The following is a 115,343-nucleotide window of genomic DNA, read 5'->3' on the forward strand; positions in this document are numbered from 1 at the left end:
CTCGGCTATCCATCGGGTGCCATCGGTACACCGCAGAGCCGACACACAACTTGGCTCGGCCATGTCCCACCCGATCGATCCCGCCGAACGCCAACGGGCCATGGCAGAGCCGACACGCGAATCAGGTGGTGGTCAGTTGGTGAACCAGCGTTCGAGGATGGTGGCGACGCCGTCGTCCGTGACGGTGCTGGTTACCTCGTCGGCCAAATCTTGGACGGCGGTGGGGGCGTTCGCCATGGCGACGGAATGTGCTGCCCAGCTGAGCATTTCGCGGTCGTTGTAGCCGTCACCGATGGCCAGCGTCGCGGCATGCGGGATGTCGAGGGCGAGGCGAAGGCGTTCCAGGGCCCAACCTTTCGACACACCCTGGCGGGAAACGGTCAGCCAAGGGCCGAATTCGCCATGCACCCAACTGGCGCCGGGCACGTGCAGCTTGCCGAGCAGGCCGAGCATTTCGTCGAGCGAACCCTGTGGCCACCAACCGTTGAGCCGCGGGGTCGGCTCGCTGCTCAGCGCACCATCGTCGACGAGCAGGTATTCGCCGATCGAGTACTCCCCCGGACTGACGCCAGTCGCCCAGTACCCGACGCCGACCTTCTCCACCGCGAAAATCATCTCGGGGATCAGGGCACGCAATGCGGCGACCGCGGGCGCCGGATCGAAGTCCTGCACGGTAATCGGCACCCCCTTGGCCACATCGACGTGCACCGCACCGTTCGAGCACAGCGCGTGCCCTTCGATCAGACCGAGCTCGGTAAGCACCGGCCGAGTCGTCAGCACCGTCCGCCCCGTCGTGATCACCACATGCGCACCCGCCGCAACGGCCGCACGCACAGCATTGGCCACGCGCTCACTAACCGGACTACCGGTGTCGAGCAGCGTTCCGTCCACATCCAGCGCGATGAGCTGGGGTCCCCCGCTTGCCACCAGCCCATTGTGCCTTCGATACGCACCACCCGTCATCCGAGAATCCACACCGAGACCTGCACGCACACCACCGATTAGGCCCCACCATCCACCAACCGCATCGGAATCATTTGTGCGGCACGTCGGCACCTACCCGAAGCGCACCGATTCGGCGAATGTGCGCCGCCGTCCAGTCCAGCAAGCCTGCTCACCCACCAGACGATCACGACACCTCCTCGCCAGCACCGCCGAGAATGGTTTGGCCGTCCCACTCCACCAGCCCTACCGAAAACGCCGCATGGCCGACCGTGCAGGCTCAGGGGTCCATGATCGAAGCCTCGAATCCGCACTCGTTCTGTGGATCCGCACTGGTTCTGGACGTCCAGTAGACGTGCGGATTCCCAGTAAGGGTGCGGATTTCGGCGTCGGGCCGCGCTGGCCGCGTTCACCGACCGCAGAGGCACCAGCGATCCCGGCATGCGGGGATCAAAGGGGATGGTTTCACGTCGAGGGGGCACTGGTGGCGGGGGCTACTCGGGCGATGCCGCCACCAGTGCCTCGTGATCAATCGACCAACTCCAGAATGGGTGCGGATACGCGGGAGGCGGGGCTAGTTCGCGATACACCACCACCAGAGGACTCACCACCGGAGGAGTTGCCGCCCGAGGAGGCACCGCTAGAACCCGACGCCTCCACGCCGAGTTGCCAACGGAGGCAGTCGAACTGCCGCTGACGGGCGGCGCAAGGGGCTTGGCTCGAACTAGTTTCGGGATGTGCTGCCGCCGGAGGAGGTGCCGCCGGAGGAGGTGCCGCCGGAGGATTCGCTGCTCGAGGAGGCGCCGCTGGAGGCTGAGGTGCCGCTGGATGTCGAGCCGCCGGTGGAGGCCGAGGAGGTGCTGTCGCTGGAGGTGCTGCCGCTGGAGGAGGTGCCGCCGGACGTGCTGGCGCCCGATGACGAGGTGCCGCCGGACGTGCTTCCGCCAGAAGAGGTTCCGCCGGAGGTACTGCCGCCGGAGGAGGTGCCGCCGCTCGACGAATGGTCACCGGACGAGGTGCCACCGGAAGTGCTTCCACTGGAAGTGCTTCCACCGGAGGAGGTTTCGCCGGTCGACGTGTTGCCGGTCGACGTGTTGCCGGAGGACGTGCCCGTCGACGTCTCGCCCGATGAGGTGCCACCCGAAGTAGTACCACCCGAGGTGGTGCCGCCGGATGTCGTGTTCCCCGAAGTGCTCGTGGTGTCGGCAGGCGTAGTGCCGGTGCCGGTTGTTGTTCCCGAGGTCGGGGTGGTGCCGGTGCCGGTCGCCGGAGTGGCCGGTTGAGCGGGGGGCGCGGCTACCGGGTCTGGTACCACTGCGGGCGGGTTGACTTGGGGTACACCAGGAATCGTGCCGGGGAGGCTGACCGTCGGCACGCCGGGGACACCGGCGATCGGGGTGCCGACCGGGGGCAGATGGACGGGTGGGATGGCGGGGAGCTGGCCGGGAATCGGGGTCGGCTGGAAGGGCAGCGGGTTGATGAAGTAGGCCGGGTCGGCGTAGGTCCGTCCGTCGTGCGGGTTGATGTCCCTGGGGTCGACGCGGCTGCCGCTACGAGACTCCGCCACGCTGGGGCCGAGCGTGCTGCTGTGCGCCGCAGGCGTGATGAACAGCCCGTATGCGGACGGACGCGGGGCAATGGCGCCTGATGCCAGCGAACGCGACATCCATCCTGCGGGTGTCGCCACCCACGCATCGTGGCCGTCGGCCGGGCGGTCCAGGCTGGTGTCGTACAACAGCGTGTCGGTCGAGGAATCCGTGCCGGGGAAGTGATCGAACATCGGCGCCGCCGCCTCGGGTTCGGTCGGGCTGCCGAAGACCGTCACCGCGGACATGGCGACCGCGGAAACCACGGCGGCGCTGGAGAATACGGCGACCCGCGGCGCATGCGACCGCCCGCCCGCCGCGGCGAGCGCCATGCTGCGGGCGGCCATGAGCGCGGCGCCCGCGACGACGGTGTGACCGGGGTCGGCCGAAACCACCAGGGGGCGGCCGAGTTCCGCGAGGGTGCGGGCGACCTCGGCGGGCCGTGAGGCGCCGCCGATCACCAGAATGCGGCTGATATCGGACAGGGTGAGGTCGGCCGAGCGCACCACCGAACGCACCACATCGAGCGTGTCGTGCACATGCGCGGTGCGCAGCCCGTCGATGTCGATCATCGACAGCATCGTCAGCGGCACCGACGCCTCCGGCCCGCTGTCGTGGGCGTAGCGCGCGATCATCGCGCCGAGCGGCCTGCCGCCGAAGTCGTAGGAGCGCACCGGCTTTCCGACCATCGGGTGGTCGACCCAGTCCGGGCCGACGCGCACGATGGTGACATCGAGGCTGGTTCCGCCGAGGTCGTAGACCAGCACGAAGCCGGGTTCCAGCGGGCCGTGCTCGTATTCGAGCCATTCGGCGGCGGCGACGGGTTCGGGCACCAGCTCGACCTCGCGCGCACCGGACAGGTCGAGCGCCTGCCGCAGCAAGGCCACTTCTCTGTCGGAATATGTTGCGGGATAGGTGGCTACGGCGCCCGACTCGGCGGCGGCCGGCTCAGCGTCGCGCAGGCCGTTCACGACGGCGGCGACCAGGTTCGCGGCCGACCAGATGCGCCCGCCGACGATCAGCGGCTCGGGGTCGAGGCTCAGGTCGGCGAAATCCGTGACCGCCATGCTGAATTGGGGAATCCCACCGATCCGCAGCCCACCCGCGCTGTCGAACGTCACCGCGGTGCGCCTGCTGCGCACGACGGGCCTGGTTCGCACTCCGGCCGCCGAAGCCGTCATGGAGTTCACTGCGCCGATGCTGAAACCCAGACCTGTGGTCATTTGCTATCCCGTCAACGTACCGAGACCACGTCCATCACACAGAGAACCATGTGGCCGCGGTCGTCTTCCAAACAGCGAGCACAGATTAGCTGTTCGACTCGCTGGAAGGATGTGGAATTGATATGAACGGGAGAAGTCTGGCGTAAAACGTTTAGCTCCCGATTGCAATGATCTATGTCACCTGCGTAGATACCTTTCGGGCGAAGTGTTCAGCCCTCTCGACACGGGTCGATGCAAAGGCGCGCAACGTGATCCCGTTACCCCACAGCGATCCGGACAATTGCCCAAAAGTCGACCGTCGACCGGACTCACCCACAGAACCATAAATCACATTTAAACACTGACTGGTCGGTAACCAAACCATTGCCGACGCTATTAATTCGGCTTTAGCGCTCCTTAAAGACTTTCGACTTCCGCGCACAAGATCAGCCTCGCCGGGCACACCAGAGCGCGTGGAGATCCTGGACGAAGAGAGTGCCGACACCGTCCCCCGGCTCATACATGACGCATCAACTCCATGTCGTATTCCCGCCAGCACAACCCACTCGTTCCGCGTTGACTCAACGTATGCGATCACCACCACCGAGGTGAGATCGCAAGAACGAGAAGGGAAATCGACAACATGTCGACACGTTTCGCAACAAAGGTCGTACTGATCACGGGTGCAAGCTCAGGCGTCGGCAAGGCGGTCGCATTGCGCGTGGCAAACGAAGGCGCCGCCGTGGTGCTCGGTTCCCGAGGCAAGGACGCGGGCGAGCACGTGGCGGCCGAGATCCGCGCAGCAGGCGGACGGGCACTGTTCGTGCCGACCGACGTCACCGTCGAGGCGGATGTGGCGCGACTCACCCAGGCGGCGCTCACCGAATACGGCCGACTCGACGCCGCCTTCAACAACGCGGGTGCCATCAACGCCTTCGGGCCGATCGCCGAGATCGATGAGGCAGGCTGGCGTGCCGACCTGGAACTCAACCTGACCAGCGTGTTCTACGGTCTGCGCCACCAGGTGCCCGCGCTGGCCGCCTCCGGGGGCGGCGCAATCCTGAACAACGCGTCCAATCTCGGCGTGGTCGGAATGGGCTCGGTCGCACCGTATGTGGCGGCCAAGCACGGCGTCGTCGGCTTGACCAGAGCGGTCGCGCTGGAATCAGCGGCGCAAGGCATCCGTGTGAACGCGCTGATCGCCGGTGCGATCGACACCCCCGCCTTCCGCAATTCGATGGGTGCGACACCCGAGGGTGAGGCGGCCATCGCCGCGCTGCACCCGCTCGGCCGCATCAGCAGGCCTGAGGAGATCGCGTCGTTCTGCGCGTACCTGCTCAGCGACGAAGCCAGCTTCGTCACCGGCGCCGCACTAGCCATCGACGGCGGCTTCACCGCGCAGTAGACGCTACAAAAAAGCTCGGACGGATCGCGGTGTGCGATCCGTCCGAGTACGTGGGGGCCGACCCGACACCGGTCCCCACGATCGCTCCCGCCTGGAACGGTGTCCAGCGGAGGAATCGGCAACCACCGCAACGGAAATCGGGGCAGTGGCGTGTTTGGACCGTCGAACCCGGCCCTAGATCACCGCGCAGGAGCTGCCCAGATTGATCCCTGGGCGAACGTCCAAGGTGACGGTGGCGGACTCACTGCCATTGGTGGTCAAAATGGTGTGCTGTCCAGGCGTTGCCGGGATCCAGGTGGCCGAGAACGACTTGTCCGGGACCCTGTTCGCCCCGGCGAACCAGACCCCGTTGTCGTAGAAGGCCACGTGATCGCCGTTGTTGGTGTTGGCAATGGCCAGGTAGTTACAGCCGGTCCCGATCCCGTTGGAGATCCCGCCGCCTGCATAAACCACGCTGGCTGAGATCCCAGTCGCCGCCACTGATTGTGGCGCGTTCATGACCAGACCGGCGGCGGCGAGCACCAGCGCGACCGGGACAGTTTTCCGCAGATTTCCCATCAACTACCGACTCTCGAATAGGTTGGGCCGAGTGGAGCTCCTGGCATGCGCCCGGCGACAACTCCCGGCGCCCGAGTGTGCAACCTGCTCATCGTCGTGGGTTGCCCGCAGCCCGACAAGGCCCCGAAACTCGGGGCCCCGCACCGAATCCCGCCCCGCGCACAAAAACACCCCGGTACGGCACACGTCTTCGTCACGTGACCGATCACCGGGGTTGTCCACCATCGACGGCGACGCTGGCGTCGATGGTGACGAAACCTCGCGGAACCGTGTGGTTCCGCGAGGGGCCTGTCAGGAGCGGGCTAGGAGCTTGCGCACCCGGCCGGGACGCTTGGCGGCGCCGGTAGCGCGGACGGCCGGCTGCCGCTGCCGGATCATGCGATCGAATTCCGTTGCGGTGCCGCTGGGTTCAGCCAGGCGACCGGCATTGAAATCGTCGGCCAACTGCTGCACGGTCTCCTGCGCGCAGGACTTGTTGGTGCCGATGAAGCCGGTGGGGCCGCGCTTGATCCAGCCGGTGACGTAGGTGCCTGGCAGCACGGCGCCTTCGACGCGTTCCAGCACACGCCCGTTCAGGTTTGGGATCACGCTGGCTTGCTCGTCGAACGGCAGGCCGGGCAGCGCGACGCCGCGGTAACCCACCGAGGTGAGCACCAGGCCAGTGTCGAGACGTTCGGTCGCACCGGTCGCGACGGCGCGGGTGCGGCCGTCGGCATCGGTGACGAGCTCGTTGCGGCTGACCTCGATGCCGGTGACCCGGTCGCTGCCGACGATCTCGGTGGGAGAAGTCAAGTAGCGGAACACGATTCGCTTGCGCTCACCGAACGGCCGACTACCGACACTGTGCAGCAACCGCAGCTTCTGCTCGACCTGGTACGGCAGACCCTCGGTCACCTCGGGCAGTTCACCCTCGATCGCGATGTCCACATCCGCGCCGAGCAGGCCGACGAATTCCGGGACGGTGAAGGCGGATTCGAGCGGACCGCGGCGGCCGAGAATGACCACTTCCTCGATCTTGCTCTCCCGCAACGCCCGCAGCGCGTAGGGCGCGATATCGGTGTGCGCCAACGATTCCGGATCACTGGTCAGGATGCGCGCGACGTCGAGCGCGACATTGCCGTTGCCGACGATCACCACCCGCTGCTGCGAGAGATCGAAGACATGATCGGCGTGATCGGGATGCCCGTTGTACCAGGCGACGAAGTCGGTGGCAGAGATCGTGCCCGGCAACCCTTCACCGGGGATGTCGAGCTTGCGGTCCGAGGACGCGCCGACGGCATAGATCACCGCGTGGAAATGGTCGAGCAGCTCCGCATGCGAAACATGCCCGCCCACTTCGACATTCAGGTAGGAACCGAAACCGGGCTGCGCCGAGATGAGGTCGAACAGCTCGCTCACCTTGCGGGTCTTGCCGTGATCCGGCGCGACGCCGTGCCTGGCCAGCCCGTAGGGCACCGGCAACCGATCGAACACGGTCACCGATACGTCGGGCTGGGTCAGCAGCTCGTCGGCCGCATACATCGCCGAAGGACCGGACCCGACGATCGCCACCCGCAGGGGGTGGCGCTCGGTGCGAATCTCGGCCGCGGGCACCGGCTTTGCCAGCAGCGGCCGCGGCCTGACCTGCCGGTAGAAGTCGGCATTGATCTCGATGAACGGTTGCTGCTCGTCGGTCAGCTTCTTCGACGACACGATCGCGTCCACCGGGCACGCGGTGGCGCACGCGCCGCAATCGACACACGCCTTCGGGTCCACGTACAGCATGTCCGCGGTCAGGAAGTCGGGCTCGTCCGGCGTCGGATGGATGCAGTTCACCGGGCAGGCATACACACACGACGCATCGCTGCAGCAGGACTGCGTGACGATGTAGGGCACGTCAGCCGGCCTTCGCCGCGCGCATCGGCTCCGAGCGGTAGCGCGTGGTGTGGCCGTCGATCTTGAGCAGCTTCCAGACGGCCTTGGCGACCGGGTTCATCAGGCCGATGTCGTTGGCCAGTGTGCGCACGTCACCGAAGAAGTCGCTGAACCCCTGCTTGGCTTCCTTCGTCCCGTAGAACAGCTCCTTGCGCACGTAGTCCGGGATGTCGAACTCGCGCCAGAAGGACCGGGGCGGGGTGAAGATCGAGCGGCCGAGGATGAACATGACGATCGGCATTGCGATCGACAGCACGAACTTGTTGGCCGGATTCTGCTGGGGCACATGGTTCTTCAAGAACTCATGAGCGAACGAGATGTGGCGCGCCTCCTCGGCGACGTGAATCGCCATGACGCCGCGCATGATCGGGTGCACTTCTTCGCCCGAGCGCAGGATCGCCTTCTGGATGTGGTCGATCGGCTCCTCGCCGGCCAGCACCGCCATAAAGAACAGGTTCGGGAACAACCCGGCGACCGGGGCGGCCAGGTACTTGAACTGACGCACCAGCGGGCCCATGCCGGGCACGTCCTCGCCGATCCGGTTGACCATCTCCTGGAACATCAGGGTGTGGTTGTGCTCCTCGATCATCTCGTGGGAGCAGTAGCGGAATTCGGGCGAGCCGTTGGGCAGGCCGAAGTTGTGCGTGGCCATGCCGCTGATCAGGATGGATTCGAACTGCAGACCGACCTTGGCGACGTTGGCTTGGCGGTACTTGCCGATGTGAATCTTGCGCTCGTCCGACTGCGCCAGGTACCAGGGGTGGCGGCCGAGCGGATCGGCCGAGACCGGGAGGATCCACCGCTGCTCCCCTGCATCCACGGCGAAGTCGGGGTTGTCCCAGTCGATGTCCTCGTACGGGTCGAAGTGCTTGTTGACCGAGCCTTCGGAGAGCAGCAGCAGGGTTGCGGCGTACTCCTGCGCCTTCTCCAGATCGGGGTCGACCGGGGGCTGCACGGCTGTAGACATCGTCGTCCCTGCCTCTCTCGTAGGACGTTTACCTGTACCCAATAGTTACAGGTACAGACTGTCGCGTCAACTGAGACTCACGGTACGCCGAGCAGATTCTGCACAACACCCCAGGCCAAGGCCATGATCACGATTGAGCGCCCGATCAAAGAGAAGTTCGGCGGCGACCGCCCTCGTCGCAGTCGCCGCCGAAACACCCCGCCGACTTCCGCTCAGTAGAACTTGAAGGCCGCCAACTGAGCGAGGCCGACGATGACGCCGTCCGCGGGCAACGCGAGCGCGAGACCAACGCCCGCGACCGACAGTCCCGCCGCCAACGCCACCCTGGTCAACCTGCGCTTGGTCCGCCGTGACAGCACCAACGCCCTGGTTGCCGCCCGCCGATGCGCCCCGGTCCTGCGCCGCTTGCCGTGCTGCTTACCCGCCGATGCCTCGGCGGCCACGGCGGCCCTGCGGCCGATGATCGCCGCGCCGTCCGCAATGGTTCGTTCGGGATCGGGCGCGGTGATCACCGGCCGGGCCAGCTCGCCCGCCAGCACCTGGGCCACCTCCACCGGTCGCGCCGCGCCGCCGACCACGAGCACACAGTCGACATCGGCCATGGTGACGTCCGCGATCCGCAGGCATTTGTAGACCAGCTCCAAGGAGGCGCGCACATGCCTGGTGCGCAGTTCGTCGGCGGTCGTGCCGATGACCGTGCCGGAGATGGAGGCCGCGGGCAGTCCGTGCCCGGCCCGCGAAGCGACCAGCGCACCGAAGGCCCGCCCGCCGAATTCGGCGGAGCGCAGCGGCTCGCCGACGATCGGGTTGTTCGGACACCCCGCGCCGACCCGGACCAGGGTGATGTCGAGACTGGCACCGCCTAGGTCATAAACGAGTGCGAGTCCCGGCATGAGTGGACCGCGGTCGGATTCGAGCCAGGTCGCCGCGGCAACCGGCTCGGCGACCAACGCGACGTGCGCCAGTCCGATGGCGTCCAGTGCTGCGCGCAGGTCGCCGATGTGCGACTCGGTATAGCGCGCCGGGTAAGTCAGCGCGATGCCGACGCCTGCGTCGTGGTTGGGGTGATCGAACAGCGCCTCGGTGATCAGGCTCTCCGCGACCACCGCAACCAGGTCCGCGGGCGACAGCGCGCGGTGGCCGACCCTGGCCGACATGATGGAACGTTGCGTGAGATCAGCGAATTCGGTGATCGCGCGCCCGTGCCGCGGGATCATGCCGACGCGCGCCAAGCCGGTGCTGTCGAAGGTGAGGGTGGTGCGGCGGGTGATGGATCGGGACCGCTGGGCCCATCGGCGCCCCGGCGGAGCCTTCGCTGAACCTTCCTCCGCCAGAGCGGAAACCGTGTTCACCGTGCCGATGCTCAAACCGAGACCAACCGCCATCGCAATCCACCTGATCGCCGAGCCGATTTGCTTCGAACTCTGTTCACGCAACCACTCCGCGACCCGCCTGCCAACCACCGGACACCCTATTGTCCGCTGCCCGCCTGTCTTGTAACAGGTTGCATAGCGCAAGCATCCATCCTGGTCACCTGCCCTGGACTGCGGCGCAGGCGACAGCGCCCGGATCTTCTTGCGACACGCCGACATTCAAGGGTGCTCCTGCCCCATTAACCGAACCGGTCGCACTGGGGGAACCTGACACGAATACACGTTCCAACATGCAGTGATAGCCCCTAACAATCCCCAATCGCCGGACACGCGACCCCCGAAGAGCGGATACTGTGCCCACCGATTCACCGACACGACGCTCCCCCGCGCCGGCGATCCCGTATGCCCCACCGGAACGCGCACCGCCGCAACGACACACCCGATTCCGGGTCGGCGTCATCCGCCGCAGACCCGCCGATCCCGTTGCGCCAGCACAAGATCAGCAATGCCTCAGCACACTCTGTGCCGCCGGGCTGGCACATCGCGACACCACTTCGTCGTATCTAGACCCGAAGTCCGGCATCGAGACCAACCTCTGGTGCGCGAACGAACCATGAGGCCCACCATGATCAAGGCTCGGCCCGACGTCAGCACGAGCCTGCCGCGCACGCCCGAACCTCTGGTGCGCGAACGAACCATGCGGCCCACCACGATCGAGGCTCGGCCCGACGTCAGCACGACCCTGCCGCGCACGCTCCAACCTCTGGTGCGCGAACGAATCACGCAGCCCACCACGATCGAGGCTCAGCACGAGCCGACCGCGCAACCCGCTCCAACCATCGGTGCAAAAACCATGCGGCTCACTACGATCGAGGATCAGTACGGCGTCAGCACGAGCCGGCCGCGTAACCCGCCCTTTTCGAGTCGGCGATGCGCTTCGACGGCTCGCTCGAGCGGCAGGGTCTCCGCAACCCGCAACGTCAGGTTGGCAGTGGCGAGTTCGGCCAAGGCCGCTCCGTCGGAGCTGATCCATTCCTGATGGATTCTGATGCCACGCAACGGCGTCAGCAGCGGTCCGCCCATCACGGAGGCGAAGGCACCGCGGTTGCGCACCGCGGCCAGTGCGCGTATCCCCAGCCCGGCAGTGTCCAGTGCGGCATCGACACCGCCCGGAACCAGCCGGCGCAGGTGTGTTGCCAGGTCGTCGGTGTCGCGGTCGACGATCCATTCGGCGCCGAGCCCGCGGAGGAATGACTCATCGGCGGAACCGGCGAGCGCGACGACGCGCAGGCCGCGACGCACTGCCAGTTCGACGGCGAATCCTCCGACAGCGCCAGCAGCGCCGGTCACCAGCACCGTGCTGCCCGCGCTCAGACCGAGCAGATCGAGGGCTTGCCCAGCGGTCAGCGCGTTCAACGGCAGCGTCGCCGCGTCAGTCGACGGCACTTCGGCAGGCGTCGGAGCCACCGCGGCCGCGTCGAGCACGATGTAGTCGGCGTATGCGCCGAGCGAGGAGTCGAGCAGGTCCCGCAGTCCGATCACACGCTGCCCCACCGCGAAAGCGGCAACCGCAGGCCCGACTTTGTCGACGACACCGGCGACGTCCCAACCGATGCCGGTAATCGGACGGGCAGCCATCAGCCCCGCGTCGACCAGCGCGCCCGACCGGGTGGCGACATCGACAGGATTCACCGTTGCCGCTTCGACACGGACCAGCACCTGCCCCGGGCCGGGTTCGGGTGTCGGCACCTCGATGACCTCGAGCACGTCGGGTCCGCCATATCCGCGGGCGATCACCGCCCGCATCGTCTTTCGTATCGTCATGTACACAAATTATGGAGTGTTACTCTCCAATGGGAAGTACGCACCTTGGAGTGCCTAAGGAACCTGAAGGAGTGCCCGGTGTCGACACGCACCGTCGCGCAACGCCGGACCGAGGCGAGCGCCACCTACGACGCCTACCTCGCCGAATGCCCCGCCCGGCAGCTGCTGGACCGAATCACCGACAAGTGGGTGAGCCTGGCCATCAACGCGCTCGCCGCAGGCCCGCAGCGCTACAGCGACCTGGGTCGCCGCCTGACCAGCGTCAGCCAGAAGATGCTCACCCAAACGCTGCGCAATCTCGAGCGTGACGGATTGGTGGCACGCACGGTCACCGTGTCGGTGCCGGTACGCGTCGACTACGAGCTGACCGAACTCGGATACTCGCTGCTCCCGGTGATGCAGACCATCAAGGGCTGGGCCGAAACGCACATCGACGAAGTGCACGCAGCCCGCGACTCCTACGACGCCGCCAACGACCAGAGGTGACAGTCCACCACGAACGCACCAGTCCCATGGCCCCACTAGCCCCGCCCCGCCATGCAGTAACCCCTGCCGTGTCCCGTTGGGCGAGAAGCGCTCTCACGAGTGGTACATGGTGGAGGCGACACGCCGTAAACGCCTCCACCATGTACCACTCGTCAGCCTCAGCGCGCGCGAACGGGACATGGCTGCAACAACTCTCGCGCCGGACCTCCTTTGAAGTAGCACGCCTCGCATTGGCGTGAGAGAAATGGTTGCGGCGCGTCGCGACACGCACCATTTCTCTCACGCCAACATTTCAAGATCACCGTTCGCGGATTCGAGTGGTTGCCGCCTGCGTTGACGGGAGTGAAATGGTTGTTGACCCGTTGACGGGAGTGAAATGGTTGCTGATCGTCGTTGGCGGGAGTCATATGGTTGCCGTGCGCCTGAAAACGGCCACCATAGGACTCCCGTCAACTTCCCAAGATCACTTCTGAAAGATCTTTGGACCGGACCACAGCCAAGCAACCCGCCCTGGGACGAGAGAACCCGTGACCAACTGCGGAGGTCAGCCGGGTACGGCACACGACGCAACCACGCTATCCAGTGCAAACCCCGAGACGGCCGCACTCGCCAGGAGACCGTCAAACCCGCGGAGCAAAGTACACCTCCCCGAGATCCCTAAACCTGAAGTCTCCCAACGCAACCCACCACCAAAACCGCACTTACCGCCACAACGGGAAATCAGTGCGCAGGAAGTTCCGGAATCCTGGTAGCACGGGCATAGACGGTTTCACCATCGGTGAGACGAAGAGCCTCCGCATCACCACGAGTCACCTGCGCAGCGAACAAATCACCGGTAGCCGCATTGCGCAACTCAACGCGCACCTCAAACCCCAAGTGCACCACCCGCTCAACGGTCGCCCTGGTAACACCCGCCGATTCCGCAGTGCCCTCATCCGCAGCCAACGCCATCGCAGGCTCCCTACCGACGCGAATGTCATGCGGCCGCACCAAATGTCCGTTGAGCCGCGCCACCGCACCGAGGAACGACATGACGAATTCGTTTGCAGGCCGGTCGTATACGTCCTCAGGCGTACCGAACTGCTCGATCCGGCCCTTGTTCATCACCGCGATCTTGTCGGCCACGTCCAGCGCTTCCTCCTGGTCGTGCGTGACCAGCACGGTCGTCACATGGACCTCCTCGTGCAACCTGCGCAACCAGGTTCGCAGATCAGCACGGACTTTGGCATCCAGCGCACCGAACGGCTCGTCGAGCAGCAGCACCTGCGGATCAACCGCGAGCGCACGGGCCAGGGCCATCCGCTGACGCTGACCGCCGGACAGCTGCGCCGGATACCGATGCTGGAAGCCATCGAGCCCAACGATGCCCAGCAATTCGTCGACACGCTTGGCGATTTCGGCCTTGGGGCGCTTGCGGATCTTCAGTCCGAAAGCCACGTTGTCACGCACCGTCATGTGCTTGAACGCGGCGTAATGCTGGAAGACGAAACCGATGTCGCGCTTCTGCGGCGCCACCCTGGTGACGTCGTTGCCCGCGATCACCACGATGCCGGAGTCGAGCGACTCCAGCCCCGCGATGGAACGCAGCAACGTCGACTTGCCGGATCCCGAGGGCCCGAGCAGGGCGGTCAGCTCGCCGGAGGGGATGTCGATGGTGACATCGTCGAGCGCGGCGAACGAACCGTAGTTCTTCTTCGCATTGGTCACGGTGATCATTTAGTGCCCCGCTTGCGTTCGAGGAGGGTCATCAACAGAAGGGTCACGAGCGCGATACCCATCAGCAGGGTCGCCGCCGCGTAGGCGCCGAAGGTGTTGTGGTCGTTGATGTATCGGCCGTGCACCAGCAGTGTCAGGGTCTGCGACTTACCGGGAAGCGCCGACGACACCATGATCACCGCGCCGAACTCGCCGAGTGAGCGTGCCACCGTGAGCACTACACCGTAGGTGAGGCCCCAGCGGATGGCGGGCAACGTGATTCGCCAGAACGTCTGCCAGCGAGTGGCGCCGAGGGTCGCCGCGGCTTGTTCCTGATCGTCGCCGATCTCGTGCAGCACCGGCTCGACCTCACGCACCACGAACGGCAGCGTGACGAAGATGGTGGCGATCACCATGCCGGGAAGATTGAAGATGACCTTGAAGCCGAGGTCTTCCAGTCCGCCGAACCAGCCGCCCGCGCCCCACAGCAGGATCAGCGCGACACCGACGACCACCGGCGACACCGCGAACGGCAGATCGACGATCCCTTGAACCAGGGTGCGGCCGGGGAACTTTCCGCGCACCAGCGCGATCGCGGTGACGATCCCGAAGACCACGTTCACCGGAACCACGATCGCCACGATGATCAACGACAGCTGGAAGGCCGAGATGGCGGCGGGCGTGGTGATCGAGTCGATGAACGCGCCGGCCCCCTTCTCGAAGGTCCGCCACAGAATGATCACCAGCGGCAGCACCAACAACACGAACAGATACCCGAGTGCCACCACCCGCAGCGAAATACGCGTAGGCCAAGAAAGATTCACCGGGCCTCCTGCTCCTTACGCACGCTTCGCTCGGCAAGCAGGCGAAGCACCAGCAGGGTCGCGAACGAGATGGCCAGCAGCGCAACGGAAACCGCTGCTGCGTTGATCGGCCGGTCGATCTCGATCTGCTTCTGGATGTACTGCGAGGCCATTTCGGTCTCGCGCGGAATGGCGCCACCGATGAGCACCACCGACCCGTACTCGCCGATGGCGCGGGCGAAAGCCAGTCCGCCACCGGAGATGATCGCCGGGCCCAGGGTCGGTAACACGATGCGGCGGAACGTGGTCCAGTTGTTCGCGCCGAGTGAGAGCGCGGCCTGCTCGACCTCGCGGTCCACCTCGATGAGCACCGGCTGCACCGAGCGGACCACGAACGGCAGCGTGACGAACGCCAACGCCACCACCAGACCGGGCTGAGTGGCATTGAGGTGGATGTCGATCGGGCTCTGCGGCCCGTACAGCGACAGCAGCACGATGCTCGCCACGATCGTCGGCAGCGCGAACGGCAGGTCGATCAGCGCGTTGACAATGCCCTTCCCCGGGAACTCGTCGCGGACGAGCACCCAGGCGATGAGCGTGCCCATCACCACGTTGATCAGCGCGACCACCACCGAGACGAACACGGTGATCCGCAGCGAGTCCAGCGCCGCGGGCGCGGTGACCGCATCCACGAACCCGGACCAGCCTTCGTCGAAGGAGGTCACGGTGAGCGCGGCCAGCGGAAGCAGCACGATGATGCTGAGCCACAGCACCGCGGTGGCGATGCCGAGCGGACCCACCGAGCCGGTCACCCGCAGCCACGACCAATTCCAGCGCGGGGTCGCAGGCGCTTTTTCCGGGCCGCCGGGAGCGGGCGCTGACCCGATCCCGGCGGTGCTGCTGTCAGTCACAGTCGTCCAGTATTCCGTGCGCCGAAGCGGCTACTTGGTCGCTTTGTCGTAGATCACCGCGACGGAGCCGGTGTTCGGGGTGAACAGCTCCTTGTCGACGGTCTTCCAGCCACCGAGTTCGGTGATGGTCCACGTCTTCTGCGGCGTCGGGAAGTCCTTGGCGAAGTCGGCGGCGACCTTCGGGTCGACCGGGCGGAAACCGGCTGTCGCCCAAGCCTTCTGGCCGGCCGGGGTGTAGAGGAAGTCGCGGAAGGCGACGGCCTTCTCCTGGTTCTTGCTCGACTTCAGCACCGCGACCGGATTCTCGATCTTGAAGGTGACCGGCGGCACGAAGTGCTCGATAGGATCGCCGTTGCGCTCGGAGAACAGGGCCTCGTTCTCGTAGCTGAGCAGCACGTCGCCGGTGCCCTGCAGGAACGTCTCGGTGGCTTCCCGGCCGGACTTCGGCTGCACCTTCACGTGGTCCTTGGACACCAGCTGGCTCAGGTAGTCCAGGCCTGCCTGCGGGTTCTTGCCGCCCTCGGACTTGGCCGCGTACGGCGCGAGCAGGTTCCACTTGGCCGAGCCGGAGCTGAACGGGTTCGGGGTGACCACCTCGACGCCGGGCTTCAGCAGGTCGTCCCAGTCCTTGATGCCCTTCGGGTTGCCCTTGCGGACCACGATCGCGACGACCGAGCCGAACGGAATTCCCTTGGTGGCGTCGGCATTCCAGCTCGCGTCGACCAATCCCGCGTCGACGAGGCGGGTGATGTCCGGCTCGACCGAGAAGTTGACGATATCGGCCTCGGCGCCGTCCTTGACCTTGCGGGACTGGTCGCCCGAGGCACCGTAGGAGCCGTTGACGACGACGTTCTTGCCCTTCTCCGTCTTGTTGAACTCCGGAACGACCTTGTCGAAACCGGGCTTCGGCACGGCGTACGCGTAGAGGTTCAGCGTGCCGCCGCTACCGTCGGCGCCACCGCCCCCGGCCGTATCACTGGCTCCGCCACCGCATGCGGTAAGGACGACCGCCGCGACCGAGGTCATGGCGGCGATGATGAAACGCTTACGCGGGGAAAGCCAAGATTTGCTAGACATTTCGGGGTGGACCTTTCCTACGGACCGCCGACTCTCGGCATCGAGCGGCAGGGAAAACTACTGTTGGATCGGTAGACCTGTCACCGCATCAATGCGGCAATGGCGCGCCTATCGGCCGGATCGACCGTCGGGGTTCCAGGACGTCTGCGAAAAGGTTGCACGCCAGTCTACGAGGTGAGGTAGGGACGCGCAGACGTACCGGTTGGCCGATCAGCGACAGAGAATGTCTGCGACTGCGAGATTGCCGACAGCGATCAACGCCAATTCATGGCGGACCAGCGGGACGGCACTCGAAGACACGGGCAGACTGTAGCAGAGCACATTGTCCGGATTCGAATTACCAAGAGTTACAGAGCTCCAGGAAGAGGGGGGTTTCATCCCATGACTACCAGCCCAGATCGTGTCCGCGCCCGATTCCCCGGCATCAGCACGCGCGCGTGGGAGCATCCCGCCGACCGCACCGCACTCGTCGCGCTGCGCACGCTGTCCGGATTCGACGTCCTGCTGCGCACGTTGTCTGGTTTGCTGCAAGAACGCCAGCACCGCCTGCTCTACCTGGCGACGGCCGTGCGCGTCGACGAACGGCAGTTCCGTTCGCTGCATCAACTGCGCGAGGACTGCGTCAACACGCTCGACGCGCGTACCACGCCGGAGATCTACGTGCTGCAGACCCCGCACGTCAACGCCCTCACCATCGGCATGGACACACCGTTCATCGTGCTGACCACCGGCCTGATCGACCTGATGGACACCGAGGAGCTGCGTTTCGTCATCGGCCACGAACTCGGGCACGCGCTGTCCGGGCACGCGGTGTACCGGACGATGCTCATGCATTTGCTGCGGCTCACCTCGAGCATCGGCTGGATGCCGGTGGGCGGCTGGGCATTACGCGCCATTGTCGCCGCGCTGATGGAATGGAGCCGCAAGTCCGAGCTGTCCGGCGACCGGGCCGGGCTGCTGTGCGGGCAGGACGTCGACGCTTCGGTGCGGGTGCACATGAAGACGGCGGGCGGCACCTGGATCAAGGAGATGAACCACGGCGCCTTCCTCGAACAGGCCGACGATTACGAACGCTCCGGCGACCTGCGCGACGGCGTGCTCAAGCTGCTCAATCTGGAGCTGCAGAGCCATCCGTTCTCGGTGCTGCGCGCCGCAGAGATGCGCCGCTGGATCCAGAGCGGGGAATACGACCGGATCCTCGCAGGCGACTACCCGCGTCGCGAGCAGGACAGGAACACCAGTCTCGGCGAGGAGATCAAGCAGGCCGCCCGCAGCTACCGGGAGAACTTCGACCAGTCCGAGGATCCGCTGATCAAGACCGTGCGCAACCTCGGCCGCGACGTCGGCGCCGCGGTGAACACGGTCGGCCAGGAAGTCACCGACACCGTGTCCAAGATCGGCAAGCGGTTCGACGACTGGCGCAAGGGCGAGCGGGAGAACTGATCCTCGGCAGCGATCGCCCGCTGAGCACTCAGCGGGCGATCAGCCAGGCGACGACGACGAGGACGAGCAGCGCGATGAGCGCGAGTTGAACGCGCGAACGAGGCATCAGCGGGCACCGCTCTGCACGGTCGGCCTGGTCTCGGCCGGTGTCAGCACCGGCTCCGCGACCTCGGGCAACACGGGCAGGTAGCGGGCGGGCTCGATGTCGTGCCTGCGGTCGAGCACCCGCAGCACGGCGCGCAGTGCGCGGTCGAGCAGGTAGGCGATGAGGAAGCTGACCGGGACCATGCCCACGAGCACAACGAGGAACTGCGGGATGAACGGGAGTCCCGCGACCCACAGCTCGAAGCTGTCCCACCAACCTGCGATCCGATGCACGAGCCCAGCCTAGTAGGTCCACCTGAGAGCTCTGCAAGCCAAAATTCCGCCCGGCACCCACCCAGCCCGCCGGACGCCGCACAGCAACGTGCGTCGGCGCGGCCGAGATCCACAGACCTTCCGTACGGTTCACAGAGGCTGTGGGCCCTGTGAACCGTACGGAACGTCTGTGGGATTGGTACGGCCCTGAGTCCGGCCTAGCCACCTGTGGGAGGGCTGGGTTTGGCTGCCGCGGGCGGGTGCATGGATACAGTGAGGTATGGCGTCTTCCGATGACTTCGCCGGCGATCCACCGGAGGCTCTTGCCGTGCCAGACCGGTCGGTCGAGGCGCGGCGGCACAGTGTGTACCCGCCGATCGACGACTACGCGTTCCTGTCCGATTGCGAGACCAGTTGCCTGGTCGCGAACAACGGCGCCGTCGAATGGATGTGCGTGCCCAGGCCCGATTCGCCGAGCATCTTCGGCGCCGTGCTCGACCGCAGTGCCGGGCACTTCCGGATCGGACCGTACGGCGTCAATGTGCCCGCCGCACGCCGCTACCTGCCCGGCGGGATGATTCTGGAAACCACCTGGCAGACGCAGACCGGGTGGCTCATCGTCCGCGACGCGCTCGTGCTCGGGCCGTGGCACAACAACGACCAGCGCTCCAAGACGCACCGCCGCACACCGATGGACTGGGACGCCGAACATATGCTGCTGCGCACGGTGAAGTGCGTGAACGGCACGGTCGAGCTGGAGATGAGCTGCGAACCCGCCTTCGACTACCACCGCGCGCCTGCCCGCTGGGAGTACACCGGCAAGGTCTACGAGGAGGCGACCGCGGTACGGTCCGACGACCCGAGCGCCGGACCGACCCTGGTGCTGACCACCGACCTGCGGCTCGGCATCGAGGGCAGGGAGGCCCGCGCCAACACCAGGCTGCGCGAGGGTGACGAGGTGTACGTCGCGCTGACGTGGTCGGAGTTGCCCGCGCCCAAGACCTACCAGGACGCGGCACAGAAGATGTGGCAGACCTCCGAGTGCTGGCGGCAGTGGATCACCCTCGGAAATTTCCCGGATCACCCGTGGCGCAGCTACTTACAGCGCAGCGCGCTCACCCTCAAGGGCCTCACCTATGCGCCGACCGGCGCGCTGCTCGCCGCCGCAACCACGTCGCTGCCGGAAACACCTGGTGGCGAACGCAATTGGGACTACCGCTACACCTGGGTCCGCGATTCCAGCTTCGCGCTCTGGGGCCTCTACACGCTCGGCCTCGATCGCGAGGCCGACGACTTCTTCGCGTTCCTGCGGGACGCCACCACCTGTGAGAACGGGGATTCCGTTCCGCTGCAGGTGCTTTACGGCATCGGCGGCGAGCGCGAGATCACCGAGGCAACCCTGGATCATCTGAGCGGCTACGACGGCGCCCAGCCTGTGCGGATCGGCAACGCCGCCTACAACCAGGACCAGCACGACATCTGGGGCACCATGCTCGACGCGGTCTACCTCCATGTGAAGTCACGCAGGCAGGTGCCGGAGTCGTTGTGGCCGTTGCTGGAACGCGAGGTGCGGGCGGCCATCGCGCACTGGCGCGAACCCGACCGCGGCATCTGGGAAGTACGCGGCGAGCCACAGCATTTCACCTCCTCGAAGGTGATGTGCTGGGTGGCGCTCGACCGCGGCGCGCAACTGGCCGAGCTGCACGGTCAGACCAAGCATGCCAGCGAGTGGTACGCCATCGCCGACGAGATCAAGGACGACATCCTCGCCAACGGCGTGAACGCCGACGGCGTCCTCACCCAGATCTACGGCGGCGACACCCTCGACGCCTCCCTGCTGCTCGCGGTGCTGACTCGCTTCCTGCCGCCGGACGATCACCGGATCCGTGCCACCGTGCTGGCCATCGCCGACGAGCTCACCGAGAACGGCCTGGTGCTGCGCTACCGCACCGAGACCACCGACGACGGATTGTCCGGCGACGAGGGCTCTTTCACCATCTGCTCGTTCTGGCTGGTGTCCGCGCTGGTGGAGATCGGTGAGGTGCAGCGGGCGAAGCAGCTGTGCGAACGCCTGCTCAGCTTCGCCAGCCCGCTGCGGCTCTATGCCGAGGAAATCGATCCGCGCAGCGGCAGGCACCTCGGCAACTTCCCGCAGGCGTTCACCCACTTGGCCCTGATCAACGCCGTCACCCATGTGATCCGCGCCGAGGACTACCGGAACTCGGGCGGCTTCCAGCCCGCCCACAGCCCGGCGAATCATCCTGCCTGACAGAGTTATTCGCTACACCGACGAATCCGCCTAGCAGCGACGGGCTTTCCGGCCCGTCGCTGCGGTGGGTCAAGCGGCGGCTGCCGCCAGACCGTCGGCCTGCGCACGCAGGCCGCGTAGTCTGCCCATCTGCTCGTTCAGGGCCGCGATCCGCTCGCCGCTGTTGTCGCCGTACTTCGCGTGCGCGGCTTCGGCCAATCGCAGCGCGTCATCGGCCTGCTTGGACACATCGGCGGCGATATCGGTGAAGTGGTCGCGCAGCACTCGCTGCATGGCGCGCAAGCGATTTCGCGATTCCTTGCTCACCTGGAAGATCACGTCGTCCATTAATCGGGCGACCGCCACCTTGGCTTCGGCGCGACGACGGGTCTTGCGATTCTGCCGGTCGTCCCACAGCGCGTTGGCACCGAGCAGCAGACCCGCGCCTGCGGAGTACCAGTTCACCAGCCCCATGCCGAGCAGGCTGGTGGCCAGACCCACCATCAGGATGCCGCCGTAGGAGCCACGCAGGCCGGACAGCAACTGCTGCACCACACCGGCTTTCGCACTTTCGAGCGGTTCCAGCGGCTGCACCGGCTCGAGCACCTCACCGGGCTTGTCCAGTCGCATGTCGGGCAACGGCGCAGTGCGGTTGTCCGCCAAGAACTTCGAGGCCACCTGCTCGGACAGCTCGACGGAGCGGTAGTGCGCCATCACGAAGTTCTCCTCGACCGCCTCACAGATGCGCGCATCGAGATCGGTGGCGAACTCCTTCCACCGGCGGGCCGGATCGGTCCGTGCGATCTCGGCCTCGGCGTCGCGCACCAGGCTGCGCAGCCGGTGCCGCAGGTCATGTTCGATATCGGCCATCAGCTCTGCGCTGCCGTCGAGCAGGGTGACCTGCCAGTTCGCCGTGCGCTGCCGCAGCTGGTCGGCATTGTCGCGCGCGCGGACGAGCTTGTCGGTCATCTCGGCCCTGCGCCGCGGATCACGCAGTGCCTCGGTCTCATTGCGCAGCGACAACGCGAGGTGGTCGCTGACCAACCGGATGTCCTGGATCGCGGCCTCCATGGCGACGCCGTCGGCGCGGCCGACCACATAGTCGCGCAGGTGGTCGATCAGTTGCGGCACACCGGATTCGATGTCGCGCTGATAGTTGCCGGACAGGCCCGCCTGCCGATGCAGTTCGGCGGAGACCGGCGCCACCGCGAAGCCGAGTCCCGCGGCGTCGAGCAGCTCGCGGTTGCGCTGCTGAGTGTGCGACCAGTGCGGGTACTGGTCGATCTTGTTCAGCACGCAGATCACGGTCGGGCAGATGTGCTGGATGCGCTGCAGGTAGGCGATCTGCTCGACGGTCAGCTCCGCGGCCGCGTCGCCGACGTAGAGCACGGCATCGGCGGCGGCGACCATCGACCAGGCGGTGTTGTCGTTGGGATGTGCGCCAGGCGCATCCATCACGACGACCCCGTCGGCCAGCAGCTGACTCGGCTGGGTGAACTCGGCCCTGATCACCCCGAAACCGGAGATGGCAGGGCCGGGATCGAGCGGATCCACCGACTGGCGTTCGATCCGGCCGTCGAGCGAACGCACCAGTGTCGCAGTGGGTTCCGGACCGTACTCGACGATGACAGGCACGCTCAGGTCGGTGTCGGTCGCGCTGACCGACGCACCGACCAAACTATTGACCAGCGTGCTCATCCCGTTCTTGGGCTCGCCGACGACGACGAGCCGAACCCGGGGATCGCTCACCCTGGCTCGCACCATGCCAAGACGGCTGCCGAGATCGTCCCGGCCTGCGAATCGGGTCATCTCCCGCAGTTCGTCGAGGATCCGGATGAGCGGCGCCATCGCGTCCGGGTGTTTCACCGTCGCGGCCTTCAGCCGGGCTGCGGCAGACAAGCCTCCTCCTTCATTGTCCAAATTTCACTCGATACGGTCGCCCCTCCGCGCACCGTCCTGGCTACGACGCTATGTCCATGTCCCCGACAGGAAGTCGTGGTGGGTGTCCGGCAGCGTCGGGTCCGGCAGCGCGGAATCCGGCAGCAACCCGCCGGACAAACCGCTGCTCGTGGCAGCAAGCGTTACGTGATCGACGAACGCGGCGTGGTCGGCCAGCGGCAGCAGGGTCGCTGCGTGCGGATCGCTGATCGGCTGCGCAATCCCGCCGGGCTTCGGGTCGAAGACCGGCGGCTTGTATGAGGGCACCGGGACCTGCGTCGGAGCAGGGTGGTGGTTGTTCGGCAGTTCGGCGGTCGGCATGGTCCCGCCGTGCGGCGGCAGCGTCGGCACCGCCACCGTCGGTATCGACACGGTCGGGTCGGTGTGCGGCACAGTCGGAATGGTGGCCCCGCCCTGGTTACCCCCTGGCAAGGTGCCGGTGGGGACCGTGGCGGTCGGGTTCGAGTCCGATGGCACCGTCGGGACGGTCGGCACCGTCGGCGGGTTGGTGACGGTGGGGATGGTGACACCACCCGGGTCGGTCGGCTTGTCCGTCGGCTTCGGGACCGTCGGGAGCGGAACCTTGCTGGTCGGTAGGTCCGGCAGGGTGATGCCACCGCCGGTGTGCGGCGTGGTCGGGGCGGTCCCGCTGGGGAAACCGGGGATGCTCGGCACGGTGATGTCGCCGGGCACGATCGGGTTCGGCACCGTCTTGATGACGGTGGTCGGCGCGGTCGGCACCGTCGGCGTTGTCGCATCGATGGGCCGCGAGTCCGGCACCACAATCGGCTTCACCGGCGTCGGCCGTGCGTGCTCGAACAGCGCGGGCGTCTCGGCCGCGGGCACCGTCAGCAGCGACGGACCTGCTGGGGGCGCAAACACATTCGCGATCGGCGTGGTTGCGGCGTCCGGCTGGATCGTGGTCTGCAACGGGGTGGCGACCACCGGCTGCGCGGCGGCCGCCGCCGGGGCAGCCACGGCAGGCGCGGCCACCGCAGGCACTACCACGACGGGTGCGATCGGCGCTGGGGCAGCGAACGGCTGGGCAAGGGGCTGCGCCGCGGCGCTCGGTGCGGCCGCGGGCGCCTGATTGGTCTGATGCGAGTGGCTCGTGGACGTCCCTGACGTCGTCAGGCCACTGGCCACTCCCGGGGTGCCGTGGCCCGGCATCGCCGCATCGCTCGCTGCCTGCGGGCCGTCGGACACGTCCAGGCTTCTGCGGAAGAAGTCGGTGAACTGGTCGAGCTGGTCGCCGACCCGGTCGGAGTCGAACTCTCCGAAGGTGATGCCGATGAAGTCGTCACTGACCGGGTCCGAGGTGACGCCGAAGAAGAAGCCGTCGCCGATCGGCTTGTTCGTGATGCCGATGAACGGGCCGTCACCGTCGAACAAGCCGTCCTCGCCGAACGGACCATGACCGTCGAACGGGCCGTCACCGCCCAGCGGGCCACCGCCGTCGAACAGGCCGTCACCACCGAAGGGGCCGTCACCACCGAACGGACCACCGCCACCGAACAGGCCGTCACCGCCGAACAGACCATCGCCAGCTGCCCGGGTGGAGTCCGTGCCGAGCAGGTCGAACGCGCCGGAATCCGGTCCGGTGAAGCCGTCGGTGTCCGGCTGGCCGAAGCCGTGCCCGGCCCGGCCGAGCCCGTGACCGGGCAGCCCGAAGCCCTGACCGCCGGGCTCGTCGAGGGCATAGGTGGACGGGTGACCGGCACCAGGCTGATCGTCCGCTTCGAGGCTGTTGGTCGAGCTCGACAGCCGTATCCCGCCATCCGCGTCCGTGCCGGACAGTCCGAGCAGACCCGCGTCGGTGCCGTGGTACTCACCCTCGAGGATGGGCAGCTGCACCGGCCCCGAGGTGGCGGGGAGGGTGAAGCCGGGACCGTTGTGGGCGACAGGCAGGTTCGACGCGTGCGGCTGGTTCAGCGGTGTGGGTTCCACCACGAGTTCCGGGAAGGTGATGACCGGGGACGGCGCGTCCGGCTCCGGGTCGCTGTTGTGCGCCCAGCCCGCGTTCCAGCTGTCCAGCCGGGAACCGGGTGCGGCCGGAACGCCGCCGCTGTTCGCGGCGATCAGCGCACCGCCGGTGACGTAGGCGCCTGCGCGTGCGACCCGCGCGACGCCGGTGGCGACCCGGTAGGCGGTGTCGCCCGCGTGCTCGGCTGCCTCGGTGTTGTCATCGAAGGGCAGGTCACGCGTCATGAAAACTCCACTCTCGGGTACCAACAGCCCATCTTCACCATTCCCCACCCCGCGTGAAGATCACCTAACAATATTTCGGGAAAACCCGACTGTCACATTCTCCAGGAGACTAGAGACTCCGTCGGCAGCGAGCAACACAACCTTGCCATCCGGAAAATCAGAACGGAAGCCCTATTTCTAGGGCCCAACCGAACCGGTCGCAGCCACTGATCCGCGCGTGACCAGGTTCAACATCACCACCCTCGCACGACTGGCACCACCACCCATCACATCGACGTCAGCAATACCTCACAGATCTCTAACGAACGCTCAAGGAGCGGTGAAGATCGGCTCCCTACCGTCGATTTCGTCGGACCAACCCGGTCGGCCTCATCGATCTGAAGGAGACACCCCTCATGACCGCACTCATCGGACGCCACAGCGCTCGCATCGCGGCGGTGCTCAGCGGGACCGCCCTCACTGCCGCCGTGGTCGCAGGCTTGGCGGGTGCCGCATCGGCGCAGCCGCTGCCTGCTGCGCCCGATCACGGTCCGAGCGTCCAGGTCGCCCCTGCCGTGCCCGCCCAGCCTGCCCGTCCCGCTCAGCCTGCCGTTCCCGGACAGCCTGCCCTCCCCCTCCCGACTGTTCCCGGCCAACCGGTCATCTGCGCGCAAGCAGACGGGGACGGCACCGTGGTGATCACGACTCCCGAAGGCGACGGCCCGTGGGTGACGATCGAGCGTGAACTGCCTGCCGACGCCGTGCCCGCGACGCCGCTCGACGACTCGTGCGTCGTCGCCAGCGTCCGCTGACCGGCCGGGACTAGTGTTGATCCATGACCGGACACCGGATCTTGGTCGTGGACGACGAGGTTCGCGTGCTCGCGTCGTTGCGACGCGGGCTGGAGCTCTCCGATTTCGAGGTGGTCACCGCGGGCGACGGCGCCGAAGCGCTGGCCATGGTCCGTGCCACGACACCCGACGCGATGGTGTTGGACGTGAACATGCCGAACCTCGACGGTGAGGGCGTGGTCACCGCGCTGCGGGCGATGGGCAACGACATTCCGATCTGTGTGCTCAGTGCGCGCAGCGCGGTGACCGACCGCATCGCCTGCCTCGAACGCGGCGCCGACGACTACCTCACCAAGCCTTTCGATCTCGGCGAACTGGTTGCCCGGCTGCGCGCGCTGTTGCGCCGCCGGGTGACCACCCCCGAGCCAGCGAGCGCGTCCGTGCGGGTCGGCCAGGTACAGATCGATCTGGCCGGGCACCGGGTGCTGGCCGCGGGCCTGCCGGTCGAGCTGACCAAACGCGAATTCGAACTGCTCGCCATGCTCGCCGAACATCCGGGGATCGTGCTCGGCCGCGAGCAGATCCTTTCCGCGGTATGGGGTTACGACTTCGCCACCGACACCAATGTGGTCGATGTCTTCGTCTCCTACCTGCGCCGCAAGATGGAGGCGACCGGTGCGCCGCGGGTGGTGCACACCGTGCGCGGCGTCGGATTCGTCCTGCGGGAGCAGCCGTGAAACGTTCACCGTCCCTACGTACCCGGGTGGCGCTGGTCTCCGGCGTGATCGCCGCGCTGGTCGCGCTCACCCTCACCATCACCTTCGCCGCGTTGCTGAACGCGAGCGGCGAGCGACAGCTGGACGAGACCGTCTCCTCGATGGCGGTGCGGGTCGCGCCCGGGCTGAAAGATGTTCCGGGAGTGCCTGCGCCTGCCGCGCCGCCCGCACCGCCGAACGTGGCAGGCGTGCCCGCGGACCAAATGCCGGTGCCCGAGAGTCAGGGATCGTCAGGCCTGACACCCCCGCAACCTCCCACGGTCCAAAGTGCTCCAGACCTGACATCCCCGCAACCCCCTGCGGCCCAAGGCGTTCCAGAGCCGATGCCGACGCAAACACCTGCGGTCCAACGGACACCCTCGCAAGTGCCTGCGTACCGTCTGCCGACCCAGGGGCCCGCGGTCGAGTTGCCCGGATCCCCCACGGAGACAATCCGTTTACCCAACGACACCGCGCTTGCCCGGGTCGACGGCCTGCCCGGGGTGCTGGTGACGCTCGACCCCAACCGCGACGCGGTCGCCTCCGCTATCCACCGCAGCCAGCTGGTCGGCCTCGGCATCGGTGTGGCGGGCGCGCTGGTCGCGGCGCTGCTCGGCTGGTTCTTGGCGGGCTACGCCGCGCGGCCACTGCGCAAGCTGGCCACCGCGACCCACAGCATCGACACTCTGGAAGAGCTGCCGCCGCTGTCCGGCCGCGGCGCGAGGGAGGCCGAAGAGCTCTCCGACGCCATCACCCGCATGCTCGCCAGGTTGGAGGCCGCCCATCACGCCACCAACCGGGCGCTGACCAGTGCCCGCGACTTCGCCGCCGTCTGCGCCCACGAGCTGCGCACACCACTCACCGCGCTGCGCACCGACCTGCAAGTGTTGGCCACCAAGGAGATTCCCGCCGACCAGCGCGGCGCCATCCTCAACGAGGTGCTCTTCGCCGAACGGCAGATCGAGAACACCCTCACCGATCTGGAGCGGCTCGCCGTCGGCGAACTCACCGAGCCCGACGTCTTCGAACCCTTTGACCTGTGCGAAACCCTCGACCGCGCAGTACAAGACGCGCAACGCCGCCATCCCGCCGTGCAGATCGAGCTCACCGCCTGCGAACCCGTCACCGTGACCGGCATCCCCGGCGGCCTCATGCTGATCGTCACCAATGCGGTCGCCAACGCCGTCCAGCACGGCAACGCCGACACCGTCCACGTCGCCGTTGCCCCGGCACCGGACGACACGGTCGAGATCCTCATCGACGACGATGGCAAGGGCATCCCGGACACCATGCGTCCCAAGGCTTTCGACCGCTTCGTCAAGGGCCCGGGCTCGCCAGGCTCCGGCCTCGGCCTTGCGCTGGTTCGCCAACAGGCCGAACTGCACTCCGGCACAGCCGAACTGGGCCACAGCCCGCTGGGCGGTGTGCGCCTGCGGGTTCGAATATCCGCGCGAACGTCCTGATTCGTCAGTCGGTCAGCGCTACTTGCCCTTCGGCTTGTCCGAGGCGGCATCCGAGGACAAGGCGGCAACGAAGGCTTCCTGCGGGACCTCGACGCGGCCGATGGTCTTCATCCGCTTCTTGCCTTCCTTCTGCTTCTCCAGCAGCTTGCGCTTGCGGCTGATGTCGCCGCCATAGCACTTGGCGAGCACGTCCTTGCGAATAGCGCGGATGTTTTCGCGGGCAATGATTTTCGAGCCGATGGCAGCCTGGATCGGCACCTCGAACTGCTGGCGCGGGATGAGCTCGCGCAGCTTGGTGGTCATCTTGTGGCCGTACGCCTGGGCGGCGTCCTTGTGCACGATGGCGGAGAACGCGTCGACCGCCTCACCCTGCAACAGGATGTCCACCTTGACCAGCTGCGCGGCCTGCTCGCCCGCCTCTTCGTAATCGAGGCTGGCGTAGCCGCGGGTGCGTGACTTCAACGAGTCGAAGAAGTCGAAGATGATCTCGGCCATCGGCATGGTGTAGCGCAGCTCGACCCTGGTCTCCGACAGGTAGTCCATACCGCCGAGTTCGCCGCGGCGCTGCTGGCACAGCTCCATGATCGAACCGATGAACTCGCTCGGCGAGATCACCGTGCACTTCACCACCGGCTCGAAGACGTTGCGCACCTTGCCTTCCGGCCAGTACGACGGGTTGGTGACGACATGCTCGGTGCCGTCCTCCATCTCCACCCGGTACACCACGTTCGGCGCGGTGGAGATCAGGTCGAGGTCGAACTCGCGCTGCAGGCGCTCCCTGGTGATCTCCATGTGCAGCAGGCCGAGGAAGCCACAGCGGAAGCCGAAGCCCAGTGCCACCGAGGTTTCCGGCTCGTAGGTCAGCGCGGCATCGTTGAGCTGCAGCTTGTCCAGGGCGTCGCGCAGGTCCGGGTAGTCCGAGCCGTCCACCGGGTAGAGGCCGGAGTACACCATCGGGCGCGGTTCGCGGTAGCCGGTGAGCGGCTCGGTGGCGCCGTTGCGGGCGGCCGTCACCGTGTCACCGACCTTCGACTGGCGCACGTCCTTCACGCCGGTGATCAGGTAGCCGACCTCGCCGACGCCGAGACCCTGGGTCGGTTTGGGCTCCGGGGAGACGATGCCGACCTCGAGCAGCTCGTGGGTCGCGCCGGTGGACATCATCTTGATCTTCTCCCGCGGCACGATCTTGCCGTCCACCACGCGGACGTAGGTGACCACACCGCGGTAGGTGTCGTAGACCGAGTCGAAGATCATCGCGCGGGCCGGCGCGTCGGAATCGCCGACCGGCGCGGGGACCTTCTTGATGACCTCGTTGAGCAGTTCCGGGACGCCGACGCCGGTCTTGCCGGACACGCGCAGCACTTCGTCGGGCTCGCAGCCGATGATGTGCGCGATCTCGCCCGCATAGCGGTCCGGATCGGCGGCGGGCAGGTCGATCTTGTTGAGCACCGGGATGATCGTCAGATCCTTGTCCAGCGCCAGATACAGGTTGGCCAGCGTCTGCGCCTCGATGCCCTGCGCCGCGTCGACCAGCAGCACCGCGCCCTCACAGGCCTCGAGCGCACGTGACACCTCGTAGGTGAAGTCGACGTGGCCCGGGGTGTCGATCAGGTGCAGCACGTAATCGGTGCCGTCGGCCTGCCACGGCAGCCGCACGTTCTGCGCCTTGATGGTGATACCGCGCTCGCGCTCGATATCCATTCGGTCCAGGTACTGGGCGCGCATCTGCCGTTCTTCGACCACACCGGTCAGCTGCAACATGCGATCGGCCAGCGTCGACTTGCCGTGATCGATGTGCGCGATGATGCAGAAGTTCCGGATCCGCGACGGATCGGTGAACGTCGTGTCGGCGAAGCTGGCGGGCACTCCACTCCTCATGGGTATCGGTAAGCTGCGGTCTATCGTCCCATGAGCTCTGCGAAGCTTCTGCCACTGGTGTGGCCAAGCGCCCCGTCGGCCGGTCAGCGCGGATGAGAAGACGGGCGTACGCCGTTATATTGCGATGATGGCCCGCAGTTGGAACTCTCTCGGCAAGCAGCTCGGACTTATCGCGAAGGAGCAGGGTCCCAAGATCGTCAGGCAGCAGGGACCGAAGTTGGTGGAGCGCCTGGTCGGTTCGCTCGCACAGCGCCGCACCCACCAGGTCAAGGTCCGGCCCACCGCGTCGACGCCGGTGCCGACGGCCGAACGCGCTCGGCAGGTCGTGTACTCACCGCACCTGGACGGGCGCGCCGATCCGGGTGAAATCGTCTGGACCTGGGTGCCTTACGAGGAAGATCCGAGCAACGGCAAGGATCGGCCGGTGCTGGTGGTCGGGCGCGACCGCAGGACACTGCTCGGGTTGATGTTGTCGTCGAAGACGGACCGGGCGCACGACCCGAACTGGGTCGGAATCGGCAGCGGCAGTTGGGATGCCGAGGGCAGGCCGAGCTGGGTGCGCTTGGACCGCGTCTTGGATGTGCCGGAGGACGGCATCCGGCGCGAGGGAGCGATCTTGCCGCGCAAGACTTTCGACCTGGTCGCGCACCGCTTGTGCGCCGAATACGCTTGGCACTGAACCGAAACGAAACGCCGGGCCGCGATGTGCCCGCGACCCGGCGTTGTCGATGGGTCAGGAGATCATGTTGCGGGAGCGGCCGAACAGCGTGCCGTAGAGCAGTGCGCCGAGCGCGCCGCCGATCAGCGGGAACAGGATGAAGGCCCAGACCTGGGACATCGCACCGTCTTGATACGGGGCAACGGCGAGGCTGCGGGCCGGGTTGACCGAGGTGTTGTCCACCGGGATCGAGATCAGGTGGATGACCGCGAGGGTCACGCCGATCGACAGGCCCGCCAGCGGCACATCCGAGAGCTGATCGGTCGAGGCAAGCACCACGAACACCAGCAGCGCGGTGAGCATCACCTCGACGATGACCATCGCGGCGATCCCGTACCCGTTCTCCACGACCGCCGGACTGAGCGCGCCGATGGTGGCCGACGGACTGTGCTTACCCCATCCGTTCGCGCCGAGCCCGTTGACCGCTCGGTCGTAGGACGGCAGGTTCTTCGCCAGCGCGAACAACACAAGCCCACCGACGAATCCGCCGATCAGCTGCGCGATCACGTATCCGGCCGCGGTGACCGTCCCGATCCGGCCGAGCAGCAGATGCCCCACCGTCACTGCCGGATTGACATGGCAGCCGGAGATCGGGCCGATCGCGTATACGAGGAACAACAGTGTGAGGCCGAAGGCGAGGGCAACGCCGAGCGCGCCGACCCGATCCCCCGCCAGCACCGCCGTCCCGACGCCGCCGATCACCAGGATGAAGGTGCCGAGCGCCTCGGCACCCCACTTCTTGCTGTCGGGAATCAGCCGGAGTTCGGCCACCTCTTCGACTAGTTCTTGAGCCGTTGGAGCCATCTGTCCACCTTCCGCGTTCCAGGGAGTTGCCAGCCGTGGTACCTGCGAAAAAAGTGCCGTTCAAGATCAACGGAGTTGCTCAGGACGCTACGCCAGACGGGTGATCTCTACAACGACATCGAGGTCCGTCGAGCCACCTCCGGAAAAGATGCCCTTCAACGGCGGCACATCCGCGTAATCGCGGCCCACACCGACCGACACGTGTTGCTCGTTGATGGCGATGTTGTTGGTCGGGTCGTAGCCCCACCACATCCCGGTCCACGCCTCCACCCAGGCGTGCGATTGTCCGGCCACCGTCACGCCGATCTCGGCGTCCGGATTCGGGTGCAGATAACCCGAGACGTAGCGGCTGGGAATTCCCATGCTGCGCAACAACACCAGGGTCAGGTGCGCGTAATCCTGGCAGACGCCTTGGCGATCGGCGAATGCCTGCACCGCCGAGGTGTGCACCGAGGTGGTGCCGCCGACATAGTCCATTTCCCGGTGCACCCATTCGGCGGCGCGGACAACGGCTTTCCCCGGCGGCAGACCTTTGGCCAGTTGCTTGGCGATGGTGCCCAGTTTGCGATCGGACGGCACATAGGCGGTCGGCGCGAGCATTTCGTCGAAGCGATCGGCAATCTGCCCGGTGCGCAACCGATCCCAGTCCCATTCCTCGGCGGGCGCGGTGAACGGCTCGGTTTCCACCACCGAGGAGCCGGTGACCTCCAATTCGGTATGCGGAGCGTGCAAGTCGAATGCGGTGACCGCGGTGCCCCAGTAGTCGGTGTACCGATAGGACCGGGTGGACGGCGCGGTCTCGACCCGGTTGAGGATCACGTTCTGCCTGCTGTCGGCGCGCGGCGTCAGCCTCGCCTCGTTGAAGGACCGGGTGACCGGTGCGTCGTACACATAGCCGGTGGTGTGCACCACCCGGATTCGCCAGCTCATGTTCGCACCTCGGCCGTGTTCATGGTTCGCTCGCTGCGTGCCCTCATAGCTCCCCCTCCACCTGCACCTGGCCGTCGCGGCTGCTGTGCAGATCGGTCCAGGCCACCCACGGCGCGGCGTGGAAGTACTGCAACGCGATGGCCTCGCTGACCTCACGGCAGGTCTTCTGCAGCGAGAGCAGCCGATTCTGCAGGTCCTCCAACAGCACACCGGGCGGCAGGAATTCGAGCTCGCTGCGGGCGCGACCGAGCAGGCGCTGCGCCTCGTGCCGTGCCCCGACCCGACTGCTCGGGCGCTGATCCAGTTCGGTGAGGCAGTTCTCCGCCACCCGCACCGAATGGAACACCGAACGCGGGAAAAGCCGGTCCAGCAGGATGAATTCGGCGACCAGGTTGGCGTCCAGTGCGCCGCGGTGGGTGCGCAGGTAGGTGTCGTGCGCGCCCGCCGAGCGGAGCACGGTCACCCATGCCGGCGAAGACGTCCGGTCACCCGCACGGGAAAGCAGAAGGCGCACAGTCATATCGACGCGTTCGATGGAGCGGCCGAGGAGCAGGAAGCGGTAGCCGTCGTCGCGGCTCAGGGTGGAGTCGGAGAGTCCAGCGAACATGGCGGCACGGTCCTGGACGTAGTGGAAGAACTCGTGCGGGCCGAGGCTGCGGGCCGCCTTTTCCGCGACGGCGAGGCCGATGTAGGTGGCGTTCAGGCACTCCCACATTTCGCTGGAGGTGACTTCCCGTGCACCCCTGGCATTTTCGCGCGCGTTGGCGATCGAGTCGGTAATCGAGCCGCCGTCGTGGGAGAACGCGACCAGGTCGGTGACCGACCAGACATCGAGGATGCCGTCGGGTGGCTCGATGCCGAGCACCCGCAACAGGACTCGGGAGGTGCGATCCGGATCGACGGTCGCGTCCTCGAGCAGCTGGTGCACCGCGACGTCGAGGATGCGCGCGGTGTCGTCGGCGCGTTCGACGTAGCGGCCGATCCAGTACAGGGATTCCGCGTTGCGGGCCAGCATCAGCGCATCACCTGCTCTTGCGATCGGCCGCCCGACTGACGCTGGGTCCGACCGCCCATCGACTGGCGCTGCTCCTGTTGTTGTTGCTGCTGTTGCTGATTCGCCTGCGAGGCCGTCAGATCACGACCCACCTCGCGCGAATCCGATTGCGGCGGATCGCTGACCAGCTCGGCACCGGCCAGTTCCCGATCGGCCAGCGAATCACGCCCCGACAGCACCCAGGTGTCCTTGCTGCCGCCGCCCTGGCTGGAATTGACCACCAGCGACCCCTCGGGCAGCGCGACCCTGGTGAGCCCGCCGGGCAGCACCCAGACCTCCTCGCCGTCGTTGACCGCGAACGGCCGCAGATCGACATGGCGCGGCACCAGCTCGTTGCCGATCTTCGTCGGCACGGTCGACAACTGCACCACCGGCTGCGCGACCCACCCACGCGGGTCCGCCTTGATCCGGCGCCGTGCCGCCTCCAGCTCGCGCGGCGTCGCGTCGGGTCCGATGACGATGCCGTAGCCGCCGGAACCCTCGACCGGCTTGATCACCAGTTCGGCGATCCGGTCGAGCACCTCGTCGCGCTCGTCGTCGAGCCAGCACCGGTAGGTGTCGACGTTCGGCAGCACCGGCTTCTCGTTGAGGTAGTACTCGATGATCGTCGGCACGTAGGCGTAGATCAGCTTGTCGTCGCCGACACCGTTGCCGACCGCGCTGGAGATGACCACGTTGCCCGCCCGCGCCGCGTTCAGCAGGCCTGCGACGCCGAGCACCGAATCGGGCCGGAAGTGCATCGGATCGAGGAAGGTGTCGTCGATTCTGCGGTAGATCACGTCGACTTGACGCTCGCCGGCCGTGGTTCGCATGTACACGACGTTGTCGCGGCAGAACAGGTCGCGCCCCTCGACCAGTTCCACACCCATCTGCCTGGCCAGCAGCGAATGCTCGAAGTACGCCGAGTTGTACACACCGGGGGTGAGCACAACCACCGTCGGGTCGGCCTCGTTCGGCGCGGCGGAGGCGCGCAGCGCGGCGAGCAGGTGGCCGGGGTAGTCGCCGACCGCGCGCACCCGGTGCGAGGAGAACAGGTCGGGGAAGACCCGCGCCATCGTGCGCCGGTTCTCCATGACGTAGGACACCCCGGACGGGGAACGCAGATTGTCTTCCAGCACGCGGAAGTCGCCGCGCTCGTCGCGGATCAGGTCGATGCCTGCCACGTGGATGCGCACGCCGTTGGGCGGCACCAGGCCCGCGGCCTCGCGATGGAAGTGTTTGCACGAGGTGACCAGGCGTTTCGGGATCACCTCGTCCCGCAGGATGTTCTGCTCGCCGTAGACATCGGCGAGGAACAGCTCCAGCGCGATCACCCGCTGCTTGATGCCGCGCTCCAATTTGGCCCACTCGGCGGCCGCGATCACCCGCGGCACCAGATCGAGCGGGAACGGCCGTTCCTGGCCGGAGAGGGAGAACGTGATGCCCTGGTCGATGAAGGCGCGGTCCAGCGCGGCCGAGCGCGCCGCCAGGTCCGCGACGTCGATCGGCGCGAGTGCGGCGAACAATCCTTTGTAGGGCTGCCGCACCCGGCCGGTGCCGTCGAACATCTCGTCGAAGGCGTCGGCGTAGCGGCCGGGTCGATAACCTTCGAATAGCCCGGAATGGGCGATTTTGCCGTTTCCGGCCGCCCGCCCGTTAGTACCAACCAGTCCGTTTTCGACCGATCGCGCCATGCGTGGCAGAGAGGCGGGAGTCATGCAAAAATCGTGCTACATGCAGCGGCAATGCAGCGTGTGACACAGGTAAATTTCTTGCATCACTCGGCCAGAAACCTGCGGCGATCCGGTCTTTACACCGACCGGTCGGTGTCCTCCGCCCCGTCGGCCGGGCGTCGATTTCGTGCGCCGACCGGCGGCTGGTACCCTCGACTTTCGGCGTTGCGTGACCCGTTCACCCAGGGTGCGACGCACGCGTAGAACTTTCCAGACAAACCACTCAGCGACAGGAACACGAGGAAACAGGCGTGGCCAACATCAAGTCCCAGTTGAAGCGGATCCGTACCAACGAGGAAGCGCGCAAGCGTAACCAGTCGGTCAAGTCCGCGCTGCGCACCGCGATCCGCAGCTTCCGGGAAGCCGCTGCGGCAGGCGACAAGGAAAAGGCCGCCGCGCAGCTCCAGTTCGCGAGCCGCAAGCTCGACAAGGCCGCCTCGAAGGGCGTCATCCACGCCAACCAGGCCGCCAACAAGAAGTCGGCCCTCGCGCTGGCTCTGAACAAGCTCTGATTTTTTCGGTACCGACTTTCCGGTACCGCAGGCACTGACGCAGCCGCCGTGGCCTCGACGACCACGGCGGCTTTTGTCGTGCCCATGCCAGGCCACGCCGCCCCCGACTATTCATCTCCGGGGATTCGGGATCGGCCCACAGGCTGTCGGTGGTTCCAGCTACCATTCGGCGCATGGTTACCGTGTACGCCAATCAGACCGTGGTCCGCGGCGAGGATCTGCCGGATGTCATCCGCGCAGCCGAGGTGCTGGGGATCGGAGTGAAGATCGAGAACGTGATGGTTCCCATCGACGATGAGGGCAACTACTCGCTGGAGTGGGTCGTCACGCGGGACGACGAAGTCCCCGTCTACGACGACTGGGACGGCAAGTACGACGAGGCAGACGAGGAAGACGAGCTAGTGCTCAGCTCGGTGGAATGAGCTCCACCGAGGGCGCTGGATCGGCCGCTAGCCGGTCCAGCGCCGCCTGGGAATCCCGATCTGCGGCGCGATAGATGATGATGCGCTGATCGGGATCCTGGACCGGCATCAACGCCTCGTAATTGACAACCAACCGACCGACGACCGGGTGCCGCAGCGGTTTGGCGCCGCGGCCCTGGACCTTGACGTCGTGTCTGGCCCACGCTTGTGCGAACTCGGTGCTGTGCGCACTGAACTCCGCGATCAGGTCGGCGAGCGCCTGATCATCGGGATGCGCCGCCCACGCGGCACGCAGATCGGCGATGCCCTCGCTGATGGTGCGCTCCCGCTCCACATAGAAATCCCGCAGGCTCGGCTCCATCAGGCAGATCCACATGGAGTTGCGCTGCCGCGGCGGCAGCGACTCGAAGTCGATGACCAGCCGCGCCATCTCCCGATTCCAGGCCAGGACGTCGTAGCGGTGGTTGATCACCATCGCCGGTAGTGGCGAAAGATCGTCCATCAGCATGGTCAGCGCGGGCGCAGGCTCCGTGCTCGGCTTTCCCGCGTGCGGCTGCCGTTGCCTGGCCAGATCGAACAGGTAGGCGCGCTCGTCGGTGTTCAACCGCAGCGCCCGCGACAAGGCCTCCAGCACGTCCACCGAGGGGCGCAGGCCACGCCCTTGCTCCAACCGGACGATGTAGTCGGTGCTGACCCCCGCCAACTCGGCGACCTCCTCGCGCCGCAAGCCCGGCGTGCGCCGCGCCTGCCTGCGCTCCGGCAGCCCGAGATCACCGGGCGACAGCCGTTCGCGCCGCGCGCGCAGGAAGGCAGCCAGCTCGTGGGTCGCATCCACTGTTCCAGTCATCGTCTTCGATATTACGGCTGCGTAGGACTGCCTTTCCCAGGAAGAAGCTTCCCTTACCCCGCCCCTTTCGCCGTTCCAGACTTGCGTGCATCACACAGAACACCGACGACAGGAGCTGGACATGTCCGGAGCTCGCACCCTCGATACCTACCGGCTGCTCGGCCGTTCGGGACTTCGGGTGTCTCCGCTGGCGCTGGGGGCGATGACCTTCGGTCTCGACTTGGGTTGGGGCGCAGACAAAGACGAGTCGCGCAAGGTCTTCGATACCTACGTCGAGCGCGGCGGGAACTTCATCGACACCGCAAGCCAATACACCAACGGCACCTCCGAGCAAATGCTCGGCGAATTCACCGCGGACAACCGCGAATCCCTGGTGCTGGCAACGAAATACACCATGCTGCGTAGGCCGAACGACCCCAATTCCGGTGGGAACCAACGCAAAAGCATGATGGCCTCGGTCGAGGCGAGCCTGCGCAAGCTGAACACCGACTACATCGACCTGCTCTACTTGCACGTCTGGGATGCCACCACCCCGGTCGACGAAATCCTGCGTGGCATGGACGATCTCGTGCGTGCGGGCAAGGTGCTCTACGTCGGCATCTCCGATGCACCGGCCTGGCAGGTTTCGCGCATGCAGACCATCGCCGACCTGCGCGGGTGGTCACCGCTGATCGCGTTGCAAGTCGAATACAGCCTGATCGAGCGGACCGTCGAGCGCGACCTCGTTCCGATGGCGCGGGAGCTCGGGCTCGGGGTGATCCCGTGGTCGCCGCTGGGCGGTGGAGTGCTCACCGGCAAGTACAGCCGTGCCGACCTGAATCACCCGGCACAGGCGTCGGTGACGGGCACGCGGAAGGACGTGGTCGTCGCCGCGGGATCCCTCACCGAACGCGCGCTGGACATCGCCGATGTGGTCAAGGAGGTTGCCGCCGAGCTCGGGGTGACGCCTGCACAGGTCGCGCTGGCGTGGACGTTGCGCAATCCTGGTGTGACCGCGCCGATCATCGGCGCACGCACCGCCGCGCAGTTGGAGGACAATCTCGGGGCGCTCGACGTGGAGTTCGAAGCGGCACAGGTGGATCGGCTGGAGCAGGCGAGTGCGATCGAGCTCGGGTTCCCGCATGAGATGTTGGCGAGGGCGATGACACGCAGTGTCGTCCAGGGTGATTTGAAGGTTGAAAAGCGCGTCTGATCGACGTGTGCGCACGGCGGTGCCGGCCTGGCCGGCACGGCGTGCCGCGCATGCACCGAATCTCGCGTCCGCAGAGCGAAGTCGGCGACGGTCCGATGAGTTTCGACGACGACCACCGTCGATATGGGTGACAGCACAAGCCGATGCGGAGGACACCGTGGACCGTGATCAGATCCTGGCGTGGGTGCGAGCCGAACGGCTCACCCTCGCCGACTTCCTCGACGACCTCGATGAGCACGAGTGGCAGGTGGATTCGCTGTGCGACGGGTGGACTGTGCACCAGGTGCTCGGGCACATCACCTCGCAGGACACCGTGCGGAGCACGGTGATCGGGCTGATCCGGGCCAAGGGCAACTGGGATCGAATGAACGCGCAAGCGGCCCGTGATCACGCCGCACGGTTCGCTCCCGCCGAGCTGATCGCACAACTGCGGGCAGCCGCGGGATCCACCCACCTTGCTCCGCTCTCCAGTCCACTGGATCCCTTGGTGGACATCATGATTCACGGCCAAGACATCGCCCGCCCGCTCGGCCGCACCAGGCCGATGCCTACCGAGCAAGCGATCGCAGCCCTCGAGCATTTGATCCGCAGCCCGTTCTACGGTGCGCGTAAACGATTGAAAGGTCTCCGACTGACCGCCACCGATGCCGCATGGATGCACGGCGACGGACCCGACGAGATCCGCGGACCGCTCAGCGAACTGTTCCTGGTCGCAACCGGTCGCTCAGTAGGTCTCGCCGGACTGACCGGACCGGGCGTAGCCCGAGTCGCCGCCGCCATGTGAGCTGTGCGGCGGCCGCGTTCCGTTGCGGGCCGAATCACCCACCGACAGAGGAAATCCCGCACGGCTCGAAGCTTGTCATGCGCGGCCAGTATGGTCGGGGCATGTCGTCTACGCCGGACTCCTTCCCCCGCCGGAGCGCTCGCACCCAGCGATTTACGCTGGGTGCGCCACGCGCATTCACCGTGGCGCCCGACGGCGCGCACGTCGTGTTCCTCCGCTCCGCCTCCGGTACGGATACGGCGAGCTCACTGTGGGTCCTGGATGCCGCGCTCGGCGAAGAGCGGGTAGCGGTCGACCCTCGCGTCTTGCTTGGCGGCGCGACCGAGGACCTGCCGCCAGAAGAGCGCGCACGTCGCGAACGCAGCCGCGAGGGCGGTGCGGGCATCGTCGGCTACGCCACCGACGATGCCGTGGAGTTGGCGTCCTTCGCTTTGTCGGGCCGGTTGTTCGTCGCCGAATTGAGGAAGGGCACGACACGTGAGCTTCCCGCCGCCGGACCGGCGATCGACCCGCGCCCCTCCCCCGACGGCAGGCACGTCGCCTATGTGGCGCACGGGGCGATGCGGGTCGTCGATGTCGAAGGCAAGGACGAGCGGGTGCTCGCCGAGCCGGAGTCGGCCACCATCACCTACGGATTGGCCGAGTTCATCGCGGCCGAGGAAATGAGCCGCTTCCGGGGCTTCTGGTGGTCGCCGGACTCACAACGGCTGCTGGTCGCGCGCGTGGACGATACGCCGATACGGCGCTGGTGGATCTCCGACCCGGCGCAGCCGGCAAGCGCACCACGGGAGGTCGCTTATCCAGCGGCAGGCACCGACAACGCGGACGTGCGACTGTTCGTGCTCGGCCTGGACGGAGTGCGCACAGAGGTCGTCTGGGATCGGACGCGCTATCCGTACCTCGCGCGGGTGCACTGGTCGCAAGCGGGTGACCCGCTGCTGCTCGTGCAGGCGCGCGATCAGCGCAGTCAGCTGTTGTTGGCGGTGTCTCCGGACACCGGTGCGACCAGGACCGTGCATGCCGACGAGGATCCGGTGTGGCTTGATCTGTTCCCCGGCACGCCCTGTTGGAATCCGTCGGGAGATCTCGTACGAATCGCCGACGAAGACGGCGCACGGGTCCTCATGGTCGGTGAACGCCCACTGACCGACGCGCGGCTGCACGTGCGCGCGGTACTCGACGCCGGGCAGGACGACGTGTTGCTCACCGCCTCGGCCGGCGCCGAGGCCGACGCGCCCGAGACCGGCGAGATACACGTCTATCGCGTCAATGAGCAAGGTCTGCAACGGGTTTCGCACGAGCCCGGCGTGCACTCGGCGGTGCGCGCCGGGGACATCACCGTGTTGGTGTCCGCCACGCTCGCGCGGCCGGGTGCCGACGTACAGGTGCTCCGGGGTGAGACGCGGGTGGCGACGATCGCCTCGCATGCGGAAGATCCCGGCCTTACCCCTCGCGTCACGCTCACCGAGGCGGGCGCACGGCGCATTCCGTGTGCTGTGCTGCTTCCTCGTGATCACGACGGTGTGACCCCGCTGCCTGTCCTCATGGATCCCTACGGCGGCCCGCACGGCCAGCGGGTGTTCGCCGCGCACAATCCGCATCTCACCTCGCAGTGGTTCGCTGACCAGGGTTACGCGGTCGTGGTCGCCGACGGCCGCGGCACGCCCGGTCGTTCCCCGGCCTGGGAGAAAGCGATTCGAGACGATCTCGCGGCGGTCGTCCTCGCCGACCAGGTGGACGCGTTGCAGGCGCTGGCCGACGACTTCCCCCTCGATCTGGATCGAGTCGCCATCCGCGGCTGGTCCTTCGGCGGGTATCTGGCGGCGCTCGCGGCGCTGCGCCGCCCGGATGTCTTCCACGCGGCCGTCGTTGGTGCGCCGGTCACCGATCTGCGTCTGTACGACACCCACTATCAGGAGCGCTACCTCGGCCACCCGGACGAGCAGCCGGAGATCTACCGGCGCAACTCGCTGATCGACGACGCGGGCTTGGTGGACGCTGTCGAACCACACCGCCCGATGATGATCATCCACGGTTTCGCGGACGACAACGTGGTTGTCGCGCACTCCCTTCGACTGTCCTCGGCGCTGCTGGCCGCAGGTCGGGCACACGAGGTGCTCCCGCTGTCCGGCGTCACGCACATGACCCCGCAGGAGTCCGTCGCCGAAAACCTGCTGCTCCTTCAGCTCGACTTCCTTCGGCGGTCGCTCCCGTGACCGCCCCACTCGAAATGTGGCTCGGCGCAACCCATTAGGGCAGTCCGCGCAGGTGCGTCAGTTCACGCAGGGGACGGTGTTGCCGGCGATGATCGTGTCGACCGGCTTGCCGACATCCGGTGCGGGGCCGGCTGATTCAGCGTTGGGGTGGGCAAGGGTGATGACGGGAGCCGGGTGGTTGAGGAGGGCAACGGTGGGGTCGGCGTCGCTGAACGCGGCGCGGACCTCGCGGCGGATGGCGACCGGGTCGACGATGTTGACGTCTTGGCCGTTGATGGTGTCGTAGCGGAGCACCGGGAGGGTGCGGAACTCGACGGACGGACTGTCGGCTGTGCCGAGGGTGCGGAGGAAGTCGGTGATGTTCCAGCCGTCGGACAGGACGATGTTGCGGTGGGCGACATCCATCAGCGCGGTCAGCTTGCCGACGTCGGTGAACGTGCCCGCATTGCGGAGGTCGAGCGCCACCGACGTCAGGAAGGCCTGCTGGCGGTGGGTCCGATCCAGGTCACCGTTCTCCAGGCCGTGGCGTTGCCGCACGAAGGCGAGCGACTGAGCCGGGTCCAGGCGTTGCCTGCCCGCCGGGAACACCGCACCGGAGTAGTAGCTGTCGTCGACCGGCTTGTTGAGGCAGACCTCGACGCCGCCGAGCGCCTTGGACAGGTCGTAGAACCCGGCGAGGGTGACTTCGGCGAACCTATCGATCGGCACGCCGGTGAGGTCGCGCACCGCCTGCACGATCGACGCTCGCCCCGCCTCGCGGCCCGCGCGTTCCAGCGCCTTGCGATCGGTCATGCCTTGGCTGATCAGCTGGTCCTGCACGGCGGCCTTCTTCAGGCCGTACGCTTCCTTGATCTTCATGCTCGAGTAGCCGGGGATGCCGGACACCTTGACGTAGTCGTCGCGTGGAATCGATACCGCGACAATGTTTTTCATGTCAGCTGGGATGTGCACCAGGATCAGCGTGTTGGCGTTGTACCCGCCGACGTCGCCGTCGCCTGCGTGGAGTTGATCGACGATCTCCTGCGGCAGGTCGTCGCCGTCCTGGTCCTTGCGGGTGTCCAGGCCGATCAACAGGATGTTCATGTCACCGGCGAGTGAGCGCGGCGCATTCACGCCGAGCGCCGCCGACCTCACGAATCCTTTGTCGAACCGCCCGGCCGTTGCCCAACCGACCGCGGTTGCGCCGAGCACCACTGCCGACAAACCGCAGGCGATTACTTTTGCCGCGGCGCGGCCGATGCGACGCTGCGCACGCGCGCGATTCTTCGGCCGTCGAACGTGCCACGCACGGGTCCGCCGGAGATCGTCAACCGGGGAGACCGGTGCAGAGTGCTCGTCCATTACCAAATCCAGTTTGACATGAATTCAGTAACTGGCAATTTGCGAGATTCTTGGAGTGCATGTCGATCAAGGTGTCGCGAGTGGTCTTCGAATCCGTCGTGATGCCGTCGGGAAATCAGTGAATCGGTGGAAGAAATGGTGTTTGACGGCGCGATTTCGCTTCATTTCGGTTGACTGTTGGATTCGTTCGACCAGCTCGTCGACACATCATTCGCCTAGCCGAATGCGCACCGATGTGTGTTTCAGCACACATTCAGCGTCACAACAAAAGCGGTGCCCAGATCCGCGCTTCACGGCCTGGCTCGCCTTCACACGCTCGCTCGTGTCCCTGAACACCAGGGAGGAAATCTTCGCCGTCGGCAGAACCGTGCGGCTTGAATTCACCCCGCCGAGTGGAGGTCGAGGATTTGAGCGAGCGCATGCTCCAAGGCGTAGTTGGCGTCCGCCGCGCCACCTTTGACATCGGCGTTGAGCGCGGCAACAACTTGCAGCGCCGAACCAATCGTGGCGGGCGTCCAGTTGCGGGCTTGCGCCTGAGCCTTTTTCACCTTCCACGGCGGCATACCCAGTTGCTGAGCCAATTTGAACGGATCCCCACGACCCGCGGAACCCACCCTGGCAATGGTGTGCACGGAATCGGCGAGCGCATCGGCGAGCAGAACATGCGGCACGCCACGATCATTCGCCCACCGCAACGCTTCCATCGCGCCGGAACGGTCACCCGCAACGGCCAGTTCGGCGACATCGAAACCGGACACCTCCGCCTTGCCGGAGTAGTAGCGCCGAACAGCCGCGACATCGATCTTCCCGCCGGTGTCGGAGACCAGCTGCGAGCAGGCCGCGGCAAGCTCACGCAGATCGGACCCGACAGACTCCAGCATCGCCTGCACCACATCGCCGGCGACCCGCACCCCGGCAGCGCGGAACTCGTTGCGCACGAACTCCACTCGCTCGGCGGCCTTCGTCAGCTTGGCGCAGTCATGCCCCACCGCACCGACCTTCTGCAACGCGGGCACCAGCGCCTTCGCGCGCCCACCACCCGAATGCAGCACCACGAGCACGACACCCTCCGGCGGATCGCTCGCCGCGTCGGTGATCACCGCGACCGCGTCCTTACCCGCCTCGGCCGCCGACTCCAGAATGATCACCCGGTCCTCGGCGAACAGCGAAGGGCTCAACATCTCGGCCAGCTCAGCCGTGCTCGCGTCCCCCGCGCGCATCCGATCGACCGGCACCGCATCGGCGTCCGGCGCCAACGCCCGCACCTGCGCGGTGATCTCCCCCACCGCCCGCTCGACCAACAACTCTTCGTCACCGAGCACCAAATGCACCGGTGCAGGCCGCTCACTCATCCCCGCACCTCACAGACGCTCGACTCGACCAGCAACGCAATACCCATCTCATGCCCACCCCTCGCCGACTCCCCGCTCGGGTAGGACCGAGAACTCGACTGTGCGCGCCTCGCCCTCGCCACACTCCATCGAACGCGAAGGTGGTGTGTCCATGGTTCGCTCGCTGCGGTCGGTCACGGCAGAGATCCTACGTTCCCCCTCCGACAGACCCCCGGCACCGGTCGCGCGTGTCCACCGGGGCGGGCGGGAGCGCGCTTCCGACCACCCGCCGGACCCAGACCCTGCCGACGCCACTCGAGAGCCGCAGGTCGTGCACCTCGAGCCATTGATGATCTGATGACGCGGCTGAGAGGATGTTCGAGTTCCGTTCTGATAGGCATCGAGGATGAGCTCGAGAGCGACCGCCGCCGTAGCCGTTTCGGCGATGATCCTCGTGGCGGGTTGCGGAGCAGACGACGGTCACTCGGCCAATAGCCCCACACTGGGCACAGGTTCCGCGCCAACCGCATCCGACGTGATGCTGAATGTGCAGAACGGCGGCGGCCGCCTCGGCGTGGCCTCTTGCATCGCAAAGGTCTTGTCCGCACAGGGATTCGCTATCAGCGAGGTCTTGAACGCGCCAGGTGGTGAACGCGCAGGAAGTTCGATCACCTACGGTTCCGGCGCGGAAACCGTAGCCAACGCCTTGGCGAGCAAACTCGGTATGACTGCCACGAAAGCCATTGGTGTCAAAACAGGAATCATAGAGTTGATCGCCGGAAACGATGCCGCCACAATCGGACCCATCGCGGCCTGTGTCAAATGAGTATGTCCGTTCAGTCGGTGGGGGTGAGCACCACGACCGGGATTTGTCGGCCGTGGTCGGCCTCGAAATCCGCTAAGAACGGGGTGGCCGCCAGCTGCCGTTCCCACAGCCGCTGCCGTTCGGCGCCTTCGACGACGGTCGCGGTCACCCGCACGATGTCCGAGCCGACCTCGACCGTCGCATGCGGGTGCGCACGCAAGTTGTAATACCAGCCGGGGCGTTTCGGCCGTCCGCTGTTGGCAGCGAAAACGACCAACCGATCCCCGTCTCCCAGATAGGTCAGCGGCCAGGTCCGCGACTGGCTACTACGAGCACCAATCGTGGTCAGCAGCAATAGATTCCGGCCTTCCCATGGTCCGCTGACCTGCCCGCCGTTATCCCTGAACTCAGCGATCACCGCCCGAAGCAGCTGTCGCCGTTGCTCATCCGACATGCAATCTCCCACCCTCCGAGGACACCGTCTCCTTCGACAAGCACCCCCTGAAGGATAAGCAACATTCAGCGTGGAACGCGCCAACCCAGCTCGTGCAACTACTGCGCATTTGCCCAGCTTGGGTCAGCCCGGAATATGGCTGCAACGCAATCGAGCGAACACACTTCGGCAGTTCCCGACGTGCTACCGACACCAGCGGCTCGAGATGATCTCTGCCCGTCGCTCTTCCGCACACCAGCGCTGGCCGCTTCGGTCCGCGCATATCGCGGCTATGAGCGGACATCCTCGTTCGGACCGATGATTTCCGGCCGCGGCGGTCGTCCGAACCGTCATGCAACGAAGGGTGGCTGGGATGGACACCGCATCCCGGAACTCCCGTCCCCAGTAACCCCCAAGCAACGGCGACAGGGGTGGGGCGGCGATCGATCTCACCTTCGACGCCGGTTCCGCGAGCTGTCCGGCGAGTGCACCACAGCATGCGTTGAGTCTGCACGGCTAGACGGTATGCAGAGGCCACACGACCGGAACGGGAGATCTGCGGGGTCGCATTGAGCATTGCGGACCTGGTCACGATCCGCATCGGCGGAATCGCGCACTCGGGTGGCAGGTCCGGCTGAGATACCGCGACGTAGATGTTCGGCGCGGACGCCAACGGCCCGAGATAGCCTCGGGCCGTTGATCTTCGGGTACGCACTACTTGACCGAGTTGGCCAACCGGTCGGCATAGGGGGCAGTGAATCTTCCGACGATGGGAAGCTCTGCGCGGACGCCGCCGGTGCTGTTCGCCCGGACCATGGCCATGATCCAGATTACGACCGCGAAGACCCCGAGTGCGAGTCCAGCGAGGCTGAAGATGATACCCAGCGCTCCGAGGAGCGAGCCGAGGATGCTCAGCACAACATTGACGACCGCGACCGCCCCGAAGAAGACGATCGACTGCGAGGCATGGAATTTCACGTCCGGATCGTTCTTTCCCACAAAGAGGAAGATGATTCCGGTGAGCCATCCCAGCGCGTACGCCAGGATCGCACTGGTCTTTTTGTCCAACCCGGTGGACTGCGGCTGGTTCATGGGAGATTGAGAAGATGTCATGCGGTAAGTAGACACCGCGCGCCCCACCTACCGATCCCAGGTTTCCGCACAAACCGCACAAGCCGCGAGGCAGTTCCGAAGCCGCTACGCGACCTGCGCGGACGCAGCGGAACCCTGTTCATCAGCGCGCTGATCGTCCTATGCCGCGCCGAGCACCGCCAGCGCAGCACCGACCGCAGCCGTCCGTAGTTGCGCGGGCGGTGCGTCGGGCAGTTGCAGGCAGCAGTCCTGAATTCCGCCGAATGCCATGATCGCCCGCGCGGCCTGATCAAGGGTTGGCTCGGCTCCGAACACGAGTTTGACCAATCGTCGACGCCAGTCCAGCACCGCGTCAACGGATTCGACTTCTCCTAGCATCCTCAGCTCCGCGAGAACGAGCATCAGCTTTTCGCGATGGCGATAGTGGAAGTCGAAGTAGTCCGCCAGTAGCTCGGACACCACAACGGTGTTTGGCCGCTCGTGCCTCACCACGAGTTCCTCCCCCTCCTGAATCAGAGGTTGCACGATGCTGCGAATCAGCTCCTCCCGCGAGGAGAAGTGGTAGTAGAGCGCAGGTTTCGTGATGCCGAGACGAGTCGCGATGTCCTGCAGACTGGTGCGCTGGACCCCCTGCCGGGCGAACATCTCGAGCGCGACTTCTTGGATGCGCTCTCTGGTACTAGGGGCGGAACGGGCCACTCGACAACTCTAGCTGACTTACCGGAAGGTAAATGCTACGCTTACCTTCCGGTAAGTCAGTTCGCGGCGCACGCACAATCAGCGAGCGAACCGAGCAACCATAGGGGGGCCTGTGGACTCACATTCGTTGGCAATTTTCTGGGGCCTGGTCACCGTGGGCACCTACCTACCAGCCCTCGCCAACCAGCGGTTCTACGACGCGCTGTTACGCGCCAAAGAGAATGCCGAGTTCGTGATCCTGTCCGGGCTGATCAGCCTCGTCACGGGCGCGGCATCGCTTGCGGTGGAACACCGTTGGGAATGGGGGCTGGTCGGCGTGCTGACCACGATGGGATGGGTCAACACGCTCAAGGGCATCGTGCGGTTCTTCGAACTCGACTTCGCGCGCAACGCGGTCCGCAAGACGAATGACCATCCCTTGCTCGTCTACGTCTACATGTCGCTGGCGTCAGCGTTCGGCTGTTACCTGCTGTACCGAGGTTTCTGGACGTGAGAGCAGGCCTCGGTGCCGCGCCCGAATCACGAGATCAACAAAGGCGCGGCATCGAATGAGAGGATCGGCATGACACTTCCCCCAGGCCAGCGCGCCGTCGACGGATTTCCACGCTTCGGCACGCATCTCCATCGCCCACCTCCGCCTGTCCCTGCCGACCCGGTCATTGCGATCGAAGGAGCCCTGACCGAGACCTTCGCCCTGTCCATGACCGACCTCGCAAAGCCGCCGCGGCGCGAACTAGGAGCCGACTTCCATTGTGTCGCCGGATGGTCGGCAACTGGACTGCGGTGGGAGGGAACCGGGTTCGAGTACCTGTACCGCACGCGGGTCGAACCGCTGATCGAGCCGGGCGCCTCGATCAGCCACGTCGTGTTCGAAGGTCTCGACGGCTTCCGGTCGATCGTCTTGCTCGAGGACGCTTTGGCCGACGACGTGCTCATCGCCGACCGCCTCGACGGACGGCCACTCAACGGCGACCACGGTGCCCCGGTGCGGCTGGTCAGTCCGAGCCAGTACGGCTTTGTCAACATCAAGCACCTCTGCCGCATCGAATTCCGCACCTCCGAACCGCCTGTCCTCGACAGATTTTCGCCCCTCGCAGCACACCGCCGAGCACGGGTCTGGCACGAAGAACGGCACCGCTTCCTTCCCGGCCGGGTAGTGCGACCCCTCTTCCGAATGCTGATCGGCCCGATCCGCAGGCTCAGCGCCAGAGGCAGTCGCCAATCGCCGCTGTGATCCGAACACCGCCCGATGAGATCGAGCAAGACTGCATGCCCGGCATGCCCCGGACACCTCATCGTGCTGACACCAGCTCGAGCGATTGCTCGCTGCCGAGCACGAGGATGTCGCCGTGTTCATCTGTTCGGACCACGGTGGTGCCCAGTTCCGACAGTTGTGCGAGGACCGTGGCGTTCGGGTGGCCGAAGGTGTTGTCGGCGCCGACGCTGATCACGGTTAGGCGCGGTTGCACGGCGGCGAGGAATTCTTTTGTGGTGGTTCGTGATCCGTGATGTGGGAGTTTGAGGACATCGGCTCGGAGCGAGATGCCTGTGTGCATCAGAGCGTTCTGTGCGGATTCTTCGATGTCGCCGGTGAGCAGGATGCGTCCGGCAATCGTGGTGGCGGCGAGGACGATCGAGCGATCGTTGGCTTCGTCGGCCTCGGCACCCGGAGTGGGTCGTGGAGCATCCGGCCCGGGCGCGAGCACTTGTACCTCGACTGAGCCGAATCGGAACGCCTGCCCAGCCGACAGCTCCACAATCGGAACCGCTGCACGCTCTGCGCTTTTCACCACTTGTGCCAGGCCTTCCACGCGCCCTCGCTGGCCGGTATGCCCGTCACCCGTCGCTCGGCGATCATCCCCCACTGCACACCGCTCGCTCGCAGTGCTGCTATCGCCCGCCGAGGCGCGCTCTGCACGCGAAACTCCGGGCTCGTTGCTCCCCAGAAAGCCTTCAGCCGCTGGCGATTCGCATTTCTCAGTCGCGGTGCGGGATTGATGGTCGCCGACCATCGCGCCCGGGCCAGGCTGAAGGTTTCGAGGCTTCTCCGACTCCGCGGTGACGCCTGGGGCCAAACCGTCGAGCTCGTGCAGGCCGACGGCGATGGCGGCAACCTCTCTGCCGTCGAGCGCACCGGTCAGGCCATCGATGTGGTCGGCGTGCGGGTGCGTCAGTACCAGCAGCGCGATACGCGAAATGTGGAGGCGGTCAAGGCAGGTTCGGATTCGGCGCGGGTCTGGGCCGACATCGATGACTACCGCGGTGTTACTGCCGACCGACAGGGCAAGGCCGTCGCCCTGGCCCACGTCGCAGGCCGCCAGCACCCACCCGTGGGGAGGCCAGCCTGGGTGCCAGATGCGGACCGGGATCAGTACCGCTGCGATCGCGAACGCCGCGATCAGGGTTATTCGGCGAACCGTCGCCACGCGCAACGCCAGGATTCCGACAGCGGCGATCGTGCAGGCGATCGCTCCGCCGAACAATCCACCGGGTACCGCGATCGACGCACCGGGCACGCCCGCCGCATGATCGGCGACGGACAGCAACCACCACAATGGTGGAGCGGCGCAACGGATTATGAGCTCGGCCAAGGGTGACCACAGACAGGCAAGAGCGGCGCCGGTCGCACCTATCACGGTGATCGGGGCGATCACGGGTGCCACCAACACATTCGCCAGAATGGCGACCAGGCTGAGCTGGCCCGTCAGTGCGACCATGAGCGGTGTGGTGACGACGAACGCACCCGCTGACACCGCGACGATCTCGGCAGGAACGCGCCACCACCCGCGGGCCCGAAGCCAATCAGCCCAGCTCGGCGCCAGCAGGATCAGCCCCGCGGTGGCGAGCACCGACAGGGCGAAGCCTGCGGACACCGCGAGCGCGGGCCACACGGCGAGCAAGCCGATGACCGCGGCACACAGTGCGGGAAGTGCCTGCTTCTTGCGCCCGGTTACCAAGGCCAGCAACGTGATTGCGCCCATCGCACCGGCCCGCAGGACGCTCGGATCAGGCCGCGCAACCACCACGAACATCACCAGTGCCAACGCCGCAACCGCTGCCCCTGTCCGCGGGCCGAGGGTAAGCACTCGCACCACGAAGAGCACCACCGCGAGCACGATCGTGAAATTGGCCCCGCTGACGACACAAAGATGGGACAGTCCAGCGATTTCGAACTCCGCGCGGAGCTCTTCGGGCAGCCCGGAGGTGTCCCCGACGACTAGAGCGGGTAGGAGTCCAGCCGGCTCCTCGGATAGCGCCTCGGAGGTCGCGGTCGCGAAATCGGTTCGTATCGAACGGGCCGCGCCTTGCCACCACGGCAATGCACCGACCGCCTTCGGCGCACCCTGCGCCCGCAACGTGACCACCGTCAGATCACGCTGCCTCGGCAGATCCGCTTTCGCCTGAAACTCCACCGCCTGCCCGGGAGACACCGTCGCCCACCCGTCACCGGACGCCAGAATCACCACGGCCCCACCGGTCCGCACTGTCGTCCCGCCGTGCCGATACTCGCGCAGGCTCCCCCGCACCACCCACCGACTCCCGCCGAACGAGTTGCCGCGCACCGCCTTCGGATCCCCGGTCGGCGTCACCACCACCCGCAACGACAACCCCACCGCCGTCCGCAGCGGATGCGTCGCCACGCGATGCTCCCGCCACGCCCCCGCCATCGCGAATCCGGCCGCCAACACCACCGCCGCCGTCACCACGAGCACAACAACCCGCCCGGACTCACGCCGATGCGCCATCCCCCACAACAACAGCACCCAAAGCCCAATCGCCACCCCCACCAACACCGCACCGAGCACAACCCCGGCCACCCACCCACCGGTCAACGCCACAATCGTTGCCCCCCAACACCCCAACGCCGCAGGCAACAACCGCCCATCCAGGATCTGCGCCTCCTCCACCCCCTCCTCTCGGTGCACGCCCTCCCCGTCGTGTCGACCAGCGACGCAAACACTTTCGCAGTCACTACCGGCACAGCAGTCATCACCGGTCGTCCGCCCGCCGCCGCTCCAACGACCACCTGCATCGCAGTCGACACTCACACCGTCGCGATCCACCACCTCACCACCACGCCAAGCGAAACCACCGTCGCCTTGCTCGTCTATGACACACGCACTTTCGCTATCACTATCGAGACGACAGTCATCATCAACGTGCCGCCCGCCGCCGCTCCCACGCCCACCCGCGCTGCGGTCGGCACCTGCGTTGCGGTCGAGACTCGCACCATCGTCATCTACTGCCGCACTGCGACGGTCTTGCGTGCGGTCGGCACACGCTGCTTGGTCGAGTTCGGTACCTACAGCGCACGGTGGTTCAGCGGCAACGGGTTTCGGACCTTGGCTCGGTTGGCTGGTGGCGGCCCTGGTTTGGTTCCCCCGGTTCACTGCGACGTCGTTTCCGCACTGTTCGCGGGCGGGCCAACTCCCGTGGCAGGGGGTTGTTCGGGGAGGGATATGCGTGGGATTGGTTGGGTGGTGGCTTCGTGTCGGTTGGGCGTGCTCATATCTGGACCAGGTCGCGGAGGCGGGCGAGGCGGGCTGGGCCGATGCCGTCTACCTGGCCGAGTTGGGTGATGTCGGTGAAGCGGCCGTGGGATGTGCGCCAGGTGATGATGGCTTTGGCGGTGATCGGGCCTACGCCGGGGAGCGCGTCGAGTTCGGATTCGGTGGCGGCGTTGAGGTTTACGCGACCGGGTGGGGTGGCGGGGCCGGATGGGTGCGTGGTTGGCCGACCGGTTGCGTTGATGGTGGTGCTGCCGAGGCGGGGCGGGCCTGGGGTTTGTCCGGGCGGGCCGACCAGGACTTGGTCGCCGTCGATCAGTGGTTGAGCCATGTTGAGGCCGGTGAGATCGGCGCCGGGTTGTGGGCCGCCTGCCGCGGTGAGGGCGTCGGCGACACGGGATCCGGCGGGCAGGCGCACCAAGCCGGTATGTTGCACCAATCCGACCACGCTGATGACCAATTCGGTGGCGGGTGGGGCTGCGGCATGCGGCTGCGGTGTGGCGCCGGGTGCCGCGGCCGCCGAAGGGAGGGCGCTCGACAGCTTCGCGGCGGCGGGGGTCGTGGTCGTCGGCACCGCGGCCAGCGGCGGTACCGGCAGGGCGACGGGCCGCTCACGGAATACGACGACGCCCGCGACTACCGTCGCCACCACCCCGACCACCAGCAGAGTGCGCACACCACGGCGTCCTGGATCGAATCTGATGCCCCGAAACCGCTCCGGCACAAGACGATCCCGCCAGCCGGAAACGGCGGGCTCGTCCAGCCACTCCGGAGAAGAGACCGGACCGACCTCGTCGTCGATGTCCAGCTCGGGCAGCTCCGCCAGATCCCAGCTCCCGGACTGGACTGAACCGACTCGATGCTGCGGCGCGTCGACCGCATCCGAATGCTGGTCGGTGCCACCCCCATCGGACGTTCGAACCTCCTCCGACGGACCCGCCACCGACGTCGGCCGCTTGCCCGCTCGCCAGGGCGCGTCGGGCACCGCTGCCTTCCACCGCGCAGTACCGAGTCGCCGGGGGCCGTTCTGCCATTGCGCGGGGGCTGATCTCACGAACCCAGGTGAACGTCGATGCGCGACGGTCCGCGCGCCCGAGAGCGGGCGATCGGCGTTGGGTTGCGACGCTGTCATGCTGGCGCCGACTCGGTTGGTCAGTGCGCCAATTCGCCGCTGGATTCGGTCGCGCTCGTCCTGTCGTGACATGGGGGCGACGGTAGTGCCGGGTTGCGGTGAAACAGCGTGGCCGAGCAGGGAATTCGCTTGGGGTGTGGATAACGCGGAGGTGTGCACAACTCGCCGACGACACGCCAAGAGAACCGGACACAGCCGCCGATTGGCGGCTGCTCATCCTACGAATTTCGCGCATAGGTGCAAAACTTGCCTCGTGATCCGATTCCATTTCGGCTTGGCACCGATCGGCCGAGTTGAGCCGTGGGGAGATCAGTACCGAACTCTGCACTGGTTCACGTTGACCGAGGGTTGGTACTGCATCGACCTCGGCGACCATGAACTGCTGCGGTACTCCGACCGCACGACCGAACTGCTGCGCGCCCAGGCGGGCCGGCAGGCGACGCCGCAGCACCCGTATGTCGACTACTACGTGGCTCGGCTGTGGGAGGACATGCTCGCGCTGCTGCCGACGGCGCTCGAACCGGTCCCCGCCGACCTCGTCGACTTCATCGACAGTGCCTCGGCGGACTGGTCGTTGCCGGAGACGCCGGAAGCCGAGGCCGCGTCGATTTGGTACGGCGACCACACCTTGGACACCGGATACCTGTGGTTCGGCCCGCACCTGCGGTGGTGGCGCACGGTCGACGAAACCTCGGACATCCTCACCGTCGCATGGCATCACCCGACCGATCCGGAGAGCGAGATCGAGTTCGCCGGTCCGTCGTCCGGCCGATTCAGCCTGCCGACGGACGACTTCCGCAGTGCTGTCGTCGAATTCGACCGGAACCTGATGTCGGCCGTCGCGCGACGCGTGCGCAAGTTCCGCACACTCGGCCCACCGACGGGTATCGAGATAGATCTCGACCTGCTGGTGCACGAACAGCGGACCAGGACGCAATGGCTGCCTGAAGCGATGCGGCGCCGCCCCGAAACGGACTGGGACGCAGTCCGAGCCGGCGCCCGAACCCTGCGTCAGTCCACCTCCGCCGCTCACTGATCCGAAGTCCGCCAGATCGGCGGGTCCGGCTACGGCGACGGAAGGACGAGGACTCCCACGGCCCCTGGGCCGAGGTGCACCCCAAGAGCCGGGCCGAATTCGGCGATGATCAGTTCACGGATACCAGGAACGAGGTCACGCAGCTGGGCGGCAACGGTATTCGCGGCCTCTTCGGCACCGAGGTGCTGGACGGCGATGGTCGCACCGTCGTCGCCCGCCGCATCGACCGCCGCCGCAACAAGTTTCGCGAACGCCTTGGAACGGGTACGCACCTTTTCCCGGAGTTCGAGGCGACCCTCGACGATCTGCAACAGCGGCTTGGTGACCAGGTCGCTGCCGAAAAAGGCTGCGGCGGAACTGAGCCGACCACCACGACGCAGCTGTTCGGTCCGGTTCACCAGGATGAAGGTGCGGGCGCGGGCCGCCGCGGCGACCGCGGTGTCGTAGACGACGTCGAGCGCCGCACCGTCGCGGGCCCGGCGTGCTGCCGTCAGCACCGGCAATCCGGTGGCCAGTCCCGCGCCGAGCGAATCGACCAAGCGCACCTTGTCGGCAGCGTCCATATCGCGGACAGCTTGCCGACCCGCCTCCCATGTCCCGGACAATTGCCGCGAAATATGCACCGCGACAACACCATCGCCGTCACTGCGAGCCAACGCCGCCTCGTAGACGGCCCGTAGCTCGCCCGGCGATGCCGCCGAGGTGGTCACCGTGTCCGAGGAGTAGTCGATGTCGACGGGGTCGACACCTTCACGGATGGTCCGGTCGCCGATCAGCACGTGGATGGGGACAATGGCGATGTCCAGCTCGTCGACGAGTTCGGCAGGGAGGTTGGCGGACGAATCCGTCACGACCACTACGGCCACGGACTACCGAACCTCCTGCAAGGCCTTCACCATCGCATTGGCCACCGCCGTGTGCCCGGCCCAACCCCAGTGAATGCCGTCCGGGTTGGCCTCGCCGGAGAAGATGTTGTCGCGCACCGCTTCACCGAGGTCGACCAGCGGCACCGAGGTGCGTGCCGACCACGCTTGCATGGCCCGCACCGCGCGCGGACGCCCGGAGTGCACTCGGCCGTAGGCATCGCAGTTGTGCACGGACGGCAGCACCGCGACGACCGGCAGGCCCGGCCGCAAGTGCGCCAACGCTTCCCGCGACTGCTCCAGGTAGTCGACGCTCACCTTCGGCGGAAGGGCAACGGGGCGGCCGAGTTTCGACAGCTTGGGCTGCAACCAGTTGTAGGCGGCACGAACACCGCGCCGCAGCACAGGCGGACGCACGTATCGGATCAACTCACGCAACGCGGTCGGCAGCGGCGACGGCAACGAATCCATGCCGCCGACGGCGAACACCACGGCGCCCGCCCGCGGCACCGCCGCCCACACTCGGGGATCGCCGATCAACGCCCAGTAGGCATCCCGGCAGGTCCAGCCGATCCGTCCGACCAGCTCGACATCCCAATCCAGCTCGGCCCCAACAAGGTTCGGCCAGATCCGGGGATGATCCGCAGGCAACCCGCCTTTGGGCCCGAAGTACGACAACGAGTCCGCGATCACCAGCAGCACGGGCCGCCCGGTCGCCGAGGCACTCGAAGCACCTACCGCAGTAGCGAACTCGGCTTCCGACGAGGTCTCGACGCCGACAGGTACACCCGACGTCACGTCACCATCGGCGACCGCAGATTCCGACGAGATGCCATCGGCGACAGCGGATTCCGATGAGACACCAACACCGACAGCAGATTCGGTCACCGCCCCCGCGGCGACAGCGCCCGCGACCTCGCTCGAGGCACCCGATACACCGGAATCACCCGCCGCGACTACCGATTCGAGGGGTGGGTCAACAGAACTAGCGGGTACCGCAGAGTCCGCATCATCGGCCCCCGCCTCGCCCTCATCGGCACCCGGCTCGGCACTCGCCGACTCCGCACCCGCCGGCTCGGCCGGCGCAGGCACCGGAGGCGGACCGAACAATGCATCCGGGATAGAACGTTCCGGTTTCGCCGAGGCCTTCCGGAACAACTCATCCGGGACCTGCCGAATCGGATCTTCAGAGGACATCCGGGGCCACCTTCGCAGCTGCGTTCCACACATCGAGGCGCCATCCTGGCTGATCGATGCTTGGACCGTGGCTGCTGAGCTGCACCCAGCTGGTATTGGCCAGTCCGCCGAGGGCGGGCCAGTTGGCTGGCGGCAAGTCGAGCAGCGCGGCCGTGAGCGCGGAGATCAGCCCGCCGTGCGCCACCAGGATGATAGTCCGGCCCGGCCAGTCCTGCCGCTCGAGAAATAATTCCCGGACTACGGGCAGCGACCGCGCGCCGACCTCGAGTTTGGTCTCCCCGTTGGGCGGCCGAAAGGTAGCGTCGAGCCGCCAGGCCACCCGCGCTCCGGGGTAGTCGGCGTCGACCTCGAGGTGGGTCAACCCTTCCCAGTCACCGAGATCGGTTTCGCGCAGCCGAGGATCGGGCACCACTTCGAGCGCGGTGTGATCGGCGAGCGCGGTGGCGGTTTCGAAGGCGCGCCGCAGATCCGAGGCGATGATCGCGATGGCCTTACGTGAAACCAGTTCGCGCGCGGCCTCTTTCGCCTGACGGCGACCGAGTTCGGTGAGATCGGTGTCGATCTGCCCCTGCATCCGGTCGGCGGCGTTCCATTCGGTCTGCCCGTGGCGTAACAGAATCAGAGTGCGCACGTGGGCGTATTTACTCACGACTGCGCCTCGCTGACGCTCGGCTCCGTCGCGCGCAATGGCACGCTGTGTCCTCGGTTCACTCGCTGACGCTCGTTCACTCGGCGTCGCCCTGCGCCTCGCCGTTCACCGCCGCCTGCGCGCCCGGTGCACCGAGGCCATCCACCGGGACAACCGGGCAGTCCTTCCACAACCGTTCCAGCGCGTAGAAGTGGCGCTCGTCGTTGTGCTGGATGTGCACCACGACGTCGACGTAGTCGAGCAGCGCCCAGCGCCCTTCCCTGGTGCCTTCGCGGCGCACCGGCTTGTGCCCGGCCTCGCGGAGCTTCTCTTCGACGTTGTCGACGATGGCGTTCACCTGACGCTCGTTCGGCGCGGAGGCGATCACGAAGCAGTCGGTGATCACCAGCTGCTCGGACACGTCCAGCACCACCACGTCGGAGGCCAGCTTCTCGTCTGCCGCCCGCGCGGCGACCTGCGCGATCTCGACCGACTCGACCGACGCAGTCATGCTTGCCCCCCGCTACACTTCCGCTCGCTCACTTGCTACCTTCCGCTCCTGCGGTCACATACAGGTTCCGCTTCGATATGTACTGCACCACGCCATCGGGGACGAGGTACCACACCGGCCGATTCTCGGCGGCGCGGCGACGGCATTCGCTCGACGAAATGGCCAGCGCCGGGATTTCGACCATGGTCACCGCATCGGCCGGAAGATCACGCAAGTGTTCCTCGAGATGATCGGTATTCAGCTCGTACCCCGGACGGCTCACCCCGACAAACCTCGCCAGTTCGAACAGTTCCGCCCAATCCTGCCATGTCAGGATGTTGGCCAGCGCATCCGCTCCGGTGATGAAGTACAGCTCGGCGTCGGGATGCTTGCTGCGCATCTCCCGCAGCGTGTCGACGGTGTAGGTGACCTTTTCCCGGTCGATGTCGGCGCGGCTGACCGAAAAGCTGGGGTTGGAGGCGGTCGCGATCACGGTCATCAGGTAGCGATCCTCGGCCGGACTGACCTGTTTATCCGCCTTCTGCCAGGGCTGACCGGTGGGGACGAAGATCACTTCGTCGAGGTCGAACCGATTGGCGACCTCGCTGGCGGCGACCAGGTGGCCGTGGTGGATGGGGTCGAAGGTACCGCCCATCACGCCCAGTTTGCGGCCGCGCGGACCTGTCTCGTGCATGAGTGCCGAGCTTAACGGGTGCGTTCCCGAGGACCGGGGTCGGCAAGCCGCGGGGCGGTCATCCGACCGCCCCGCGCGTTCCACCCGTACCCGGCTACTGATCCGCCGACCAGTCCTCGTCGTCGGCGTCGAGCATTTCGTCGAGGTGCCGACGGGTCTCCGCGAGTTCGTCGGTGAGCTCCGCGCTCGGCGCCTGGCGCACGGCTTGCTCCAGCTCGTCGATCAACCCGTGCATCGCGCTGAGCCATGGCTTGCCGTCGACCGCCTCGTTCGTCCACATCTGCAGCCAGGATGCGGCGCGCACACAGTGCGCCCGCCACGCAAGCCGCCCGAGCTCGCCGCACAGTTGCGCGGCCCGCAAATAAGCGGCCATCGCCGCCTCGTCCTGATCACAACGATCCAGCGCCTTAGCGGCCGACATGGCGAGCTCGGCCCGCAGTTCGAGCCGATCGGGCTCCTGCTCGATGAGCTGTGCGCCCGCCGCGAATTGCCGTGCGGCGTCCTCGTAGCGGCGCAGCGCATTCAACGATTCACCGAATTGACCGAGCACCACCGCCAATTCGGCGGCCGGATAGGGAACACTGTTGCTCGCCAACGCCTCTTCGAAAAGCGCGACCGCCTCGCCGTGCCGTTCGGCGCGGCGGAAGGCGCGTGCCGCGATCACGGTGTGGTGCAACAGGTCTGGTTCAGACAGACCTTCCCATCGGGCAGCGGCGCGCACCGCGGCGTCGGCCACGTCGATGTCGCGGTCCGGCTGTCCGGCGATCGCGGTGACCAGCTGTGAGCTGAGCCGCGCCAGTTCTTCGGCGGGCACGATGCCGACGCCGATCGACAACGCTTCGCGCAGCCGCGCTTCGGCTTCCGCGGGCGCGCCTGCCAGGCACGCCGTGCCGAGTTCGGACAACCGGCGCACCTCGGCGATCCGGTCGTCCGCGGCGACGGTGCGCGGTCTGCCACCGACGACTCGGATGGGGCCGGACGCCGTGAGCTCGTCCGGGGCGACCGCGTGACCGGCCGAGGTCGCCATCGTGACGCCGCGGCCGGAGACTATCGGCTGCCGTAGCCGGCTGCGCACACCGAGCGGTAGTCGTTCGAGCAGCGGCTGCGCGGCAAGTCGCGCGGCGATCCTGGTGCTCACCGAGGTGTTTCCGTTGCGCAGGTCATATCGCGTGCAGAGGCCGGCGATCTCCGTATCCAGTTCCGCCAGTAACGAATCCACGGTACTCGACGCGACAGGCAGATGCCCGAGCCCGAGCGTCGCCAGCCTGCGCAGCAGCACGCACACCCCGGTGAGGAACGACAGTCGCGCGCCTGCGTCCGCGCCGGGATCGGCGAGCCACCGCGCATGCTCGGCGAGAATCTCGAGCCCGCGGCCTTCGTTGCCGGTCAGCGCGCAGAACTCGATGTGCAACGCGACCGAAGGACGCAGGCTGTCGCTGTGGCGAGCCAGCGGATAGCCCGCCAGATGGGCACCGCGCGCCTCCGCGACCCGGCCCGTGCGCACCAACGGCAGCAAAGCCTCCGCCAGCACCCGATGCGGTTCCTCGTTGCAGGTCAGCTCGCCGTCGATGACCGGCTGCCAGTGCGCGAGCGCGGCCGCGTCGTCGGCAAGCGCCGCGCTGCCGACGCCCCACGCGTGCCGCTCGCACGCATCGCAGTCGGACATGCTGTCCCGCGGCGCCGCCATGGCCGCCTCGTGCAGCCGTGCGCCTTCGGCCGGGTCGCCGAGCTTGCACGCCAGCTCGGCGCGCAGTGCGAGCACCGGACGCAGGCTGTAACCGCGTTGGCGGTAGCGACTTTCGAGCTCGTCGAACCACCGATGGACAGTGGCGAGCGGTATCGCCGGGTTGTCGATCAGCCCCCAGGTCATCCACTTCAGGTACCAGTGCACCGAATACGTCAGCGGGCCGAGTTCGGCCGGGTACTCGTCATAGATCTGCAGCAGCCTGCCGTAGGCGACCGGTGCCAGATCGCGCTCGCTCGCATAGGCGTACGACTCGGCGAGCTCCAGCAGCACCCGCCCCTCCAGCTGCCGATCCGAACCCGATTTCGCCGCCGCCGCAAGGGTTTCCAGCCGCTCCACCCGGATTCGGCCTTGCGGCAGACGGGAAATCTGCCCCAGTGCCTGGTTGATCTCGGTGGCATCCACCGTCCTACTCCGTCTCTTCCCCGGCGCCCGCGGCGCGTTGTGTTGCCCAACTGAGGAATTCACCGAAGGCGCGGTTGAGCAATGCGGTGTCGGCCGCCCGCAGCGGGCGGTGGGTCAGCAAAAGGGCCTGCCCGTACAGCGATTCCACCGCGGTCTTGAGGAAGTCGGGGTCGCTGATGCGCGTCAGCCTGCGCACCACCGGACTGTTGTAGTTGAGCACCAGCTGGGCACGGGGCGCGGCGGCGTCGAGCGCGTCCAGGATCTCGGTCCACAGCGCATTCGCGCCGATCGCCGTCTCCGCCCTGGTGCGTTCGTTGCGTGCGGCCCGGCCGTCCAGGTAGAGCGCAGGCACCGAAACCGGGTGGAAGGCACGCAGAATCACGTCACACGAGAGCGGATCCATGGTGGCACGTGCGAGTGCGAGGATCGGCGTCAGCGCCAGCTCCTCCTCCGGGTCGACCGGGTCGAGCGCGGCGGTGATGGTGGCCGCGTCGAGGTCGATGACCTCGACGCCGGGCAGCAGCTGCGGCAGCAACGCGACCAGCTCGCGGTCGTAGGCGTAGCCACCGTTGACGACGCCGATCCCCTGCGCCGCGGCGGTCGAGGACACCTGGCGGAACTCCTCCACCGTGGTCGTCACCCGGATGACGGGGTGGTTGCGGGCGAACTCGGTCAGTGGTACTCGACCGTCCGTGGTCTCGAAGGTCAAGTGCGGCATCATGATCTGGAACAGCTCGGGCGAATGCGTTGCCATCGCCTTGACGCCGAGCGCGTGCACCGCCAGGAAGGCGGCCAACCGCTGCGGCTGCTCGGCCGCGATCTCGGTGAGCCAGTCGCGGACCCGATCACCGAGCACCTCCCGGATGATGGACAGCCGCTCGTCCTCGTAGAGACCCTCGCGGGAGGCGGTCGGGCGCAGCGAATCGGTGTCGATCACGCAGCGCACGAAGAACGCCCAGTCCGGCAGCAGCCCGCGCACCGCGTCGCCGAGCAACATGCCCTTGAGGTAGACCCGGTGTGCGCTGCTCTCGGCCGGATTGCCCGGCTGCGCAAGCACATACGCGACGCCGCTCACCCCGGCCAGATCCGTGTCGAGTTCGATCAGGTCCAGCGGGGTGAATCCCAGTGTGCGCTCGCCGAAGTCGAGCAGCGCGGCCCTGCGCTCGACCTGGGACGGATAGTCGCGCCGCCACACCGGCGGTCCGTCGGTGATCGGCACGACGACCCCACCGGATTCGACGGTGACCGCGTACGGCAACAGCGAACCGAACTCGCGGGCCAGCTCGATCACTCGCCGCGGCGCAAACCACGACTCGGCACCGGTGCGCGGCGTCAGCTGCACCGTGGTGCCCGGCTCGGGGAAATCCTTGGGCGCCAGCGCCCGCACCGAGTAGGTGCCGTCCGCGGCGGCCACCCATTCGACCGGCGCGGCCGACGGATCGCTGGCCGACCGAGTGACCACCCGGATCGTCTCGGCCACCGTGAAGCACGCCAGCAGCCCGATGCCGAACTGTCCGAGGAACTCGCGCCGCGCGCCTTCCAGGTCGTCGCGCTTGGACGACCGGCCGATCGTCGCGAGGAACCGATGGACGTCGGCCTCGGTCAGCCCGACGCCCGGATCGGCGATCCGCAACCCGGTCTCGTCGATGGTGATCCGAATCGCGGTGGGCGCCAGCCGGTCTCGCTGGGCACGCGCGGTGACAGCATCCACTGCGTTCTGCAACAGCTCACGCAGGTACACCCGAGGACTCGAGTACAGGTGGTGAGAGAGTAAGTCGACGATCCCCCGCAGATCCACCTGGAACGAATAACTGTCCGCCACCGCCGCCACACTGTTCGGCGTTCTCTCCACCATGGTGGGCAATCCTGCTGCGTGCGCCCAATGGTTCCCTTAACGAACGCTGATGATGCAGGTCAGGCGGTCGGCCGCCGCGATTTCGGCAACTTGCTGACGATCGCGTCGTAGGAAATGTCGATCAGCTCGCGCAGCTCGTCGGCCGGTATCGCGCCGTCGATGGCTACCGTGTTCCAGCCATATCGGCCGATATAGGCCGAGGCCGCCACGGCGTTCGGATACACCCGGACGAGCTCGTCGGCTTCTTCCCTGGTGCGACCGCATTTGAGTCCCACCGAGGTCGCCCCGAGGAACGCGAAGATCTTGTCGCCCACCTTGGCGACCACATCGCCCTCCCACGGTTCGTCCTGCCAGGCACCGGGTTTCGTCAGGCAATACTTCAGCAGTTCCGCCTCGTCCATCGCTGTCCCTCCTCACACCGGCAGCAGCCGCGACACCACCGCGGTCAGCTGGCTGGCCGAGCGGCATTCGTGCATCTCGATCACCTGCCGGTACTTGTCGGCGGCGGAATCGCCCGAACCCCAGTTCGTTTCCATTTCCGGGTTGAGCCAGTGTGCGTGCTTCGCCGTCTGCACCAGCGCGCGCAACGTCTCCAGTTCGGGGTCACGGTAGTTGGTGCGCGCGTCGCCGAGGATCAGCAGCGAACTGCGGCTGGTGACGGCGTCCGGGTAGTTCCTGGCGAACCCGGCCAACGCGTTGCCGTAGTCGGAATGCCCGTCCATGCCGACGACACCCGCTTCGGTGAAGATCCTGGCCATCGCCTTGTCCAGCTGCGTGCGCGGATCGAAGAACCGGGTCACCTCGTCGGTCTGGTCAACAAACGCGAAAATCCTTACCCGCGAGAACTGTTCACGCAACGCGCTCACCAATAGCAGGGTGAAGTTACTGAACCCGGCAACGGAGCCGGACACGTCACACAGCAGCACCAGCTCCGGTCGCCCGGGCCGCGGCTTGCGGTTCACCAGGTCGATGGGCACACCACCGGTCGACATCGATTTACGCAGTGTCTTGCGCAGATCGATCTCGCCGCGTCGGGAACGCCTGCGCCGCACCGCAAGTCGCGAGGCGAGGATGCGGGCCAGCCGCTGGGTGCTGCGCCGCATCTCGATCAGTTCCGATTCCGAGGCACGCAGGAAGTCGACGTCCTCGGACTGGCGCGACACCGCATAGCTCGCCACGCGTTCGCGGCCGATCCGCTCGGCGACCCGCCGCCGGGTCTCCGCCTCGACCGACGCGCGGAACCCGTCGATGCGTTGCCGCGCAGACCTTCTGGCGATCTCGGTGTCGAATGCGCTGGCGTCCGGTCCGGCCACCAGCGCGGCCAGGATCTTGGCGAGCAACGTCTGCGGCTGCACATCTTTGAGTGCCTGATACGCCGAGAACGACGACCGGCTCGCGGACTGATATTGGCCGAGCTCTTCGACGATCTGGGCCGCCAACGCGTCCAGCTGCCCCTCGGTCCCGTCCTGGGCCATCAGCTCCGCGAGCAGTTCCCGCAGTGCCGCGATGTCGACCTCACCTGACGGTGTCCGCGGAATCTCCGCCTCGTCGATGGCGGCGCTGCGCTGCCCGATCGCGCTCGGAAACCACAGATCGAACAGCCCGTCGAAGGTCGCCCGATGCGTGGTGCGGCGCAGCAACGCGCAGGCCAGGCCCTCGCGAAACACCTCGCGGTCCAGCAGGTCGAGCACCGTGACCACCCGGCCCGCGTCCACCGTCTCCGAGGGACCCACCGGAATGCCCCGCTCGCGCAGCGCTTCGACGAAGCCGACGAGGTGTCCCGGCAGCCCGTGCGGCGCGCTCAGCTCCGGAACATCCGCGGGCATCGATCGCGCGGACATCGGTTCAGGCCAGCTTCAGCTCGGCCAGCGCACGCTGGTGGTCGCTCTGATGCTTGAGCACGACGCCGAGCGTGGCCCGCACGGTGGTGTCGTCCAGATCGTGCATGCCGAGCGCGAGCAGCGTGCGACCCCAGTCGATCGATTCGGCCACCGACGGCAGCTTCTTCAGCTGCATGCCGCGCAGCACGTGCACGATCCGCACCAGCTGGGCGGCGACCGCGGCGGACAGCTCGGGCACCCGGCTGGCCAGGATGCGGCGCTCCAGGTCCTCGTCCGGGAAGTCCAGGTGCAGGTACAGGCAGCGACGCTTCAGCGCCTCGGACAGTTCCCTGGTGGCGTTGGAGGTCAGCACCACGAACGGCTTGCGGGTGGCGGTGATGGTGCCCAACTCGGGGACGGTCACCGCGAAATCACTCAGCACCTCGAGCAGCAGACCCTCGATCTCGACGTCGGCCTTGTCGGTCTCGTCGATCAGCAGCACCGTCGGGTCGCTGCGCCGGATGGCGGTGAGCAGCGGCCGCGAGAGCAGGAACTCCTCGGTGAAAACGTCGGCTTTCGTTTCCTCCCAGTCGTTTTCGCTCGACGCCTGGATCCGCAGGATCTGCTTGGCGTGGTTCCACTCGTAGAGCGCGCGCGCCTCGTCGACGCCTTCGTAGCACTGCAGGCGCACCAGTTCGGCGCCGGAGGTCTGGGCGACCGCCCGCGCCAGCTCGGTCTTGCCGACGCCGGCCGGGCCCTCGATGAGCAGCGGCTTGCCGAGCCGGTCGGCGAGGAACACCGAGGTGGCGGTGGCCTTGTCGGCGAGATAGCCCGTGCTCGCGAGCTTATCGATCACATCATCGACCGAGGTGAAGATCGGCTCTTGGGGCGTCTCGGGAATGGGGGCCACGTGCAGTCCTTCCTTCGGAGACGAGCGGCGCAGGCCGCTCGCTCCTTTACTTATACGGGCCGAATCTGGCCGTCGCCCCACACGATCCACTTGGTGGAGGTCAGTTCCGGTAGTGCCATGGGGCCGCGGGCATGCAGCTTCTGGGTGGAGATGCCGATCTCGGCGCCGAAGCCGAACTGCTCGCCGTCGGTGAACGCGGTCGAGGCGTTGACCATGACGGCGGCGGCATCGACCCGGCTGGTGAAGGCGCGGGCCGCGGCCAGCTCACCGGTGACGATGGCCTCGGTGTGCCCGGTGCCCCAGGTGTTGATGTGGTCGATGGCCGCATCCAGGCCGTCGACCACCTTGAGCGCGATATCGAGGGTGAGGTACTCCTCGCCCCAGTCCTTGTCGTTCGCGGGCACCAGGCCCGGCAGGTCGCCGTGCACGGTGACGCCGTGCCGTTCCAGCGCCTCGATCAGCTTCGGCACGGCGATGGTTGCGATCGCATCGTCGATGAGCACCGTCTCTGCGGCGTTGCACACGCTGGGGCGGCGGGTCTTGGCGTTCAGCAGGATCTGTTCGGCCATGTCCAGGTCGGCCGCGGCGTGCACGTAGACGTGGCAGTTGCCGGTGCCGGTCTCGATGGTCGGCACCGTCGCGTCGCGGACGACAGCGCTGATCAAGCCGGCCCCGCCGCGCGGGATCACCACGTCGACCAGGCCGCGGGCCTGGATCAGGTGCGTGACGCTGGACCGGTCGTCGCTCGGCAGCAGCTGCACGGCGTCGGCCGGGATGTCCTGTGCCGCAAGCGCTTCCCGCAACACCGTGACGAGCGCGGCATTCGAGTGCGCCGCGGAGGACGACCCGCGCAGCAGCGCGGCGTTGCCGGACTTGAGGGTGAGCCCGAAGGCGTCGACGGTGACGTTCGGCCTGGCCTCGTACACCATGCCGACCACGCCGAGCGGCACCCGGACCTGACGCGTTTCCAGCCCGTTCGGCAGCACCGAGCCGCGCACCACAGTCCCGATCGGATCGGGCAGCGCGGCCACCTGACGCAGGCCGGAGGCGATGCCGTCGATGCGGGATTTGGTGAGCCGCAGCCGGTCGATCAGCGAGTCCCCGACGTTGGCCGACTTGGCCGCCAAGGTGTCCTCGGCGTTGGCCTCGAGCACGGTGTCCGCAGCGGCGAGCAGCGCGTCGGCGGCCGCGTGCAGTGCCTCGTTCTTCTGCGCGGTCGTCAGCTGCGCGAGCGTCCGAGACGCGACGCGAGCCTTGCGTGCGGCATCGTGCACCACCTCGCGGACATCGGGCCCGGTCGTCGTTCCTACCGTCATGGGTACAGCCTACTGACCCGGGCATGGACCGAATCCACCGCTGCGCACCGTCCAGAGTCGTGATCCCATTCGGAAGTGATTTCAGTTGCCCATCTGGTCGTCGCGGTCGTCGTCCTCCTATCACTACTATCGCCCTTCATCGCCGTCGGAATCTCCCGTGTCGTCGGCGTGGCTCTGCGGTCCGATCGCCGAACTGCCGTACCGCAGCCCGCGGCGCCAGGGTGGTACCCGGATCCGGCGAACCCGGCCATCGTCCGATGGTTCGACGGGCGGCAGTGGACGCACCAGACCCAGCCGCCGCTCAACTAGCGTGTGACGGCATGGCCGAAAAGTCGGACGTTCCCGCGATCGCAGTGCTCGGCAGCATCAACATGGATCTGGTGACCACCACCGAGCGGCGGCCGGAACCGGGTGAGACCTTGCTCGGCACCGGATTCGCGATGGTGCCTGGCGGGAAGGGCTCGAACCAGGCGATCGCCGCACAGCGCGCCGGGGGCGCGGTGCAGTTTCTCGGCGCGGTCGGTGACGATGTCTTCGCGGGTGAACTGCGGCGCGTGCTGACCGATTCCGGGGTGGGTGTGCGGCGGCTGCGGATCGTGGACGGACCTAGCGGGATCGCCTCGATCGTGGTGGACGGCGGCGGCGAGAACACCATCATCGTGGTCGGTGGCGCGAACGCGCGGCTGACCGAGCTCACCGATGACGACCTCGATATCATCGCGGCTGCCGATATTCTGTTGTGCCAGTTGGAGATTCCGCTCGACACCGTGTCGTCGGCAGCGCGGCATGCCAGGGCGAACGGCACGACGGTGTTGCTCAATCCGTCGCCGGTGCAGCGGCTCCCCGCCGAGCTGTTGGCGAATGTCGATGTGGCGGTGGTGAATTCAGGCGAGGCCGCGGAGTTGGGCGCGGATCTGGCTACGATCGCCCATGTCGTGGTGACGCGCGGCGGGGACGGCGTGACCTACCGCGGACCCGGCGGCACGCAGCTGTCGCAGCCGAGCCTGCGCGTCGAGGTGGTGGACACCACCGGTGCGGGTGACGCGTTCACGGGCGCGTTGGCCGCCGCCTGGCATCGCGGACCTGAATGGGCGTTGACCTGGGCGGCCGCCGCCGGAGCACTGGCGACGACGAAGCTCGGGGCGAGCAGCTCGATACCGACGAGCGCGGAGATCACCGCCGCACTCGCCGCGAACTGAAACACCGCTCCCCCGAACGACTCGGCCGACTATCGTTGATGCTCATGCCAACCATGCCGGAGCGCATACCGTCCGACGACGACAACGCAGCATTGATCGGCAGGCTAGACGCCGACATCGTCGCGCTGACCTTCGTCGACAACGCCGGGATCACCCGGGTGAAATCGGTGCCGATGCGCCGGATCGCGCAGGCGGCGCAGTCCGGCATCGGGGTGTCGCCCTGCTTCGAGACCTTCTCCTTCGACGATCTGATGGCGACCGGCAAGTACCTCGGCGGACCCGACGGCGATCTGCGGCTGGTGCCGGATCTCTCGATGCTGACCGAGCTTGCCTGCCAACCCGGTTGGGCCTGGGCGCCCGCCGACAAGTACACCCAGGACGGCACCCCCTTCGTCGCCTGCCAGCGGCGCTTCGCGGCCAGGCAGGCCGAGGCGGCACGACAGGCGGGCCTTCGGCTGTCGATGGCCTTCGAGACCGAATGGGCTGTCGGACAAGACGGTACGACCGATTTTGTGCCCGCCGTGCACGGCCCCGCCTACAGCATGGTTCGCCTCGGACAGGTCGCCGACTACGCACGTGAGCTGGTCGCGGTGCTGGATCGGCAAGGCATCCTGGTCGATCAATTCCATCCGGAGTACTCCGCCGGCCAACTCGAGCTGTCGGTGCAGCCGTCCGATCCGGTCGGCGCCGCGGACGACGCGGTGCTGGTGCGGCACACCATCCGGCAGGTCAGCCTGCAGTACGGGTGGCGCGCGCTGCTCGCGCCGTGCCTCGAACCAGGCGGCACCGGATCCGGTGCGCACCTGCACTTTTCGGTGCACGACGACGACGGACCGCTGCTCGCCGCAGGCGATGGGCCGTACGGCATGCGCCCGGCGGGCGAGGCATTCCTGGCAGGCGTACTACGGGAACTGCCCGCGTTGGTCGCGGTGGGTGCGGGCAATCCGGCGAGCTTCCTGCGGCTGGTGCCGTCCCGCTGGGCAGGCGTCTGGCAATGCTGGGGCCGGGAAACCCGTGAGGCGGCACTGCGTTTCGTCACCGGGGTGCGCGGCACCGAGGAGTCGGCGGCCAACGCCGAGGTCAAATGCTTCGACGCGACCGGGAATCCGTATCTGATCGTGGGTTCGGTCATCGCCGCCGGCCTCGCCGGGGTCGCAGAGGGTCTGCGGCTGCCCGCCGAAATCACCGGCGACCCAGTCGCTTTCGACGCCGAACAGTTGATGATCTCCGGGGTGCGCAGGCTGCCGACCAAGCCTGCCGAGGCGGCCGACCGGCTGGCCGACTCCGCGGTCCTGGTCGAGGCGATGGGCCCCGAACTGCACGACTCGCTGCTCACCGTGCGCAAGGCCGAAGCCGAACGCTACCGGGACACCAGCCCGGAAGAACTTGCCGCACTGACGCGGTGGCGGTTCTGACGTGCTGACCGATGGTCTGACGCTCACCGACCACCACTGCCACGGGATCCTGACGCGCGATCTGGACCGCGCCGGTTTCGAGCAGCTGCTCAGCGAAGGCGCCACCGGTAGTTTCGATTCCGCGCTCGGGCTCGCGGTGCGCCGGTGGTGCGCACCCGCCCTCGACCTGCCGCCGCACGTGGGCGCGGACGCCTATCTGGCCCACCGCGCCGAACTCGGCTGGCGCGAGGTCGCGGTGCGTCTGCTCCGCGCCACCGGCACCACCAGCTGGTTCCTCGATACCGGATTCGGCGGCCCGGTCTCGGATTTCAGCCCGCTCACCGACGGTGAGGTGCGCGAGATCGTGCGCCTCGAACATGTCGCCGAGCAGGTCATCGCCGAGGTGGGCGCGGGCCGAACGGTTTTCGACGAGATCGAGTCCAGGTTGCGCGAGCGGGCAAGCACCGCCGTCGGACTCAAGACGATCGTCGCCTACCGGCACGGACTGTACTTCCCGCTGCGCACGCAGCCGCCGCGGTCGGTGATCCCCGAACGCCGCCTTACCGACCCGGATTTCCTCGGCTGGCTGGTCGGACTCGGCGCCCGCGTCGGCGCCGAACTCGGGCTGCCGCTGCAATTCCACACCGGATTCGGCGACACCGACCTGCGGTTGCAGCGCGCGGATCCGTTGCTGCTCACCGACTTTCTGCGCAAGACCGCAGGCACCGGGCTCACCGTGATGCTGCTGCACTGCTGGCCGTTTCATCGCAACGCCGCCTACCTGGCGCACGCCTTCGACCATGTCCGCATGGACGTCGGGCTCACCATTCCCCATGTGGGACACCGTGGTCAGGCCGTGCTCGCCGAAACGTTGGAACTCGCGCCGTTCCGTTCGGTGTGTTACTCGTCGGACGGCTACGGCCTGCCGGAACTGCACTTTCTCGGCGCGATGTGGTGGCGGCGCGGCCTCGGCAGACTGCTCGACGAATGGCTCGCCGAGGACCTGATCACCGTCGCCGACGCCGAACGGCTGGCCACGGGAATCGCCCACATCAACGCCGCGGACGCATACCCGATCGCCGTCGCGCACTGAACCGCGCCCTGGGCGGCGAACGTTTAATCGAGTGCACTACGCGCCCTCGGTCCCTACCGTTGACAAGGAATTACATCCCCAACGAGAGGACCGACACCATGTTTCCCGTCGAGCTGCGCGGCACCAAGGCGCAGACGCTGATGTGGGCCGAGGAGCACGCGATCGAGCAGGCCGCGCTGCAACAGCTGCGGAACATCGCCGCGCTGCGCTGGGTCCACGGCGTCCGCGTGATGCCGGACGTGCACCTCGGCAAGGGGGCAACGGTCGGCTCGGTGATCGCGATGCGGGACGCGGTGTCGCCCGCCGCGGTCGGAGTGGACATCGGCTGCGGGATGGAGAGCGTCAAGACCGATCTCACCGCCGCCGACCTGCCGGACAACCTACGGTCGCTGCGGTCGAGGATCGAGGCCGCCGTGCCGGTCGGCTTCCAGGCGCACGACGACGCGGTCAACGTCACCAAGCTCGGCGCGGAGGTTTCCGCGCTCGGCGCGGGTGGCTCGACGCTGCGCGCGGGCTGGGACACCTTCTGGGGTTTGTTCGCCTCGCTCGACGACGGCGTGCGGAACCGAGAGGCGAAGGCGCACAAGCAGATGGGCACGCTCGGTGGCGGCAACCACTTCATCGAGATCTGCCTCGACCAGGACGACGCGGTGTGGATCCTGCTGCACTCGGGGAGCCGCAACATCGGCAAGGAACTCGCCGAGCGGCACATGGCCGTGGCGAAGGCACTGCCGCACAACGTCGATCTGCCCGACCGCGACCTGGCGGTATTCCTTTCCGGGACACCGGAGATGGCGGCTTACCGGCGCGATCTGACCTGGGCGCAGGAGTACGCCGCGCGTAACCGTGCGGTGATGCTCGCCCTGGTGTGCCGGGCGGTGCGTGATGAATTCGCCGAGCGCGCAGTGCGTTTCGAGCGTCCGATCTCCTGTCACCACAACTATGTGGCCGAGGAGCTCATCGACGGCATCCCGATGCTGGTGACCCGCAAGGGCGCGGTTCGTGCAGGCGATGGCGATCTCGCGCTGATCCCGGGTTCGATGGGTACTCGCTCATATGTGGTGCGCGGCAAGGGAAATCCGGCCTCGTTCCAGTCGGCGTCGCATGGCGCGGGACGGCGGATGAGCCGCAATGCGGCCAAGAAGCAGTTCACCGTCGCCGATCTCGTCGCACAGACCGAGGGCGTCGAGTCCCGCAAGGACGCAGGCGTGGTCGACGAGATCCCGGCCGCCTACAAGGACATCGACGAGGTGATCGCCGCGCAGCGCGATCTGGTCGATGTGGTCGCGACGCTGCGGCAGGTGCTCTGCGTCAAGGGCTGAGCGGCGGGGCCGCGCGCACTGAAGTGCGCGCGGCCTTTCTCATTTGCGGCGCAGGGTGGCGGCGATGGCGGCGCCGAGCAGGAAAACGCCGGTGAGGAGCGCGAAGCCGTTCAGCACCCAATTGTGTAGTGCGAGATGGAAATCGTCGGACAGCTCGGGGATGTTCTCGATCTGCCGGTAGGTGTCCTCCGGGAAGAGGATGTGCAGAATCCCGGGAATCAACCCCCACACCAGTCCCGCGATCGCGGTGCCGAACGGGGAGAACGCGGCTAATGCGGCGACCAGGAACAGCAGCAGCGCGCCGCCGATGATCTGAAAGTTCGAGCCCCACCGATCGGCCGAGGTGCCGAGAATGACCCACTGCCGAGTGTCCAGCGCACCGTGCGCGGCCAGCCCGACACCTATCGGCGTGATCACCACCGCGATCACCGTCCCGACCAGCGTGCGCCCGACACCGCTTCGGCTCTGGAATTGGGCGCCCGGCGGCGACCAGCCAGCGGGTGGCTGATAGTTGCTCGACATGGTTGGCCTCCTGCGGTTCCCGGTACCGGGAATCTTGTCAGCCCTATTGTCCGTCGTCCATGGTCATTTCGCGGCGAATGCCGCGCCGAGTGGGCAGACCGTGACGTACTGAAAAGCGGACCCACGCGCTGGTCATGGCTGGTTACTATCGGGTATGCAGCAACAGGATTCCGGCGCGAACACCGCGCACGTGCCGTCCGATCCGCCGGAGATTCCTGGCGTACGTCGATCTTTCGTCACGGCCCGCGGAGTCCGCTTCCATGTGACCGAGGCGGGTCCGGCGGACGGCAGGCCGGTGCTCGCGCTGCACGGATGGCCACAGCATCACTACGCCTATCGGCATCTGCTCGCCGATCCGCCGGACGGTTTGCGGATCATCGCGCCGGATCTGCCCGGCTACGGCTGGTCGGGGCCCGCGCCGCATCGGTGGGCGAAAGAGGATGTCGCCTCAGATGTTTTCGCGTTGCTCGACGAGCTCGGACTGGATCGGGTGCTGCTGGTCGGCCACGACTGGGGCGGGTACATCGGCCATCTCATGGTGTTGCGCGCGCCGGAACGGTTCGACGGTTTCCTGGTGCTGAACATCGCGCACCCGTGGCAGTCGCCGCGCACCTTCCTGCCCCACCTGTGGCGGTTCATGGTGTACCAACCGCCCGTCGCCGCCTTCGGAACCTACCTGCATCAGCACACCCGGTTCCTCGAGTTGATCTTCGACAAGGGCGTGGCGGACAACGCGGAGTTCGGTCCAGAAGTGGTGCGCGCGTACGCCGATCGGTTCCGCGATCCGGTCTGTGCGCGGGCAGCGACCGACACTTACCGGACCTTCCTGTTACGCGAACTGCCGCGCGGGAGCAGACACGGCGAGACCCGCCGCGCCACTGTCCCGATCCGGGCGCTGTTCGGTGTGGACGACGGCGCCGTGCACTATTCGCTGGCCGCCGCCGAAACAGCGAATGCCGATGACTACAAGTTGGAGCGGGTGCCGAACTGTGGTCACTTCATCACCGAGGAGCGGCCGCTGCTGATTCGCGCCAGGCTCCTCGCGCTCGCCGCCGACACCGCCGGATAGCCGCGGCTGGTTCGGTCAAGCAGAGGGCTGGGCGGTCGACGCCGCGGTTGGCTCGATGCCTTGCAGCACAGCGATGTTCTCCACAACCACCGTGTCGCCGCCGCGCTGTTTGGCCTGGTACATCGCGCTGTCCGCGCAGCGGATCAGGTCCCACACCAACTGCCTGCTCTGGCGGTAGCCGGTGACGCCCGCTTCGGCGACGGCGATGCCGATGCTCGCGGTCACCGAGATCGATCCCGTCGGTTCGGCGACCGCGCGGCGTAGTCGTTCGGCGACATCGGCCGCGGTCGTCACCGGCATGCGCGCGACGATCGCGAACTCCTCGCCGCCGACACGGGACACGACGCAATTGTCAGGCGCGGTGCGCTGCAGCCGCTGGGCCGTCCGCACCAGCACCTCGTCGCCGGCGTGATGCCCATAGGTGTCGTTGACGGCTTTGAAGCGATCCAGGTCGACCAGCATGCAGCAGACCGGACCCCCGTCGGGGCAGCCGACCACCATGGTGGAGTGGTACTCGAAGCCGCGCCTGCTCAACAGCGTCGTCAACGGATCGGCCAGCATGTCGTCGCGCAGCACCCAGTAGCAGAACTGCAGGCCGGGCGGCACCACCGTGGCCGCGATCATGCCGAGAATCATGATCGTCGCCGACACCGAGTCGCCGACACCGAACAGCGGCACCGCCAACGTCACCGCCGAGGCCAACGACCACGCCGTGTGCACCGCCAAGATCCGGGGTGTGTGGAAGGCGCTGACATAGACGCCGACGATCAGCAACAGCATCATCCCGACCGACCGCACGGCATACCCGGGGCTCAGGGCGCAGACCGCCGTGATGCACACGTCGCCGATCGCGATCAACGTCAACGATTCCCGGACGCTCGGCCACGGCAGCAGCCACCAGCGCGCCACCCACACCACCGCGAGCACGACGACACACCACAGCATCGTTCGCGTGAAGACGTTCAATTCGTCTGCCGCCGAGGTAACTATCAGGATGCTGATGAACGGGGTCGCCAAACCGCACACGCCGATAGCAAACTTGATCACACCGAGCGCCGACCGGGAGTCGAGCGCGTTCACCACCCAGCGATAGTCGACGCTCTCGCTCCACCAACCCCGAATCAAACGCAAATAATCGTTCATTCGACTAGTCCTCGGCGTCGACGGTTGTCCCGTGTCCCAAACCCGTCGCCGGAGGGCGGAGTCCGTCTCGGCGACGACGCAGCAATCCACGCAGTGTAAGGCACATCGCCGTGCTGACGGACCCCCAATATCAACGATCTTTAGCGCGTTTCACCACGATCTTTCCGGTGCGACATGCGCGGTCGGGGCGGGCGGGCGCGACGAGCGCGGTTCGTGTCGGTACCGTCGGGCACGATGGAGCGCATGACCACGGCGACCGATGTCCCGGCGATCGACCTCACCGCACCCGATCTTCGCGAGCGTGCGGAACACCTGCTTCGCGAGCTGGCCGGACCCGAGGCACGGTTACGCGAAGATCAGTGGACGGCGATCGAAGCGCTGGTGGTGCAGCGACGCAGGGCGCTGGTGGTGCAGCGAACCGGTTGGGGCAAATCGGCGGTGTACTTCATCGCGGCGAAGTTGCTGCGCGGTGCCGGACGCGGGCCGACGGTCATCGTGTCGCCGCTGCTCGCGCTCATGCGCAACCAGGTCGCGGCCGCACAGCGCGCGGGAGTCGTTGCCGCGACCATCAATTCGGGCAATGTCACCGAATGGGACGAGATACACACTCAGGTCGCGGCGGGCGAGGTCGACGTGCTGCTGGTCAGCCCGGAGCGACTGAACAACCCGGACTTCCGCGACCAGGTGCTGCCGAAGCTCGCCGCCGACGCCGGTCTCGTGGTGATCGACGAAGCGCACTGCGTGTCCGACTGGGGTCACGACTTCCGGCCCGACTATCGGCGCATCCGCACGCTCATCGCCGATCTCGGCTCGGACGTGCCAGTGCTCGCCACCACCGCGACCGCGAACGACCGGGTGGTCACCGACGTCGCCACCCAGATCGGCACCGACACCCTCGTGCTGCGCGGCACCCTGGATCGCGAGTCGCTGCATCTGTCGGTGGTGCGATTCGACGACGCAGTAGAGCGGACCGCCTGGCTCAGCGGGCACCTGCACCAAATGCCCGGCTCGGGAATCGTCTACACGCTCACCGTCGCCGCCGCGCACGACCTCGCCGACGTGTTGAACTCGCACGGGCACACCGTCGCCGCCTACACCGGCCAGACCGACCCGGCCGAACGCGAAGTGCTCGAACAGGCGCTGCTGAACAACGAGGTGAAGGCGCTCATCGCCACCTCCGCGCTCGGCATGGGCTTCGACAAGCCGGACCTCGGCTTCGTCGTGCACGTCGGCGCGCCGTCCTCCCCCATCGCCTACTACCAGCAGGTCGGTCGTGCGGGCCGTGGCACCGAACGCGCCGAGGTGGTGTTGCTGCCCGGCCCCGAGGACGCGCGGATCTGGAGTTACTTTGCCTCCGTTGCGTTTCCGCGCGAACACATCGTGCGCGCGGTGCTCGACGCGCTCGACACCGACCGGCCGCTGTCCACCATCGCGTTGGAACCGCTCGTCGAGCTGAACCGGTCGCGCCTGGAGATGGTGCTCAAGGTGCTCGACGTGGACGGTGCGGTGCGCCGGGTGCGTGGCGGTTGGCTCGCCACCGGCCAGCCGTGGACCTACGACACCGAACGCTACGAGAAGCTGTCCGCCGCACGGGAAGTCGAACAGCAAGCGATGGTCGACTACCAGTCGACCGGCGGCTGCCGGATGGAATTCCTGCGCCGCCAACTCGACGATCCCGGATTGTCCGCGGGACAACTGGACGCACCAGGCTGCGGGCGCTGCGACAACTGCACCGGCACCCGACCCGACGTCACCGTGGACGCCGCAGCCGTAGCCGCGACCCGCGCTCGGCTCGACCGCCCCGGCCTCGACTTGAGCCCGCGCAAGCAGTGGCCGACCGGCATGGCGAAGCTCGGAGTTCCGTTGTCCGGCAAGATCAGCGATGGCGCCGACACCGGTCGCGTGCTCGGCAGGCTCACCGACCTCGGCTGGGGCCAACGCCTGCGTGCCCTCCTCGACGCCCCCGACGACCCGATCCCCGATTCGGTCTTCGACGCCTGCATCGCGGTGCTGCGCGACTGGAACTGGAGCACCCGCCCCACCTCGGTCATGGCGTTGGAATCCGCACGCTACCCGGTGCTCACCGCCACCCTCGCGGCTCGTCTCGCCGAGGTCGGCAGGCTCCAAGACCTCGGCACCATGCCGATTCGCGTGGACCGAGCACCGGTGTCCGCCGCCAATTCCGCGCACCGTGTCGCGGGGCTGTTCGACTCGTGGGAGGTTCCTGATCTCACGCATGTCGATGGACCAATTCTGTTGGTGGACACAGTCTCCGATACCGGGTGGACGCTGACCGTCGCGGCTCATGCGCTGCGCGCGGCTGGGGCTGATGCTGTACTGCCTTTTGCCCTCGCTTCGGTGACCTAGCGGGCGGTTGCTCTTCGCCTGAGGAAAGCACCCGAACTTGCCAGCGTGCGAGGGGATTGTCAGGCCTGAGAGGTAGGGGCGGGTTGTGAGCGGGCGCGAGGTGGAATGGTCGCTGAACCCGTTGGCGTTAGAAGGCTGGTTGTCGACCTCCGTGCCGAGAGACCGTTGCTGCCCCGTTGACGGCCGAGGATTGGGCTGCTGGCTCGCATCGGCGTGAGAGATGTGGTTGCTGGGCCCGTCGGCGTGAGAGAAGGGGGTGCGACGCGTGTCGGCGACATGCACCTTTTCTCTCACGTCAACACTTCAAGATCGCTGTGAAGCTTGCTGAGCCGGACCACCGGCCGATGACCGGGACGGTTGCCGCCCGTGTTGACGGGAGTGAAATGGTTGTTGACCCGTTGACGGGAGTGAAATGGTTGCTGACCGTCGTTGGCGGGAGTCCTATGGTTGCCGTGCGCCTGAAAACGGCCACCATATGACTCCCGTCAACCTCCCTCGAGATCACTTCCCCGAAAAGATCTTTGGACCGGACCACAGCCAAGCAACCCGCCCTGGGACGAGCGAACGCGTGAGCGACTGCGGAGGTCAGCCGGGTACGGCACACGACGCCACCACGCTATCCAGTGCAAACCCCGAAACTGTCCCGCTCGCCAGGAAACCGTCGAACCAGCGGATAAACCACCACCCCAAACGCAACCCGCCCTACGAAAGCTGCACTGGCCCAAAGCCGCGTCCGTCCGGGCTGGGTTGGTCTGACACCGTGCCGCTTTGGGCTCGGCGAAGGCAAAGATTTCCCCGACTCCACGGTCTCCTGTGAGTACGGCATCTCGGTGTGTGCACCGGATTAGCGTGGTCGCTTCGCCTGCCGTACCCGGCTGACCTCCGCAGTCGATCACCCGTCGTCTTGTCCCAGCCGGGTCACTTGGCTGTGCTCCCGTCTCGAGAACTTTCAAGATCAAAGACAGAGATTCAAGATCAAAGACTCTCATCCGCACACTTTCTGTCTTTCCGCACACGATTTTGCTAGCCAGATCGTGTGCGGGAAGACAGGAGGTGTGCGGCTGCTGGGGTTTCAAGATCGAAGACTCGAATTCGCACTCGTTCTGTGGATTCGCACTGGTTCTGGGCTGCTAGAAGGTGTGCCGATGGACAGTACGAGTGCGCATTTCGGCGTTGACGTGACACCGGCTGCGGAGGCCGGTGTTGGGGGAGGCCAGCAATCTCGGTATCTGGGATTGGGTGGGGTGTTTTGTGCCGAGGGGGTACTGGTGCAGGTGGCAGCTCGGGCGATGCCTACACCAGTACACCGTGATCAGACGACCAACTCCATACCCCGTGCGCACGCACAGAAGGAGTGCGGATTTCGGTGTTGAGGCACGCCTAGCCACTAGTGCCGGCCTCGGGGAGACCCGCGATCCCGGCATGTGGGAGCACAGGTGGTGGTTTCTGATCGAGAGGGCACTGGTGGCGGGGGCTACTCGGGCGATGCCGCCACCAGTGCCTCGTGATCAGACGACCAACTCCAGAACGGCGCGTGGAGGCATGCGGCATTGAGTGGGCGCAGCGCATTGGGCGGCTTGATATCTCGCTCAGCGGGAGGATGAGCGGCAAGAGGTCGTGCGGTGGATCGATTGTGGGGCTTGACATTTGGGCTGGGTTGGCTATGCGCGGTGGTCGCCAGTCAGCCAGTCAGCCAGTCAGCCAGTCAGCCAGTCAGCCAGTCAGCCAGTCAGCCAGCGAGGGTTTGGGTTTGGGCGGGAGGCTGGTTATTGGCGGGGGTCGGGGAGGTTGACGGATTGGGGGTCTGGGTCGGGGTGGCGGGTGGCACCCAGGTGGGTGTCGGGAGGTAGGGGGCGGCGGGGTTCGCGGACGCCTGCGCTGCCGCCGCCTTCGGAGTCGGGGCGGCCACCGCCGCCGGTTACCTTGCCGCCCACGAGTCTTCGCAGCGCTCGGAGAAGTTTTCGCATCATGCGGTCCAGTGTGAGCGCCCGGTGGGTGGGTGTCGTCGGTGTTCGCGGCTGGCGAAGAAGGAGTTGCAAGCGACCTCCTCGATGGAACTCGCCGGATGTCAAGTCCGACGGGATCCGCGACCCATCTTTGTCCGACCGAAACGTGACCCGCAGGCGCCCGAACGCACCCTCGTGGCGATATACGTGTCAGCCAGCGGAGGTTTCGAGGGCCGATCACGCAGGTTTGGTGCCAGGATGCGACGGATCTTTCTGCTGGCGGACTTGACAGCGATCTAGATCGACAGGACAGAGTCGTGGAGGGTTCTCGATGAGGTCATGCGTGGTCCGGAGGGTTTGCGGCGGCGTCGATCTCGGCCATGTGTTCCTCCGCCCACGCCCGCAGAGCGGCCAGCGGGGTTTCCAGGGAGAGTCCGAGATCGGTGAGGCGATAGTGAACGCGCGGGGGGACGGTGGGTTCGACGCGGCGGGCGACCAGCCCGTCGCGGGACAGGCTTTGCAGGGTCACCGACAGCATCTTCTGTGATACGCCGGGCATCCGACGCTGCAGTTCGGCGAAGCGCACCTCGTCGGGCGCGGCCTCGGCGAGCAGTTTCACCACCATGGACACCCATTTGGTGCCGAGCCGATCCAGTAGCTGGCGGGTCGGGCAGCCCGGAGCGAACAGATCCCCGCGCTGGCCTGTGCTGGGTCGGGTAGTCACCTGGGGCTCACCACCTGTCTCGAAAGTGCCTTCTTGGCAGGTTACCTGAGGTTACCTACGGTCAGCTAGTAACTATTGGTAACCAGCCAGCGGAGGATCGAATGTCTCACGAACTGCCAGATCTCACCGTACGGATGGTGGCAACCAACGGGATCGAAGCGAATGTAGCGATCGCAGGAATCGGACCGGCAGTCCTACTGCTGCACGGCTTTCCACACACCTGGCAGCTGTGGCGCGAGGTGATGGGCCCACTCGCGCAACGCCATCGGGTGATCGCGCCGGACCTGCGCGGCCTCGGCGCCAGCACACGAGCACGGGACGGCTACGACGCGGGCGCCCTTGCCGCCGACGCCGAGGGGCTGCTCGACGCCTTGGGTGAAACCAGCGCCTCCGTCGTCGCGATCGATGCCGGTGCTCCCCCGGCATTCCTCCTGGCGATGCGGCGGCCCGAGCGAGTCAACCGTCTGGTGCTCATGGAATCGCTGCTGGGCACGCTGCCCGGTGCCGAAACCTTTCTGGCCGGTGGGCCGCCCTGGTGGTTCGGGTTTCACGCAGTGCCGGGTCTTGCCGAAAAAGTCGTTGCCGGAAACGAATCCGAGTACCTCGACTGGTTTCTGGCGACTGGCACCCAGGGTCGCGGCATACCCGCGCAAACCCGCGATGCCTTCGTCGCCGCCTACACCGGCACCGATTCCTTGCGGTGCGCCTTCTCCTACTACCGGTCGATGCCCACCAGTGCTGAGCAGATCCGGCAGGCTGCCGACACCGCCCGGCTCACCGTGCCGACCATGGCCATCGGATCCCACCCGGTCGGAACCGCACTCGAAAACCAGCTCCATCCCATCGCCGACACCCTGACCGGGCACTTGATCGAGGACTGCGGCCACATCATCCCTCTCGACCGCCCAGCGACGCTGGTGCCGTTGCTCGTCGAGTTTCTCGATTCCTGAATGGGGCTGTGGCTACCAAGCGGAAGGTGGGTGCCGTGCGGTAGTTGGCGCGGCACGCAACGGACGGGACAGCATCGCCCGTCAGGTGCGGGCGGCTTGGGTGGCGGTTGGCCATGCGAGGTCGTCGACGGTCAGGAAGGGTTCGGCGGCGATGGCGGCGGGGGTTATGCCGGTGAACGCCAGGACATCTCGGTGCAGGTGTGATTGGTCGGTGTAGCCGGCGTCGGCCGCGACGCTGGCCGCGTTGTGGCCGGCGACCAGGCGGTGGGCGGCGCGATCGAAGCGGACCAATCTGGCGGCGGGCTTAGGTGGTTGGCCGATCTGTGCGTGGAATCGGGACCACAGGCGTTTGCGGCTCCAGCCGAGTTCGGTGGCCAGTTGGTCGATGCGGATCAGGCCGCGGCTGGCGACAATACGATGCCAGGCCCAGGCCACCGGCGCGTCGATCGATGATCCCGCAGCGTATCGACGGGCAAGCAACGTGTCCGCCAGCTCGAAACGGTCCGCCCACGAGGTAGCGTCACTCAGCCGCTCGCGGATTCGTGCCGCCTCGCGGCCCCACAGGTCGTCGAGCGCTACGACGGCTCCGTCCAGATCCGCCGGGCCGACACCCAGAACCGCTTGTGCGACAACAGGTGACAGACGAATCTGCACGCACTGGATGTTCTCGCCGTGCCCTCGGACCGCGCCGCCGAGTCCGAGCCCAGCGACCATACTTCCTCGATACTGTTGCCCCGCCGCGTCATCCACGATGGGCTGGCCCGCACCGAAATCGAGCACCAACGTCAAGGCAGGATGCGGGACCAGCAGCTGGTCGATCGGCGCCACACCCCGATCACGGAACCCGGCCATCGTGACCCCAGGCACACGGCTCGGCCGCGCCGGGGAAGCGATGTCCCACATCGCCATAGCAGCACGGTCATCCACAAACGGCCGCATACATCCATGCTAGGGCCTGTATCGAAGACCCAGCCGGATGCATCCGGGCCAAATCGTCGCCTTGCACGGCGGAGGAGCCGACGCCTGGGTTATCTCCGCGACGACGAAGCCGTCCGGCGATCCAGCACTTGGCGGCGCCAGCTGGGTTTCGACGCCGACCTGCTCGGCACCTGCGGACTATGGACAGTCAGGCCGCTGAGACCCGGCGCGGCCTCGACACGGTCGGCGCCGACATCCGACCAGGCGGCCCACCAAGGGAACATTTGTACAAGCCACGAGGTGCGCTGTCGGCGACAGTGGATCAATGACTATTCAGGACGCGGAGTTGGGCGTGAAAGACACTGGGAATACCGAGGATTCGATGCTGCCCTTGGACGGCGGCGATATCCATGTAAGCCAGGACGGGCCCCGGACCGCTCCGGCGCTGGCGCTCATCCATGGGTTCGCTACGTCGACCCACTCGTGGGATCCGTTGGTCCCGTTGCTGACCGAGAAATATCGCGTCATCCGGATCGATCTCCTCGGACATGGTCGGTCGGCGAAGCCTGCGGGCGGCGGGTACGAGCTTCCGAGGCAGGCGAGCCGAGTCGGTGCGGCGTTGGATCAGCTCGGTGTCGAGCGCGCCCTCATTGTCGGCCACTCCACCGGAGGCTCGGTTGCCACGGCTGTCGCGGAGCAACGGCCCGACCTGGTGTGCGCGCTGGTGCTCATCAATACCGGCCCTCGCTTGGATGCGTTCATCGCACCGCAGTTGGCTATCGATCCCGCGCAGTGGCCGAACCTGACCGACGATCAGCTCCGTGCGGCAATGGATTCCGCGTTCAGCCGCGCGGGTTACCAGATTCCCCAGCAGCTCATCGATGACGTGCGCGGCATGCCGTTCCACGCATTCGCCGCTGCGATGCAGGCGTCCACCGCGTATCTCGAACAGCGGCCGCTCCCTGAGCGACTCGCGGTTCTCGGCACACCACTGCTGGTGTTGTTCGGCGCGGACGATCGGCGCTGGCGCCCCTCGTCGGCCGCCGAGTACCTTGCCGTGCCCGGCGCGAAGGTCGAGATGCTGTCCGGCGTCGGACATTCGCCGATGCTCGAGGATCCGCCGCAGACCGCTGTACCCCTACTGGCCTTCACCGCGATGCACACCGCCACATGACAACTGGCGACCTCGTCATCGCGCGAGCGAGGGGTCTTGCGCGATGACGAGCCCGCCTGAATCGCATCGGCAGTCTATTGCGTTGTGGCCCAATTAGTCTCGTAAGGTCGAGCATCGGAACGGCCCGGTCGAGCCATGCTCGGACCGCCGTGTGTGGACCTCGGCCCCACTCACAGACTCAATGTCGCACGCAGGCGGGCATCCAGCGACTCGCCTTCCGTCGCGGTCAGCTCGCCGAGCTGCTCGGTGAGCCAGGGCCGGTAGGCGCGGTGGAGTTCGAGGGTGTCGGCCCAGCCGTGTTCGGTGTACGTCGCCAGCACATGCCCGGGGTCCGCGTCGCGGAGCGGGACGACGTGCAGCCAACGGTAGGGCGAGGTGATCACCGCCGAGTCGGAGACCAGCACGACCGAGATGCGTCTCGGCAGGGGTGTTCCGTCGCTCAGGGTGGGGGAATAACGCCAGATCTGACCGCGTCTCATGCCGCGCCGCGGTTGCGGCGGGCGTGGGTTTCGGCCGCCTCGTTGAGACTCACGTCGACATAGGCGGCGGCGCGTTCGGCCTCGTCGTCGACCGGCAGTTTGGCGAGGCTGTCGTGCACGAGCGCGGTGCGCAGCGAGGCGTTGATGACCGAGGACAGGCTGCGGTTCTGCCGGTCAGCCGCCTGTTTCGCCCATTCGGCTACCTGCGGATCCAGCGTCACGGTCACGCGCGTCGCCTTGCTCATACTCATATGCATACCAGAACGCCGCACATTCCGAAGCTTGTTCACCCGACGTGCACTAGGGTCGGACGAGTGGCCAGCAAGTCTGCGGCGTCGGCCATCGAATTGGATGTCGGCGACCGCACAGTCCGGATCTCCAACCCGGACCGGGTGTACTTCCCGGAGACCGGCGCGACCAAGCTCGACCTGGTGCAGTACTACCTCAGCGTTGGCGACGGCATCGTGCGGGCGCTGCAGGACCGGCCGTGCATGCTGCACCGCTTCCCGAAGGGGCTGGCCGGGGACAAGGTGCACCAGAAGCGCCTGCCCGCGGGCGCGCCCGAGTGGATTCCGACGGTGCGCGTCTTCTTTCCGCGCTACGGCAGGCATGCCGACGAGCTCTGCGTGCACGAGCTGGCCGACGTGATCTGGGCGGTGCAGATGTCGACGGTCGAGTTCCACCCGTGGAATTCGCGCGCCGCCGACACCGAGAGCCCCGACGAGTGGCGCATCGACCTGGATCCGATGCCGGATTGCCCGTGGTCGCGGGTGCAGCGGGTCGCGGGTGTGGTCCATGAGGTGCTGGATGATCTGGGCGCGGTCGGTTGGCCGAAAACGTCCGGCGGCAAGGGTTTACACGTTTACGTCCGGATCGCGCCGCAGTGGGGTTTCAAGGAGGTGCGGCGCGCGGCGCTCGCCTTTGCCCGCGAGGTCGAACGCCGCGTCCCCGACGACGTGACCACCACCTGGTGGCGTAAGGACCGCGACCCGGCGATGCTGTTCGTCGACTACAACCAGAACGCCCGCGACCACACCATCGCGGCCGCCTACTCGGTCCGCGGCGTCCCGAGCGCCACCGTCTCCACGCCGATCCGCTGGGACGAGGTCCCCGATGTCGACCCTCGCGATTTCACCATCAAAACCGTCCCCGCCCGCTTCGCCGAACTGGGCGACCTGCACGCAGGTATCGATGACGCGGTCTTCCACATCGACCAGCTGCTGGAGTGGGCCGACCGCGACAAGGTCGACGCCGAACTGGACGAGCAAACCGACCTCGACGAGGACTGACTCACGCGCTTGGATCCAGTGGTGCTGAGCGCTGCCTGAAGCGAAGCCGAGCGCGACGCGCGAGGACGAGGCCGAACCGCGCGGAGCTGGTGGCCGATTTGCCGCGTTCCCGTCGCCCTCGCGGCATGCATACCAGCCGGTCAGATCACCTGCCCGGGGTCGAAAAGTCGAGCGTGCGGGCGGTGCTAACGTCGCTTCGGCGCTGCAGTCGGCGCCTTGTGACAGTTCTGGAGGAGGCCGTGATGGATCGACCGCTGGTACCGATCGCGATTGGTCCGGCCGACCCGCCTCCGACGTTGATCGAGAAGGCCGTCGTCGACAATGGCGGCGTGGTGGCCGAGCTGACCGAGGCGAGCGGGCTGATCTGGGTGGGCACTCCTGGCCAGTTCCCCGATGAGCTGCCCGCCGGGATCGAATGGGTGCAATTGCCCGCGGCTGGTGTCGAGGAATGGTTCGCCTCGGGTGTTATCGCCAAGCATCCCAAGGTGCTGTTCACTTCTGCCGCAGGCGCTTTCGCCGCCAGCGTCGCTGAGCACGCGCTGATGCTGCTGTTGGCGGGAGTGCGGTATCTGCCCGAGCATCTGCGGGCGGGACGCTGGCGGCAGCAGGATTTCATCCCGCATATCGGCTCGCTGCGCGGCAAGACCGTGACCATCGTCGGCGCGGGCGGCATCGGCCGGGCGCTGATCCCCATGCTGACCCCGCTCGGGGCGCACGTGATCGCCGTCAATCGCTCCGGACGTGCGGTGACCGGCCCCGGCATCCCGGACACGATCGAGACGATCGCCACCGAAAACCTGGCCCGGGTCTGGCCGCGCACCGATCACGTCGTGATCGCGGCGCCCGCCACCGCAGCCACCCGACATCTCATCGACGCGGACGTGCTCGCCAGGCTGAAGCCGTCCTCATGGGTGATCAACATTGCCCGCGGCAGTCTCATCGACACCGATGCCTTGGTGACGGCGCTCGCCTCGGGCACCATCGCGGGCGCGGGCCTCGACGTCACCGATCCGGAGCCGCTCCCCGACGGTCATCCCCTCTGGGTGCTGCCGAATGCCATTGTCACGCCGCATGATTCGAATCCACCGCAGCTGCGTCTTGCCGCGTTCGCCGACCACGTCGGCGCCAACGTGCGACTGTTCGCCGACGGCAAAGATCTGATCGCCCCCATCGACCCGAATCTCGGTTACTGACGCCCGGCCCCTGACGCTCGACCATCCCCTGAAGCTCGAGCATCCCTGACGTCCGACCCATCTCCTGACGCTCGAGCGTCCCCAACACCCGACCATCTCCTGACGCCCGACATTCCCCCGACGCCCGCGACACCCTCCGGTGCCGCGGGCGTTGTCGCAGGTCAACCCGGATCGCAATCAGCCTGCAATAAATGTGCCATTGACAACTGGCACATTCATCGATGATTCTGAGCGCATGACAAGGTCAACGAGGACCTCGGTCCCCGGCGTTCCCACCAGCCCCTCGGCGCGCGCCACCCTGGCCGCGGCCACCACCCGGCTCAGCTTGCGCCCGCTGAACAACGCGGTGCCGATGAACGCTCCGGGGGTGTGGTTCGCCCGCAAGCTCGTCGCCACCTTCATGGCTATCGGTGGTCCCGTCCCGCCCGGCACCATCGTCAACCCGGTCCGTTCGGGACAGGTGCGCGGCGAATGGGTCCGCGCGGCAGGCGTCTCCTTCGGCACCCGCGCGATCTACTACCTCCACGGCAGCGCCTACGTCATCTGCTCGGCGCGCACGCACCGCGGGCTGGCCGCGCAGCTGTCCCGCAAGACCGGACTCCCGGTCTTCGTCGTCGACTACCGGCTGGCCCCCGAGCATCGCTTCCCGGCCGCGGCCGACGATATCGAGGCCGGATACCGGTGGTTGCTCGACCAGGGCTACCCCGGGCACAACGTGGTCATCGCAGGCGACTCGGCGGGCGGACATCTGGCACTCGACCTGCTCGTCGAGAACGCCGCCCGCAAGCTGCCGCAGCCCGCAGCGGTGACGCTGTTCTCTCCACTGCTCGACCTGACTCTCGGCCTCGCCGCCGAACAGGAACGGCGCCAACGTGATCCGCTCATCTCCGCGAAAGCGGCGAGCCGAATGCCGTTGGAATACACCAGGGGACTGCCCGCCGACGCGCCGCGGTTGCGGCTGACCGTGCCCGCAGGCATCGACCTGCCGCCGATGTTGGTGCAAGTCGGCGGCACCGAGATGCTGCGCGCTGACGCACGCGCGCTGTGCGATCTGGTGCGCGCCGCGGGCGGCAGCTGCGAACTGGAGGTGTGGCCCGGCCAGATGCACGTCTTCCAGGCGCTGCCGATGCTGGTGCCCGAAGCCGACCATGCCCTGCGTCGCGCCGCCGACTTCCTGTGCGACGCACTGGATTACCGCCCGGCCTCGGAGAAGGTGAGCTGACAATGTTCGGACTGGAAAACGTACTGCCCTTCGGCAACCGCGTACGGCGCACACACGGCGCCCGTGCGGTGGTCACCGGCGCGGGCAGCGGCATCGGCCGCGCCTTCGCGCTGGAGATCGCGAACCGTGGCGGGCAGGTGATCTGCGCCGACATCAACGAGGCGCGGGCCGACCAGACCGTCGCCATGATCGAACGCAAGCATCCCGGCGTCGCACACGCCTTCCGCTGCGATGTCGCCCACCGCGAAGACGTGGAAAACCTTGCGCGCTTTGCGGAATCGCTGTTCGAACGCCCGGTGACCCTGGTGGTCAACAACGCCGGTGTCGGCATCGGTGGAAAGCACGTCGGCGAGGTCGGATTCGACGACTGGGAGTGGGCGCTCGGCATCAATCTGTGGGGTGTGGTGCACGGCTGTGAGGTCTTCACTCCGCAGCTGCGCGCCGCCCGCCGCGGCGGCATCATCAATGTCGCCTCCGCCGCCGGGTTCGCCGCCGCACCCTCGATGGCCGTCTACAACGTGTCCAAGGCGGGCGTCATGTCGCTGTCGGAAACGATGGCGGCCGAGCTCAGCGGCACCGGCGTCGCGGTCACCGTGCTGTGCCCGACCTTCGTGAAAACCAATGTGGCCAAGGACGGCCGGATCACCACGGAGTCGGCGCGACTTGCCGACACCCTGATGCGCTGGACCGGCTTCTCCCCCGATCATGTCGCGCGCACCACGCTCGACGCGCACGACCGCGGCCAGCTGTATGTGCTGCCGCAGCTGGACGCCCACATCGTCTGGCGGCTCAAGCGGTACTTCCCCGCGCAATACACCTATGCCCTCGGACTCTTGGATCGGCTACTGCCCCAGGACAACTCGACCGCCAATGACCGCACGTCGGTCACCGACAAGACAGGAGTCTGACATGGCCATCGCGATGGACTTCGACGACATGCTCGCCAAGATCAAGGACCGCCAGTGGGCCTTGGCCGATATCGACTGGGACGCACCGGGCGCCGAGACGATCTCGCCCGAACTGCACGCCAAGCTCAAGCCGTTCATGGCCGATCTGATGTGGATCGAGAACGTCGGCGCGCGCGGGTTCGCCGCCATGGCGAAGAAGGCGCCCACCGAAACGCTGCGCGAGATCTACCGCTACTTCCACGCCGAGGAGCAGCGGCACGCCAACGCCGAACTGGCGCTGATGCGGCGCTGGGGCATGCTCGACGGCGACGAGATCCCGCAGCCGAACGTGAACGTCAAGCTGGTGATCGACTTCCTGGACAAGTACGCCGACGGCATGTCGCTGTCGTTCCTCGGCACCGTGATCCCGATGCTCGAGGTGGCGCTGGACGGTGCGCTGATCAAGTTCATCATGGACGAGATCGAGGACCCGATCTGCCAGGAAGCGTTCAAGAAGATCAACAACGACGAATCCCGGCATCTGGCCGTCGATTTCGCGGTGATGGATCTGCTCGGGCACTCGGAGACGCGCAAGCTCGCCATCGATCTCGTCGGCGGCTGGCTGAAGCCGTCGCTGATCATCGGCGTGCTGAGCTATGTGCCGCTGCTGAACAAGATGCGCGACAACATCGTCGAGATGGGTGTCGACGAGGAGAAGCTGTACGCCGCGCTCAAGCGCTACGCCAATGTGGGTGAGCGCAGCGAGTTCGCGCGCAGGCTGCCGATGTATCAGCTGGTGAAGATGCACGGCGGGTGGGTGATCGACCGCGGCCACCCCTACCACCTGGTGGCCGACGCGCTGGTGAAGATCACCGGCCGGGTGCCGAAGGCGCTGCTGCGCAGGGACCCGACCTGGGTCAAAGAAGTGACCTACGAGCCGGCGGCGTGACACGGATGACCAAGACCGACACGACACTCGACGTCGCCGTCATCGGCGGCGGGTTCGCGGGCATCGGCACCGCGATCCGCCTGCGCCAACAGGGCATCGACGATTTCGCCATCTTCGAACGCGGCGACGCGATCGGCGGCACCTGGCGCGACAACACCTATCCCGGTGCGGCGTGCGACATTCCGTCGCGGCTCTACTCCTACAGTTTCGCCCCGAACCCGGGCTGGTCGCACACCTACTCCGGTAGCGACGAAATCCTCGGCTATATCGAGACGATGGCGGCGGAGTTCGGCCTCGGACCGCATTTCCGGTTCGGCCACAATGTCACCGGAATCGTCTTCGACGAGCCGACCGGGCGCTGGGCGATCTCGATCGAGGGCCGTGCCGACACGGTGCATGCGCGCACGGTGGTGCTGGCCTCCGGACCCCTTGCCAATGCCAGCTTTCCGAACATTCGCGGGATCGAGGAGTACACCGGGCACAAGATCCACAGTGCCCGTTGGGATCACGATTACGACTTCACCGGCAAGAAGGTCGCGGTCGTCGGCACCGGCGCCAGCGCGGTGCAGATCATCCCCGAGCTGGTCGATAAGGCAGCCTCGGTCAAGGTCTTCCAGCGCACGCCGGGTTGGGTACTGCCCAGGGTGAACCGGCGCACCAACTCGGTGACCAAGGAGATCTACCGCCGGGTGCCCGCCGCCGAACAGCTGGCCCGGCAAGCCTGGTTCTACGGGCACGAGTCAGTTGCCCTCGGCGTCGTGTGGAACACGCCGCTGACCAGAGTGGTCGAGCTGGTCGGGCGCGCCCAATTGCGCAGGCAGGTCAAGGATCCCTGGCTGCGGCGGCAGCTGACGCCCGACTTCCGGGCAGGCTGCAAGCGACTGCTGATGACCGACGACTACTACCCTGCGCTGCAGCGGGACAACTGCAAGTTGATCACCTGGCCCATCGCCAAGCTTTCCGAGCACGGCATCCGCACCTCGGAAGGCGTTGAGCACCAAGCCGATTGCATCGTCTTCGCCACCGGCTTCGACGTGTCCAAGACGGGCACCCCGATTCCGGTCGTCGGCAGGGACGGGCGGGTGCTCGCCGAAGAGTGGTCGCGCGGCGCGTACGCGTTCAAAAGCATTGCGGTGTCGGGCTACCCGAACATGTTCCTCACGTTCGGGCCGAACTCGGGGCCGGGCCACAACTCGGCGCTGGTGTACATGGAAGCGCAGATCGACTACCTGGTCAGCGCGATCGGCACCATCCTGAAGCAGGACCTGCGGATGCTCGACGTGCGCCAGGATCGGCAGGATCGCTACAACGCGGGCATGCAGCGCAGGCTCACCAGCACCACCTGGAATTCGGGCTGCCGCAGTTGGTACCTCACCGAGGACGGGTTCAACGCGACGATGTATCCGGGATTCGCGACGCAGTACGTGAACCAGTTGCGGACCGTCGACCTGGCCGACTACACGGTCGTGGCGTCGGGACCGAGCGTGCGGAGGCGCCGGATCGCGGCGGTTTCCTAGATGACGGGTGCCGACGGTCATGGTTATAGAATCGGTCGTTCACACGACCGTGCTGTTCGGCCGTCGGCAACCCGGCGCCGCGGTGAGCGAGGAGGCGGAATCGATGGAATACCGGATCGATGACCTCGCGCGCGCGGCGGGCACCACCACCCGCAATGTGCGGGCGTACCAGGAACGTGGACTGCTGCCCCCGCCGGTCGGCAAGGACGGCCGGGCTAGCATCTACGACAATTCCCACCTCGAGCGGCTGCGGCTGATCGACGCGCTGCTGCAGCGCGGGTTCACCACCGCACACATCGGCGACTTCATCACCAGCTGGGAAACCGGCAAGGACCTCACCGAGGTGCTCGGCCTCCAGCATGCGGTGACGGCGTCGTGGGCCAAGGACGAAACCTTCGAGGTGCCGCGCGAGCTGATCGGGACCATCCTCGGCGCCGAGGCCGACGAGCTGGTCGATCGGCTGCGCGAGATGAAACTGGTCCGGCTGGAGGGTGACACGGTGGTGTTCACCGACACCCAGCTGCTCACCTCGTTCGCCGAGCTGCACGAGTACGGCATCGAGCTGCGCATGCTCATCGAGATATATGCCAAGGTGGCCGACCGGATCGATGACATCGCCCACATCATGATCACCGCCGCCAAGCAGCACATCATCGACGAGCACGGCGCAGGCTGGCTGCCCGACACCAGCAGCGAAATCGCGGAAACCACAACGATGTTGAGCAAGATGCGCGAGCTCGCCGTCGCCTCGGTGCACTCCACGCTCGCGCGCTCCCTCGACGTCACGCTGCGCCGCGAACTCGGCGACTACCTCGCCACCGCCGCAGAGCGCGAACGGGCACGACCGGACCCATCCGCCTAGCCCCGGGTTTCGGGAGTTCAAGATCACGGACCGGATTCGCACCCTTTCCGTTGATCCGCACTGGTTCCGGGCGGCTGGAACGGGTGCGGATCCGCAGAAGGGGTGCGAATCCTGGCGACGTCAGGTCTTGGCGCGCTGCGCGAAAAGAGCGGTGGCACAGAGGTATCCGAGGACCGCGAGGCCTATGGACCAGAACACCGCCGACGCTGTGCTGCTTGCTGACCCTGCGGTGGTGAGCAGGGCACGGATCGTGTCGATCACCGGGGTGGCCGGCTGGTGTTCGGCGAAGCCGCGTAGCCAGGAGGGCATCGTTGCGGTGGGCACGAAGGCGCTGCTGATGTAGGGAATGAACATGATCGCGTAGGTGAATCCACCTGCCGCCTCCGGGTTTTGGGCGAGCAGGCCGAGTGCCACCGCGATCCAGGTGATCGCGGTGACGAAGAGCACGATCACCAACAGCGCCAGCAGCCAGGCGGAAAGACCCGCACCAGAACGAAATCCGAGAATCACGCCGACCGCGAAAACAAGAGCGACGGCGACCATGTTGCGCAGCATCCCCTCCCCCGCGTGCCCGGCCAGCAGCGCCTGGCGGAACATCGGCAGGGTGCGGAATCGATCCACCGCCCCGGTGCGCAGATCGGTTGCCACCGCGGTCGCGGTGATCGATGCGCCGAAGCCGGTGCACAGCAGGATGATTCCGGGAATGACGTAGTCGAGGTATGGCCCGTCCACCTGGATCGCGCCGCCGAACACGTAGACGAACAGCAGCATGATCAACACCGGAAGCAGCATCGAGATCAGCAGCGTGTCCTTGCTGCGCATCGTGTGCCGCAGCGCACGGCGGAACATCACCGACGAGTCAGCAAGCGCCACGGCCAGCCGGTTCATGCCTTGGTGTTCGCGGCGTCTTCGATGATGTCGGCGGTGCGCGAGGTCGCGTTGGCGTTCGATTGCAGCTCTGCGGCAAGGGCTTTCACGCGTTGTGCGGTGCCTTCCGTGAGCAGCGTGCCGATACCGGCGGCCAGCTTGTCGCGGTCGAGTTTCTGGAAGCTGACGTGCGAACCGACGCCGAGGCGCTCGACCTGGCCGCCCCACATCGGCTGGTCGAACGACACCGAACAGACCATGGTCGGTAAGCCTGCCCGCAGACTTTCGAAGGTGGTGCCGACACCGCCGTGGTGCACGGCGGCGGCGCACACCGGGAAGACGATGTCGTGCGCGAGCGGGCCGACCACCTTCACCCGCGCACCGGTCTGCGCGTCGGCGGCAGCCAGGTCGCTCCAGCCCGCGCTGACCAGCCCGCGGATGCCGAGCTGGTCGCACACCTGCTCGACCATGGTCAGCACGCTGCGGGTGTCCCGGATGGGCATGCTGCCGAAGCCGAAATACACCGGCGGCGCGCCCTCGGAGATCCACGCGATCACCTCGCCGTGGTCGGCGGCCAGCTCGCCGAGTGCTTCGCGGGCCGTGCGCTCCAAGGGCAAGAACCCGACGATCGGCCTGCGCTCGCCCCACTCCTCGGCCAGCCCCGGCACCAGCGCGCGGTCGTAGATCTGCACCTCGGGCACGCCTTTGCGGTCGAGCACGGCGGCGGGACTTGCGGCCGAGCGCGGCAGGCCGAGTTCGGCGCGGAGCTGGTTCAGGTACCGCATGAAGACCACGCGGCGCAGGTTCTCGGCGAGCAACCAGGTGGCCTTGTTCACCGCGCCCGGCGGCTGCCAGTGCGAGGGCAGCGCGCCGGGAAACGGGTAGACGGAGTTCTGCCGACACGGAAAGCCGTGCAGCGTCACCATCGGAACCCGCATCGCCTCGGCCACCGAGGCGGCCCTGTCCTCGGTGAGCATGGTCGACACGATCACGTCCGCGCCCTCGCAGACGCCGATGACCTCGCGGTTCATCTGCTCGGCATAGTCGGCCATCTGCTTGCCGACCAGCTGCATCAGCCGGAAGCTGCTGCCCGCCGCCAACGCACGTTGGCCCGCGTCGGAGGAATAGAGCTGCTGAACGTCCGGCCCGCAACGCACCGCGGCCAACCCGGTGCGGGTCGCGAAGTCGACCAGGTTCGGCGGCGCGCCGACGAACACGTCATGGCCGCGCCTGCGCAGCTCCAGCCCGAGCGCCACCGCGGGCTGCACGTCACCGCGGGTGCCGGTCAGCGGAATCGCCACTTTCATGCCTGCTCCTGTACTCGTCGGGCAACCCGACGAGCGCCACACGATTGGCGCTCATGAGATGTCCCATGTCCGTACCGTGGTCCCATGCACGTCGCGCTGTTCACCGACTTCCATCCCGCCACCCTCGGCGGGATCCAGACCTCGGTACATGCCCAGCGTCGCGGGCTGGAGCGGCTCGGCCATCGCGTTACCGTATTCACCGCGCCCACGCCGGAATCTACCGAACCGGACGAAGACCTGGTGGTTCTTTCCGCACTCGCGGGTCTCGCGGTGAACGGATTCGCCATGGTGTTGCCGACCCCGGCGAACGCACGGCTGATCGATGCGGTCTTCGCCGAACGCGGGCCGATCGATGTCGTGCACACCCAAACCACGTACGGGGTTGCCATCGCAGGCCTGCGCGCGGCCCGCCGCCACGGCATCCCGGTGGTGCACACCGTGCACAGCCGCGACGACGTCTTCATCGCGCACACCTCCCCCGCGCCCTATGTTTCGGCGCTCAGCATGCGCGCGCTGCACGGCCGCTTCGTTTCCCATCGCGGACGGATGCCGCGCACCGACGAATCCAGGGCGGCCAGGCACGCGTGGCGCACCATGGTGGCCCAGGCACAGGCGGCCGATCACGTCATCGTGCCGACCGAGCATTTCGCCGAACGGATCATCGCGCACGGACTCACCCGCCCGATTCGGGTGATCTCCAACGGAATTGACGACGGGTTGCTCGACGGTGCCCGGCTCGCCGTGAACGGCGCCACCGCGCCGGTCGGTATGACGCCGTCGCACTCCGCAGCGACGCCACTTCGGGTGCTCTGGTGCGCCAGGCTTTCCGGCGAGAAACGACTGTTGGAGGCCATCGCGGCGGTGCGGCTCGTCGAGAACTGCACGTTCGACATCTACGGCACCGGCGACCTGTGGGATCAGGCGCATGCGGCGATCGACAGCGACTGTCTCGGCGACCGAGTCCGACTACATGGAGCGGTCGGACAGGCGGAATGCCTGGCCGAGATGGCGAGGCACGACGTATTGCTCTTTCCCTCTTCAGGTTTCGATACGCAGGGCATGGCGCTGCTGGAGGCGGCGGCGATGCGACTGCCTGTCGTCTACTGCGATCCGGATCTGGCCGAGACGGTCCCCGACGGGGGCGGTGTCTGCACTCGCAACCCCTCGATCGCGGCGATCACCGAGGCGCTGCGCGAACTCGCCGAGGACCGCGCGCAGTTGCTGCCGATGCGTAAGGCGCTCAGCGACCGCGACGATTCCGCGCGGCAGTCACACCTCACCGAAGTCATCCTCTCGATCTACACCGATCTCACAAGAAGCACGAAACACGCTATGGCGCAGTCTGTCCCCAATGTTCCCACCGCCCCTCGGCGGCTTCCCCTGCTCGGGCACAGCATCACCGCGCTACGCGACGGGCTGACCTTCGTGACGTCGCTGGCCGAGGTCGGCCCGATCGTCCGGATCTACCTCGGCCCGCGACCGGCCTACGTCTTGACCACCCCCGACCTCGTCCGCGAGCTGAGCTTCGGCGAGGCAGGCGAATTCCATCGTGAGGAGCTCCGCGACGCGATCAAGGACGTCATCCGCGGCGCGTCCAACGTGCTCAGCGGCACACCGCACGAGCTGCGCCGCCGGATGATCGCGCCCGCGTTGCGGCAACGCCGATTGAACGAATACGCCGTGGTCGCCGCAGATCTCGCGAACAGCTGGTCGAGTGGGCTACGGCAGGGCGACCGACTGAACCTGGTCGACGAAGCGCATCGGCTTGTTCTCGACACGATCTCCTCGACCCTGTTCACCGCCGAATTCGGCGCGGATGCGAAACGAGAAGTGCAGCAAACCATTCCATGGTTGCTCGGCCAGGTCATCCAGCGGGCCGCGCTGCCGCCGCCGGTCCGGCGTTTGCGGGTCGTCGCCAACCGCCGCTTCACCAGCAAGGCCCGCAAGCTGCGCGCGGAAATCGGCACCGTGGTTGCCGAATACCGCCGTGCCGACCGTGATTTCCACGACGTGCTCTCGGCGCTGGTGCGCCACAGCGACCCGGAGACCGGCACCAAGCTCTCGGACGAAGAGATCATCGACGAGCTCCTGCTGATGCTCGCGGCCGGTGTCGGCTCCACCGCGTCGATCCTCGGCTGGGTGTGGCACGAGATCATGCGGAATCCGGAGATCGCCGCCGAATTGCACCGCGAGCTGGCCGATTTCGTCGGCGACGGCGCGGTAACCCCCGATCATGTCGCGGCACTGCCCTATCTGCGGCTGGTGGTGCTGGAAACGCTGCGGTTCTGGGGACCGTGGGTCAGCACGCACACCGCCGACGGCCCCGTCACCCTCGGCGGCACCACCCTGCCCGACGGCGCCATGGTGGTGTACAGCCCGTACATGATTCACCACAACCCGCGCTACTACCCGGATCCGGAGACCTTCGACCCCGACCGCTGGTTCCCCGGCCGGGTCGAGGAAATCGACAAGAAGGCGATCCTGCCGTTCGGCGTCGGCACTCGGCACTGCCCAGGCAACAACTTCGCGCTGCTGACCATCACCCTCGCCACGGCCGCCCTGTTCGCCCGCTGGCAGCCGGTTGCCGACCCGAATTACCGGGTGCGGCCGTCGAACCGCGATTTCGTCGCCGCGCCGTCGCGGCTGCCGGTGGTGCTGCAGGCGCGCGGGCGTCGATGAATTCGCCGCCACCGGGCCGTCAGCACAGGTATGGACACTACGAATCTCGCTGATCTCTATTCGCTGCCTGAGATGGAGTGGTCGGCCATCAGGACCCGGCTCGATCAGAACATCGACCAGGCACCCGGCTCCGGCGGCCTCGATCGGCACACCTGCTGGCTCACCACCATCAATGCCGACGGCAGCCCACATCCGACCGCGGTCGGCGCGTTGTGGTTCGACGACGCCTTCTGGTTCGTCACCGGGGCGCGTTCGCGCAAGGGCCGCAACCTCGCCCGCGATCCGCGCTGCACGATGAGCATTTCGACCCACGAGTTCGACCTGGTCGTCGCGGGCGAGGCCGTGCAGATCACCGACTCGGCGATCGTGGCCGACCTCGCCGCGCGCTGGGCGGCGAGCGGCTGGCCCGCGCGTGTCGACGAGACCGGTCAAGCGATCACCGCGGAGTACAGCGCCCCCTCCGCAGGCCCGCCGCCGTGGCACACCTACCGGCTCACCCCGCGCTCTGCGCAGGCCGTTTCGGCGGTGCTGCCAGGTGGCGCCACCCGCTGGCGGTTCTGACGGGCCCGCTCCCCGATCCGTTCGGCGCGAGATCGGCACCCGCCACGTACGCTGCTTGGTGCATCAACGACTGAGGGAGTCGCGCATGGCGTCCGACCGATCAAGCATGCCGCCGCAAGCGCTGATTCGGGCCGTTGAGCTGGCGCGCAACGGCTTGGCCTACGCCTACCGCAAGCTGGTGCCCGGCCGCATCGCGCTGATGGAGCTCATGGCCGCCGGTTGGTTGACGCAGGCCATCCATGCCGCCGCCGAACTGGGCATCGCCGATGCGCTGGCCGACGGCCCGCGCAGCGGAGCCGACCTCGCACGGACGCTCGGCGCCGACGAGGACGCCCTGCATCGGCTGCTGCGGCTGCTGATCGCGCATGGCATCTTCACCAGGAGGCGGGACGGGAGGTACGCGCTCACCTCGATGGCCGAGGCGCTGGTGCGCGACAGCGATGTCTCGCTGCGCGACGCCGCCCTGTTCTTCGGTTCCCCGACGCACCGAGCGCATTGGTCGCAGCTCGTCGACGCGGTGCGCACCGGCAAGCCGGTGGGCGTTGTGTTGCACGGGATGTCGTTCTTCGAGCAGATGCAGTCTGACCGCGAGCTCGCCATGCTGTTCGACAACGCGATGACCAGCATCGGCACCCTCTCGCTTGCGCCGCTGGTCGCAACCTACGACTTCGGGCGCTTCGACACCGTCGTCGATGTCGGGGCGGGCGAGGGCACAGTGCTCATCGAAATCCTGCGTCGCGCACCGCAATCCAGCGGCATTCTGTTCGACTTACCGGAGGTGGCGGATGCGGCGGCGAACAAGGTGGCCGACGCAGGGCTGGCCGAACGTTGCGCGATCGAGCGCGGTTCCTTCTTCGACAGCGTGCCGCCGGGCGGCGATGCCTACATCCTCAAGCACATCCTGCACGACTGGCCGGAGCAGGACGCGGGCCGCATCCTGGCGAACGTCCGCGCGGCCATGAAACCCGATGCCCGTTTGCTGATCATCGAGCTGGTGCTGCCGGAGCACCACCGGCCGCATCCGGGCAAGCTCATCGATCTGGAGATGCTGGTCAACACAGGCGGGCGCGAGCGGACCGCCGCCGAATACCGAACCTTCCTGGCGCGCTTCGGTTTCACGCTCAAACGGGTGATCCCGACCGCGTCTCCGGACAACATTCTCGAAGTCGAAGTGTCGTAAGGCGTTCATGATCAGGAGGACGGGCGTCGAACGCTGCTCGTGAATGCCAGCCCTCCTGATCATGACGCGAATACCCGCGTCCGCGGCTCGGAAACACCTACCTCGGCAGGACCGCGGCGACGACCGTGGCAACGACTTTGCTGACCGCATCGTCTTCTGGCGGTAGGCCTTTCCGATCGGCGAACAGCATATGCCCGGCGCCGATCAATGTCGGCGCGAGCGTGGCGACGTCGGCGTCCGCGGTGATGCGGCCCAATTCGCGCTCGGCCGAGAGATATTCGGCGATCATTGCGGCGACCTCGGTGAGCAGCGGAACTCCGGTCGGCCTCGACTGACGCAACCTGGCGCGCAGTTCGTCGCGGAAGGTGACGAGGCTGACGATCGAGACGGCGACCGTCCCGAACACGGATATCAGTGTGCCGGTGAGGTTGTCGATCACCGTGCCGGTACCCGCCGACGCGCGTAGGTCGGCGGACTGGTGTTCGATCCGCGCGATGCGATCGAGCACGAGTTCGGCCAGGAAGTCGTCGAAGTCGGCGAAGTGCTTGTGCAGCACACCTTTGGCACAGCCCGCCTCGACGGTGACCGCGCGACTGGTCAGCGCGCTCGGCCCGTCCTGCAGCAGGACGCGTTCGGCGGCGTCGAACAGCTGCGAACGAACGTCGCGCATGGCCACTCCTGTTGGCACTGAGTCCCTCTCCTAGTTGCCGATTCGCCCGAAACGATTGACGAGTGGGCATGTGCCCATTCATAGTGGGCAAATGCCCACTGTACCGTCGGAGCAACCCATCCACTCCCACCAGTACCGAAAAATGGCCGAGTCGTTCGGGTCGGACCCCGCACGCTACGACCGGACCCGACCGCACTACCCGCCTGCCATGGTGGAGCGGATCCTCGCCGTCTGCCCTGGACCCCGTGTCCTCGACGTCGGCATCGGCACCGGCATCGCCGCAGGACCGTTTCACGCAGCGGGCTGCCGCATACTCGGCGTCGAGGTCGACGCCCGGATGGCCGAGTTCGCGCGACAGCGCGGGCACGAGGTCGAGGTGGCGAAGTTCGAAGCATGGGATCCCGCAGGGCGCACCTTCGACGCGGTCATCGCCGGACAGACCTGGCACTGGGTCGACCCGGTCGCCGGCGCGGCCAAGGCGGCCGACGTGCTGCACCCCGGCGGCGTACTTGCCGTGTTCTGGAATGTCGGGGAGCCACCTGCAGAACTGCGGGCTGCGTCCGCCGAGATCTATCGCAAGGTGCTGCCCGACTCGCTGGTAGCTCGCTGGGTGGCGACCAAGCCGGACGCGAACGCCTATACGTCCATGTGCGACAAGGCAATCGAGGGGATACAGGCCACAGGCCGGTTCGCGGCGCCACAACAGTGGCAAGTCGATTGGGAACAGCCCTATACGCGCGACGAGTGGCTGGACCAGATGCCGACCCAAGGCGGCCACGTCGAATTCTCGCCTGCCGCGCTGGCCGAGGTGCTCGCGGGCACCGCCGCCGCCATCGATGCGATGGGCGGCAGCTTCACGATGCGCTACACCACGGTGCTCGTCACCGCGACTACCTCACAAAAGCGCGCGTCGTGATGCCGAGCATGCCGTCGGCGACACAGGACGCGCGCATCGGCTGGCCCACCGCGGACGGAGCCGAATCGGTGCCAGAGTAGGGGCCGAATACCGGGGAGCCCGGCCCGGCCGGCGTGCTGATGCCGAGGCATTCCACCTCGAGGCTTGCGGTGCCGTCGCCCTCGTGACAAAGCGCAACGGCATCGGTCACGCCTCTGTCGATGAAGCATCCGCCAGGGTCGGCGACGGCGGGAGCGGCGGTAACGAGGCAGCAGCCGAATACGACCAGGCAGCCACCTCCGACGATGCGCCGCAGCGTGGAACTCACATGAACCCCTTCCTCAGCGAATGTGTCCGGCATCGGCCCGGACCGCCGTGTCAGCATGCAGACCACATCGTCTTCGCGTATTCCACCAGACTCGGAGCGTGCCGAGGTGGAACACGACGGTGGTTTCCTCGGACGTTTCCCGTGCGCTCGGTTACGGCAAGGCCAGGGCTTGGCCGATCAACGCGAGGTAGAGGGCGAGGATGAAGACGACCGCGGGCAGCACGGGGTACTCCACGCGATCGCTCGAGCGGAATTTCAGCGCGCCGAACGCCGGGACCAACAGCAGCGGCACCGGCAGCCAGGCAATGATCGACGCGGGCGCGGCATAGTCCCACGGTCGCACGAGGACGAGATCGCACAGCACCGCGGCGACCGCGCACAGCAGCGACGCCGCCGTACTTCCCTTGGCGCCGAGGGCATTCGAGTACAGCAGCTCGTCAGGTCGGCGCACCCGCGAGGTCTTTCTGGCGAACTCGAACTGCAGGAACGCGCCCGCGAAGATCACCGCGGTCGCCGCGGCCTGCCACTGCGCACGCACCTCACCGGTGTCGATCGCCGAGACCACGACATAGCCCGTCACGAGCAACTGCACCGGATAGGTGACAACAAGGTTCACCAGGATGTGCGTGCGCACGGTGTCGGACAACCGCTCCAAACCCCACAGCGCCAGCCCGTAAGCCATTGCGACAGTGATCATTACGGCCGAACCAACGGACAACGCGAGGCTGGCCGCGATGGCGCCGACTGCGATGAGGCCCATCGCGACCCGCAGGTCGACCGCAGTCACCGCTCCAGTCACCAGCGGACGGTCCGGGTTGTGCACGCGGTCGTACTCGAGATCCTTCTGCTCGTCGACTATGCGCAAGTACAGCAGGACGAACGCGACCACCACGATCCGGAGCACGGTCGCGCCCGTCGGCCGCCACGCCGAATCCGGCTGTGCCGCCAGCGCAGCCGTGCCTTCGAGCGCGAGGACCCACAGCACGCCGTAGAGCAGGTAGTGCGGCTTGTACATCACGGCGGTGAACCGGGCGATCCGGGCGGCGGATGCCAGCGGACCGGTCACGCCCACCGATCCCACCTGGTCACCTCGGCGACAGGTGCACGTCGCCCAGGTCGATCGGCGCCGGGCAGGAGGTGCGCGACCGGAACCATCGCCACCTGTGTCACCTCGTCGAAGGGAATGCCGAGCAGCTCGGCGACTTCCCGCTCGTAGGCAAGGTGGGCGGTGGTCAGGCAGGAGCCGAGCCCACGGTCGCGCAGCGCGAGCATGAAGTTCCACACCGCAGGGAAGATCGACCCGTAGAAGCTAGCCAGCCGCAGCGCCGACACCGGCTCCGGCAGGCGGCCGAGCGAACAGACGAGCACCAGCGCGGGCACCTCGGCCAGGTGCTCCGCAAGGTACTGGCCGGAGTCGAGGTCACGAAGCTGATCGGGGCGTGGCGTACGACCGGACAGGTTGGCGGCGAACCCTTTTCGGTAGTACTCCGCGATCTGCTGCTTGGTCGCGCCGTCCTGGACGATCACGAAGCGCCACGGCTGCCGGTTGCTGCCGCTCGGCGCCTGGATCGCGATATCAAGGCACTCCAGCAGATCTTGCCGCTCGACCGGACGGGAGAGGTCGAGGCGGCGGCGGATAGCCCGGGTCGTGCTGAGCAACTCGATGCTCATCAACAGCCGCCTTCCGGCTGCTCGATGCCTGCCAGCGGGCCTGCGGTGTCGAAACCCAGTTCGTCGTCGGCGAATTCGAGATCGATGCGAGCCGCGACCGTGTCGCACTGCCGGATCTCACAGTGGATCACGGTGCGGTCGGCCTGCTGTCCGGTGATCTCGGCGACGCATTCGGCGGGGCGATCCAACTCCACGAACCGCTCGAAAGCGCTTCCGACGCACTCCAATCGCGGCGCCCGGTGCAACACCATGGCCAGCGCGGTCTGCCTGCACGCCTCGATCAGCAGGCTGCCAGGCACATGGTCGAGTTGGTGATCGAACAGGAACGGGTGCCCGAGATCAGGGACCAGCGCCGAGCGGGCGGTCGCCCCGGTCACCTGCGGCGGACTGATGACGACATTGCGCCAATTCTCCCGCCCGACCTCGGCCGCGGGCGCGCGATCGACGAGCGCGGAGGCGCCGCGATACGGCCCGAGGTCGAGGCTCTTGCGGAAGTTGGCGCGCAGTCCCGACCACTGTCGCTGCGTCACCCAGGAGAACGAGCCGTCGACCGTCATCATCGACTCTGCGCCACAGTCGATTTCGAGCACCATGTCCAGGCCGTGCAGTGTGTCGCCGTGTCCGTGCCGCCGCGGCACCCGCGCCCGCATCACCAGGTCGGCGGGCGCGGTGCCGATTTCCCACGCGCGCGTGTCCGCGCCGGTGCCGTTGAAACTGCGCACGATGAACGCCATATCACCTGGCACGCCGTAGAACTCGTGGGTCAGCGCGATCGCCGCCTGCCTGGCCGCCTCCATCACCAGCAGCGGGTCGTGGCGCAGGCCGAGCGAGCCGAGGTGGTCGCCGTAGTACGCGTGCATCCTCGGCAGCTGGGCACCAACGACGAACTCGTGCTCGGCCACGGTGTCCAGCGAGGTGACGAACACCTCCGACACCGCGCAGCGATGCGCCAACCGGCGCGAGATCGTGTGCAGATGGGTCGCGGTCTTCACTGCTTCCACGGCTGTCCCTCCAACCAATCTTTCGCGGTAATCGGGCGCAGCGTTTGCGGCTGCGTGCCGACCCGCATCGGGAGTACATAGGACCCGAGCACGATGACCGACCACGGATCGAGTTCCCTGCCGTCGGCCCATGCGGCGGCCAGCAGCCGTGCACAGTCCACGTCGGCCTGTGGGTCGAACCCGGAAGGGGCGGGCGCACCGGCCCGTTCGAGGTCGAGCACGATCCGTTCGACCGCATCCGCGCGGTCGAAACTGCGCGCAGGAGCCTGCGCGTAGAGGTCGTTCGCGAGCGCGCCTGCCTCGGCCGAGCGGTCGATGCCCGCCCCTGCCTGCGCGATCACCGTCGCCCTTCGCTGCTCGTCCAGGTAGATGGCGAGCTCCCGCAGCACGTCGGCGGGATCGTCGGGCGAATGCACCAGATTCAGCAGATAGTTGTGCCGACCGAGCAGGTAGCGCAGCTCGCCCGGTGCGCGCTTGCGCGGGTCGGTCGGCCCCTTCGCCTCGGTAAGGCGCACCGGGACAGGCAGTTCCGCGTCCGCACCGTGCACGACGAGGACAAGCACGTCCGAGATGCCGACGAGCAGGTCGGCCAGGCGCCTGCGCTCAGCGGAGGCGATATTCCAGGCGAAGTACCACAGCGCCCTGGCGATATGCCGGTCCACCGCGACACGGAAGGCCGCGACGACTCGGAAGTCGTTGTCCGCCAGCCACTTCAGGGTCGGGTCGACAGACCTCGCGACGATGGCGTCCGGCTTGAGCAGCAGCAGCGAATGCTCGCGAGCGAACTTCGCCGCGTCGATGCCGAGCCGGTCGAGCTGATCGACCGTCTCCTGCAGGTAGGTGTCCCCGGCATAGGCGGCCACCTTCTCCGGCTGCGGGGTCAGGGTGGCGAGTAGCTCGCCGAGCGACACACTCATCGATCCACTCCCCCGAGATCGATGCCTGCGAGCACCTCGTCGATCGACGGCAGCGGCACGCCGAGGTAGCCGGATTCCAGGCAGTAGTCCAGCAGCAGGCGCAGATACTCCTTGCCGGTCGAGGGCGCCGATTGTCCGAGCAGCACTTCGGTATTCGTGGTCTCGAAGGTCACGCGGCGATGGAAGTAGCTGGTGTAGAGCGAGCCGATGCGCCGGTAGTACTCGCGCTCGATGCTGCCGAGATCGTCTTCGTGGAAGGTCGCCTCCGGCACGAAGGTCGCGACCTCGAACGAGGGGTATTCGGCGAGCACGTCGGAGACCTCGCGCAAGGACAGGGTGTCGCGGCCGACCGCGTGGAAGGTGCGCTGGTGCGCCGAGTCGAAGTCCAGCACGGCCGCGGCGATCACGTCGGCCACGTGATCGACCGGCGCCAGCGACAATGTCGCGTCGTAGCGGCCCGGCAGCGACCGCAGCTTGCCCTCGACCATGAGTTTGACGACGGTGTAGAGGTTCTTGTACTCGCGGATCACGCCGGTGCCGGTCGCGCCGGTGACGATGCCGGGGCGCACGATCGACCACCGCAGGCCGAGCTCGCCCGCCGTGCGCACCAAGTGCTCGGCGTGAAACTTGCTTTCCTCGTACTGGTTTCCGAAGGTCTGGCCCGCGTCGAGCTCGCCCTCGGTGATCGTGCCGCCGCGATTGCCGCAGACGTAGGCCGTGCTCACGTAGACGAGCGGAACGTCCCAGGCCTTGGCCAGCGCGACCGCGTTGGCGGTGCCGCGCACATTCAGTTCGTGGTAGTCGGCGGGCGAGGCGTCGAACGCGGTGGTCGCCGCGCAGTGCACGATGGTGCCGACCCGCTCGGACAGGTCCGTCGAATCACGCTCGGCCAAGCCGAATCCCGGCATCCGGATATCGCCCGCCACCGGGCTGCCCGCGCCGAGTGCGGTGCCGTCGTTGCGGACGATACGCGCGTTGCTGTGCAGCACGGCCGCAACGGGGCGGGTGGCCGCGGCCAGGCGCGCCACCACCTCGGCGCCGACCAGGCCGGTCGCCCCGGTGACCAGAACCGTGTCGCGCCCGCCCATTCCGTCGTCGTGCAGCCGTTCGGTGCCGACGTGTCCGAGCAGTCGGCTGTGCGCATTGTTGGCGTACCGCGCACCGTCGTCGCTGGTCGCCGCGGCGAGCAGTCCCGCGGTGACCAGCGCGATGACGTCGCCGACCCGGCGCACCCCGATCAATCGTTCCGGCTTGTGGCGCGGCAGGCCGAAGGCCCGCTCCAGCACGACGGTCAGCTCCGTCAATCGCAGCGACTCGAAACCCAGGTCCTCGACCAGTCTTTGGTCGTTCCCGGCCTCGGCCAGCCGGTCGGGGGCCATGGCGTGCACCAGGCTCCGCACCCGCTCGGCCACCGCGGCGTCAGCGACGGCGGTCATAGCTCTCCTCCTTCGCGTAGGTGCGGTTGCTGCCCGCCGGAAGCCAGCAGGTCGCGGGCCTCGTCGAGGGGCAGGTCGGTGTCGAGATAGCCCGCGATGCGCAGCCAGTCGTAGCCGATCGCCAAGGTGCGCCGCCACTGCTCTCGCGAGTCGAAGGAGGCGGGGAAACCGGTGTCGGCCGAATCGGCGGCCACCGAGCGCACGATCGTAACGAGTTTGTCGAGAACGGCGAGCCCGGTGAACACGTCACCGCCCTTGATGAGCTCCGAGAAGCGCACCCGCCCCGCCGATTCCAGCTGCGCGAGCGCATCGGGGCCAGGTGCGCCTACGGGCAGCAGGCGACGGACAGTCGCCAACGGTGCGACGTCGGCGGGCAACGGATGAACGCCATAGGCGGACAACAGCACTCGCACGGCCATGGCGATCATTCGGTGCGCGGCGATGTCGGCGACGGCACCCTGGCCGTTCTTCAGCGCACCCGCCAGATCCTCACGGGCGTTCTCCAGCACGATGTTCGACCACACCAACGCCAACGCGCATTCGGTGAAGCGGCGCGCGGGCAGCGGGGACAGGGTGGCGGTACCGTCGTCGCGGACTGCCCCGTGCACGCCGAGGGCGGGCACGCGGGCGGACGGGACCGGGGTGTACGGCTTCGTCGTTTTACACATGGCGAGCGCGGGTGTGAGGACTTCGCCACGGCGCCATTGCAATCCGACGAAGCCGAGCCGGATGAACTCGGCAAGCTCTGCAGTGCGGTCTTCCGGTGCGCGGGCGAGTACGGCAGCGAGCGAGTGGCGGAACACCACAGAGCGCCAAGCGGCGGCGGCACGGTCCGAGAGCGCGAAAACGTCGCTGTCGCCACGGATGACGTGTAGTCGTTCACCGATCATCCATGTGGTCACACCCGGCACCCTGGCGAACAGGATCTGATCGGGATCGTCGACGACGTCCGTGACACCGAGTGCGGCTGCGAGGTCGAGCAGCTCGGCCCAGCCTGCGTCCTGCGCTGCCGGGTCGGCGAGATCGCGATAGCGGTCGACCAGATCGTCCTTGCCGATCCGATCCAGCTGCTGCGGCAGCCATTTCGTCTCGACGTAGCTCTCGCCGCGGCGCGCGGCCCAGCCCTTCATGGCTTGGAGCAAGCCGTCGCGCGCCCAGTCGATCGCCTCGTCGTGAACTTTCAAGGCGCGCAAGGCGATGGCGTAGCGCAGGGCATGCCGCGCGCGGGCCGACCACCAGTCGGCGATCAGTGCGGTGAACACCGAATACGGCAGCAACGCACGCAGCTCGTCGCAGTCGACGGCACCGGGCCGCACGACCGTCGCGCGCAGGAAGCGCTGACAGCGGTTGAGCAGATCCTCGTCGAGGCTCGTCGGTGTCGCGGCCTGCCCGACTTGTTCCAGCTGTCTGCGCAGCTGGGCCGCGGAGCGGGTGCGCACCTCCACGCGACGGCCGTCGATGAACAGCACGGTCGGCAAAGTGGGCAGGTTGTCGTCGCCGGGCGCGAGCACCAGGAAGTCCACGTCGGACCCCTCGTTCCCGAAGCCCTCGGCCAGCGAGCCCTCGAACAGCACGGTCGAATCCGGGGACACCGCAACCCTGTCCAACGCGCGGTCCAACAGCTGGCGCACCCGTTCGGCGGCCAGCGATGGCTCGGGCAGTTCGGCGTCGCTGGTCTCCTGGCGCGGGGTGTCTGCGACCTCGTGCACGACCGCGTCGACGAGGGCGCCGGCGCGGAACTGCTCCCACATGTGCCGCCTGCGCGGCTTGCCGCTGGAGGTGCGCCGGATGACACCGCGCGGTCCGGTGACGATGGTGACCGTCTGCGCGGGGCCGAGCTCACTGCGAATGATCTTGCGGGCCTCCACGATCCACTCCCCCGGTGCGGATTCGGCGAACAACGCGATGCCCTGCGCGCCGGGCTCGGTGATCGCGACCGCGGCGAGCTTGCCTTTGGTGAGCCCGGCTTCCTGGGCCACCCGCGATTCGATGTCCTCCATGAATACCGAGCGACCGCGCACCTTCAGGCTCGACCCCATCCGGCCGAGTACGAAAACTTCACCGCGATAACGGAATCCGGCGTCGCCGGAGTACAGCGCGCCGTCGATGATCCTGGTGGACGCCGTCTCGGAGACGTCGGAGTAGCCCAGTGCGACCGAGTCGCCGACCACCACCATCTCCCCGAGCGTGCCGTCGGCAAGTTCGCGGCCTTCCTCGTCGACGACGATGACGGTCGAGACAGGCAGGGAGTAACCGAGTCCGGTGATCCAGCCCGCGCCGTCGACCCGATGGGTGTCGTCGAGCAGTTGCTCGTCGAGGATGGTGACGGGTTCGCCGAATCGCAGCGTCGGGTTGTCGATGCGCAGGGCGGTGATCGGGCGATGCCGCGCCGAGGAGGTCACCATCAACGTCGCCTCGGCCAGCCCGTAGGCCAGAGTATAGGCGTTCATCGAAAAGCCCTGTGGTCCCGTAAGATTCGCGAACGATTGGAGGTCGGCGACCTCGACCGGCTCGGAGCCGACGGCCAGGGTGCGCCACCCGGATAGGTCGAGGTCGGCGATCTCGGCGGGCGAAACACGATGCGCCACATAACCGAGCGCGAACGAGGGGGACGGCGAATGTTGCGCGTGCGCCATCGCGCGCAGCCAGCGCACGGGGTCGCGGACGAACTGGTCAGGGCGCATCAGGTAAAGATCGCCCTGGTTGGTGACGGTGGTGAGGAACGCGCCGACCAGGCCCATGTCGTGATAGAGCGGCAGCCAGGACACCATCGAGTCGCCGGGCCGCCATTCGACCAGCTCCGAGATCATCGCGACGTTGTTCGCCAGGTTGTGCCAGCTGACCCGCACACCACGCGGAGCACCGGAGGAACCAGAGGTGAACTGCAGCAGGGCGCATTCGTCGGGCTTGCCGAATTCCCGCTCGGCGGGCGCGGCGCCCAAGGTCGACGCGTCGATCACCAGCGGCTCGTCGGTGCGCCCGGCCGCCGTCGCCGCTTGGCGCACGAGCTGCTCGAATTCCGTTGAGGTGACCACCAATCGGGGCGCGGCGGCGGTCAGGATCGCGGCGATGTGGGCGATGATCTGCTCGAGGTCGCCGAACATGGGCGGCGCGACCGGGGTGAACACCCCGCCGCACGCCCACACCGCGTAGAACGCGGCGACACACGGGAACCCGGTCGGCATGATGACACAGGCGCCGTCACCGCTGTCCATGCCGTGCTGCCGCATCAGCGCGGCGATCGACCAGGTGAGGTCGGCCAGTTCGAGGTAACTGCGGAATTCCCAGCCGTCGGCCTCGTCGGCCAGGTGAATGCCCGCATGACCAGCCGGGCTGATCAACCAATCACGTACGGCGGCAACATCTTTGTCATTGCCCATCGCGGACTTCTCCTTCGGCCAGAACGGTAACGGTTCCGTGCGTGCCATCGACCCGAATGCGCATACTGGTCCGTATCATTTTGGTGACATCCTTGACCTGGACCACCGTCGGCACCCCCAGCTCCCTTGCCACGATCGCGACATGGGTCAGCGGGCTACCACGCTCGATCACCAGCGCCGATGCCGAGGGCAGCGCGGCCACCCACCCGGGATCGGTCCGATATGCCACCAGGATGCCACCCGCGACGTCGCGTGGCTCGTCCACGACGATCGCGGTGCCCTCGACGACCCCGGCGGCCGACGGCGTGCCCGCAAACACGGTGCCTGCCTCGGCCGCAGGTGTGTCGGTGATCGGCACCCAACCCTGGCTCGCCAGCTCGGCCCGGCCGAACGCCGAACCCGTTGTGACGAACCTGGCGGGCGCCACCAGCCCGGCGTCCTTGACCCGCTGCGCCTTTCGCGCGGCGACCAGGTCCCGGAATCCGGCAGTATCGGCGCTCTCGTAGCAGCCGCGCAGCTCGTGCACGGTCAGGAAGAACACGTCGGCGAACTCGTCGATGACGCCGCGGGCGGCCAGGTCACGGCCCATCACCCTGATCATCCGCTTCACCATGCCGAAGGCCCTGGTGCGGCAGAACCGCAACCGCTCGCGGTGCGCAGCACAGCGAGATACTTTGCCGCGCAGACGTTCATAGACACGACGCCGCACACCGTGCAGGTGGCTGTCGAGGTAATCCTCGGCCTCGTCGCGGTGGCCGAGCGGCGCGTCCGGCAGCGCACTGCGCAGCATGACGAACAGGCTCGACGGATCTTCGCGCAGATCCGGTGTCTCCAGTTTGAGCTCGTCCAGGCTGCGGTAGCCGTAGCGGTCGAGGTAGGCGTCCACCTGTTCGCGGAAGTCCGGCCGACCCGCGAGCGCGGGGTAGATCTGTTCCGGCGCGGTCGAATTCACCAGGGCGGTCAGCTCGGGGTCGGCGCGGGCCACCTCGGCGAGTGCCTTCATTGCGCGGGCAGGTTCGGCGGATTCGACATCAGCGCCGGGGCCGACTACCGCGTACAGGAACCACTCCGGCGCCTTCGGCAGCAGCACCTTGGTGAGTAAGAACATCGCACCGGTGCAGGACAACAGGATCGCGTCGAGAACCATCAGCGGGCCCCAGCGCTCGACGAGGTCGCGATCCACCGTTCGGTATGCGGCATAGGCTTCGGCGCCGGACATCGCGGTGTAGTCGAGGGTGTCGTATTCGTCGTAGACGCGGTAGAAGTCGGTCATGAACTGTTCGACCATGGCGTCGATGCCGAACAGCCTGCGCAGGTAGGTCACCGTGGTGCGCGCCCGTGACCGCATCCGACGCAGCGGGTTGCGGAAGGTGAAGGGGCGCAGCGTCTTCGCGATATCGTTCGGCAGCGGTTCGGCGACCCCGAGTGCCGCCTCCAGCACCTTACGGTTCAGCGGATAGCCCGGTGCGACGCCGACCATGCGATACCAGTGCAGCAGGTTGTAGTAGACGCGCCCGTGAAAGTAGCCGAGCAACACCGGTGTCCACTGTTCGGTCTGGCGCACCTGCTCGTCGGGCACCCCCAGGGATTTCACGTAACCGTGGTAGACGCGACCGTAGATGTCGGCGGCCGTCGTGTAGGTCAGCGGGGAGGTGAGGCCGTTGAAACTCTCGATGATGTTGGAGTTGTCCCAGATTCGCTGTGCATCGTCGGGCACGACCTCGCCCGCACCGCGGATGAGCGCGTTCGGACCCGCTCCCAACGCCGTGGTGATCGGCCTGGCTTGCAGAAACCACAGCCCCTCGCCGTCGAGTGCCCACTCCACATCCTGCGGTGTGCCGAACTCGGCCTGTACCTTTCGACCCAGCTCGGTGATCTCGGCAATCTCGGCGGCGGTCAGCACCGGCAACTCGCGGTGCGCCGCGTCGACGTCGCTGATCGCACACCCCTGCTCACCCACCGCCGAATACAACCGGTCCTTGTCTCCCACTACGGTTTCCAACACCGCACCGGAGGACTTGTCGACAACAACCGAGTCGGCGTCCACCGCACCGGACACCAGCCCCTCGCCGAGCCCGTACACCGCGCTGATCATCAGCTCGTCCCGCGCGCCGCTGATCGGATTCGCGGTGAACAAGACGCCGCTGGCGCGCGCCGCGATCAAGCGTTGCAACACAACGGCGACCGCGCCCGCAGGCGGCTGCTTGTTGGCGAACGCATACCGCAGCGACCGCTCGGAGAACGCGGACACCCAGCAGTCCCGCACCCGGTCCAGCACCGCATCGATGCCGTTGACATTCAGGAAGGAATCGAACTGACCCGCATACGAGTGATCCGGCCCGTCCTCGGCGACCACCGACGAGCGCACCGCGATCGATCCGTCGCCGAGCCGGGTATAGGCGTCGGTGACCAGCACGCGGATCTCCGACGGCACCGGCGTCGCGGCGATCCAACCGCGCAGCGTGGCACCGGCCGCGAGTGCCGCATCGAGATCATCGAGGGCCACGAGCTCGGTCACGGCGTCGGTGAGCCCGCCGCGCGTCGTGAACTCGGCGAAGACCTCGGTGCCGAGCACGGTCCAGTCCGGGACCCGGAACCCGCTCGATCCGAGTTTGTGCAGGCCACGCGCTTTACCCCCGCCGCGGGCAGCGATCGACGCGGGATCGGTCCACGGTCCAAGAACCTGCACGGCATGCTCCCATCACCCCTGATCATCGTGCCGCAACGGAGCTGCGGTACGGGCGGGCCGAGCAACAAACGGGGTTGTCTGGATATATCCCAGAATTCACCCCAGTGTTAGCCCACAATGCGGAAGGCCCGGTACGCGTGGGTGCACCCGGCCCGGTGTGCTGCGGGTATTTCAGTGCTGCCGTTAAGCTACGAGATGTTTCGGTGGGTTCGGTGAGGATGTGATTCAGCGGTGAGTTGGACCTTCACGCCGGACGAGTTCGCCCACATCTGGCGCGAAACCGACCTCGACCGGCACCCGTATCCGCTGCGGATCCTGGAAACGCCGCGCACGGAGGACGAGGCCGAGCGGCTGCGCGCAACCATGGACGCGCGGCTGCCGTTGCGCGCCGATCCCGACCTGAGCGCCTGCCTGCACATCTTGGCCGCGCCACACACCAGGATCGTGGCGATCGGCGGCGCGCACCGGCCGGGCAGTGAGATCCGGCTGCTGGGTGGGGCGATCTACGACCGGGCCGTGCTCGTGGTGCAGGAAGCGGGCGCGACCCCGGATTTCGGCGGCCGCGTTCGGCTCTCGATCGGACACAGCGGCAAGCTCGGCGCGCGGATCGCCGCGCTGCTACCGCACACGCCACCAGGCAGGGAACCCGCCCGCTCAGCGCCGACCGCCGCGGTCCGCGACGAAGAAACAGTGGTCGCCGAACGGCCGGTGGCGCCGCGGATCCGCAAGCTGCTCCTGAAACCGCACAGCGCGGAAGGTCATATCCGGATAGAACCCCGGCTGGACGGCGATACCCCCGCACCGCCGATCCACTACACCTGGTTCGACGTCCAAGGCGATGGGCGCTACCTCATCAGGGCCGGTGCGGAAGTCCACATCACCCCGGCCTCGGCCGAACAGATCGCCGCACAATTGCAGAAGCGGATCCACGCGTGAAACCGGTTCCAGGGACGCCGACCGGTAACCACTGCTGACCGGATGCTCGGCTTCGGGATAGTCTGAGTCCGACCGACCATCTCAGGGGTGTGCGATGACGATCGAGACCAGCCGAGCCGATATCGTCCGGTTCAAGCAAGCGGCCCAGGCAGGCACCATCCAATTCGATCCGGCCGCGGCGCGGCGTTGCGCCGACCAGTACGACAAACAAGCAGAACGGCTGGTCTACTTACAGCAGCGGCTCGAATCAGCCGCAGAACTCGGCGGATTCGGCGGATTCGTCTCCGCTCAGCAGTTACAGGCCGGGTTCAACCACAAGGCGCGGGATGCCGCGGCGTTGCTCGATCACTACATCGAGGCCGCCTACCGGATGAAAGAGGCCTTCCTGATCAGCGGCGGACTGCTCGACGAAGCCGACGCCGCCAACGCCGCCGCCCTGCGCGCGCTGGGATCGAGGACCACACGATGACCGGTGTCGACCCTGACTACATCAGCTCGATGGAGCATTTCGAGTCGATGAAGCACGAAGAGATCTACGCCAAAACCCAGCAGATCGACGCCGCCGAAATCCTGCGCGCCTCCGTCGCCTGGCTGGAAGTGGCAGGCACGCTCAGCACCTCGTTCCCACTCACCCGCGGCAGCGTGGACCGAGTGATGAACTCGATGGAATGGAAGGGCGCCACCGCCGACGCCGCGTTCGCCAGCGCCCGCAGCTTCGCGGCCTCGGTGGACGAGCTCTCCGCCGTCATGAGTCAGGTCGGCGCCCGGCTCGGCGGGGTGGCCGCCGCGGCCGAAGCGGTCAAGATCGCGGTCGCGCCGCCGGGCGGCTCGGGACCGATCGGGGCCGTCGCCCGACTACTCGAGGCCGCACACGTCATCGACGCGCAGATGGCCGAAGAGGCGCTGCGCCAAGAGGCGGTGCTGGCGATGAACATGGTCTACAAGCCGGCATATGGCATGGCGGGCAAGGCTGTTCCCGCGCTACCGCCGCCGCCGGAGCTGCCCAAAGAGGTCAAGCCGGTGCCCTCCGCGCCGCAGCAGGAGTGGACGTCACCGCCCGCTCAGCCGGAATACGCTCCGCCCCAACAGAATCAGCCGAGCTATCCGCCGGCCCAGCCGGACGGCCGCGGCCCGGACGGGACGACTCCGTCGCCCGCCCCCGCCCCATCGAGGCCGGAATCGCAAGCGCCGCCGAGCACTTCGACGCCGCAGCCCGATCCGCAGCCGACCCCTGCCCCGTCAACACAGCAGGCGCCACCGACCACGCAGGCCCCGCCGCCGACCACACAGGCTCCGCCGCCACCAACGACGCAGGCCCCGACTCCGCCGACCGAGCAGGCGCCACCACCTCCGCCGACCACACAAGCCCCGCCACCACCAACAACCGAGGCACCACCGCCGCCACCGCCGTCGACCCAGCAGGCGCCGCCTCCTCCGCCGCCTCCCCAGCAGGCGCCGCCTCCTCCGCCGCCAGCGGGACCGACTGTGCCCCTTCCGGATCCAGGCGGCCAGCCAGGTGTCACCGGCCCGATCCCCCAGGAAAGCAACCAGCAACAACCTCAGTCGACCACCAACCAACCAGGCGTCGTCCCCTCACAAAAGTGACGGGCTCACCGAGCCTGAAACCCGACCTGAGAGAAGGCCACCCCTCGAACAGGCCATCACCGAGCCGACCGCCACAATCCGCTCAGCCATGTCCCGTACGACGAGCCACCAACTCCCGAACGGGACCCCATCGAGCCGACCCGCCACAATCCGCTCAGCCATGTCCCGTACGACGAGCCACCAACTCCCGAACGGGACGTCACCGAGCCGACCCGCCACAATCCGCTCAGCCATGTCCCGTACGGCGAACCACCAACTCCCGAACGGACGCCATCGAGCCGACCCGCCACAATCCGCTCAGCCATGTCCCGTACGGCGAACCACCAACTCCCGAACGGGACGCCATCGACCGACCCGCCACAATCCGCTCACCAAAGCCACGCTTACCCAGGTCTGGCAAAGAGCGAAAGACTCCCCGGCTCTACGGTCTCCTGTGAGTACGGCATCTCGGTGTGTGCACCGGATTAGCGTGGTTGCGTCGCCTGCCGTACCCGGCTGACCTCCGCAGTCAGTCACACGACCTCTCGTCTCAGCCGGGTCACTTGGCTGTGGTCCCGTCTCGAGAACTTTCAAGATCAAAGACAGAGATTCAAGATCAAAGACTCTCAGCCGCACACTTTCTGTCTTTCCGCACACCATTTTGCTAGCCAGATCGTGTGCGGGAAGACAGAAAGTGTGCGGCTGCGGGGGTTTGCGATCAGAGGCTTCGAATCCGCACTCGTTCTATGGATTCGCACTCATTCTGGGCTGGCAGAAGGGGTGCGGATCGACCGAAGGGGTGCGGATTTCGGCGTTGAGGCGGGGGGGCCGTGTTTGCCGGTCTCATGAGTACCGGCGATACTGGTATGTGGGATCCAAGGGGTGGTATCTGGTCGAGGGGGTAATGGTGCAGGTGGCTTCTCGGGCGATGCCTGCACCAGTGCCCCTTGATCTTGAAGTCGGGCTCCGCGGGCGGGTTAGACCTTGACCAGGTCGTCGGCGTGGATTACCGGGCGCTGCATGGTGTCTGGGAGTTCGGCGGTGGAGCGGCCGAGCATGCTGGTGAGTTCGGTGCTGTCGTAGGCGACCACGCCGCGGGCGATGATGCGTTCGTCTGCGGCGACCAGGTCTACGACGTCGCCGCCGTAGAAGTGGCCGCGGAGGCCGGTGATGCCTGCGGCGAGGAGGGAGCGGCGGTCGGCCACCGCGGTGGCCGCGCCGTCGTCGATGAGGAGGGCGCCGCGGCTGTCGGCGGCGTGACGGACCCAGAACTTGCGGGCGGACAGGCGAACCGGGCGGGCGGCGAAGGCGGTGCCGACCTTGCCGGTGCTCAGGGCCAGGTCGGCGGAGGTAGCGGCGGCGAGCAGCACGGGGACGCCTGCGTCGGCGGCGAGGCGGGCGGCCGACAGCTTGGATGCCATGCCGCCGGTGCCGAGCGCACCACCGCTGCCAGCGATGACGCCGTCCAGGTCGGCGCTGCTGCGCACCTCGGGGATGAAGCTGGCCGCACCCTTGCGCGGGTCACCGTCGTAGAGGCCTTCGACATCGGAGAGCAGCACCAGCGCGTCCGCGCCGACGAGATGGGCGACCAAGGCAGCAAGCCGGTCGTTGTCGCCGAAGCGGATCTCTTCCGTTGCGACGGTGTCGTTTTCGTTCACCACGGCGATCGCGCCGAGGGAACGCAGCCGGTCCAGGGTGCGCTGGGCGTTGCGGTGGTGTTCCCGGCGCGCGAAATCGTCTGCGCTCAAAAGGACTTGGCCGACCGTGCGGCCGTAACGGGCGAACGAGGTGCCCCACGCGTGCGCGAGCGCCAGCTGACCGACGCTGGCCGCGGCCTGCTTGGTGGCAAGGTCGCGGGGGCGGCTGCTCAGGCCGAGCGGCGCGATGCCCGCACCGATGGCGCCCGAGGACACCACCACCAGATCGGATCCAGCCCGCATCCTGGCTTCCACCGCGTCGGCGAGCCGATCGAGGCGTGCCGTGTCCAGCCCACCCTTCAGACTGGTGAGCGCAGACGAGCCGATCTTCACAACCACCCTGCGCGCGGACGCGATCGCTTCACGCGCCTCGCTTAGGCCTGAATCCGCTTCGGTAACACCAGAATTCACTGTCATAGCCCCTGAACTCCCTGCACAGCAAACGAATTCACCGAAACCCCGCTCGTTGTCCGAGACTGCGCCGAGTCGATCATCGGCACGCCCACCAAATCCGTCATCGGTCCGACAACCAAATCCACCGACACCACACTCGTTGTCCGAGACTGCGCCGAGTCGACCATCGGCGCGCCCACCGACTCCGTCATCGGTCCGACCTCCGCCGGAACACCACTCGCTCGTGGCGCCACCGACTACTCCTCGTCGTCCTTGACCAGGCCACGCCGCACCCGCGACGCGTGCTTGCGCTCGGCCGCGCTGATCCGCTCGGTCTGCTCCAACCGGATGTCGGTGCCGCGGCCGGTGGGCACCATGTCGACGCCCGCCGAGATCATCGGCTCCCATTCGAAGGTCACGTTGCCGATGGTCACCGGGGCTCCCGGCTGGGCACCCTGCTTGACCAGCTCGTCTTCGACGCCGAGGCGCGCAAGCCGGTCCGCGAGGTAGCCGACGGCCTCGTCGTTGTCGAACTGGGTCTGCTTCACCCAGCGCTCCGGCTGCGTGCCGCGCACGATGAAACCGCCCGGCTCCTGCGGGTCCGCGATCACGCTGAAGCCGGACTCGTTGACCGCGATCGGTCGGATCACCGGACGCGCGGGCGCCGCCTTCGGATGCGCCTCGCGATATTGCAGCACCAGCTCAGCGAGCGCGAATGTCAAGGGCCGCAAGCCTTCTCGGCTCACGGCGGAGATCTCGAAGACCGGCCAGCCGCGTGCGGTGAATTCCGGGGTGACCATTTCGGCAAGCTCGGCGGCGTCCGGCACGTCGATCTTGTTCAGGATCACCACGCGCGGCCGATCGGCCAGATCACCGAGGGCGGCGTCGGCGCTCAGCGCGGGCCGGTAGGCCGCGAGCTCCGCCTCCAGCGCATCCACATCGGTGACCGGATCACGGCCCGGTTCCAGGGTGGCGCAGTCGACGACGTGCGCAAGCACCGCGCAACGCTCCAGGTGCCGCAGGAAGTCGAGGCCGAGGCCACGCCCCTCGCTGGCACCCGGGATCAGGCCGGGCACATCGGCGACGGTGAAGGTGGTGTCGCCGCTGGCGACCACGCCGAGGTTGGGCACCAACGTGGTGAACGGGTAGTCCGCGATCTTCGGCTTGGCCGCCGACAGCACCGACACCAGCGACGACTTACCCGCGGACGGGAAGCCGACGAGTCCGACATCGGCGACGGACTTCAGTTCGAGAACCAGATCGAGCTCGTCGCCGTCCTCGCCGAGCAATGCGAAACCGGGCGCCTTGCGCGCCTTCGAGGCCAACGCGGCGTTACCGAGGCCACCGCGGCCACCGCGCGCGGCGATGTAGCGGTTGCCCGCGCCGACGAGGTCCATCAGGACCTTGCCGTCACCGTCGAGCACCATGGTGCCGTCGGGCACCTTGAGCAGCAGTTCCGTCCCCTGCTTACCGTCGCGGTTGCTGCCCTCGCCCGGCTTGCCGTTGCCTGCCTTGGCGTGTGGATGGAAGTGGAAGTCGAGCAGGGTGTGCACGTTGGGGTCGACCTCGAGGATCACGTCCCCGCCGTTGCCGCCGTTGCCACCGTTGGGTCCGCCGAGCGGCATGAACTTCTCGCGAAG

Annotated in this window: 98 protein-coding genes (1 of these 98 cut by a window edge); 40 read left to right on the plus strand and 58 right to left on the minus strand. The window is 67.1% G+C overall.

Going from position 1 to position 115,343, the window contains the following annotated elements:
* Positions 1–132 precede the first annotated feature (132 nt).
* Both ACGFNJ_RS12465 and ACGFNJ_RS12470 read right to left on the minus strand, forming a co-directional pair.
* Positions 133–927, minus strand: a complete 795-nt coding sequence (locus tag ACGFNJ_RS12465; RefSeq protein WP_393446531.1) for an HAD family hydrolase — start codon at positions 925–927, stop codon at positions 133–135.
* Positions 928–1,666: 739 nt separating this feature from the next.
* Positions 1,667–3,751, minus strand: a complete 2,085-nt coding sequence (locus tag ACGFNJ_RS12470) for an Hsp70 family protein (protein WP_393446534.1) — start codon at positions 3,749–3,751, stop codon at positions 1,667–1,669.
* A 622-nt stretch (positions 3,752–4,373) separates the two neighbouring features.
* Between ACGFNJ_RS12470 and ACGFNJ_RS12475 the strand changes: the two genes are divergently transcribed.
* The gene (locus ACGFNJ_RS12475; protein ID WP_393446537.1) at positions 4,374–5,135 is read left to right on the plus strand and encodes an SDR family NAD(P)-dependent oxidoreductase; all 762 of its coding nucleotides are present in this window, start codon (positions 4,374–4,376) and stop codon (positions 5,133–5,135) included.
* Positions 5,136–5,309: 174 nt separating this feature from the next.
* Here the strand turns inward: ACGFNJ_RS12475 and ACGFNJ_RS12480 are convergent, their stop codons facing one another.
* From ACGFNJ_RS12480 to ACGFNJ_RS12500, 5 genes are all read right to left on the minus strand, one after another.
* Entirely contained in the window at positions 5,310–5,693 is a 384-nt protein-coding gene (locus ACGFNJ_RS12480) for a hypothetical protein (RefSeq protein WP_393446540.1), read from the minus strand.
* 291 nt (positions 5,694–5,984) lie between these two features.
* Positions 5,985–7,568 (minus strand): FAD-dependent oxidoreductase, encoded by a 1,584-nt coding sequence (locus ACGFNJ_RS12485; RefSeq protein ID WP_393446543.1) that lies wholly within the window; start codon positions 7,566–7,568, stop codon positions 5,985–5,987.
* A gap of 1 nt (position 7,569) precedes the next feature.
* Positions 7,570–8,574 (minus strand): diiron oxygenase, encoded by a 1,005-nt coding sequence (locus tag ACGFNJ_RS12490; protein WP_393446546.1) that lies wholly within the window; start codon positions 8,572–8,574, stop codon positions 7,570–7,572.
* A 212-nt stretch (positions 8,575–8,786) separates the two neighbouring features.
* On the minus strand, positions 8,787–9,959 hold the full coding sequence (locus ACGFNJ_RS12495) for an Hsp70 family protein (RefSeq protein WP_393446549.1): 1,173 nt from the start codon (positions 9,957–9,959) through the stop codon (positions 8,787–8,789).
* An 864-nt stretch (positions 9,960–10,823) separates the two neighbouring features.
* Positions 10,824–11,771 (minus strand): NADP-dependent oxidoreductase, encoded by a 948-nt coding sequence (locus ACGFNJ_RS12500; RefSeq protein WP_393446552.1) that lies wholly within the window; start codon positions 11,769–11,771, stop codon positions 10,824–10,826.
* 78 nt (positions 11,772–11,849) lie between these two features.
* Between ACGFNJ_RS12500 and ACGFNJ_RS12505 the strand changes: the two genes are divergently transcribed.
* The gene (locus ACGFNJ_RS12505; protein WP_393446555.1) at positions 11,850–12,257 is read left to right on the plus strand and encodes a winged helix-turn-helix transcriptional regulator; all 408 of its coding nucleotides are present in this window, start codon (positions 11,850–11,852) and stop codon (positions 12,255–12,257) included.
* Between the two features lie 720 nt (positions 12,258–12,977).
* Here the strand turns inward: ACGFNJ_RS12505 and ACGFNJ_RS12510 are convergent.
* From ACGFNJ_RS12510 to ACGFNJ_RS12530, 5 genes are all read right to left on the minus strand, one after another.
* Positions 12,978–13,973, minus strand: coding sequence for a sulfate/molybdate ABC transporter ATP-binding protein (locus ACGFNJ_RS12510; protein WP_069167915.1), 996 nt, complete (start codon positions 13,971–13,973; stop codon positions 12,978–12,980).
* Positions 13,970–14,776 (minus strand): sulfate ABC transporter permease subunit CysW, encoded by an 807-nt coding sequence (cysW, locus tag ACGFNJ_RS12515; RefSeq protein WP_393446559.1) that lies wholly within the window; start codon positions 14,774–14,776, stop codon positions 13,970–13,972. Before cysW ends, ACGFNJ_RS12510 begins: the two co-directional genes overlap by 4 nt.
* Positions 14,773–15,666: a sulfate ABC transporter permease subunit CysT gene (cysT, locus tag ACGFNJ_RS12520; protein ID WP_393446562.1), complete on the minus strand. Its 894-nt coding sequence runs from the start codon at positions 15,664–15,666 to the stop codon at positions 14,773–14,775. The genes cysW and cysT overlap by 4 nt, the downstream gene beginning before the upstream one ends.
* Positions 15,667–15,696: 30 nt before the next feature.
* Entirely contained in the window at positions 15,697–16,692 is a 996-nt protein-coding gene (locus ACGFNJ_RS12525) for a sulfate ABC transporter substrate-binding protein (RefSeq protein ID WP_393447814.1), read from the minus strand.
* A gap of 261 nt (positions 16,693–16,953) precedes the next feature.
* Positions 16,954–17,043, minus strand: coding sequence for an Ms4533A family Cys-rich leader peptide (locus tag ACGFNJ_RS12530; protein WP_332873269.1), 90 nt, complete (start codon positions 17,041–17,043; stop codon positions 16,954–16,956).
* 81 nt (positions 17,044–17,124) lie between these two features.
* Here ACGFNJ_RS12530 and ACGFNJ_RS12535 point away from each other — a divergent pair, with 81 nt between their 5' ends.
* Positions 17,125–18,186, plus strand: coding sequence for a M48 family metallopeptidase (locus ACGFNJ_RS12535; protein ID WP_393446567.1), 1,062 nt, complete (start codon positions 17,125–17,127; stop codon positions 18,184–18,186).
* A gap of 105 nt (positions 18,187–18,291) precedes the next feature.
* Here ACGFNJ_RS12535 and ACGFNJ_RS12540 read toward each other — a convergent pair whose 3' ends face one another.
* Positions 18,292–18,564 carry a hypothetical protein gene (locus ACGFNJ_RS12540; protein ID WP_393446570.1) on the minus strand — a complete coding sequence of 91 codons (273 nt, stop codon included), beginning with the start codon at positions 18,562–18,564 and terminating at the stop codon, positions 18,292–18,294.
* A gap of 259 nt (positions 18,565–18,823) precedes the next feature.
* On the opposite strand from ACGFNJ_RS12540, the gene ACGFNJ_RS12545 reads away from it, so the two are divergent.
* Entirely contained in the window at positions 18,824–20,812 is a 1,989-nt protein-coding gene (locus ACGFNJ_RS12545) for a glycoside hydrolase family 15 protein (protein WP_393446573.1), read from the plus strand.
* 69 nt (positions 20,813–20,881) lie between these two features.
* On the opposite strand, the gene ACGFNJ_RS12550 is transcribed toward ACGFNJ_RS12545, so the two are convergent.
* Entirely contained in the window at positions 20,882–22,690 is a 1,809-nt protein-coding gene (locus ACGFNJ_RS12550; RefSeq protein ID WP_393446575.1) for a hypothetical protein, read from the minus strand.
* Positions 22,691–22,759: 69 nt separating this feature from the next.
* Positions 22,760–24,937 carry a hypothetical protein gene (locus tag ACGFNJ_RS12555; protein ID WP_393446578.1) on the minus strand — a complete coding sequence of 726 codons (2,178 nt, stop codon included), beginning with the start codon at positions 24,935–24,937 and terminating at the stop codon, positions 22,760–22,762.
* Between the two features lie 395 nt (positions 24,938–25,332).
* Between ACGFNJ_RS12555 and ACGFNJ_RS12560 the strand changes: the two genes are divergently transcribed.
* Genes ACGFNJ_RS12560 through ACGFNJ_RS12570 form a run of 3 tightly spaced genes read left to right on the plus strand, consistent with a single transcriptional unit; the run spans position 25,333 to position 27,925 of the window.
* Entirely contained in the window at positions 25,333–25,728 is a 396-nt protein-coding gene (locus tag ACGFNJ_RS12560) for a hypothetical protein (protein WP_393446581.1), read from the plus strand.
* Positions 25,729–25,751: 23 nt separating this feature from the next.
* Positions 25,752–26,444, plus strand: a complete 693-nt coding sequence (locus tag ACGFNJ_RS12565; protein WP_069167817.1) for a response regulator transcription factor — start codon at positions 25,752–25,754, stop codon at positions 26,442–26,444.
* The gene (locus tag ACGFNJ_RS12570) at positions 26,441–27,925 is read left to right on the plus strand and encodes an ATP-binding protein (protein WP_393446585.1); all 1,485 of its coding nucleotides are present in this window, start codon (positions 26,441–26,443) and stop codon (positions 27,923–27,925) included. Before ACGFNJ_RS12565 ends, ACGFNJ_RS12570 begins: the two co-directional genes overlap by 4 nt.
* An 18-nt stretch (positions 27,926–27,943) precedes the next feature.
* On the opposite strand, the gene lepA is transcribed toward ACGFNJ_RS12570, so the two are convergent.
* Entirely contained in the window at positions 27,944–29,803 is a 1,860-nt protein-coding gene (gene lepA, locus ACGFNJ_RS12575; protein ID WP_393446588.1) for a translation elongation factor 4, read from the minus strand.
* A 127-nt stretch (positions 29,804–29,930) separates the two neighbouring features.
* On the opposite strand from lepA, the gene ACGFNJ_RS12580 reads away from it, so the two are divergent.
* Positions 29,931–30,482: a type II toxin-antitoxin system PemK/MazF family toxin gene (locus ACGFNJ_RS12580; RefSeq protein WP_393446591.1), complete on the plus strand. Its 552-nt coding sequence runs from the start codon at positions 29,931–29,933 to the stop codon at positions 30,480–30,482.
* 54 nt (positions 30,483–30,536) lie between these two features.
* On the opposite strand, the gene ACGFNJ_RS12585 is transcribed toward ACGFNJ_RS12580, so the two are convergent.
* The 4 genes from ACGFNJ_RS12585 to ACGFNJ_RS12600 form a co-directional block, all read right to left on the minus strand.
* Complete coding sequence (locus ACGFNJ_RS12585) at positions 30,537–31,325, minus strand: aquaporin (RefSeq protein ID WP_393446594.1); 789 nt, start codon at positions 31,323–31,325, stop codon at positions 30,537–30,539.
* Positions 31,326–31,412: 87 nt separating this feature from the next.
* Entirely contained in the window at positions 31,413–32,255 is an 843-nt protein-coding gene (locus tag ACGFNJ_RS12590) for a transglutaminase domain-containing protein (RefSeq protein ID WP_393446597.1), read from the minus strand.
* 43 nt (positions 32,256–32,298) lie between these two features.
* The gene (locus tag ACGFNJ_RS12595; protein WP_069167828.1) at positions 32,299–33,270 is read right to left on the minus strand and encodes an alpha-E domain-containing protein; all 972 of its coding nucleotides are present in this window, start codon (positions 33,268–33,270) and stop codon (positions 32,299–32,301) included.
* Positions 33,270–34,856, minus strand: coding sequence for a circularly permuted type 2 ATP-grasp protein (locus tag ACGFNJ_RS12600; RefSeq protein ID WP_393447816.1), 1,587 nt, complete (start codon positions 34,854–34,856; stop codon positions 33,270–33,272). Before ACGFNJ_RS12600 ends, ACGFNJ_RS12595 begins: the two co-directional genes overlap by 1 nt.
* A 416-nt stretch (positions 34,857–35,272) precedes the next feature.
* Between ACGFNJ_RS12600 and rpsT the strand changes: the two genes are divergently transcribed.
* Positions 35,273–35,533 carry a 30S ribosomal protein S20 gene (gene rpsT / locus ACGFNJ_RS12605; protein ID WP_014982684.1) on the plus strand — a complete coding sequence of 87 codons (261 nt, stop codon included), beginning with the start codon at positions 35,273–35,275 and terminating at the stop codon, positions 35,531–35,533.
* Positions 35,534–35,706: 173 nt separating this feature from the next.
* Positions 35,707–35,955: a hypothetical protein gene (locus ACGFNJ_RS12610; protein WP_393446601.1), complete on the plus strand. Its 249-nt coding sequence runs from the start codon at positions 35,707–35,709 to the stop codon at positions 35,953–35,955.
* Here the strand turns inward: ACGFNJ_RS12610 and ACGFNJ_RS12615 are convergent.
* Complete coding sequence (locus ACGFNJ_RS12615; protein ID WP_393446604.1) at positions 35,939–36,802, minus strand: helix-turn-helix domain-containing protein; 864 nt, start codon at positions 36,800–36,802, stop codon at positions 35,939–35,941. The two genes, ACGFNJ_RS12610 and ACGFNJ_RS12615, sit on opposite strands and share 17 nt — an antisense overlap.
* 121 nt (positions 36,803–36,923) lie before the next feature.
* On the opposite strand from ACGFNJ_RS12615, the gene ACGFNJ_RS12620 reads away from it, so the two are divergent.
* The 3 genes from ACGFNJ_RS12620 to ACGFNJ_RS12630 all read left to right on the plus strand — a co-directional run bounded on the left by ACGFNJ_RS12620 (position 36,924) and on the right by ACGFNJ_RS12630 (position 40,994).
* Positions 36,924–37,994, plus strand: a complete 1,071-nt coding sequence (locus tag ACGFNJ_RS12620; protein WP_393446607.1) for an aldo/keto reductase — start codon at positions 36,924–36,926, stop codon at positions 37,992–37,994.
* 127 nt (positions 37,995–38,121) lie between these two features.
* Positions 38,122–38,778, plus strand: coding sequence for a maleylpyruvate isomerase family mycothiol-dependent enzyme (locus ACGFNJ_RS12625; RefSeq protein ID WP_393446609.1), 657 nt, complete (start codon positions 38,122–38,124; stop codon positions 38,776–38,778).
* Between the two features lie 101 nt (positions 38,779–38,879).
* The gene (locus tag ACGFNJ_RS12630; RefSeq protein WP_393446611.1) at positions 38,880–40,994 is read left to right on the plus strand and encodes an alpha/beta fold hydrolase; all 2,115 of its coding nucleotides are present in this window, start codon (positions 38,880–38,882) and stop codon (positions 40,992–40,994) included.
* Between the two features lie 57 nt (positions 40,995–41,051).
* Here the strand turns inward: ACGFNJ_RS12630 and ACGFNJ_RS12635 are convergent, their stop codons facing one another.
* Both ACGFNJ_RS12635 and holA read right to left on the minus strand, forming a co-directional pair.
* Complete coding sequence (locus tag ACGFNJ_RS12635; protein ID WP_393446613.1) at positions 41,052–42,128, minus strand: LCP family protein; 1,077 nt, start codon at positions 42,126–42,128, stop codon at positions 41,052–41,054.
* A 587-nt stretch (positions 42,129–42,715) separates the two neighbouring features.
* The gene (gene holA / locus ACGFNJ_RS12640) at positions 42,716–43,687 is read right to left on the minus strand and encodes a DNA polymerase III subunit delta (protein ID WP_393446615.1); all 972 of its coding nucleotides are present in this window, start codon (positions 43,685–43,687) and stop codon (positions 42,716–42,718) included.
* A gap of 385 nt (positions 43,688–44,072) precedes the next feature.
* Here holA and ACGFNJ_RS12645 point away from each other — a divergent pair, with 385 nt between their 5' ends.
* Positions 44,073–44,492: a LytR C-terminal domain-containing protein gene (locus ACGFNJ_RS12645; RefSeq protein ID WP_393446617.1), complete on the plus strand. Its 420-nt coding sequence runs from the start codon at positions 44,073–44,075 to the stop codon at positions 44,490–44,492.
* A gap of 10 nt (positions 44,493–44,502) precedes the next feature.
* Here ACGFNJ_RS12645 and ACGFNJ_RS12650 read toward each other — a convergent pair whose 3' ends face one another.
* From ACGFNJ_RS12650 to ACGFNJ_RS12660, 3 genes are all read right to left on the minus strand, one after another.
* Positions 44,503–44,925, minus strand: a complete 423-nt coding sequence (locus ACGFNJ_RS12650; RefSeq protein WP_393446619.1) for a nitroreductase family deazaflavin-dependent oxidoreductase — start codon at positions 44,923–44,925, stop codon at positions 44,503–44,505.
* 693 nt (positions 44,926–45,618) lie between these two features.
* Positions 45,619–45,996 carry a DUF4870 domain-containing protein gene (locus tag ACGFNJ_RS12655; RefSeq protein ID WP_393446621.1) on the minus strand — a complete coding sequence of 126 codons (378 nt, stop codon included), beginning with the start codon at positions 45,994–45,996 and terminating at the stop codon, positions 45,619–45,621.
* Between the two features lie 159 nt (positions 45,997–46,155).
* Positions 46,156–46,695, minus strand: coding sequence for a TetR/AcrR family transcriptional regulator (locus ACGFNJ_RS12660; RefSeq protein ID WP_393446623.1), 540 nt, complete (start codon positions 46,693–46,695; stop codon positions 46,156–46,158).
* Between the two features lie 127 nt (positions 46,696–46,822).
* Here ACGFNJ_RS12660 and ACGFNJ_RS12665 point away from each other — a divergent pair, with 127 nt between their 5' ends.
* Both ACGFNJ_RS12665 and ACGFNJ_RS12670 read left to right on the plus strand, forming a co-directional pair.
* Positions 46,823–47,188, plus strand: a complete 366-nt coding sequence (locus ACGFNJ_RS12665; protein WP_393446625.1) for a hypothetical protein — start codon at positions 46,823–46,825, stop codon at positions 47,186–47,188.
* Positions 47,189–47,257: 69 nt separating this feature from the next.
* Complete coding sequence (locus tag ACGFNJ_RS12670; protein WP_393446627.1) at positions 47,258–47,929, plus strand: molybdopterin-dependent oxidoreductase; 672 nt, start codon at positions 47,258–47,260, stop codon at positions 47,927–47,929.
* 58 nt (positions 47,930–47,987) lie between these two features.
* On the opposite strand, the gene ACGFNJ_RS12675 is transcribed toward ACGFNJ_RS12670, so the two are convergent.
* Both ACGFNJ_RS12675 and ACGFNJ_RS12680 read right to left on the minus strand, forming a co-directional pair.
* Positions 47,988–50,621: a ComEC/Rec2 family competence protein gene (locus tag ACGFNJ_RS12675; protein WP_393446629.1), complete on the minus strand. Its 2,634-nt coding sequence runs from the start codon at positions 50,619–50,621 to the stop codon at positions 47,988–47,990.
* 580 nt (positions 50,622–51,201) lie between these two features.
* Positions 51,202–52,257: a helix-hairpin-helix domain-containing protein gene (locus tag ACGFNJ_RS12680; RefSeq protein WP_393446631.1), complete on the minus strand. Its 1,056-nt coding sequence runs from the start codon at positions 52,255–52,257 to the stop codon at positions 51,202–51,204.
* Positions 52,258–52,588: 331 nt separating this feature from the next.
* On the opposite strand from ACGFNJ_RS12680, the gene ACGFNJ_RS12685 reads away from it, so the two are divergent.
* The gene (locus tag ACGFNJ_RS12685; RefSeq protein WP_393446633.1) at positions 52,589–53,371 is read left to right on the plus strand and encodes a DUF5984 family protein; all 783 of its coding nucleotides are present in this window, start codon (positions 52,589–52,591) and stop codon (positions 53,369–53,371) included.
* A gap of 29 nt (positions 53,372–53,400) precedes the next feature.
* Here the strand turns inward: ACGFNJ_RS12685 and ACGFNJ_RS12690 are convergent, their stop codons facing one another.
* The 11 genes from ACGFNJ_RS12690 to ACGFNJ_RS12740 form a co-directional block, all read right to left on the minus strand.
* On the minus strand, positions 53,401–54,237 hold the full coding sequence (locus ACGFNJ_RS12690) for a DegV family protein (RefSeq protein WP_393446635.1): 837 nt from the start codon (positions 54,235–54,237) through the stop codon (positions 53,401–53,403).
* Positions 54,238–54,240: 3 nt separating this feature from the next.
* A complete protein-coding gene (gene octT, locus ACGFNJ_RS12695) occupies positions 54,241–54,936 on the minus strand; it encodes a diglucosylglycerate octanoyltransferase (protein ID WP_393447818.1) in 696 nt (231 codons plus the stop codon).
* Positions 54,937–55,420: 484 nt separating this feature from the next.
* Positions 55,421–56,080, minus strand: a complete 660-nt coding sequence (locus tag ACGFNJ_RS12700; protein WP_393446637.1) for a histidine phosphatase family protein — start codon at positions 56,078–56,080, stop codon at positions 55,421–55,423.
* A 76-nt stretch (positions 56,081–56,156) separates the two neighbouring features.
* Positions 56,157–56,570: a ribosome silencing factor gene (gene rsfS / locus ACGFNJ_RS12705; RefSeq protein WP_069166705.1), complete on the minus strand. Its 414-nt coding sequence runs from the start codon at positions 56,568–56,570 to the stop codon at positions 56,157–56,159.
* 28 nt (positions 56,571–56,598) lie between these two features.
* On the minus strand, positions 56,599–57,243 hold the full coding sequence (gene nadD / locus ACGFNJ_RS12710) for a nicotinate-nucleotide adenylyltransferase (RefSeq protein ID WP_069166704.1): 645 nt from the start codon (positions 57,241–57,243) through the stop codon (positions 56,599–56,601).
* Positions 57,244–57,337: 94 nt separating this feature from the next.
* Complete coding sequence (locus tag ACGFNJ_RS12715) at positions 57,338–59,392, minus strand: hypothetical protein (RefSeq protein WP_393446640.1); 2,055 nt, start codon at positions 59,390–59,392, stop codon at positions 57,338–57,340.
* Positions 59,393–59,396: 4 nt separating this feature from the next.
* Positions 59,397–61,247 carry an HSP90 family protein gene (locus ACGFNJ_RS12720; RefSeq protein ID WP_393446642.1) on the minus strand — a complete coding sequence of 617 codons (1,851 nt, stop codon included), beginning with the start codon at positions 61,245–61,247 and terminating at the stop codon, positions 59,397–59,399.
* 59 nt (positions 61,248–61,306) lie between these two features.
* Positions 61,307–61,648: an MmcQ/YjbR family DNA-binding protein gene (locus ACGFNJ_RS12725; protein WP_393446644.1), complete on the minus strand. Its 342-nt coding sequence runs from the start codon at positions 61,646–61,648 to the stop codon at positions 61,307–61,309.
* 12 nt (positions 61,649–61,660) lie between these two features.
* Complete coding sequence (locus ACGFNJ_RS12730) at positions 61,661–63,088, minus strand: VWA domain-containing protein (protein WP_393446646.1); 1,428 nt, start codon at positions 63,086–63,088, stop codon at positions 61,661–61,663.
* Positions 63,089–63,092: 4 nt separating this feature from the next.
* Positions 63,093–63,977 carry an AAA family ATPase gene (locus ACGFNJ_RS12735; RefSeq protein ID WP_393446648.1) on the minus strand — a complete coding sequence of 295 codons (885 nt, stop codon included), beginning with the start codon at positions 63,975–63,977 and terminating at the stop codon, positions 63,093–63,095.
* Positions 63,978–64,027: 50 nt separating this feature from the next.
* Positions 64,028–65,293 carry a glutamate-5-semialdehyde dehydrogenase gene (locus ACGFNJ_RS12740; protein WP_393446650.1) on the minus strand — a complete coding sequence of 422 codons (1,266 nt, stop codon included), beginning with the start codon at positions 65,291–65,293 and terminating at the stop codon, positions 64,028–64,030.
* 168 nt (positions 65,294–65,461) lie between these two features.
* Here ACGFNJ_RS12740 and ACGFNJ_RS12745 point away from each other — a divergent pair, with 168 nt between their 5' ends.
* The 5 genes from ACGFNJ_RS12745 to ACGFNJ_RS12765 all read left to right on the plus strand — a co-directional run bounded on the left by ACGFNJ_RS12745 (position 65,462) and on the right by ACGFNJ_RS12765 (position 70,301).
* On the plus strand, positions 65,462–65,602 hold the full coding sequence (locus ACGFNJ_RS12745; RefSeq protein ID WP_393447820.1) for a DUF2510 domain-containing protein: 141 nt from the start codon (positions 65,462–65,464) through the stop codon (positions 65,600–65,602).
* 11 nt (positions 65,603–65,613) lie between these two features.
* Complete coding sequence (locus ACGFNJ_RS12750; protein WP_393446652.1) at positions 65,614–66,492, plus strand: ribokinase; 879 nt, start codon at positions 65,614–65,616, stop codon at positions 66,490–66,492.
* A gap of 44 nt (positions 66,493–66,536) precedes the next feature.
* Positions 66,537–67,907 (plus strand): glutamine synthetase, encoded by a 1,371-nt coding sequence (locus ACGFNJ_RS12755; protein ID WP_393446654.1) that lies wholly within the window; start codon positions 66,537–66,539, stop codon positions 67,905–67,907.
* Position 67,908: 1 nt separating this feature from the next.
* Positions 67,909–68,979, plus strand: a complete 1,071-nt coding sequence (locus ACGFNJ_RS12760) for an amidohydrolase family protein (protein ID WP_393446656.1) — start codon at positions 67,909–67,911, stop codon at positions 68,977–68,979.
* A gap of 98 nt (positions 68,980–69,077) precedes the next feature.
* Positions 69,078–70,301, plus strand: coding sequence for an RtcB family protein (locus ACGFNJ_RS12765; RefSeq protein WP_393446658.1), 1,224 nt, complete (start codon positions 69,078–69,080; stop codon positions 70,299–70,301).
* Between the two features lie 39 nt (positions 70,302–70,340).
* On the opposite strand, the gene ACGFNJ_RS12770 is transcribed toward ACGFNJ_RS12765, so the two are convergent.
* Positions 70,341–70,823 (minus strand): hypothetical protein, encoded by a 483-nt coding sequence (locus ACGFNJ_RS12770; protein WP_393446660.1) that lies wholly within the window; start codon positions 70,821–70,823, stop codon positions 70,341–70,343.
* 154 nt (positions 70,824–70,977) lie between these two features.
* Here ACGFNJ_RS12770 and ACGFNJ_RS12775 point away from each other — a divergent pair, with 154 nt between their 5' ends.
* Positions 70,978–71,892: an alpha/beta fold hydrolase gene (locus ACGFNJ_RS12775; RefSeq protein ID WP_393446662.1), complete on the plus strand. Its 915-nt coding sequence runs from the start codon at positions 70,978–70,980 to the stop codon at positions 71,890–71,892.
* A 15-nt stretch (positions 71,893–71,907) separates the two neighbouring features.
* Here the strand turns inward: ACGFNJ_RS12775 and ACGFNJ_RS12780 are convergent, their stop codons facing one another.
* Positions 71,908–73,035 (minus strand): GGDEF domain-containing protein, encoded by a 1,128-nt coding sequence (locus ACGFNJ_RS12780; protein WP_393446664.1) that lies wholly within the window; start codon positions 73,033–73,035, stop codon positions 71,908–71,910.
* Between the two features lie 243 nt (positions 73,036–73,278).
* On the opposite strand from ACGFNJ_RS12780, the gene ACGFNJ_RS12785 reads away from it, so the two are divergent.
* Positions 73,279–75,402, plus strand: coding sequence for a RecQ family ATP-dependent DNA helicase (locus ACGFNJ_RS12785; RefSeq protein WP_393446666.1), 2,124 nt, complete (start codon positions 73,279–73,281; stop codon positions 75,400–75,402).
* Positions 75,403–77,685: 2,283 nt separating this feature from the next.
* Here the strand turns inward: ACGFNJ_RS12785 and ACGFNJ_RS12790 are convergent.
* Positions 77,686–78,072, minus strand: coding sequence for a winged helix-turn-helix transcriptional regulator (locus ACGFNJ_RS12790; RefSeq protein WP_393446668.1), 387 nt, complete (start codon positions 78,070–78,072; stop codon positions 77,686–77,688).
* 101 nt (positions 78,073–78,173) lie between these two features.
* Here ACGFNJ_RS12790 and ACGFNJ_RS12795 point away from each other — a divergent pair, with 101 nt between their 5' ends.
* Positions 78,174–79,022: an alpha/beta fold hydrolase gene (locus ACGFNJ_RS12795; RefSeq protein ID WP_393446670.1), complete on the plus strand. Its 849-nt coding sequence runs from the start codon at positions 78,174–78,176 to the stop codon at positions 79,020–79,022.
* A gap of 81 nt (positions 79,023–79,103) precedes the next feature.
* Here the strand turns inward: ACGFNJ_RS12795 and ACGFNJ_RS12800 are convergent, their stop codons facing one another.
* Positions 79,104–79,961, minus strand: a complete 858-nt coding sequence (locus tag ACGFNJ_RS12800; RefSeq protein ID WP_393446672.1) for a helix-turn-helix domain-containing protein — start codon at positions 79,959–79,961, stop codon at positions 79,104–79,106.
* A gap of 304 nt (positions 79,962–80,265) precedes the next feature.
* Between ACGFNJ_RS12800 and ACGFNJ_RS12805 the strand changes: the two genes are divergently transcribed.
* Positions 80,266–81,114, plus strand: a complete 849-nt coding sequence (locus tag ACGFNJ_RS12805) for an alpha/beta fold hydrolase (RefSeq protein WP_393446674.1) — start codon at positions 80,266–80,268, stop codon at positions 81,112–81,114.
* A 170-nt stretch (positions 81,115–81,284) separates the two neighbouring features.
* Here the strand turns inward: ACGFNJ_RS12805 and ACGFNJ_RS12810 are convergent, their stop codons facing one another.
* The gene (locus tag ACGFNJ_RS12810) at positions 81,285–81,593 is read right to left on the minus strand and encodes a hypothetical protein (RefSeq protein ID WP_393446676.1); all 309 of its coding nucleotides are present in this window, start codon (positions 81,591–81,593) and stop codon (positions 81,285–81,287) included.
* Positions 81,590–81,838 carry a DUF6364 family protein gene (locus tag ACGFNJ_RS12815; RefSeq protein WP_069167960.1) on the minus strand — a complete coding sequence of 83 codons (249 nt, stop codon included), beginning with the start codon at positions 81,836–81,838 and terminating at the stop codon, positions 81,590–81,592. The genes ACGFNJ_RS12810 and ACGFNJ_RS12815 overlap by 4 nt, the downstream gene beginning before the upstream one ends.
* A 69-nt stretch (positions 81,839–81,907) precedes the next feature.
* On the opposite strand from ACGFNJ_RS12815, the gene ligD reads away from it, so the two are divergent.
* From ligD to ACGFNJ_RS12850, 7 genes are all read left to right on the plus strand, one after another.
* Complete coding sequence (gene ligD, locus ACGFNJ_RS12820; RefSeq protein WP_393446679.1) at positions 81,908–82,882, plus strand: non-homologous end-joining DNA ligase; 975 nt, start codon at positions 81,908–81,910, stop codon at positions 82,880–82,882.
* A gap of 242 nt (positions 82,883–83,124) precedes the next feature.
* The gene (locus ACGFNJ_RS12825) at positions 83,125–84,075 is read left to right on the plus strand and encodes a D-isomer specific 2-hydroxyacid dehydrogenase family protein (RefSeq protein WP_393446681.1); all 951 of its coding nucleotides are present in this window, start codon (positions 83,125–83,127) and stop codon (positions 84,073–84,075) included.
* A 235-nt stretch (positions 84,076–84,310) separates the two neighbouring features.
* Positions 84,311–85,297 carry an alpha/beta hydrolase gene (locus ACGFNJ_RS12830; RefSeq protein ID WP_393446683.1) on the plus strand — a complete coding sequence of 329 codons (987 nt, stop codon included), beginning with the start codon at positions 84,311–84,313 and terminating at the stop codon, positions 85,295–85,297.
* Between the two features lie 2 nt (positions 85,298–85,299).
* On the plus strand, positions 85,300–86,205 hold the full coding sequence (locus ACGFNJ_RS12835; RefSeq protein ID WP_393446685.1) for an SDR family NAD(P)-dependent oxidoreductase: 906 nt from the start codon (positions 85,300–85,302) through the stop codon (positions 86,203–86,205).
* Between the two features lie 7 nt (positions 86,206–86,212).
* Positions 86,213–87,133: a ferritin-like domain-containing protein gene (locus ACGFNJ_RS12840; protein ID WP_393447822.1), complete on the plus strand. Its 921-nt coding sequence runs from the start codon at positions 86,213–86,215 to the stop codon at positions 87,131–87,133.
* A gap of 5 nt (positions 87,134–87,138) precedes the next feature.
* Positions 87,139–88,650 carry a flavin-containing monooxygenase gene (locus ACGFNJ_RS12845; RefSeq protein WP_393446687.1) on the plus strand — a complete coding sequence of 504 codons (1,512 nt, stop codon included), beginning with the start codon at positions 87,139–87,141 and terminating at the stop codon, positions 88,648–88,650.
* Positions 88,651–88,753: 103 nt separating this feature from the next.
* Entirely contained in the window at positions 88,754–89,512 is a 759-nt protein-coding gene (locus tag ACGFNJ_RS12850) for a MerR family transcriptional regulator (RefSeq protein ID WP_393447824.1), read from the plus strand.
* Positions 89,513–89,632: 120 nt separating this feature from the next.
* Here the strand turns inward: ACGFNJ_RS12850 and ACGFNJ_RS12855 are convergent, their stop codons facing one another.
* Together ACGFNJ_RS12855 and ACGFNJ_RS12860 are read right to left on the minus strand one after the other, a co-directional pair.
* Entirely contained in the window at positions 89,633–90,400 is a 768-nt protein-coding gene (locus ACGFNJ_RS12855; RefSeq protein WP_393446689.1) for an ABC transporter permease, read from the minus strand.
* Positions 90,397–91,686 carry a glycosyltransferase gene (locus ACGFNJ_RS12860; protein ID WP_393446691.1) on the minus strand — a complete coding sequence of 430 codons (1,290 nt, stop codon included), beginning with the start codon at positions 91,684–91,686 and terminating at the stop codon, positions 90,397–90,399. The genes ACGFNJ_RS12855 and ACGFNJ_RS12860 overlap by 4 nt, the downstream gene beginning before the upstream one ends.
* Before the next feature lie 84 nt (positions 91,687–91,770).
* On the opposite strand from ACGFNJ_RS12860, the gene ACGFNJ_RS12865 reads away from it, so the two are divergent.
* The 3 genes from ACGFNJ_RS12865 (at position 91,771) to ACGFNJ_RS12875 (ending at position 96,106) form a co-directional block, all read left to right on the plus strand.
* Positions 91,771–94,365 carry a cytochrome P450 gene (locus ACGFNJ_RS12865; protein ID WP_393446693.1) on the plus strand — a complete coding sequence of 865 codons (2,595 nt, stop codon included), beginning with the start codon at positions 91,771–91,773 and terminating at the stop codon, positions 94,363–94,365.
* A 30-nt stretch (positions 94,366–94,395) separates the two neighbouring features.
* Positions 94,396–94,926 carry a pyridoxamine 5'-phosphate oxidase family protein gene (locus ACGFNJ_RS12870; protein WP_393446695.1) on the plus strand — a complete coding sequence of 177 codons (531 nt, stop codon included), beginning with the start codon at positions 94,396–94,398 and terminating at the stop codon, positions 94,924–94,926.
* 85 nt (positions 94,927–95,011) lie between these two features.
* Positions 95,012–96,106 (plus strand): methyltransferase, encoded by a 1,095-nt coding sequence (locus tag ACGFNJ_RS12875; RefSeq protein WP_393446697.1) that lies wholly within the window; start codon positions 95,012–95,014, stop codon positions 96,104–96,106.
* A 97-nt stretch (positions 96,107–96,203) separates the two neighbouring features.
* On the opposite strand, the gene ACGFNJ_RS12880 is transcribed toward ACGFNJ_RS12875, so the two are convergent.
* Entirely contained in the window at positions 96,204–96,776 is a 573-nt protein-coding gene (locus ACGFNJ_RS12880; RefSeq protein ID WP_393446699.1) for a TetR/AcrR family transcriptional regulator, read from the minus strand.
* Positions 96,777–96,867: 91 nt separating this feature from the next.
* Here ACGFNJ_RS12880 and ACGFNJ_RS12885 point away from each other — a divergent pair, with 91 nt between their 5' ends.
* Complete coding sequence (locus ACGFNJ_RS12885; protein WP_393446701.1) at positions 96,868–97,692, plus strand: class I SAM-dependent methyltransferase; 825 nt, start codon at positions 96,868–96,870, stop codon at positions 97,690–97,692.
* Here ACGFNJ_RS12885 and ACGFNJ_RS12890 read toward each other — a convergent pair.
* The 8 genes from ACGFNJ_RS12890 to ACGFNJ_RS12925 all read right to left on the minus strand — a co-directional run bounded on the left by ACGFNJ_RS12890 (position 97,667) and on the right by ACGFNJ_RS12925 (position 109,093).
* Entirely contained in the window at positions 97,667–97,999 is a 333-nt protein-coding gene (locus ACGFNJ_RS12890; RefSeq protein ID WP_393446703.1) for a hypothetical protein, read from the minus strand. The genes ACGFNJ_RS12885 and ACGFNJ_RS12890 overlap by 26 nt on opposite strands.
* A 151-nt stretch (positions 98,000–98,150) precedes the next feature.
* Positions 98,151–99,080, minus strand: coding sequence for a hypothetical protein (locus ACGFNJ_RS12895; RefSeq protein WP_393446705.1), 930 nt, complete (start codon positions 99,078–99,080; stop codon positions 98,151–98,153).
* Positions 99,062–99,670 (minus strand): nitroreductase family protein, encoded by a 609-nt coding sequence (locus tag ACGFNJ_RS12900; RefSeq protein ID WP_393446707.1) that lies wholly within the window; start codon positions 99,668–99,670, stop codon positions 99,062–99,064. Before ACGFNJ_RS12900 ends, ACGFNJ_RS12895 begins: the two co-directional genes overlap by 19 nt.
* Positions 99,670–100,671, minus strand: a complete 1,002-nt coding sequence (locus ACGFNJ_RS12905) for a ScbA/BarX family gamma-butyrolactone biosynthesis protein (RefSeq protein ID WP_393446709.1) — start codon at positions 100,669–100,671, stop codon at positions 99,670–99,672. Before ACGFNJ_RS12905 ends, ACGFNJ_RS12900 begins: the two co-directional genes overlap by 1 nt.
* On the minus strand, positions 100,659–101,588 hold the full coding sequence (locus tag ACGFNJ_RS12910) for a nucleoside-diphosphate kinase (protein ID WP_393446711.1): 930 nt from the start codon (positions 101,586–101,588) through the stop codon (positions 100,659–100,661). Before ACGFNJ_RS12910 ends, ACGFNJ_RS12905 begins: the two co-directional genes overlap by 13 nt.
* The gene (locus tag ACGFNJ_RS12915; protein WP_393446713.1) at positions 101,585–103,024 is read right to left on the minus strand and encodes an SDR family oxidoreductase; all 1,440 of its coding nucleotides are present in this window, start codon (positions 103,022–103,024) and stop codon (positions 101,585–101,587) included. The genes ACGFNJ_RS12910 and ACGFNJ_RS12915 overlap by 4 nt, the downstream gene beginning before the upstream one ends.
* Positions 103,021–106,404, minus strand: coding sequence for an AMP-binding protein (locus tag ACGFNJ_RS12920; protein ID WP_393446715.1), 3,384 nt, complete (start codon positions 106,402–106,404; stop codon positions 103,021–103,023). The genes ACGFNJ_RS12915 and ACGFNJ_RS12920 overlap by 4 nt, the downstream gene beginning before the upstream one ends.
* Entirely contained in the window at positions 106,394–109,093 is a 2,700-nt protein-coding gene (locus ACGFNJ_RS12925) for a phosphoenolpyruvate synthase (protein ID WP_393446717.1), read from the minus strand. The genes ACGFNJ_RS12920 and ACGFNJ_RS12925 overlap by 11 nt, the downstream gene beginning before the upstream one ends.
* A 231-nt stretch (positions 109,094–109,324) precedes the next feature.
* Between ACGFNJ_RS12925 and ACGFNJ_RS12930 the strand changes: the two genes are divergently transcribed.
* From ACGFNJ_RS12930 to ACGFNJ_RS12940, 3 genes are all read left to right on the plus strand, one after another.
* Entirely contained in the window at positions 109,325–110,029 is a 705-nt protein-coding gene (locus tag ACGFNJ_RS12930) for an ESX secretion-associated protein EspG (RefSeq protein ID WP_393446719.1), read from the plus strand.
* 94 nt (positions 110,030–110,123) lie between these two features.
* Complete coding sequence (locus tag ACGFNJ_RS12935; protein WP_069167588.1) at positions 110,124–110,498, plus strand: hypothetical protein; 375 nt, start codon at positions 110,124–110,126, stop codon at positions 110,496–110,498.
* Positions 110,495–111,634: a hypothetical protein gene (locus ACGFNJ_RS12940; protein WP_393446721.1), complete on the plus strand. Its 1,140-nt coding sequence runs from the start codon at positions 110,495–110,497 to the stop codon at positions 111,632–111,634. The genes ACGFNJ_RS12935 and ACGFNJ_RS12940 overlap by 4 nt, the downstream gene beginning before the upstream one ends.
* A gap of 956 nt (positions 111,635–112,590) precedes the next feature.
* Here ACGFNJ_RS12940 and proB read toward each other — a convergent pair.
* Both proB and obgE read right to left on the minus strand, forming a co-directional pair.
* On the minus strand, positions 112,591–113,727 hold the full coding sequence (gene proB / locus ACGFNJ_RS12945; protein WP_393446723.1) for a glutamate 5-kinase: 1,137 nt from the start codon (positions 113,725–113,727) through the stop codon (positions 112,591–112,593).
* 233 nt (positions 113,728–113,960) lie between these two features.
* Positions 113,961–115,343 carry the 3' portion of a GTPase ObgE gene (gene obgE / locus ACGFNJ_RS12950; protein WP_393446725.1) on the minus strand. It continues 72 nt past the right edge of the window, so only the last 1,383 of its 1,455 coding nucleotides appear in the window; the start codon falls outside the window, past its right edge — the gene reads right to left on this strand; its stop codon occupies positions 113,961–113,963.

Origin of the sequence: Nocardia sp. NPDC049149, assembly GCF_043197455.1 — a bacterium.
Lineage (GTDB): Bacteria > Actinomycetota > Actinomycetes > Mycobacteriales > Mycobacteriaceae > Nocardia.

What these genes read in the sequence shown, in the direction of transcription:
- lepA (WP_393446588.1), bottom strand. Translation starts at nt 29,803, where the DNA reads ATGAGGAGTGGAGTGCCCGCCAGCTTCGCCGACACGACGTTCACCGAT.
- ACGFNJ_RS12500 (WP_393446552.1), bottom strand. Translation starts at nt 11,771, where the DNA reads ATGACGATACGAAAGACGATGCGGGCGGTGATCGCCCGCGGATATGGC.
- ACGFNJ_RS12780 (WP_393446664.1), bottom strand. Translation starts at nt 73,035, where the DNA reads ATGAACGATTATTTGCGTTTGATTCGGGGTTGGTGGAGCGAGAGCGTC.
- holA (WP_393446615.1), bottom strand. Translation starts at nt 43,687, where the DNA reads ATGAGTGAGCGGCCTGCACCGGTGCATTTGGTGCTCGGTGACGAAGAG.
- ACGFNJ_RS12720 (WP_393446642.1), bottom strand. Translation starts at nt 61,247, where the DNA reads ATGGTGGAGAGAACGCCGAACAGTGTGGCGGCGGTGGCGGACAGTTAT.
- ACGFNJ_RS12730 (WP_393446646.1), bottom strand. Translation starts at nt 63,088, where the DNA reads ATGTCCGCGCGATCGATGCCCGCGGATGTTCCGGAGCTGAGCGCGCCG.
- ACGFNJ_RS12835 (WP_393446685.1), top strand. Translation starts at nt 85,300, where the DNA reads ATGTTCGGACTGGAAAACGTACTGCCCTTCGGCAACCGCGTACGGCGC.
- ACGFNJ_RS12855 (WP_393446689.1), bottom strand. Translation starts at nt 90,400, where the DNA reads ATGAACCGGCTGGCCGTGGCGCTTGCTGACTCGTCGGTGATGTTCCGC.
- ACGFNJ_RS12885 (WP_393446701.1), top strand. Translation starts at nt 96,868, where the DNA reads ATGCCCACTGTACCGTCGGAGCAACCCATCCACTCCCACCAGTACCGA.
- ACGFNJ_RS12845 (WP_393446687.1), top strand. Translation starts at nt 87,139, where the DNA reads ATGACCAAGACCGACACGACACTCGACGTCGCCGTCATCGGCGGCGGG.
- ACGFNJ_RS12545 (WP_393446573.1), top strand. Translation starts at nt 18,824, where the DNA reads ATGGCGTCTTCCGATGACTTCGCCGGCGATCCACCGGAGGCTCTTGCC.
- ACGFNJ_RS12610 (WP_393446601.1), top strand. Translation starts at nt 35,707, where the DNA reads ATGGTTACCGTGTACGCCAATCAGACCGTGGTCCGCGGCGAGGATCTG.
- ACGFNJ_RS12920 (WP_393446715.1), bottom strand. Translation starts at nt 106,404, where the DNA reads ATGGGCAATGACAAAGATGTTGCCGCCGTACGTGATTGGTTGATCAGC.
- ACGFNJ_RS12800 (WP_393446672.1), bottom strand. Translation starts at nt 79,961, where the DNA reads ATGCGGCCGTTTGTGGATGACCGTGCTGCTATGGCGATGTGGGACATC.
- ACGFNJ_RS12565 (WP_069167817.1), top strand. Translation starts at nt 25,752, where the DNA reads ATGACCGGACACCGGATCTTGGTCGTGGACGACGAGGTTCGCGTGCTC.
- ACGFNJ_RS12620 (WP_393446607.1), top strand. Translation starts at nt 36,924, where the DNA reads ATGTCCGGAGCTCGCACCCTCGATACCTACCGGCTGCTCGGCCGTTCG.
- ACGFNJ_RS12815 (WP_069167960.1), bottom strand. Translation starts at nt 81,838, where the DNA reads ATGAGCAAGGCGACGCGCGTGACCGTGACGCTGGATCCGCAGGTAGCC.
- ACGFNJ_RS12850 (WP_393447824.1), top strand. Translation starts at nt 88,754, where the DNA reads ATGGAATACCGGATCGATGACCTCGCGCGCGCGGCGGGCACCACCACC.
- ACGFNJ_RS12615 (WP_393446604.1), bottom strand. Translation starts at nt 36,802, where the DNA reads ATGACTGGAACAGTGGATGCGACCCACGAGCTGGCTGCCTTCCTGCGC.
- ACGFNJ_RS12480 (WP_393446540.1), bottom strand. Translation starts at nt 5,693, where the DNA reads ATGGGAAATCTGCGGAAAACTGTCCCGGTCGCGCTGGTGCTCGCCGCC.
- ACGFNJ_RS12600 (WP_393447816.1), bottom strand. Translation starts at nt 34,856, where the DNA reads ATGTTCGACGGCACCGGCCGGGTGCGGCAGCCCTACAAAGGATTGTTC.
- ACGFNJ_RS12560 (WP_393446581.1), top strand. Translation starts at nt 25,333, where the DNA reads ATGACCGCACTCATCGGACGCCACAGCGCTCGCATCGCGGCGGTGCTC.
- ACGFNJ_RS12810 (WP_393446676.1), bottom strand. Translation starts at nt 81,593, where the DNA reads ATGAGACGCGGTCAGATCTGGCGTTATTCCCCCACCCTGAGCGACGGA.
- ACGFNJ_RS12785 (WP_393446666.1), top strand. Translation starts at nt 73,279, where the DNA reads ATGACCACGGCGACCGATGTCCCGGCGATCGACCTCACCGCACCCGAT.
- ACGFNJ_RS12650 (WP_393446619.1), bottom strand. Translation starts at nt 44,925, where the DNA reads ATGTCGGATGAGCAACGGCGACAGCTGCTTCGGGCGGTGATCGCTGAG.
- ACGFNJ_RS12825 (WP_393446681.1), top strand. Translation starts at nt 83,125, where the DNA reads ATGGATCGACCGCTGGTACCGATCGCGATTGGTCCGGCCGACCCGCCT.
- ACGFNJ_RS12535 (WP_393446567.1), top strand. Translation starts at nt 17,125, where the DNA reads ATGACTACCAGCCCAGATCGTGTCCGCGCCCGATTCCCCGGCATCAGC.
- ACGFNJ_RS12645 (WP_393446617.1), top strand. Translation starts at nt 44,073, where the DNA reads ATGAGCTCGAGAGCGACCGCCGCCGTAGCCGTTTCGGCGATGATCCTC.
- ACGFNJ_RS12555 (WP_393446578.1), bottom strand. Translation starts at nt 24,937, where the DNA reads ATGACGCGTGACCTGCCCTTCGATGACAACACCGAGGCAGCCGAGCAC.
- ACGFNJ_RS12860 (WP_393446691.1), bottom strand. Translation starts at nt 91,686, where the DNA reads ATGAAAGTGGCGATTCCGCTGACCGGCACCCGCGGTGACGTGCAGCCC.
- ACGFNJ_RS12805 (WP_393446674.1), top strand. Translation starts at nt 80,266, where the DNA reads ATGACTATTCAGGACGCGGAGTTGGGCGTGAAAGACACTGGGAATACC.
- ACGFNJ_RS12670 (WP_393446627.1), top strand. Translation starts at nt 47,258, where the DNA reads ATGACACTTCCCCCAGGCCAGCGCGCCGTCGACGGATTTCCACGCTTC.
- ACGFNJ_RS12630 (WP_393446611.1), top strand. Translation starts at nt 38,880, where the DNA reads ATGTCGTCTACGCCGGACTCCTTCCCCCGCCGGAGCGCTCGCACCCAG.
- ACGFNJ_RS12940 (WP_393446721.1), top strand. Translation starts at nt 110,495, where the DNA reads ATGACCGGTGTCGACCCTGACTACATCAGCTCGATGGAGCATTTCGAG.
- ACGFNJ_RS12490 (WP_393446546.1), bottom strand. Translation starts at nt 8,574, where the DNA reads ATGTCTACAGCCGTGCAGCCCCCGGTCGACCCCGATCTGGAGAAGGCG.
- ACGFNJ_RS12475 (WP_393446537.1), top strand. Translation starts at nt 4,374, where the DNA reads ATGTCGACACGTTTCGCAACAAAGGTCGTACTGATCACGGGTGCAAGC.
- ACGFNJ_RS12580 (WP_393446591.1), top strand. Translation starts at nt 29,931, where the DNA reads ATGGCCCGCAGTTGGAACTCTCTCGGCAAGCAGCTCGGACTTATCGCG.
- ACGFNJ_RS12765 (WP_393446658.1), top strand. Translation starts at nt 69,078, where the DNA reads ATGTTTCCCGTCGAGCTGCGCGGCACCAAGGCGCAGACGCTGATGTGG.
- ACGFNJ_RS12725 (WP_393446644.1), bottom strand. Translation starts at nt 61,648, where the DNA reads ATGGACGAGGCGGAACTGCTGAAGTATTGCCTGACGAAACCCGGTGCC.
- ACGFNJ_RS12740 (WP_393446650.1), bottom strand. Translation starts at nt 65,293, where the DNA reads ATGACGGTAGGAACGACGACCGGGCCCGATGTCCGCGAGGTGGTGCAC.
- ACGFNJ_RS12875 (WP_393446697.1), top strand. Translation starts at nt 95,012, where the DNA reads ATGGCGTCCGACCGATCAAGCATGCCGCCGCAAGCGCTGATTCGGGCC.
- ACGFNJ_RS12510 (WP_069167915.1), bottom strand. Translation starts at nt 13,973, where the DNA reads ATGATCACCGTGACCAATGCGAAGAAGAACTACGGTTCGTTCGCCGCG.
- ACGFNJ_RS12910 (WP_393446711.1), bottom strand. Translation starts at nt 101,588, where the DNA reads ATGAGTGTGTCGCTCGGCGAGCTACTCGCCACCCTGACCCCGCAGCCG.
- ACGFNJ_RS12935 (WP_069167588.1), top strand. Translation starts at nt 110,124, where the DNA reads ATGACGATCGAGACCAGCCGAGCCGATATCGTCCGGTTCAAGCAAGCG.
- ACGFNJ_RS12775 (WP_393446662.1), top strand. Translation starts at nt 70,978, where the DNA reads ATGCAGCAACAGGATTCCGGCGCGAACACCGCGCACGTGCCGTCCGAT.
- ACGFNJ_RS12750 (WP_393446652.1), top strand. Translation starts at nt 65,614, where the DNA reads ATGGCCGAAAAGTCGGACGTTCCCGCGATCGCAGTGCTCGGCAGCATC.
- ACGFNJ_RS12585 (WP_393446594.1), bottom strand. Translation starts at nt 31,325, where the DNA reads ATGGCTCCAACGGCTCAAGAACTAGTCGAAGAGGTGGCCGAACTCCGG.
- ACGFNJ_RS12525 (WP_393447814.1), bottom strand. Translation starts at nt 16,692, where the DNA reads ATGACCTCGGTCGCGGCGGTCGTCCTTACCGCATGCGGTGGCGGAGCC.
- ACGFNJ_RS12590 (WP_393446597.1), bottom strand. Translation starts at nt 32,255, where the DNA reads ATGAGCTGGCGAATCCGGGTGGTGCACACCACCGGCTATGTGTACGAC.
- ACGFNJ_RS12900 (WP_393446707.1), bottom strand. Translation starts at nt 99,670, where the DNA reads ATGAGCATCGAGTTGCTCAGCACGACCCGGGCTATCCGCCGCCGCCTC.
- ACGFNJ_RS12770 (WP_393446660.1), bottom strand. Translation starts at nt 70,823, where the DNA reads ATGTCGAGCAACTATCAGCCACCCGCTGGCTGGTCGCCGCCGGGCGCC.
- ACGFNJ_RS12880 (WP_393446699.1), bottom strand. Translation starts at nt 96,776, where the DNA reads ATGCGCGACGTTCGTTCGCAGCTGTTCGACGCCGCCGAACGCGTCCTG.
- ACGFNJ_RS12495 (WP_393446549.1), bottom strand. Translation starts at nt 9,959, where the DNA reads ATGGCGGTTGGTCTCGGTTTGAGCATCGGCACGGTGAACACGGTTTCC.
- ACGFNJ_RS12830 (WP_393446683.1), top strand. Translation starts at nt 84,311, where the DNA reads ATGACAAGGTCAACGAGGACCTCGGTCCCCGGCGTTCCCACCAGCCCC.
- ACGFNJ_RS12755 (WP_393446654.1), top strand. Translation starts at nt 66,537, where the DNA reads ATGCCAACCATGCCGGAGCGCATACCGTCCGACGACGACAACGCAGCA.
- ACGFNJ_RS12865 (WP_393446693.1), top strand. Translation starts at nt 91,771, where the DNA reads ATGCACGTCGCGCTGTTCACCGACTTCCATCCCGCCACCCTCGGCGGG.
- ACGFNJ_RS12915 (WP_393446713.1), bottom strand. Translation starts at nt 103,024, where the DNA reads ATGACCGCCGTCGCTGACGCCGCGGTGGCCGAGCGGGTGCGGAGCCTG.
- ACGFNJ_RS12470 (WP_393446534.1), bottom strand. Translation starts at nt 3,751, where the DNA reads ATGACCACAGGTCTGGGTTTCAGCATCGGCGCAGTGAACTCCATGACG.
- rsfS (WP_069166705.1), bottom strand. Translation starts at nt 56,570, where the DNA reads ATGACTGCGTCGGTCGAGTCGGTCGAGATCGCGCAGGTCGCCGCGCGG.
- ACGFNJ_RS12595 (WP_069167828.1), bottom strand. Translation starts at nt 33,270, where the DNA reads ATGCTGGCCCGCAACGCGGAATCCCTGTACTGGATCGGCCGCTACGTC.
- ACGFNJ_RS12655 (WP_393446621.1), bottom strand. Translation starts at nt 45,996, where the DNA reads ATGAACCAGCCGCAGTCCACCGGGTTGGACAAAAAGACCAGTGCGATC.
- proB (WP_393446723.1), bottom strand. Translation starts at nt 113,727, where the DNA reads ATGACAGTGAATTCTGGTGTTACCGAAGCGGATTCAGGCCTAAGCGAG.
- ACGFNJ_RS12795 (WP_393446670.1), top strand. Translation starts at nt 78,174, where the DNA reads ATGTCTCACGAACTGCCAGATCTCACCGTACGGATGGTGGCAACCAAC.
- ACGFNJ_RS12870 (WP_393446695.1), top strand. Translation starts at nt 94,396, where the DNA reads ATGGACACTACGAATCTCGCTGATCTCTATTCGCTGCCTGAGATGGAG.
- nadD (WP_069166704.1), bottom strand. Translation starts at nt 57,243, where the DNA reads ATGCACGAGACAGGTCCGCGCGGCCGCAAACTGGGCGTGATGGGCGGT.